The 86,958-nt window shown below is 52.8% G+C and carries 91 protein-coding genes and 4 pseudogenes; 49 read left to right on the plus strand and 46 right to left on the minus strand.

Annotated elements, in window-relative coordinates; genetic code table 11:
- Positions 1 to 597 precede the first annotated feature (597 nt).
- The 5 genes from ACIQWS_RS23950 to ACIQWS_RS23970 all read left to right on the plus strand — a co-directional run bounded on the left by ACIQWS_RS23950 (position 598) and on the right by ACIQWS_RS23970 (position 4,585).
- A complete protein-coding gene (locus ACIQWS_RS23950; RefSeq protein WP_403184921.1) occupies positions 598 to 924 on the plus strand; it encodes a DUF736 family protein in 327 nt (108 codons plus the stop codon).
- 76 nt (positions 925 to 1,000) lie between these two features.
- The gene (locus tag ACIQWS_RS23955; protein WP_223615634.1) at positions 1,001 to 1,180 is read left to right on the plus strand and encodes a hypothetical protein; all 180 of its coding nucleotides are present in this window, start codon (positions 1,001 to 1,003) and stop codon (positions 1,178 to 1,180) included.
- Between the two features lie 650 nt (positions 1,181 to 1,830).
- A complete protein-coding gene (locus ACIQWS_RS23960) occupies positions 1,831 to 3,801 on the plus strand; it encodes a ParB/RepB/Spo0J family partition protein (protein ID WP_403184923.1) in 1,971 nt (656 codons plus the stop codon).
- A 99-nt stretch (positions 3,802 to 3,900) separates the two neighbouring features.
- The gene (locus ACIQWS_RS23965) at positions 3,901 to 4,164 is read left to right on the plus strand and encodes a type II toxin-antitoxin system prevent-host-death family antitoxin (protein WP_223615632.1); all 264 of its coding nucleotides are present in this window, start codon (positions 3,901 to 3,903) and stop codon (positions 4,162 to 4,164) included.
- A complete protein-coding gene (locus ACIQWS_RS23970; protein ID WP_223615631.1) occupies positions 4,157 to 4,585 on the plus strand; it encodes a hypothetical protein in 429 nt (142 codons plus the stop codon). The genes ACIQWS_RS23965 and ACIQWS_RS23970 overlap by 8 nt, the downstream gene beginning before the upstream one ends.
- Positions 4,586 to 4,859: 274 nt before the next feature.
- On the opposite strand, the gene ACIQWS_RS23975 is transcribed toward ACIQWS_RS23970, so the two are convergent.
- From ACIQWS_RS23975 to ACIQWS_RS23995, 5 genes are all read right to left on the minus strand, one after another.
- Complete coding sequence (locus ACIQWS_RS23975) at positions 4,860 to 5,249, minus strand: hypothetical protein (protein ID WP_223615630.1); 390 nt, start codon at positions 5,247 to 5,249, stop codon at positions 4,860 to 4,862.
- A gap of 10 nt (positions 5,250 to 5,259) precedes the next feature.
- Positions 5,260 to 5,472, minus strand: a complete 213-nt coding sequence (locus ACIQWS_RS23980) for a hypothetical protein (protein ID WP_223615629.1) — start codon at positions 5,470 to 5,472, stop codon at positions 5,260 to 5,262.
- Positions 5,472 to 5,696, minus strand: a complete 225-nt coding sequence (locus tag ACIQWS_RS23985; RefSeq protein WP_223615628.1) for a GapR family DNA-binding domain-containing protein — start codon at positions 5,694 to 5,696, stop codon at positions 5,472 to 5,474. Before ACIQWS_RS23985 ends, ACIQWS_RS23980 begins: the two co-directional genes overlap by 1 nt.
- A gap of 70 nt (positions 5,697 to 5,766) precedes the next feature.
- Positions 5,767 to 6,129 (minus strand): hypothetical protein, encoded by a 363-nt coding sequence (locus ACIQWS_RS23990; protein ID WP_223615627.1) that lies wholly within the window; start codon positions 6,127 to 6,129, stop codon positions 5,767 to 5,769.
- A gap of 4 nt (positions 6,130 to 6,133) precedes the next feature.
- Positions 6,134 to 6,820 (minus strand): ParA family protein, encoded by a 687-nt coding sequence (locus tag ACIQWS_RS23995; RefSeq protein ID WP_223615626.1) that lies wholly within the window; start codon positions 6,818 to 6,820, stop codon positions 6,134 to 6,136.
- 481 nt (positions 6,821 to 7,301) lie between these two features.
- Between ACIQWS_RS23995 and mobC the strand changes: the two genes are divergently transcribed.
- Complete coding sequence (gene mobC, locus ACIQWS_RS24000; protein ID WP_223615625.1) at positions 7,302 to 7,691, plus strand: plasmid mobilization relaxosome protein MobC; 390 nt, start codon at positions 7,302 to 7,304, stop codon at positions 7,689 to 7,691.
- Positions 7,684 to 11,184 carry an LPD7 domain-containing protein gene (locus ACIQWS_RS24005; protein ID WP_223615624.1) on the plus strand — a complete coding sequence of 1,167 codons (3,501 nt, stop codon included), beginning with the start codon at positions 7,684 to 7,686 and terminating at the stop codon, positions 11,182 to 11,184. The genes mobC and ACIQWS_RS24005 overlap by 8 nt, the downstream gene beginning before the upstream one ends.
- 105 nt (positions 11,185 to 11,289) lie before the next feature.
- On the opposite strand, the gene ACIQWS_RS24010 is transcribed toward ACIQWS_RS24005, so the two are convergent.
- From ACIQWS_RS24010 to ACIQWS_RS24105, 20 genes are all read right to left on the minus strand, one after another.
- Positions 11,290 to 11,580 (minus strand): helix-turn-helix transcriptional regulator, encoded by a 291-nt coding sequence (locus ACIQWS_RS24010; RefSeq protein WP_223615623.1) that lies wholly within the window; start codon positions 11,578 to 11,580, stop codon positions 11,290 to 11,292.
- An 88-nt stretch (positions 11,581 to 11,668) separates the two neighbouring features.
- Positions 11,669 to 12,142 (minus strand): DUF4189 domain-containing protein, encoded by a 474-nt coding sequence (locus ACIQWS_RS24015; RefSeq protein ID WP_223615622.1) that lies wholly within the window; start codon positions 12,140 to 12,142, stop codon positions 11,669 to 11,671.
- Between the two features lie 141 nt (positions 12,143 to 12,283).
- A complete protein-coding gene (locus ACIQWS_RS24020; RefSeq protein WP_223615621.1) occupies positions 12,284 to 13,111 on the minus strand; it encodes an invasion associated locus B family protein in 828 nt (275 codons plus the stop codon).
- A 20-nt stretch (positions 13,112 to 13,131) separates the two neighbouring features.
- Complete coding sequence (locus ACIQWS_RS24025) at positions 13,132 to 14,871, minus strand: YadA-like family protein (protein WP_223615620.1); 1,740 nt, start codon at positions 14,869 to 14,871, stop codon at positions 13,132 to 13,134.
- A 158-nt stretch (positions 14,872 to 15,029) separates the two neighbouring features.
- Entirely contained in the window at positions 15,030 to 15,287 is a 258-nt protein-coding gene (locus ACIQWS_RS24030; RefSeq protein WP_223615619.1) for a hypothetical protein, read from the minus strand.
- A gap of 136 nt (positions 15,288 to 15,423) precedes the next feature.
- Positions 15,424 to 18,222 (minus strand): type IV secretory system conjugative DNA transfer family protein, encoded by a 2,799-nt coding sequence (locus ACIQWS_RS24035; protein ID WP_223615618.1) that lies wholly within the window; start codon positions 18,220 to 18,222, stop codon positions 15,424 to 15,426.
- Positions 18,156 to 18,635 carry a thermonuclease family protein gene (locus ACIQWS_RS24040; protein ID WP_223615617.1) on the minus strand — a complete coding sequence of 160 codons (480 nt, stop codon included), beginning with the start codon at positions 18,633 to 18,635 and terminating at the stop codon, positions 18,156 to 18,158. Before ACIQWS_RS24040 ends, ACIQWS_RS24035 begins: the two co-directional genes overlap by 67 nt.
- Complete coding sequence (gene virB11 / locus ACIQWS_RS24045) at positions 18,632 to 19,639, minus strand: P-type DNA transfer ATPase VirB11 (protein WP_223615616.1); 1,008 nt, start codon at positions 19,637 to 19,639, stop codon at positions 18,632 to 18,634. The genes ACIQWS_RS24040 and virB11 overlap by 4 nt, the downstream gene beginning before the upstream one ends.
- Before the next feature lie 34 nt (positions 19,640 to 19,673).
- On the minus strand, positions 19,674 to 20,915 hold the full coding sequence (virB10, locus tag ACIQWS_RS24050; RefSeq protein WP_223615615.1) for a type IV secretion system protein VirB10: 1,242 nt from the start codon (positions 20,913 to 20,915) through the stop codon (positions 19,674 to 19,676).
- On the minus strand, positions 20,905 to 21,123 hold the full coding sequence (locus ACIQWS_RS24055; RefSeq protein WP_223615614.1) for a hypothetical protein: 219 nt from the start codon (positions 21,121 to 21,123) through the stop codon (positions 20,905 to 20,907). The genes virB10 and ACIQWS_RS24055 overlap by 11 nt, the downstream gene beginning before the upstream one ends.
- Positions 21,113 to 21,922: a P-type conjugative transfer protein VirB9 gene (virB9, locus tag ACIQWS_RS24060; protein ID WP_223615613.1), complete on the minus strand. Its 810-nt coding sequence runs from the start codon at positions 21,920 to 21,922 to the stop codon at positions 21,113 to 21,115. Before virB9 ends, ACIQWS_RS24055 begins: the two co-directional genes overlap by 11 nt.
- Entirely contained in the window at positions 21,919 to 22,668 is a 750-nt protein-coding gene (locus tag ACIQWS_RS24065) for a virB8 family protein (protein WP_223615612.1), read from the minus strand. Before ACIQWS_RS24065 ends, virB9 begins: the two co-directional genes overlap by 4 nt.
- Positions 22,665 to 23,684: a type IV secretion system protein gene (locus ACIQWS_RS24070; RefSeq protein WP_223615611.1), complete on the minus strand. Its 1,020-nt coding sequence runs from the start codon at positions 23,682 to 23,684 to the stop codon at positions 22,665 to 22,667. Before ACIQWS_RS24070 ends, ACIQWS_RS24065 begins: the two co-directional genes overlap by 4 nt.
- Positions 23,685 to 23,932: 248 nt before the next feature.
- On the minus strand, positions 23,933 to 24,151 hold the full coding sequence (locus ACIQWS_RS24075; protein ID WP_223615610.1) for a hypothetical protein: 219 nt from the start codon (positions 24,149 to 24,151) through the stop codon (positions 23,933 to 23,935).
- Positions 24,148 to 24,900, minus strand: a complete 753-nt coding sequence (locus ACIQWS_RS24080) for a type IV secretion system protein (RefSeq protein WP_223615609.1) — start codon at positions 24,898 to 24,900, stop codon at positions 24,148 to 24,150. Before ACIQWS_RS24080 ends, ACIQWS_RS24075 begins: the two co-directional genes overlap by 4 nt.
- Positions 24,901 to 24,902: 2 nt before the next feature.
- Entirely contained in the window at positions 24,903 to 25,670 is a 768-nt protein-coding gene (locus ACIQWS_RS24085; protein WP_223615608.1) for a hypothetical protein, read from the minus strand.
- A 2-nt stretch (positions 25,671 to 25,672) separates the two neighbouring features.
- Positions 25,673 to 28,090 carry a VirB4 family type IV secretion/conjugal transfer ATPase gene (locus tag ACIQWS_RS24090; RefSeq protein WP_223615607.1) on the minus strand — a complete coding sequence of 806 codons (2,418 nt, stop codon included), beginning with the start codon at positions 28,088 to 28,090 and terminating at the stop codon, positions 25,673 to 25,675.
- A gap of 8 nt (positions 28,091 to 28,098) precedes the next feature.
- The gene (locus ACIQWS_RS24095) at positions 28,099 to 28,404 is read right to left on the minus strand and encodes a type IV secretion system protein VirB3 (RefSeq protein WP_223615606.1); all 306 of its coding nucleotides are present in this window, start codon (positions 28,402 to 28,404) and stop codon (positions 28,099 to 28,101) included.
- 3 nt (positions 28,405 to 28,407) lie between these two features.
- Positions 28,408 to 28,740, minus strand: a complete 333-nt coding sequence (locus tag ACIQWS_RS24100; RefSeq protein WP_223615605.1) for a TrbC/VirB2 family protein — start codon at positions 28,738 to 28,740, stop codon at positions 28,408 to 28,410.
- Between the two features lie 10 nt (positions 28,741 to 28,750).
- Entirely contained in the window at positions 28,751 to 29,647 is an 897-nt protein-coding gene (locus tag ACIQWS_RS24105) for a lytic transglycosylase domain-containing protein (RefSeq protein WP_223615604.1), read from the minus strand.
- A gap of 913 nt (positions 29,648 to 30,560) precedes the next feature.
- Here ACIQWS_RS24105 and ACIQWS_RS24110 point away from each other — a divergent pair.
- The 6 genes from ACIQWS_RS24110 to ACIQWS_RS24135 all read left to right on the plus strand — a co-directional run bounded on the left by ACIQWS_RS24110 (position 30,561) and on the right by ACIQWS_RS24135 (position 33,926).
- Positions 30,561 to 30,911, plus strand: a complete 351-nt coding sequence (locus ACIQWS_RS24110; RefSeq protein ID WP_223615603.1) for a hypothetical protein — start codon at positions 30,561 to 30,563, stop codon at positions 30,909 to 30,911.
- On the plus strand, positions 30,908 to 31,360 hold the full coding sequence (locus ACIQWS_RS24115; protein ID WP_223615602.1) for a hypothetical protein: 453 nt from the start codon (positions 30,908 to 30,910) through the stop codon (positions 31,358 to 31,360). Before ACIQWS_RS24110 ends, ACIQWS_RS24115 begins: the two co-directional genes overlap by 4 nt.
- Positions 31,357 to 31,974, plus strand: a complete 618-nt coding sequence (locus ACIQWS_RS24120; protein ID WP_223615601.1) for an acyltransferase — start codon at positions 31,357 to 31,359, stop codon at positions 31,972 to 31,974. Before ACIQWS_RS24115 ends, ACIQWS_RS24120 begins: the two co-directional genes overlap by 4 nt.
- 72 nt (positions 31,975 to 32,046) lie before the next feature.
- Positions 32,047 to 32,637, plus strand: coding sequence for a thermonuclease family protein (locus ACIQWS_RS24125; RefSeq protein ID WP_223615600.1), 591 nt, complete (start codon positions 32,047 to 32,049; stop codon positions 32,635 to 32,637).
- Positions 32,634 to 33,260 carry a hypothetical protein gene (locus ACIQWS_RS24130; RefSeq protein ID WP_223615599.1) on the plus strand — a complete coding sequence of 209 codons (627 nt, stop codon included), beginning with the start codon at positions 32,634 to 32,636 and terminating at the stop codon, positions 33,258 to 33,260. Before ACIQWS_RS24125 ends, ACIQWS_RS24130 begins: the two co-directional genes overlap by 4 nt.
- Positions 33,261 to 33,308: 48 nt before the next feature.
- A complete protein-coding gene (locus ACIQWS_RS24135; RefSeq protein ID WP_223615598.1) occupies positions 33,309 to 33,926 on the plus strand; it encodes a hypothetical protein in 618 nt (205 codons plus the stop codon).
- A 12-nt stretch (positions 33,927 to 33,938) separates the two neighbouring features.
- Here ACIQWS_RS24135 and topA read toward each other — a convergent pair whose 3' ends face one another.
- Positions 33,939 to 35,903, minus strand: coding sequence for a type I DNA topoisomerase (topA, locus tag ACIQWS_RS24140; protein WP_223615597.1), 1,965 nt, complete (start codon positions 35,901 to 35,903; stop codon positions 33,939 to 33,941).
- Positions 35,900 to 36,190: a hypothetical protein gene (locus ACIQWS_RS24145; protein ID WP_223615596.1), complete on the minus strand. Its 291-nt coding sequence runs from the start codon at positions 36,188 to 36,190 to the stop codon at positions 35,900 to 35,902. Before ACIQWS_RS24145 ends, topA begins: the two co-directional genes overlap by 4 nt.
- 213 nt (positions 36,191 to 36,403) lie before the next feature.
- Here ACIQWS_RS24145 and ACIQWS_RS24150 point away from each other — a divergent pair, with 213 nt between their 5' ends.
- The 5 genes from ACIQWS_RS24150 (at position 36,404) to ACIQWS_RS24170 (ending at position 41,942) form a co-directional block, all read left to right on the plus strand.
- Positions 36,404 to 36,772 carry a MarR family transcriptional regulator gene (locus tag ACIQWS_RS24150; RefSeq protein ID WP_223615595.1) on the plus strand — a complete coding sequence of 123 codons (369 nt, stop codon included), beginning with the start codon at positions 36,404 to 36,406 and terminating at the stop codon, positions 36,770 to 36,772.
- Positions 36,773 to 38,660: 1,888 nt separating this feature from the next.
- Entirely contained in the window at positions 38,661 to 39,332 is a 672-nt protein-coding gene (locus tag ACIQWS_RS24155; RefSeq protein WP_223615594.1) for a response regulator, read from the plus strand.
- Between the two features lie 15 nt (positions 39,333 to 39,347).
- The gene (locus tag ACIQWS_RS24160) at positions 39,348 to 39,890 is read left to right on the plus strand and encodes a hypothetical protein (protein WP_223615593.1); all 543 of its coding nucleotides are present in this window, start codon (positions 39,348 to 39,350) and stop codon (positions 39,888 to 39,890) included.
- A 37-nt stretch (positions 39,891 to 39,927) separates the two neighbouring features.
- Positions 39,928 to 41,253 (plus strand): ATP-binding protein, encoded by a 1,326-nt coding sequence (locus ACIQWS_RS24165; RefSeq protein ID WP_223615592.1) that lies wholly within the window; start codon positions 39,928 to 39,930, stop codon positions 41,251 to 41,253.
- Positions 41,250 to 41,942 (plus strand): hypothetical protein, encoded by a 693-nt coding sequence (locus ACIQWS_RS24170; RefSeq protein WP_223615591.1) that lies wholly within the window; start codon positions 41,250 to 41,252, stop codon positions 41,940 to 41,942. The genes ACIQWS_RS24165 and ACIQWS_RS24170 overlap by 4 nt, the downstream gene beginning before the upstream one ends.
- A gap of 62 nt (positions 41,943 to 42,004) precedes the next feature.
- Here the strand turns inward: ACIQWS_RS24170 and ACIQWS_RS24175 are convergent, their stop codons facing one another.
- Complete coding sequence (locus tag ACIQWS_RS24175) at positions 42,005 to 42,709, minus strand: FkbM family methyltransferase (protein ID WP_223615590.1); 705 nt, start codon at positions 42,707 to 42,709, stop codon at positions 42,005 to 42,007.
- Positions 42,710 to 42,827: 118 nt separating this feature from the next.
- The gene (locus ACIQWS_RS24180; protein WP_223615589.1) at positions 42,828 to 43,118 is read right to left on the minus strand and encodes a hypothetical protein; all 291 of its coding nucleotides are present in this window, start codon (positions 43,116 to 43,118) and stop codon (positions 42,828 to 42,830) included.
- A gap of 336 nt (positions 43,119 to 43,454) precedes the next feature.
- On the opposite strand from ACIQWS_RS24180, the gene repA reads away from it, so the two are divergent.
- From repA to repC, 3 genes are all read left to right on the plus strand, one after another.
- Positions 43,455 to 44,666, plus strand: a complete 1,212-nt coding sequence (gene repA / locus ACIQWS_RS24185; protein WP_223615588.1) for a plasmid partitioning protein RepA — start codon at positions 43,455 to 43,457, stop codon at positions 44,664 to 44,666.
- A 77-nt stretch (positions 44,667 to 44,743) separates the two neighbouring features.
- Positions 44,744 to 45,766 (plus strand): plasmid partitioning protein RepB, encoded by a 1,023-nt coding sequence (gene repB / locus ACIQWS_RS24190; RefSeq protein WP_223615587.1) that lies wholly within the window; start codon positions 44,744 to 44,746, stop codon positions 45,764 to 45,766.
- A 156-nt stretch (positions 45,767 to 45,922) separates the two neighbouring features.
- Entirely contained in the window at positions 45,923 to 47,137 is a 1,215-nt protein-coding gene (repC, locus tag ACIQWS_RS24195) for a plasmid replication protein RepC (RefSeq protein WP_223615656.1), read from the plus strand.
- 234 nt (positions 47,138 to 47,371) lie between these two features.
- On the opposite strand, the gene ACIQWS_RS24200 is transcribed toward repC, so the two are convergent.
- Positions 47,372 to 48,067 carry a hypothetical protein gene (locus ACIQWS_RS24200; RefSeq protein WP_223615586.1) on the minus strand — a complete coding sequence of 232 codons (696 nt, stop codon included), beginning with the start codon at positions 48,065 to 48,067 and terminating at the stop codon, positions 47,372 to 47,374.
- A 576-nt stretch (positions 48,068 to 48,643) separates the two neighbouring features.
- Here ACIQWS_RS24200 and ACIQWS_RS24205 point away from each other — a divergent pair.
- Positions 48,644 to 49,765 carry an SEL1-like repeat protein gene (locus ACIQWS_RS24205; RefSeq protein ID WP_223615585.1) on the plus strand — a complete coding sequence of 374 codons (1,122 nt, stop codon included), beginning with the start codon at positions 48,644 to 48,646 and terminating at the stop codon, positions 49,763 to 49,765.
- A 66-nt stretch (positions 49,766 to 49,831) separates the two neighbouring features.
- Here the strand turns inward: ACIQWS_RS24205 and ACIQWS_RS24210 are convergent, their stop codons facing one another.
- From ACIQWS_RS24210 to ACIQWS_RS24220, 3 genes are all read right to left on the minus strand, one after another.
- Positions 49,832 to 50,026, minus strand: a complete 195-nt coding sequence (locus tag ACIQWS_RS24210; protein WP_223615584.1) for a hypothetical protein — start codon at positions 50,024 to 50,026, stop codon at positions 49,832 to 49,834.
- Positions 50,027 to 50,413: 387 nt separating this feature from the next.
- Positions 50,414 to 50,596 (minus strand): hypothetical protein, encoded by a 183-nt coding sequence (locus tag ACIQWS_RS24215; protein WP_223615583.1) that lies wholly within the window; start codon positions 50,594 to 50,596, stop codon positions 50,414 to 50,416.
- Positions 50,597 to 50,803: 207 nt separating this feature from the next.
- The gene (locus ACIQWS_RS24220) at positions 50,804 to 51,007 is read right to left on the minus strand and encodes a hypothetical protein (protein ID WP_223615582.1); all 204 of its coding nucleotides are present in this window, start codon (positions 51,005 to 51,007) and stop codon (positions 50,804 to 50,806) included.
- Between the two features lie 427 nt (positions 51,008 to 51,434).
- Here ACIQWS_RS24220 and ACIQWS_RS24225 point away from each other — a divergent pair, with 427 nt between their 5' ends.
- From ACIQWS_RS24225 to ACIQWS_RS24240, 4 genes are all read left to right on the plus strand, one after another.
- On the plus strand, positions 51,435 to 53,267 hold the full coding sequence (locus ACIQWS_RS24225) for a potassium transporter Kup (RefSeq protein WP_223615581.1): 1,833 nt from the start codon (positions 51,435 to 51,437) through the stop codon (positions 53,265 to 53,267).
- Between the two features lie 216 nt (positions 53,268 to 53,483).
- Positions 53,484 to 53,753, plus strand: a complete 270-nt coding sequence (locus tag ACIQWS_RS24230) for a hypothetical protein (protein WP_223615580.1) — start codon at positions 53,484 to 53,486, stop codon at positions 53,751 to 53,753.
- A 7-nt stretch (positions 53,754 to 53,760) separates the two neighbouring features.
- Complete coding sequence (locus ACIQWS_RS24235; RefSeq protein ID WP_223615579.1) at positions 53,761 to 54,816, plus strand: HWE histidine kinase domain-containing protein; 1,056 nt, start codon at positions 53,761 to 53,763, stop codon at positions 54,814 to 54,816.
- On the plus strand, positions 54,809 to 55,081 hold the full coding sequence (locus ACIQWS_RS24240; RefSeq protein ID WP_223615578.1) for a hypothetical protein: 273 nt from the start codon (positions 54,809 to 54,811) through the stop codon (positions 55,079 to 55,081). Before ACIQWS_RS24235 ends, ACIQWS_RS24240 begins: the two co-directional genes overlap by 8 nt.
- A gap of 182 nt (positions 55,082 to 55,263) precedes the next feature.
- On the opposite strand, the pseudogene ACIQWS_RS24245 reads toward ACIQWS_RS24240, so the two are convergent.
- From ACIQWS_RS24245 to ACIQWS_RS24255, 3 genes and pseudogenes are all read right to left on the minus strand, one after another.
- Positions 55,264 to 55,876: pseudogene (locus tag ACIQWS_RS24245) on the minus strand (flavodoxin family protein).
- A gap of 113 nt (positions 55,877 to 55,989) precedes the next feature.
- Positions 55,990 to 56,253, minus strand: a complete 264-nt coding sequence (locus tag ACIQWS_RS24250; protein ID WP_223615577.1) for a hypothetical protein — start codon at positions 56,251 to 56,253, stop codon at positions 55,990 to 55,992.
- 859 nt (positions 56,254 to 57,112) lie between these two features.
- The gene (locus tag ACIQWS_RS24255) at positions 57,113 to 58,012 is read right to left on the minus strand and encodes a LysR family transcriptional regulator (protein WP_223615576.1); all 900 of its coding nucleotides are present in this window, start codon (positions 58,010 to 58,012) and stop codon (positions 57,113 to 57,115) included.
- 107 nt (positions 58,013 to 58,119) lie between these two features.
- Here ACIQWS_RS24255 and ACIQWS_RS24260 point away from each other — a divergent pair, with 107 nt between their 5' ends.
- Together ACIQWS_RS24260 and ACIQWS_RS24265 are read left to right on the plus strand one after the other, a co-directional pair.
- A complete protein-coding gene (locus ACIQWS_RS24260) occupies positions 58,120 to 58,989 on the plus strand; it encodes an SDR family oxidoreductase (protein ID WP_223615575.1) in 870 nt (289 codons plus the stop codon).
- A 206-nt stretch (positions 58,990 to 59,195) separates the two neighbouring features.
- A pseudogene (locus ACIQWS_RS24265) lies at positions 59,196 to 59,878 on the plus strand (NAD(P)-dependent oxidoreductase).
- 103 nt (positions 59,879 to 59,981) lie between these two features.
- On the opposite strand, the gene ACIQWS_RS24270 reads toward ACIQWS_RS24265, so the two are convergent.
- From ACIQWS_RS24270 to ACIQWS_RS24280, 3 genes are all read right to left on the minus strand, one after another.
- The gene (locus tag ACIQWS_RS24270) at positions 59,982 to 61,130 is read right to left on the minus strand and encodes an HlyD family secretion protein (protein ID WP_223615574.1); all 1,149 of its coding nucleotides are present in this window, start codon (positions 61,128 to 61,130) and stop codon (positions 59,982 to 59,984) included.
- A 227-nt stretch (positions 61,131 to 61,357) separates the two neighbouring features.
- Positions 61,358 to 61,666: a hypothetical protein gene (locus tag ACIQWS_RS24275; RefSeq protein WP_223615573.1), complete on the minus strand. Its 309-nt coding sequence runs from the start codon at positions 61,664 to 61,666 to the stop codon at positions 61,358 to 61,360.
- A 48-nt stretch (positions 61,667 to 61,714) separates the two neighbouring features.
- Positions 61,715 to 61,942, minus strand: coding sequence for a hypothetical protein (locus ACIQWS_RS24280; protein ID WP_223615572.1), 228 nt, complete (start codon positions 61,940 to 61,942; stop codon positions 61,715 to 61,717).
- A 704-nt stretch (positions 61,943 to 62,646) separates the two neighbouring features.
- Between ACIQWS_RS24280 and ACIQWS_RS24285 the strand changes: the two genes are divergently transcribed.
- From ACIQWS_RS24285 to ACIQWS_RS24300, 4 genes and pseudogenes are all read left to right on the plus strand, one after another.
- Positions 62,647 to 63,084, plus strand: coding sequence for a GNAT family N-acetyltransferase (locus ACIQWS_RS24285; protein ID WP_223615571.1), 438 nt, complete (start codon positions 62,647 to 62,649; stop codon positions 63,082 to 63,084).
- A gap of 124 nt (positions 63,085 to 63,208) precedes the next feature.
- Positions 63,209 to 63,298 (plus strand): annotated as a pseudogene (locus ACIQWS_RS24290) (IS6 family transposase); the annotation flags it as partial.
- Between the two features lie 106 nt (positions 63,299 to 63,404).
- Positions 63,405 to 64,589, plus strand: coding sequence for an FAD-binding oxidoreductase (locus tag ACIQWS_RS24295; protein ID WP_223615570.1), 1,185 nt, complete (start codon positions 63,405 to 63,407; stop codon positions 64,587 to 64,589).
- Positions 64,590 to 64,796: 207 nt separating this feature from the next.
- Positions 64,797 to 65,114, plus strand: a complete 318-nt coding sequence (locus ACIQWS_RS24300; protein ID WP_223615569.1) for a hypothetical protein — start codon at positions 64,797 to 64,799, stop codon at positions 65,112 to 65,114.
- 1,426 nt (positions 65,115 to 66,540) lie between these two features.
- On the opposite strand, the gene ACIQWS_RS24305 is transcribed toward ACIQWS_RS24300, so the two are convergent.
- Both ACIQWS_RS24305 and ACIQWS_RS24310 read right to left on the minus strand, forming a co-directional pair.
- Complete coding sequence (locus ACIQWS_RS24305) at positions 66,541 to 67,626, minus strand: diguanylate cyclase (protein ID WP_223615568.1); 1,086 nt, start codon at positions 67,624 to 67,626, stop codon at positions 66,541 to 66,543.
- A gap of 650 nt (positions 67,627 to 68,276) precedes the next feature.
- On the minus strand, positions 68,277 to 68,828 hold the full coding sequence (locus ACIQWS_RS24310; protein ID WP_223615567.1) for a fasciclin domain-containing protein: 552 nt from the start codon (positions 68,826 to 68,828) through the stop codon (positions 68,277 to 68,279).
- A 418-nt stretch (positions 68,829 to 69,246) separates the two neighbouring features.
- Between ACIQWS_RS24310 and can the strand changes: the two genes are divergently transcribed.
- Positions 69,247 to 69,861: a carbonate dehydratase gene (gene can / locus ACIQWS_RS24315; protein WP_223615566.1), complete on the plus strand. Its 615-nt coding sequence runs from the start codon at positions 69,247 to 69,249 to the stop codon at positions 69,859 to 69,861.
- Between the two features lie 333 nt (positions 69,862 to 70,194).
- On the opposite strand, the gene ACIQWS_RS24320 is transcribed toward can, so the two are convergent.
- Positions 70,195 to 71,034, minus strand: coding sequence for a response regulator transcription factor (locus ACIQWS_RS24320; RefSeq protein WP_223615565.1), 840 nt, complete (start codon positions 71,032 to 71,034; stop codon positions 70,195 to 70,197).
- 901 nt (positions 71,035 to 71,935) lie between these two features.
- Between ACIQWS_RS24320 and ACIQWS_RS24325 the strand changes: the two genes are divergently transcribed.
- Positions 71,936 to 72,307 carry a hypothetical protein gene (locus ACIQWS_RS24325; RefSeq protein ID WP_223615655.1) on the plus strand — a complete coding sequence of 124 codons (372 nt, stop codon included), beginning with the start codon at positions 71,936 to 71,938 and terminating at the stop codon, positions 72,305 to 72,307.
- A gap of 347 nt (positions 72,308 to 72,654) precedes the next feature.
- The gene (locus tag ACIQWS_RS24330) at positions 72,655 to 72,804 is read left to right on the plus strand and encodes a hypothetical protein (protein WP_223615564.1); all 150 of its coding nucleotides are present in this window, start codon (positions 72,655 to 72,657) and stop codon (positions 72,802 to 72,804) included.
- An 89-nt stretch (positions 72,805 to 72,893) separates the two neighbouring features.
- Here ACIQWS_RS24330 and ACIQWS_RS24335 read toward each other — a convergent pair whose 3' ends face one another.
- Complete coding sequence (locus ACIQWS_RS24335) at positions 72,894 to 73,346, minus strand: pyridoxamine 5'-phosphate oxidase family protein (RefSeq protein WP_223615563.1); 453 nt, start codon at positions 73,344 to 73,346, stop codon at positions 72,894 to 72,896.
- 292 nt (positions 73,347 to 73,638) lie between these two features.
- On the opposite strand from ACIQWS_RS24335, the gene ACIQWS_RS24340 reads away from it, so the two are divergent.
- The 10 genes and pseudogenes from ACIQWS_RS24340 to ACIQWS_RS24385 all read left to right on the plus strand — a co-directional run bounded on the left by ACIQWS_RS24340 (position 73,639) and on the right by ACIQWS_RS24385 (position 81,855).
- Positions 73,639 to 74,736: an AI-2E family transporter gene (locus ACIQWS_RS24340; RefSeq protein WP_223615562.1), complete on the plus strand. Its 1,098-nt coding sequence runs from the start codon at positions 73,639 to 73,641 to the stop codon at positions 74,734 to 74,736.
- Positions 74,737 to 75,351: 615 nt separating this feature from the next.
- Positions 75,352 to 76,404 (plus strand): type III polyketide synthase, encoded by a 1,053-nt coding sequence (locus tag ACIQWS_RS24345; RefSeq protein WP_223615561.1) that lies wholly within the window; start codon positions 75,352 to 75,354, stop codon positions 76,402 to 76,404.
- A complete protein-coding gene (locus ACIQWS_RS24350) occupies positions 76,401 to 76,907 on the plus strand; it encodes an isoprenylcysteine carboxyl methyltransferase family protein (protein ID WP_223615560.1) in 507 nt (168 codons plus the stop codon). Before ACIQWS_RS24345 ends, ACIQWS_RS24350 begins: the two co-directional genes overlap by 4 nt.
- Positions 76,891 to 78,447, plus strand: coding sequence for a DHA2 family efflux MFS transporter permease subunit (locus tag ACIQWS_RS24355; RefSeq protein ID WP_223615559.1), 1,557 nt, complete (start codon positions 76,891 to 76,893; stop codon positions 78,445 to 78,447). Before ACIQWS_RS24350 ends, ACIQWS_RS24355 begins: the two co-directional genes overlap by 17 nt.
- Positions 78,448 to 78,670: 223 nt before the next feature.
- The gene (locus ACIQWS_RS24360) at positions 78,671 to 78,961 is read left to right on the plus strand and encodes a DUF1236 domain-containing protein (protein ID WP_223615558.1); all 291 of its coding nucleotides are present in this window, start codon (positions 78,671 to 78,673) and stop codon (positions 78,959 to 78,961) included.
- A gap of 55 nt (positions 78,962 to 79,016) precedes the next feature.
- Entirely contained in the window at positions 79,017 to 79,496 is a 480-nt protein-coding gene (locus ACIQWS_RS24365; RefSeq protein ID WP_223615557.1) for a hypothetical protein, read from the plus strand.
- Positions 79,497 to 79,505: 9 nt separating this feature from the next.
- Complete coding sequence (locus ACIQWS_RS24370) at positions 79,506 to 80,561, plus strand: HWE histidine kinase domain-containing protein (RefSeq protein ID WP_223615556.1); 1,056 nt, start codon at positions 79,506 to 79,508, stop codon at positions 80,559 to 80,561.
- On the plus strand, positions 80,554 to 80,919 hold the full coding sequence (locus ACIQWS_RS24375; protein WP_223615555.1) for a response regulator: 366 nt from the start codon (positions 80,554 to 80,556) through the stop codon (positions 80,917 to 80,919). Before ACIQWS_RS24370 ends, ACIQWS_RS24375 begins: the two co-directional genes overlap by 8 nt.
- Positions 80,920 to 81,069: 150 nt before the next feature.
- Positions 81,070 to 81,390, plus strand: a complete 321-nt coding sequence (locus ACIQWS_RS24380; RefSeq protein ID WP_223615554.1) for a PepSY domain-containing protein — start codon at positions 81,070 to 81,072, stop codon at positions 81,388 to 81,390.
- A gap of 35 nt (positions 81,391 to 81,425) precedes the next feature.
- Positions 81,426 to 81,855: pseudogene (locus ACIQWS_RS24385) on the plus strand (general stress protein).
- Positions 81,856 to 81,917: 62 nt separating this feature from the next.
- Here the strand turns inward: ACIQWS_RS24385 and ACIQWS_RS24390 are convergent.
- Positions 81,918 to 82,148 carry a hypothetical protein gene (locus tag ACIQWS_RS24390; RefSeq protein WP_223615553.1) on the minus strand — a complete coding sequence of 77 codons (231 nt, stop codon included), beginning with the start codon at positions 82,146 to 82,148 and terminating at the stop codon, positions 81,918 to 81,920.
- Positions 82,149 to 82,481: 333 nt separating this feature from the next.
- Between ACIQWS_RS24390 and ACIQWS_RS24395 the strand changes: the two genes are divergently transcribed.
- The gene (locus ACIQWS_RS24395) at positions 82,482 to 82,793 is read left to right on the plus strand and encodes a putative quinol monooxygenase (protein WP_223615552.1); all 312 of its coding nucleotides are present in this window, start codon (positions 82,482 to 82,484) and stop codon (positions 82,791 to 82,793) included.
- A 75-nt stretch (positions 82,794 to 82,868) separates the two neighbouring features.
- On the opposite strand, the gene ACIQWS_RS24400 is transcribed toward ACIQWS_RS24395, so the two are convergent.
- Complete coding sequence (locus tag ACIQWS_RS24400) at positions 82,869 to 83,096, minus strand: DUF4167 domain-containing protein (protein ID WP_223615551.1); 228 nt, start codon at positions 83,094 to 83,096, stop codon at positions 82,869 to 82,871.
- Positions 83,097 to 84,389: 1,293 nt separating this feature from the next.
- Here ACIQWS_RS24400 and ACIQWS_RS24405 point away from each other — a divergent pair.
- Both ACIQWS_RS24405 and ACIQWS_RS24410 read left to right on the plus strand, forming a co-directional pair.
- Complete coding sequence (locus tag ACIQWS_RS24405; RefSeq protein WP_223615550.1) at positions 84,390 to 84,629, plus strand: DUF982 domain-containing protein; 240 nt, start codon at positions 84,390 to 84,392, stop codon at positions 84,627 to 84,629.
- 410 nt (positions 84,630 to 85,039) lie between these two features.
- On the plus strand, positions 85,040 to 85,591 hold the full coding sequence (locus tag ACIQWS_RS24410) for an iron transporter (protein ID WP_223615549.1): 552 nt from the start codon (positions 85,040 to 85,042) through the stop codon (positions 85,589 to 85,591).
- Between the two features lie 137 nt (positions 85,592 to 85,728).
- Here ACIQWS_RS24410 and ACIQWS_RS24415 read toward each other — a convergent pair whose 3' ends face one another.
- On the minus strand, positions 85,729 to 86,178 hold the full coding sequence (locus ACIQWS_RS24415; protein ID WP_223615548.1) for a hypothetical protein: 450 nt from the start codon (positions 86,176 to 86,178) through the stop codon (positions 85,729 to 85,731).
- 94 nt (positions 86,179 to 86,272) lie between these two features.
- On the opposite strand from ACIQWS_RS24415, the gene ACIQWS_RS24420 reads away from it, so the two are divergent.
- Positions 86,273 to 86,958 (plus strand): NRAMP family divalent metal transporter (locus ACIQWS_RS24420; RefSeq protein ID WP_403184966.1); only part of this gene is annotated, 686 nt, incomplete at its 3' end.

Genomic DNA, 86,958 nt, shown 5'->3' on the forward strand with positions numbered 1-86,958 from the left:
TCGTCAAACGGATCATTGCCATTTGGAATGTATCATCCCGCCTTCGCGAGCAGCGGGAGATTACGATGGATATCTTGCATTAGCTGAGTTTGACGGAGAGGGTGATAGCCGCCGCACCGTCGACTTGTCGTCGGGTATTCCGCTGGCGCCGTAGACCCGATTGCAGGTCTCGCGATATCCTGGCACGAGCTGGTAACGAGCCCGTCATTCGGGTTTGCCTCTTCTGGTTTCTTTGCGTGAAAGGTGATGTTGACCGGCCGAGTGCCATGGTCATACCGCTGCAGCTTTGTTGCCGTCGTTGATCTGGATGAAATGAGGTGAGCCGAAATCACGCCAAACTGCCCTTGTTCGGCGCGTTGTCTTGTATTGGATGACTAGAACCGGCTGTCCGGCAAGCAACGGCGGGACCGAATGATTTTCCCCTGTCCTTCCGGACATTCCTCGCGGCCGGCTTCGCCTCCAAAATCATCCGCTCAGCCCGCGGCCTCGCTTCGTCCCCGCCGTCCTCCACTCGCGTTTCGGTCGTTCCGATGCATCCCGGCCTGTTGCCGGTTCTTAAACGTATCCATCGACAACGCGAACAAAGGAGCAAACGCGATGACCGACAACCTCGTAAACTTCATCCAGATCAACGAAGACAATACCCTGGCTGGAAACATTGCCACCGTAGCCTTCGACATCGACATCACCGGCGAGAAGCTGAACAGCGACAACCCGAAGGCTCCTGTCTTCAAGCTCTTCGCCAAGACTCCCCGCGGCCGCAAGATCGAAATTGGCGGCATCTGGGAAAAGACAAGTGTCACGAAGGGCACAACCTACTACACCCTGTCCGTCAACACCGGCTACGACAAGCTCAATGCCAATCTCGGGCGCTACCCGGGCCAGGACGACACCACCCTCATGGCCGTCATCTCCTGGGATTGAGAGCTGACGCGACGAAGGCCCCGCAAGGGGCCTTTTTCCATTGAAAGTGCCAACGAAACCCGAAAGGATGAGAGCCATGACCTACACCATTGAACCTTCCAAGTCCGGCGGATGGCGCGTGATAGATCCTCGTACTCGAGAAGGCTACGGCGGTGATTGCCCGACGATCGAGGAAGCTCAGAAGCGATTGAGCCAGGCCGAGGCAGACGCAGCCATGAAGCGCATGTATTGCCGCGCCGGATCCTGCTCACTCTGATCATCCAGAGATGCCCTGCAGCGTAGCTGCTGCACGAGCCGGCCCGCGCTTTCAATGGCGACGTAGGGTAGGCGAGTGCTTTTCTCCATCATGAAAATTCTGCCTTGGTAAGATCCTTGAGGCGATATGGCGAACCGCTCTGCGGCCGCGCTCTATGCCTACGGCACCGAGCCAACAATGTTGTCTCGTCCGATACCGGTCACGATCGCTTTCGCGGGCGCTGCACCCTTGGCAGCAGCGGGGCAACTACACCGCAAGCCATCAGTCGTACAGAACAGGCCCTCGGCTTACCTACAGCGTCCGACGATCAACGCGGCTTCGCCTCGTGCCTGACCAAGGATGAGCAGCCGGAACGCCGGCCGCACTTTATTTTTGACGAAGAGGAGAGGGGCAGAGGGGCCGACCGGCCCCTACCCCCTGCAAGCGCAAAACCGGGTATCCCCCATCTTCCGCACTGCGCTCACGCTTCGTTTGTGCAGACCTGCGGCCGTTCCGGCCTTGTCCTCTCTGCGATCGGAGGGGGAGACCCCTCCCGGTTTTCCGCTTGCCCCCCTTACCCCCGTGTCTTGCTTGCGACGCGGCAGGGACAGAGGCGAGGGCCTCTGCCCGCCGACCATTTGGCGGACAACCGGAAAAGGAGAGATTTCCAAATGAACGATACCATCATCATCGCGCTCGACAAGCTGGACCTTGACCCGAACAATGCCCGCAAGACGCGCACAAATGAATCCATTGAAGAAATGGCGGCGAGCCTGAAAGTCACGGGCCTCATTCAGAACCTTGTTGTCAGGGAGGGCGAGAAGAAGGGCCACTATCTTGTAACAGCCGGTGGCACACGATGGGCAGCATACAAGCTGCTGGCCGCCAAAGGCGACATCAAGAAGAACCACGGCATTCGCTGCATCGTGCGCACCGCCGAGGAAGCCACGGAAATCAGTCTGGCGGAAAACATCGTCCGCACCGACATGCATCCCGTCGATGCCTTTGATGCCTATTCCAGATTGGCGGATGAGGGCAAAACGATTGCCGATATTGCCGCCCGTTTCGGCAAGACCGAACATCACGTCAAGCAGCGGCTCGCACTGGCGCGCGTCTCGCCCGCAATCTTGCAGCTGTACCGCGACGAGGAAATTACCTTCGACCAGCTGAAAGCCTTCACCGTCAGCGATGACCATGCCGAACAGGAGCGGGTATGGAAGGAACTGCCAAGCTGGAGCAAGGAAAGCTATTCCATCCGCCGCATGCTATCCAATGCAGCGATTTCCGCGACGGACAAGCGCGTCCTCTTCGTCGGTGGCCTCAGCACCTATGAAGCAGCAGGTGGGCCGGTTCGCCGTGATCTCTTTGACAAGCCCAACAGCGGTTTTGTTCTCGATGCTGTTAAGCTGGAAAACATGGTTGCCGACAAGCTGCAGTCCATCGTGGAAGAGGTAAAAGCAGAAGGCTGGGCCAATGTGGACATCATTCCGGAATATGATCACGCTTATACCTCGCATATGCAGCGCTACTTTCCGCAACGCGTGCCCCTCACAGTGGAAGAACTGGCCACCCGCGACCAGTTGCAGGCAGAATATGACGCACTCGAGGAATTGATTGAAAATGGCGAGGCGGATGATAACGCGGAATCCAGAGCCGATGAACTGGTGGCACTGATTGATGCCCTAAATGATAGAACCTCAGTCTATGCGCCGGATTTTATTGCGACAGGCACGGTGTTCATTTCACTGGACTATCAGGGAAAGCCACGCATCGAGCGCGGTTTCATACCCCGCGACGATCAGGCCAGCAAAGGCGGCAGCGATAACGACAATGTAACATCGCATGATGACGACAAGGCTGTCGCCAAGTCCGAAATCGTCTATCCGGCCACGCTGATCGAAAGCCTGTCGGCGCAGAAAACTGCGATCCTGCGCGCCGAACTCATGAACAACGCCCATGTGGCGCTTGCGGCGACTGTGCATGCCCTGATGATGAAACTTGATGGCACCACTCGTTATGACGCGCAAACGTGCCTCAAACTCTCCTTGGACTTCGAGGCCATTGACAAGCGTGTCGAAATGACTGGCGGCAGTATTGCCCTCGATGCCGTCAACAATCGGGCCAGCCAGATTGGTGAAACCATTCCGGGCAGCCCGGACGCGCTTTGGACATGGTGCCTTGAACAATCCACTGAGCAGCTGCTCGATCTTCTGGCCTTTGCCGCCGCACAGGCGGTCAATGTGGTTGTGCTCAAGCACGCATCCAACAGCAATGCAGTGGCTCATGGCCACCGGCTGGCGGACGCTCTCAAGATCGATGTGGCAGATTGGTACGAACCGACAGCAGAAAGCTGCTTCAAACATCTTAACCGCAACAGCATTCAAGTGGCGGTTACGGAAGCGGCTGGACAACAGGCGGCAAGCGCCGTTGCCAGCGCCAAGAAGAAGGCCGAAGCTGTTGTCATTGCCGAACGACTGGTCAAGGATACCAACTGGTTGCCAAAATATGTGCGCATCGAGCAGCCAAACGCCAACAATGTTGCCGATCTGGAAAGCACGGACGACATCGAAGACGATGGGGAAATCGATCCGTCTGAGACAGATAGCTTCGACGTGGACGATTTCGAACAGGCAGCGGAATAACCGGCGAGGGGCGGCGCAAGCCGCCCATTCGTTGCCGATTATTGTTGAACGAATTGCGATATTCTGTATTATACAGAAAATACAGAATAGGAGGACGACATGGCCATGAAAGTATCGACTGCTGAATTTATCCGCCATTTTGGCCGGTTTCATGATCAGGCCCAAAAGGAACCTATCGTGCTCACGAAACATGGCCGGGACACTGTCGTTGTTCTCTCCAAGGAGGCATTTGAACGCATGATGGACAGTGCTGATCCGCGCCGCGTTTTCGCCTTGGGAGAGACGCCTGCTGACTTGGCAGAAGTGCTGCTGAACGGCCTGAACAGCCAAATCGCCGATCTAGAGGCCAAGACCGATGAGTGACCAATCCCGCTACAGCAGCGGATCAATCGTCCGCTATCCATATCTGTGGCGCTGGCAATCAGAGAAAGGCCGTGAGCACGGTGAAAAAAACCGACCCGTTTGTCTCGCCATGGCGTTCCGTGATCCTCGCCAGAATCTGACCCATCTGGTTATCTTGGCAATCTCCGGGACATCGCCACAGGACGAACAAGCCGCCATAGAAATTCCTGCGCTTGAGATAAGACGGGCAGGGCTGCGGGAGCATAAACGGGCGTGGCTGACCATCAGTGAATACAATTACGACGTGGCCGAGCGATCCTATCATTTTGATCCCGGCCAAGAGCCGCAAGGTCGCTTCAGCGATAAGTTCCTGCTCGAAATACAGCGCGCCTTGCGGCCACTGTTGCAATCGGCGAAAGGCAGGATCGACAGAACCAGTTAAGCAGAGGCGATGCCTCCTGGCAACGGCGCCCGCCCTCGTGCAGATCGCGGGTATCGAACCCGCTCCTGCCCGTTTTCACCGAAGCTCGCGTCTCTCCCGCGGTTTCGGTCAACAGGCCCCGGCAGCCAATGCAGCCGGGGCCTTTGCTATTGACTCACTCCCGGTCTGCCAAAAATCACATAACCTTTGTTATGGAATTAACCGATTGATATTAAACAATAATATTAAGTGGCTGCCTTCAATCAGTGATTATTCAATCTATTGTCACTTGACCTCAGTCAAGCGGTTGGGTGCACGCCTCAATGCCGCTGTTCGCATCCAGGAAGTCGGCGCTGTCAGTGACTGCTGATAGATTGACCCCTGTCAGCCAGTCCCATGCCGCCGCATCGCTCGACAGATCCTCGCCCCATGCCTCAGCCTCTGCGGGCGCGGCAACGAACAGTACGGGCCCGAGATCCATCGTTCGGCTTTTCGAGATTATGTGCTGTACGCTCAATGCGTGCACGATGCCGATCCCGGCATCTGGCGAACTTAAAAACGGTCGCAGATCCGATGGCGACCGGATCAATACAGGCTCACCAAGCATCGGATTGTCCTGCTTCATTTGAAGCGCAAGCACGTACTTGCCGCTGCCGGTGCCGCCATAGATGACGATCTTCGTCATCACAGCCATCTCAGGGCTTCTTCCGTTTCGTCGGTGGTGTTTCCGGTGGCAAAAACAGCGGCGGGTTCGACAGGCGATACATTGCCTTGCTGGTCATCGCCAACAGGTTCGCCATGGTGGTAGCCGCAGCCTGAAGAGCATATTCGTTGCCGTGCTGCTTCGCCCGGGCCTGCAGGCCATCCAGATAGAGCTGGCGGGTGCTGGGTGCCGGTTCTTCGTCCATCAGCCCAACTCCGCCAGATACAGGCCGACCGTGTTTTCTTCCTCTTCGTGCTTTTCGATGCCCTTGCGCCGGATGGCGATCACGCGCCGCAAGGCTTTGACGTCGTAGCCCTTGGACTTTGCTTCCTTGTACTTCCCAGACTTTTCGTCATTTAGGTCCTTAATCGTTTCCTCAACGCTCTCAATGTCGTTCACGATCTGCTTCAATATGCTGTTGCTGGACATAGGATTGTCTTTCTAAAATGGGTTGTTTTCGGCCAGTCCCTCGCGCGTGCACGCACGCGCACGCGAGGGACTACAGTTTCAGGTAAGAACGAAGAGCCTCTTCGACGATTGAAGCCGCCGTTGTCTTGCTCTCGGCCGCCCTGACCTTGGTGGCCACGATCAAACTGTCATCAATCATAAGCTTGAGCGGCGAGCGGGAGACAGCCGGAGCAGACTTGCTTGCCTGGCGAACAGGCTTGTCGCGACGTTCAGGGGAAATCTCGGCGTGAACCGGCAGAGGGTTAGTCGATACGTCCGGCATGTCGCTTGCCATTTCAGGCCCAGCTTCTGTCTGCTGCGGCGACGCTATGACACCGATCAGAAGATCATCCAGATTTGATAGGTTCCGTCTGGTTTTTGGCAGCGCGAACTTGGGGGGAGTATCAGCTGTCATCAACTTACTGCGCGGCAACTGCGTTAAGATCGTTGATGGCCTGAAGGATGTCGCCAATCAGGTCGGCGATGTTTTTACGCGCTTTGCCCACCTGATCTGCCTTTGCCGGGTCTTTGGCAATTTGCGAGAGCGTTCCAGCATCCTTGGAGAACTGCTCGTAGACCTTTCTCGACAGAACCAGCGTCGATAGTCCCTGTAGGCGATGTTGCCTGATCAGCGCGATTGCATCGGTAAACGCAACCGTGTTTCGATCGATGCCTTCGACACGGTTGAGGACCAAACGCAGCGGTGCGCGTTTGAGATTGGCCGCCCACTCGAAGAGTTTCACGGTCTCGACCACTTCCATCACCGTGGCCTTGGTCGGAACGAGCGTGAGGTCGCTGGCAACGATTGCTGTCGTCAACAAATCATTCATTGATCCCTGAACGTCGATCAGGATGACATCGGCATCGTCACTGTTGTTCAGCCGCCGCGTCAGTTCCTGCACCTTTCCAATTGGTTCTATGACAAGCCCTGCAGGCAGAGTGCCTGCAAGTCTGCATCGATCTGCCCACTGCAAGCAGGACTGCTGCGCGTCTGCGTCCAGGATCAGCACCCTGCTGCCATGGGCCGCCAATTCGGATCCAATCAACGTGCAGAGTGTGGATTTCCCCACCCCGCCTTTCGAGTTGGCGAATGCGATTATTGTCATGGTGGTGAAACCCTTCTCGGTGTGAGTGCGCCTTCTAAGCTAGGATGACACAACCATATATAATTTCAAAAGTAAATGGAGGGGCAGTCGGTCCTCTCAAGGCCCTATGGCCTGTCGGGCCACTAGGTCCTGCATGGCCACTGATGCACTTACAGCCCCTGAAGGCCGTCGTTACACTAGGGGCAGTAAGGGCAGTAGGGGCACTAGGTCCTGCACGGCCATTGATGTCCGTACAGCCCCTGCAGGCCGTCGGTGCACAATGGGCCGTAGGGGCTGCATGGCCTGGGCAGTCCGCAGGGCCTATGAAAAGAATCTATCATCAAGGCCATTTGCAAGATTATAAAAACATATATATAGATGGCAGGATAGGCAAAAATGAGATACATATTTTGCCATGTGCCCTCGCCGGACGGGCTTAACGACTTCCGGCAGTCCTGCTCACGCAGTCCCGGAAGCCGAATACAGAGAAGGCGGAATAAGATTGACCAAGAAAATGAAGAGCAAGATGCTGCATTTTCGGCTCAGCTATGCGGAATACGTCGGCTTCAAGGTGGCGATTGAGCAACTTGGCCTTACGCAAAGCGAGGCGCTGCGTCGTTTTGCGAGAGCTGTAAGTAGCTCTGGACCAACTTATGACGGAGAGGTGCGCGATGCCATTCGCGAATATGCGCGCCAACTCAAAGTGATTGGGGTGAACATCAACCAGATCGCCCGTATTCTGAACTCCGGCCGAACACCTGATTACCCCACTTTGCAGGCGGGTATCGGCCGCCTGACAAAGGAGCTGGTTGAGCAGGCGGAAGACTATAAGTCTCTGTGCGCCAACGCACGAAAGCGCGCTCAACGACAAATCGGGGTCGATCATGATTGATCCGATGGACGATCTGTTTTCCGGCCTCGAAGGTCTGACATTCCGGCGCCGGTCATTGCGACAGGCGGTCATCGACGCAGGTCTGATCCAGCAGGGCGTCTTCGATGCTCTGGCGAAATCAAAACCAAAGCGTCCGGCCAAACCGGGTTTATCAAGCGGAAAGCCGAAATCTGGTGTCGCGGTCAAAACCGGCGCGCGCCCGATCGACACGTCGCTTGAGGATGAGTGGAAGAAGCGTAAGAGCGCACAGGCAGGCGGTGGCGGCGGTGCTGCGGCCGCTCCCAAGAAGAATCTTGGTGCGGCAAAGGCAACTGCAGCTCCCTCACCCGCTCCTGCAAAATCACCAGCCGAAATCACCGCTGTTCGACTCAAAGTGGCAGCGGGATCACAGGCGGCCGTGGTCAAGATCGCAAGTTATGCGGCGGGTGCAAGCCGTGTGAATGCCCTCGTCCAATATCAGGGCCGTAACGGCGACCTTGCGCTGGAACGAGAAGACGGTAGCAAGATTGAAGGAACAGGAGATCTGGCCGCCCTCGCCCGCGCATGGACCGAGGAAGAGCCGGAGCGTGAGCCAAGCAAGGATGTGCTTCGCCTCACACTCGATATCGAGGGAGAACAGTTCTCCGGCCGTGGCGGACAGAAACAGATCCAGAGTGCCTTGCAGAGCGCCCTCCCCGGTCATCGCTTTGCCTGGGCCTCGGAAGAAAGACCCGATGGCACGATCCGCGTTGAGATCATCTCAAGTGCAGCTGCCCGCCGGCATGGCGAAGAGCTGAAGGCTAACCGCATCTTTGATAACCGCAAATCCCTGGCACAGCTTGAGGACCGGTTTGACCGTGCGTTCGGTATGGAAACCGACATGGACATGCGCGGCTTTGCACATGGCGTTGAGGGTACGGTGCGGTATCTGACTCAGTTGACCCGCGGTGGTAGTCGCGCCGTTCAGTCCGTCAGGCTTTCGAAAGACGGCGATTTCACCGATGCCACGACCCTGATCGGTCACAGTGCCAATCTCAAGGAAGCTCGCGACTGGAAACGGGATCTACGTTCGCGTGAGCAGCGTGACGTTGCCCATATCATCCTCAGTGCCAAACCCGGCACGGACAAAGATGCCTTTGTCGATGCTGCCCGCGCCATGCTGGCAGCAGAGTTTGCCGGACACAAATACGCCTTTGCCCTGCACGAGGACCGCCAACATATCCACGTACATGCGGTGGTCAAGATGCGGTCCGAAACCGGCGAGCGGCTTGATCCGAAAATACAGGATCTGCAGCGCTACCGGGAAACCCTTGCCCATGAAGCACGCGAACGTCACATTCCAATGGAAGCCGTCAGCCGGTTCGAACGTTCCAATCCGCCCGGCTACAAGCTGAAGGATATCCGGCGCGTCGAGCGCGGTGTTGCCTCTGAAAACGTCCGGCGCCGCGTCGATGCCGTTCGCTTGGGCAAGCCACATATTCCGATCCGGGAGGAAGGCCGTAAGCGAGCGAATGAAGCCCTGCAGGGCTGGCGCGCCGTCGAAGCTATCGCCGCGAGCCGGACCTTAGAACCTGTCCTGGCAGATGGGGCAACACGGCTTTATCGCGCCGACCGGCCGGGCGCATCCCTCACCAGTCAGCCGCTCTTTACCCGCGATCGCCAAGCGGCAACGCGCATGGCGGAACGAACAGGCGGAAGCCTGTCCTATATCGATGTGTCGCCGGCCGAACTCGCCGCGCTCAAGCCGTCACGTACCGATGTACTCAATCAGTTTGTCGTGACACCCGAACTTGCAGCAAACCGCAAGCCGCTCGACCGGCCGACAACCGCAACCATACTCGCATTCAAAAACCGCGCCGAACAGGCCGTTACGGCAGCGGCACAACGCGAGACATTCCGTCCAACCGAAATGACAGGAGCAACTGAAACCATGCCCAACCTGGAAACAATGCAATCGGCTTTTGACGACATCAACAATCAGATGAAAGTCGTCGAAGACACCTTGCCCGTCGAGCTTCTGCCGCAGGTGGAAACCGCTCGAAAGAGACTGAATGAAACGCAGCGCAATATGCTGAATGCTCAGCAGAATATCGAACGTAAGCGCGGCGCGGTGGAAGGTGGCCGTTATGTCGAACCGGTGCCACAGGATATCGGCAATTTCATTTCGGAGAAACGCGGCGAAACCATCCGTTATTCGCATCTCAAGGATGATGGCGAGATCGGCAAAGTCGCTTTTGTCGACAGCGGCAGTAAGGTCGAAATTCATGACTGGAGGAACCGCGAGGCAGTTCTTGCCGCCATGCAGGTTTCATCTGACAAGTGGGGCAACCTTACTGTCACGGGCACCTCTAGCTACAAGACGCTCGTGGTCGAGCTGGCAGCCGAACATGGCTTCCAGATCGCAAATCCAGAATTGCAGGATCAACTCAAACGTGAAACGGCGCGTCTTGACAGACTTAAGGCAGAGCGCCCCGGTTTTGTCGCAGGCAATGCGGAAAAACTGGAAACACCGACCCAAACGATAACTGCCCCGACTGTTCCAGTTTTGCCGGTTATTCCGCAGACGCAGACTCCGGACCGTGCAGAGCTGCCCCAGCCGCAATCGTCAGCTTTCACGGATACCGGTACCCTGGTCAAGATCAATGACAGGAACGATCGTGAAGCTGTTCGCGCTGCCATGGAGGAAGCGACGAAAAAATGGGGTGAAATCACCGTCACCGGTACGGCGCGTGACAAGGAGCAAGCGGTCAGCGTCGCGGCCGAACACGGCTATAAGCTCGCCAATCCCGAACTTCAGGAAAAGCTTGCCAAGGAAACCGCACGTTTTGAGCGAGAGCGCGAGAAGGACACAGCCCGCATTGCACGTGAGGCCGCCAAGGCCCCCGGTTTCGTTGACGCTGGAATTGCACGCAAAGAAGGCATGGAAGCGTGGGACAAGGTTATGAAAGCCTCTGCCGCCCAGATTGAAGCCATCAGCACAACACCGGCACAGTGGCAGGCCGCGGAGCAAGTCTATGGCGCAGCGCTCAATCAGGCCGCACAGCTTGCCCGCTCCGGAAACGCCTACCTGGTAGAAAAAGCCGGACAGGAAAAAGTTCTGAAGGAAGCGATCGAGAAGCAAGAAAGCCAGGCGGCGCAAGAAAGAGCAAAGGCGCTGCAGGACAAACCTAGGCGCACCGAAGGCGAAATCAGCATCGCGCTGGAGACAGTGCGTACACGTCTTGAAAATGAGGCTTCGCTTGAAACTCGGCAGGCCAACACATCTTCGGCGACGAATGAAAAGCCGTTCGAGGGCGGCGGAGAGGATCATGCCTATCGCACCCAGGCCGAGGCCGGAGCTGCACGACGAGCGGAACATGCGGCCCAAGCAGATCCGAAGCGCGAAATGCCTACGGATGTAAATCGTTCGTCGCAGGTAGAGCGCATGGCGCAGGATCAGGCCGAGCTGCTGAAGCAGCGACAAGAGATTGAAAAGGGGCAGACCCAAAAAAGTGTCCACCGTCAAAAACAGTAGAAGCGTATGCATTGAGCGAAAAAGACCGGCCCCTGTGGCCGGTCTTCTGCTTTCGAATTGTGCCGGCAGCCGCGAAATGACCGAAGGTCCCCGCACCGCACCAGGCTACGCCGCTATATCGTGGACTTCGCGCATGCCTTTGGCCGACTGGCGCATAAGCACATGATCACCCGTATCCGTTCGAAAGCATCTGCGCGACCGTTCGCTCAATTCTTCGGTGTCAGTACGGATCAAATCCTTTGAGTAAAGCTGTGCAAGGACATGGTACGTCGCGCCAAGCGAAGCCCGCAGTGCCTCCGCCAGTTCTGCAATCTCAATGCCTTCGCTTTCATTTCTCGACGGTATCCGACGAAGAACCATAAGTTCCTGCTTCGTGGCCTTGGGGTTTGGTGACATGCGTCTCTCCTCGTGAAGAAATCAATGGTGCGGCCAGTCGTCCGAGTAATCGTTGACAGTGTTCAGAATGAGCAAGGGGCGCTTCCAATCAGGTACAAACCCATTCCGCTATTGTACAGCGGGCATCGCCGCATTTTTGAAGCGCACCTGTTTGGGCTATCATCTTGGTCGCGCCGCTAACCGCTCCCCATTTCGATTGCTTGGCGTATTCCTTCAACGTTGCCAATGCAGCGCAATGCTCATAAGGAAATCCGCTATCGTCTCGGTCGTTGCGATATTGGTGGTTCCTGAATGTTATCACAACAGAGCAGGCTATGCCGCCGGCGCTCTGGCAGTAATTCAGCGCTGTTAGATCCGCTTCAGAGCGGGTCGCAGCTCCCCAAAAGATGCCACGTTTTCCATTGACATCCGAGAAGGCGATGGCGCCCCAAATCCCTTTTCCGGCAAGATCAATCGCCGCAGGTTCGGGTGGCCCGTCCTTTTGCATAATGTCGGCCGCTATGGCAGGCCATGAACACAAAATGCTCGCGACAAGTAGTAAAGGTCCGATCCGATTGGTCATGTGACCACTCCGTATTTTATAGTGAGGAATGAAGTGAGGAAGCAACATCCGCCGCACGCTATTGCTACGCCGAGGGAATCGAACGCACCCGGCGTTCAACAAAGGTTTGAAATTCTTTTGCAATTTTCGACACGGCCGGCCTCAATATAATCCGTCACGAGGTACGATGTTTCGAGACTGCTTGCGGGTAACTTTTGCGGGCACAGCTGATTGAGGGGGTGATTTTTGCTCAACCTTGTCCGATTGCTTTGCTGGTACGTCGGTCGTGCTTTGCGGTGTGTTCAGAACGACAGGAGCCGCATTCCTGCCAGCTGCCGAAGTCAAATCGGCGGCTTTTTCCTGCTTCTTCAGCGGTACGTACTTTCCAAATGGATCCTTGGCCGCGGCCTCCAGGGCAGTGGTGAAGCCTTCCATGGATGCCAGAGCCCTAACCTCAGTGGGTGCGGCATCTTTCGCAAGAAGACGAAAACTGAACTGCATTTCCTTGGAGTTCAAAATGGCCGCCTGGACAAAGTCGGAAAACGGAAATGCCGACATGCAACTCTGACCATTGCAAGTCCATTCACTGCCAGTGATCGACTTTTCCAAACCAGAAAAACTCAGCCGTAAGCCCACCTGCCGATCTAAGTCGGCAGGTAGTACGAATAGGACAATGGGCTTGTGTTCGCTATCGATCGCAATACGCCAAATCAATCCGCTATTGCCTGCATTGACCGTCTGTTCGGTTGAACAAATGCGTTTATTTCGGGATGGCCGCCAATCACACAGCAGCGTCCACGCGCCAAATGGCCGTTCAACACGAATAAAGTCTCCCCAGTCCAGTGTCTCGCCCGGTTCAACCAATGAGGCCAAGCGCAGGGTGACTGATCTGGTCTGAGTCGAATCGTCTACTTTGACTGTCTGCGGTTCTTGGGCTTGAACTGTGCCCGAGAATAAGAGGCTGATCAAAACTGCACTGATTTTGCGCAAAGGCGTATCCTCCAAAGCCACTAATTGAATGTCCAGCTTGCGCCGGCGTTCCAGGAGGTGTCAGATGTTTCGAATGAATGCGCCACAGCCGCATTCAAGCGGACAGTTCCATCCTCCGAGGTATATCCAACACCTACGGCCATACTTGTTGAGCTTTTGAAACCGCCCATTGCACCGGCAATACTGCCTTTGCCCGGACGATCATCATAGCGAAGCGCTGCAGTAGCCATCGCAGATGCGATACCGGCGCGCGCCTCAGCTTGAACATTCCGAATCTCGCCCGACAAATTCCCAAGGCGATTGTCGGTATAATCCTTCAGTTCGTTGAATTTGGAATCGGTGTAGCGGAAGGATTCGGTCTTGGCCCTTGTCAGTTGACCCAATGTCGCAGCATCGCTGGCGACAAGACCATCGGCTACGTTTCGCATAAGCACTGGACCACTAGATCCGCCATGGAGCGTGACACTGTTGCTGCGCGTCCCATCCTTATTCGTGTCGTAGGCAAGATTATTTTTGATCTGGCCGACATTCGCCGCGTCGGTATCGGCGGTCCCTGCGGCTACATTGCTGATCTTAACCGCCTGGCCTGTGCCATCTCCTGCCAAAATGATGTTATTGGTGGGTTTCCCGTTGGCGTCTGGGACATATTGTACCGACAGATCATTGGTGGCCTTCAACGCATCTCCAACATTACCGTACGTAACTCCGCCGATCTTGTACTTTGGACCGATAATGCTTCCGTCCGCATTGACCTTTACGCCGCCACCGAGACCATCGAGAGCGGAGGTCAGCTGACCCAAATTCACAGCATCATTTGCATCTTTGCCTGCAGCAACATTTCCGAGCTTGACGGTATTGCCGGTTCCATCATTGAGCGTGACACCGCCAGTCTTTTTGCCGGAAGCATCACGGTTGTAAAACACGGCACCATCTTGAATGCTTGCAACATCGCCTTCGGTTTTGGTGATCCTATTCTCGTGGTTGGCCAAAGTTTGATCCTGGCGCGCATTCACCGCCTTGATATCGGTGACGTCAGTCTTGATGTTGGCAATGTCACTTTCGCTCTTGGTGATCCGGTTCTCGTGATCCGCGAGTGTTTTGTCCTGCCGGTCATTGACTGCCTTGATATCAGTGATGTCGTTCTCGTTTTTCGTTATCCGGTTTTCGTGATTGTCCAGTCTCGCATCCTGCTGTGCATTCTTGGCATCGATATTGTTCAGCCGGCCGTCCTGCTCCGCATTCTTGTTGGTATTCGCGGTGATGCGGTTTTCGTGGTCAGTCAGCGTTGCATCCTGCCGGTTGTTGACGGCATTGATGTTGTTGATCTGGTTTGTATGATCATTGATGGTGTTCTTGATGGGATCTGACAATCGTATGGGATTGCCTGCGGTTCCGTCACCGACGATAGTGGCGCCATCACTCGACACTGACTTAGGCGCTCCCGACAGTGTATTGATCTGGTTTTGAAGGTTTGAAATGGCGTTGTTGACCGAGCCTGTGTCAGCAAAGTCTCCGCTCTGGTATGGGTTCTCGTAGCCCCCGGAATTGCCTCCCCCGCAATTGGGTACAATCGCTGGCGTTCCGGGATTTCCGCCACCGCCACCCGATCCACCATCACTTCCCGCGGGCTGATAAGGCTGTCTTCCTGGCTTGAGCACGCAGCCGCTTGTGCCGGTTACCGCAGGTGCTGCCTCGGCAGCACGTGGTGCTATCGAAAAGCTTCCGGCACTCAACACAGTGGCGGACAGTAGAATTTTCATAACTCGCATATTAAAATGCCTCGCGGTTCCCGGGTTGTTAGGACAGGCGATCCTGTCCAGTTCTGATCGTTGTTGGTTCTTCGATCGTATTTCTCAGCGCTGGAGCCGGGACCGGGAAACCTGCAAGTTTTCCGGTCCGACCCATATGTCAGGGCTGACTATTTGCTGACAGATTTGACAGAGGCTTTTGAAGCATCTGCTCCACGCTGATAGTTTTCCAGTTCCGCAGTCGTCAAAGGAGCGTTGCCGATCGGCGCAAGGCTCTTGTCCAAGGGCCTTACCTCAAGACGATAGTCGCCACGGCTTCCGGGTCCCCCATTCCCATTGTCGTTCGCATCAGCAAAAGCGTTCAGCGGCAGGGCGAATGAGCCCGCAGAAATGACAGCGGCGGCAAAGAGAAGGTTCAGTGATTTCATTTCGATTTCCTTTTGGATTTATGTCCCGATGGACAGACTTTGGTGAATTCTTGAAAGACTATTGTTTGGTCTCGTGTGCTTATTCTCTGTTTGCTGCGATCATCCTTCCTCTTTCCTGTGCCTATCTGGCGCTGTCCTAGGCAGACAACGCTGTATTTGTGATCCTTGGTTTGCTGAGCTCCGCTGATACTAAGGCCCATGGCTCGTCCGACGTGACAGCACCAAGGCTTGCGTTCATTCGCATCAGAGCACCGGCTAGCCGTTCAACATCGGAAACACGGCCAGCCTCGATCGCTGTGCGCGCAATGGTTGCGACGGCTGCCACCTGTTCAGTTGCATCCGCAAAGCCATAATCGATCCGGGTATTATCCTCGTCATCGACGGTTTCATCAGGCCCGGCGACTGAACTTGATGTGGAGTTGAATGAAGGATCGGGGTCTTGCCCACGTTCACTTTCGTCCTCGACGAGAGGATGCGCCGCAAACGGATCATCTGGATCGACGGCCGCCGAGATAGTGTCACCGACACTCGCCGGGGTGAGCGCAGCAGCTGTAGCGGCCGGAATTACCACGGTCGTGAAACCTGCAGCGATGTCGGCATCTGTCGATGTAGAAACAGCTTCAGCTTCGGGCGTTGCGAGGACCACGGTCGATTTGGCGTCCTGCAGAACAGCTGGATGAGCTGCCTGGACGCGTGGTTGCTGCGTTCGCGCATAAAGCCGGGACCTCTCTTCGGTCACACCGCGACGTGCCTCGATAATTGCCACGCGCAAAGGCGCTATCGCTGCAATCGCACGCTTGCGCGCCTGCTTGCCTCGGATATTGAATGATCCGTCTTCGCCGATAAGCGGACCGTAATATTCGGGCGTGAGCCGCAGATTCTGCAATAAATAGGCCGCCGTATCACTATCCTGTGCCGACACCGCATGACGATACACTTGGGCAAATCGGTCAGTATTCCGGTATACGGATCGGGCCAGATCGATAATGTCGCCGGCTTCGTCATCCATCGACCGACTGACTGGAATAGATACGGTAGCACCAGCTTGACCGACGGGCGAGAACGGCATTTTTGGCTCGAACTCATCAGCGACTGGGCTGATATTTTCAACAGGTTCTTGCGACGTTTGTGGTGGACGGTCGTTGAAGAGCGGCCATTCAGGTGTCAACACCAGCTCCGGTTTTGGCATCTTTGACGTATAAGACGCCACCTGACTGCGCCGATCGACGAACTTTTTGTCCGCATAGAAGTTAAGCTTGTTCAGGATCGCGCCATAAGTGCCACGGATCTGCAGGATGGTTGCGTTGTCATCGAGGCGCAGAACAGCGTCCGGGTCCATCAGCGGAATAAGCTCGAACCGGCCTTGCGAGGCCTGCCTGCTCAAAAGCAGCCCGCCCGTCTTTCCCCACCCTTCCCGTTCGACGTACTGACGCCCCAGATTGCCTGAGACGATTTTGGCGGTGGTATCGTCGCCAACCGCAATGTTGAGCTTGATATCCATATTGCCGAGGAGTGCATCGCGGGTCTTCACCCCGTAACGCTCATCGATCTGGGGAATGTTCTGCGCGATAAGCGCGATCGTCATGCCATAGCCGGCAACAAGCGGCGCACGCTTGATAATCTCCGGAAGGCGCTCGAACTGATAGAACTCGTCAAGCATCATCAGAATCTTGTACGGTTCATCCTTACCCGGAACATTGCGCAACATGACGTCGTGAATCTGCTGGATCAACAAACGCAAAAGCGGTTCGACCGTGCCGAAGTCCGAAACCGGGCTGGCGACAAACAATGAATATGGATTGCGGCGCAGCTCGCGAATATCGAAATCACTGGCGCTCGTTGCCTCTGCCATCAGCAAATTGTTGAAAGGGGCCAGCGCTGTAACGACATTGCCTTCAAATGACGGTCGCTGTTCCTCATCTCGGCCGAGATGCTGTTTAAAACTGTCAACGATGAACTGATTGAGATCAGGTTCCGTGCGAAGGATAACCTCAAGAACTTTCGAGAATGAAACGCCCGTCGAGAACAGACGCAACACAGAGCGCAGGTTGCGTCTGCCCTCCATGGTCTTCGACTCCAGCACATAACCGAGCACCCCGGCACACAGGCTTCGCGCTGTTTCCTTCCAGATCGACGTTTCCTTGGCATCAAGCGGAATGAGGCTGGCCGCGAGATTGAGCAGGTCCGTCGATCGCTCGGGCCAATCGCGGACGAAATCGAGCGGGTTCCAGCGATGGGTAAACTTTGAACCTGGTGCAAAGACAAAGCATTTCTGCCCTATGGCAAGGCGCGCCGGGCCTGTCTTTTCCCAATTTTCGAGCTTCACATCGAGGACGATCGTGCTGCCCTGGTACTCAAGAAGATTGGTCATGACGAAGCCACGGCCTTTGCCGGAGCGCGACGGGCCATTGACGAAGAAATGACTGTCACCGCTGTAGCGGACTTCTGGAGCGTTTTTGCCTTGGCCAAATGTCCCGAGCAGGATCGATTTACCGGGAATCCCGTCCAGCAGTCCCGCCTTCTTTAGATCCTTCAGCGCAGCGAAGCGTGAGCCGTCTGCAGGTGGCTTGACCGCCCACGGACGCTTCACCAAAATATAACTTCCAATGCCGAGAGCGACAGCTTCGAGCGCCGTTGAAACGGCTGCAATCGATCCAATCCGACTTATGCGGGCATCGCTGAGATAGGCGGTAAGCTGCTTAGCCGGCATCATTATGTCGCCACCAAAGAAGGCTTGCCACATGGCAGTTGATTTCAGGACGAAAAAGCTAGTGGCCGCATAATTGGCGGACCAGCCCATGAAGAGACCAGCCGCCGCCACGCAAGGTCCAAGCGTCACAAGTGCAATCTTTTCATAGCTCTTCAGTGTCATCGCGATGCCGCTCCACACCAGTGCGAGATCCGCGCCGCCTTGGATCGCGCGCCGGCCGTCCATTCCAACGCCAATCCCTCTCCAAAGAGGATCGCGCCGATGTCCGATCCATCCTGCAGCACGAGCCAACCAAGGGACCGGCCATACCGATCGATTTCACCGGTATGTTTGATGGTCACCAATTCGCCGCTGATGAGTTCGCGAAGCCGGGCTTTGGCTTCAAGACCTTTCGCGAGCTCGTTCTCGCATGTCGGGTGCGATACTTCTGGTGTGTCGATATCCTTCAAGCGTACCTTGACCGCACAGCCGTGTTTGAAACCGGTCTCTGGCTTGCAAGGCAGAGCAACGGTATCGCCGTCAATCACGATGATCCGATCACCGCTGATATTCTCGGTACGCGCTACCTGAGCGCTGGCCACTGCAATCCCGGTCACCATGCAGCATGCGAAAACAGCCGTCATCCCCGTCTTCTTCATCGAACTGGCTTCCACTTGTTGAAGTAGATTTCAGTGACGCCGCGGCGCCCCGTTTTCGGGTCGCGCCCGATCTGGATGATGATGGGAACGACAAAGCGCACGAATTCGAGCAACTCTGCTTTCGAGAGGCCGAGACCCGCTTGCATCGCCATCATCGCAAGACGCTCATAAGCGCCGCGGGGATTGTCAGCATGCAAAGTCGACATAGAACCTGGGTGACCGGTGTTGATCGCCTGCAGAAAAGAAAAGGCTTCGGCGCCGCGTACCTCACCCATGAAAATACGGTCCGGACGCAAACGCAAAGATGCTTCAAGACAATCCTGGATCGTCGTGCGCGCCCTTCCCTGTCCGCCCTTGGATGCCACAAGCGACAGAAAATTGGGTTGCGGCGGCTTGAGCTCGCGCGTGTCCTCAATGGAAATAATCCGCTCCCATTCCGGCACGTCCTTCAGGAGCCCATTGAAGAATGTTGTTTTTCCGGAAGACGTGCCGCCTGCAATGAGCATTGTCATGCGGTTTTCCACCGCAAATCGTAGCGCTTCTCGTCTGGCTGCCGGTGCCGGTTCTTTGAGCCTCTCGATAAAACCCGCTTCGATGTCTGTCACATAGTCTTCGCCCGCCACCTCGCTGCCAGGTATGCGGACGTTATCAAGGCCACCGAGTGCCATATACTGGTCCATGCTCATATCGGTGATAACCTGCTTGCGGATCGAGAATGCCCCGCCCATGGAGGCAACCGGCGACAACACTGCCTGAAACCGCTCGCCATTCGGCATTGCCGCCGACAAAAGCGGTGTTTCCTCGTTGACGTTCTGGCTGGTATTGCCGGCAATCATGCGCGCGAGATAGCCGATCGCATTGCCAGTGAGATCAGGCACGTCGTGGCGCACCATATGCGCAACACCACGCTCTTCGATCCAGACTTCTCCGGGCCGGTTGCACATGATTTCGATCACGTCAGGGCTTTGCAGCCACTGCTTTATGGGCGTGGCCGCTTGCCTCATATATGTGGACATCCCGGCCCACATCGCGTCCTGTTCAACGCTTGGCGTTGAAACCTTTGGGGTGACGTAGTTCATAAAGGGCCTCTTTCACCGGATCCGGATAAAGGGATGAGAAGTCGAGATCGCGCCGGACAAACACCATGATCTGGGTGCCCTGATCGACATGAATGGTCGGCGGTATGTTGATTGAATCCTTCAGCGCCTGGTTGGCCATGTCGGACATAGTTTGCGAGATCGTCTGCTGCGCCTGGGTTGCGCCATTGTTGTTCGAGCCATTGGATCCGGGCCCGGCATTGGACGATCCGTTGGAGTTAAGGCCGGCAATGAATGACGAGACGCCGCCAACGAGCGAGAGGACGGCGGATGCACCGAACCGCTCGAGGTAATGTTTGTCGACGAACCCGGCGACCCCGGAACGGCCAAGATCATCCGTCCCATAGGAGCCGAGCGATACGGAGGTGCCGTCAGCGCGCAGCGCCCGTGTCCAGACGATCAGGATCCGTGTCTGACCGCGTGACAAGCCGCTGCGATATTCGCCTGTCAGCATGGTGCCTTTTGGCAGCAATACGCGGCGGCCGTCGAATGAATAAATGTCAGACGAGATCACCGCGCGAACCATGCCGGGCAAATCCGACTGGATAGCTGTTTCGAGAATGCCCCGGATCAAAGTGCCCTGCGGGATCAACGCGTCAATCCGGTGGTTTTGCGTGGCTTTCACCAACTCGACGTCCTGCGCTGAGGTCCGGCCGAGAAACCGCCTGTTGGCATCCTCGTCCGGTTCCATGCCGGCAGAAGATCCGCCGGCGCTGTCACCTCCGAGTGACCCGCCAGATTGACCAACCGATCCGTCAACGACGAGCATATTGGAGCGAAGCCGCTCCAGGCGGCGCGCTTCTTCCTCGCGTCGCAGCCGTTCGGCCTCTTCCGCGGCACGGCGCGCAGCGCCGTCATCAATCTGTACGACAGGAGGCGCCATGACTGGCGCAACAACAGGTTCCGGCGCGGGAGGTGGAGGCGCAATAACCAGCCTGTTGTCCGCAGGTTCCGATGGCACGCTGAACGACAGGTTCGGTGCCGAGCTCGCAGTCCGGAATTCCTCATCCGTGGTCAGATCGGTCCGCGCCGATGGCTTCAGGTACGAGATATAACCGGCATAACCGAGCGCACCAATGGCCACGGTGACCAGGAGACCGGCAACAAGCGGATTCGAGCGCCCGTTGCCTTTCACAGCGACGGTCTCGCCAATACTCGCTTCCCGTTCAAAATCAATCGTCATGGCCAAAGTCCCCGATCGTGGCATTCATCTTTTCTGAATTCATTACCGGCACTGACCCAATCGCTGTGCGGCAGATCGCTTGAGGCCAGTGCCGGTCTCCCCGTCGCCGCTTCATCTCGACGGCAAGGAAATAGCTGTCATGCGCATCCTGTCTGGCATCATAGGTATCTGTATCGAGGGGCATGGTGGGGTTGGGATTATCGGTCATAGGAGCGGCCTCCCACACTGCTTGAAGCGACGGCGCGCTTTCCGGTTAGCTTCATGTTGAAGACGCAGGTGACCACCTTGCCGCTGCGTAAGGTCCACTGCCGGCTGACTTTATCAACGACGATGTAATTGCCTTCGCGCCGGTAATTGACGAGCGTTTCGCTGCCGTCTGACTTGACGGCAAAGATGCCAGGCACTTCGCCCGAAAACTCGAAAAACGTCTTGGTGCCGTCATCGGCAACGGAGACGGGCTTGTTTTCCTTGTCGCCTTTGTAACCGTAGTCGTAATTGACCTTGAGTGGATCCGAGAGCGCTGCCCGCACATTCGGCATGGCGGCATTGAGCTTGGCCTGCGCCATGAGTCGCGCATCCGCTTCATCATCCGGATAGGTGAAGCGCAGCTTGATGACGGCGGTTCTTGAATTGCCGACTGGAGCTCCCTTCATCATGAAATTGTAGACGCGCTTCGACGTGACGACATTCATGTTGGTGACGGCATTGGGCTCCAATGGTTTGATGAACAGGAATTTCTTCGATTGATCGGGAACGGCCTGCCAGCTCTGGCTGTCGCCCATGGCAACCGTTGCAATCGCCTCGTCATCGTTAAAGACGACCATGGTCGAGACGCCCATCATCCCCGACAGGAAAATGATGTTGTCCTTCTGGTAGGTCACAGTACGGATCCGCTCATCGGCCTTGACTGATTTCGGGGTGCTTTCCGCAAACGCTGAATTGCCGGCATATCCTACGACCGCGCAGAACACGCCGCACAGTAATGCCGTACGAGTGCGTGCCTTCATGGCTTCACCTCGCGAACGTCGGGCGTAATTGTTTCTTGGTCGCGGCGGTACTCTGTCACCTGAAATCCAAGAGGATTGTCAAAGCGCCAATCGTTGCGCATGGGTTCCGATGTGTAACGGAAACGCACATTGGCGACCCAATGCTCGATGACCGTCCCTTGCACGCTTGCGCGGGTGGTCGAGAACCGGGCCGCCGCCGTCTTGTCGTTGAGAAAGATGATGCTCTTGATCTGCACCGAAACAATAGCGTTCGGACCGAATGTTTTCATCGGATTGTTCGGATTCGATCCGGAATAGAGCCCAGCAAGATCTTGCGCGGCCTTGCCCGTCGAATAAAGCGAGGCCAGTTCAAAATTGTCGCGCAATCCCTTTGGATCATAGGTTTCACGCGCTCTGATAAAGCGGACGATATTGGCTCGGGTGACTGCCTCATTTTGCGTCAGGTCGCCGCCAGCCCGCAGTGGCTGGCTCGCCTCGACATAGCCAGTTGTCTTGTCCACCTCGAGGACAACGACATCGAAAGATTTCAACGGTAGCATCACCCAGAGCAGGCCAATCGCGGCCGCCGATGTTGCGCCCATGCAAATAGCGACCGTGCGCCACACACCGCGCGAAATCGCAACGGAGCGATAAACTGATTTCTCCCAGCGTTCTCCGTCAGCATAGTATTTATGATCGATCACAGCTGGTTCATGTGTGGACATAGTTTCCCCGCTCAATTCGGTCGTTCCTTCAATCAATGTCATCGACGTGCATTCCTTGCTGCGGCCTGGACTTGGGCGAGCGAAGCATCTGCCGCGTGAAGACTGGCCGACGGTCCACCATCTCCATTAAGGCGCCCTTGCAGGGCAGCAACGCGATCGCTTCCGAAGCGGCCTATTGCTCTTGCGGTATCGCGGATGCCCGTATTGCCACGATCCAGACGAGCACCACCGGAGATGCCGTGAGCCAGATGGAGTGATTGTTTCAGCACCAACGCAGTAATGACGCACATCAACAGGAATGGTGCGATTACAGTCATGGCGGTATCGGCGGTCATGCCCTGAACACCGGACAATGTGTCTTGCAAAAGGAGCAGCATCACGCCGAGCAGCGCGTAAACGATGATGGGCAACAGCGCATATTGCGCAAGCGATCGCATCCAGCCGTCAGTGATGTGCGACGTAAAGTTGAAGATGGCAAAACAAAGAATAATCGGCCCGATCGCCAGCAACGTGAACATCGTCATCTTGCCGATCATCAAAAGGACGACTGCGATGGCGATTAGTGCGCCGACGACCGCCATGACGAAAATGGCGAGGATCATCAGGCCAACACCTGTCCAGCCCCCGGCTGACGAAATGGTCTTCGACGCTTCCAGTCCTGCCGTCCAGATATCCGTCAAGCCTTGGCTCATGGATGAGCTACTGGACCCGCATGTTGTTCCGCCCGCCGCCTGACACACCAGTGTCGCCATCGCATTGGGAGCTTCTATCAACGGCGTGACAATCAGAGGTTGATAAGTTCCCCAGGAAAAGATGAAAGCATAGATGAAGATGAGCTTGCCAAACCGCCAGACAAAAGCACCGGCAGTCATCTGTGCCCGGCCGAAAAGCATTTCATAGCCCCACCAGACGACAAAGCAGGTCATACCAGCAAGATATACGGGCAACAGCGCTGTGCTCAGCGTATTGTAGAGGTTCTGCACCATTGCGGTGCCCATGCTATCGACCTTGCCGAAGAGGCTCGCAAAGATGTCGTTGTTGAGTGTCGGACCAGCCATTTTTTAATTCTCCGGAATGACTGAATCGGGTGGGACCAGTGCAGCTGGCATCGCCGGCAGCGGGTTGACGTCAAGCATTGCTCCGCAGCCCATCGAGGCGAATGCCGATCCGGACCAATATGAATAAGGCTGCAATCCCGCCGAACACGGAGCTTTCAGTTCCTTGTGACCGGCACATGCTGGCAGGACCAACAAAGCAAGACCGGCAACGAGGACCGCGATGAGATGATCTGGACGGCAGATTCTGGTCATGGCTTCACCAACCGCGCCTTTGACGGGTCATAGTCCATGATCTTCTTCGTCTTGTCGGCGACGGCCTTATCTGCATCAATTGATTGCTGACGAAGAGACACATCTTCTTTGAGCACGCTGGAGACGTCCGTCAGCGCATAAGCCAGCAACAGGAGTGCACCCGTCAGAAGCAGGATCACTTTCCACTGACCGAGAAGCTTAAGAAAATTCATCATGGTGCGACGAACCTCGCCTTGGAAGCGTCGTAGCTCATGATCTTGGCCGACTGGGCCTGTGCCGCGAGTTCCTGCATCTGCTGCGCATTCAAAGCCGCATTGCCCGCATTCATGACGCCGATCAGTTCATTGACAGTCTGTGCTGTCTGGGTCTGCAGCTGAGAATTCTGATCGATGGAGCCCTTGATATCGGGGGCTGTGCCGATCAGTTGCCCGGCCTGCTGGAACGCTTGGCTACGCTGGCGTGCGCTCGATTGCGTACCGGATATCATGCCCTGCAGGGCCGACGCCGTATTCACAGCACTCTGATAGGCCCTGTCCGACCCAGAGAAGCTTCCCGAGTCCGACTTGCCTGAAAGCGACTTCACCAGATTGAGCGCGTTCAAAATGGTCGCAGCCGTTTTCCCGAACTCGCCAAGATTGCCCCAGGACATCTGCCCCCCCATCAGTGACCCAAAGTCAGGGGCGCCACCCATCGAAAACCCGGAGCCGAGTGCCGCATTGGCAATGTTCGACGTGGACCGGTTACCCGTTACGGCTTCCAATGTCTTGTTGACCGTATCGAGGATATTGCTGTTCGACTTCATTATCTCGGACGTATGCGCGGCTGTTTTAGTCGCCTGTTCGAGCGTCGCATCGTCCTTGACCGGCACTTGCGCATTGGCCGTGCCCGCCAATGTCAGCGCACCGATGAGGACGCTAGCGCCGATGCCGATGTTGCGACAAAGAGAAGTTGTCTTGCGTTGCATGATCAGTTTCCTTGGCTCGGGGTTGAACTTGGATTTGTCAGCGCGTTTTTCGCGGCCTCCGCCTGAAGCCGCGCCAATTCCTTTTGAATGGCATCGAGGTCGGTAGTGCCGGTTGAAACATTCTCAGAATTGTCGGACTTGACCTTGCCATCATCGACAAGCCGTACCTTTGACTTGTCGTAGTTCATGATATTGGCGGTCGCGCTTGCCGCCGCCGTTTGGTCGAGCAATTGCTGGTTTTGCAGCTGAAGCCGTGTCGTGCCGCCCTGCACCGCTTGTCCCCATAATCCCGCTTCGGACAGACGGCCGGATGAATTCTGTTCAAACGCGCCTTGAATGGAGTTGACAGAACCGATGGCCTGACCTTGGTTAGCCAAGCCGCTTTGGTTCTGCTCGATGGCGGCGCTGACAGCGCTAAGGGCACCTATCACCTGGCCGGCATTGTTGGATTTCAGGGCAGCCACGCCGCCCACGACTGCCATGATGCCGGCAAGATCCACACCGCCAACACTCGTGCCGCTGAGAGCGCCACCCATGATGTTACCGCCGCCCGATTGTGACAGTGATCCGCCGCCGCCCTGGTCCGCAAAGCTTCCCCGAACCCCATTGGTCGGGCTTTCTGTCCGCTTCTTGTAGGTCCGGGCCCGTTCCATGCAGACCTGCGTGTTGGATTCTTTGCCCGTTCGATCCGCGTCATTGGTGGGAACTTGGGCGAAAGCCGGAAGCGACAGGCAAACGAACAGACTTGCAGTACTGAAACGCAGATTCATTGTCATGCTTCAGTCCTCCATCGGCAAAAATAAGGGAGCCAGTTCTCAGGGGCATCGCCATGGCGTTCGCGCAACTCCGCACACTCGGTAACGCTGGCTTCGTTACCTGAGAGTACCTTGACGAAATCGAGCATCTGGGAGAGATCGAGCGTGGCAATCACGCTATCGTGGTCATGCTTGATGAGGAATTGCCGCGCCTCTGGAGGAGTATTGAGAATCCAATCGTACTCAGCGCGCGATAGTTTGAAGCCATCGATATAGCTTTCAACATCGGCCCGCGGATTTGGAAAGAAGATGTTTGTTGGCGTCTGCTCAAGCAGCGTGTGCGCCATCTTCGATGACACAATATCTTTGGCCGACTGCGTACCAAAACCGACAATACCGTTAAGTTTGCGGATGGTTTTCAGTTTATCGGTGACAAACCCGGAGAACTTATCGTCATTGAGGATCTTCCAGCCCTCATCAATGAACAGCATCATCGGCGTCTTGCCGTCCAGCATGCCCTCAATGCGATGGAAGATGTAGCCGAGTGCCGCCGTCCGGATATCGGGATCGTCCAGGACCTTGGTCAGGTCAAAACCAAATATCCCCTTGTCATCGTCCCAGAGGTCGGCAGGATTGTTGAACAGCCAGCCGCGTGTGTCGCACCAGATATCAAATCGTGATGCAAGATCGTCGTGTCCGGCTTGCTCGCCGCCACGCAGAAGATGAGAAACTTCGGAGAATTTCCGCTCATGCACAGGGATCTGGAAAATCTGCTGGACCGCAGACTCCAAAATTTTCTCCTGTTCAGCTGATAGGTCCGTGCGTCCGTCCCTCGGGCGCACAAGATAGCGGAGCAGATTGAGCACGAAATCCCGATCGCTGGGACTTCCCTCAAGCTGCAGCGGATTGAAGCCGGTAGGAATCCCTGGCTCCAAAACCTCGTATTGGCCACCCATCGCCCGAATGAAGACATCGGCCCCGCGGTCCTTGTCGAAGAAGGCGCAGCGAGGTTGCGGATGTATCCGCATCGCCTGTGCCATCAGGAAAGACAGACCGACCGTTTTGCCTGATCCTGTTGGACCGGTCACCGTGAAGTTGCCGACCTGGCGCCGATGGAAATTGAAAAAGTATGGTGTCATCGAAGTCGTCTGCAGCAGGGCTATTGCCGGCCCCCAATGGTTGCCTTCACGCTTGCCCACGGCAAAGTTATGGAACGATGCGAGGCCACAGAAATTGCGAGATGAAATCATGGCCCGGCGAGCAATGTATGCGAAATTACCGGGCAGCTGTGCCCAGAAGGCTGGCTCAGCATTCAAATCTTCCCGAACGGAAACCATGCCGGTATTCTGAATTTCCTTGGTTACCGCCTGGACGCAGGTCTCCAATTCCTTCAAGCTGTCGCCGATCGCCATAACCGTCAGATGGTGATACCCCATGACCGCACGGCCGTTGACGATCTCGTCACGCGCCGTATTAATGGCCTGTTCAAGAGATGTCCCGGCCTCGTCTGAAGCGGCGATCTGGCGTTCGATCTTGGCGATTTCGGCCATGACCGGGGCGCGATCCTGCAAGGCGAACGATTGCGTAGCGATGAATTCACCCGGTATCTTCAACAGGCCGTCGAGTACACCTGAGACTGTCCAGGAGGTGTATTCGCGCACGGATACCATCGATCCGAAGCGTGTTTCCCGATCTACAGCACCGCGCAACTCAAGTTGTTTTTTGCCAAAAGTGATGCGCCGTGTTGGCAGATATTCGTCAAACCCCATGCGAGGCAGAAGCATAGGAATTTCCTGTGCGCCATTGAGGAGCTGCGCCAGGAATTCAAGCGGCTGTGAAAATACGCTGCCTTTGCGTTCGACCACGGTCAGGATGCGCGCCCCGTATTCGGCCATATCTTTTTGAATATTGGCGACCTGTTCGCGTAGTTCCTGTCTGGCTTCGCGATCGAGGACATCGGCAGAAACACCGGCGGCCTTGCGAAAGCGTGATACAAAAGCGTCCGCGAAGCCAACTTTTCCCTGAAATCCTCGGCGTATGATCGTCAGATAGAGATCATTCACATACATGCGTTTTTCGGAGAGGCCGTACATGTATCGGTCATTCAATTCGCGGCAGAACGGATTAGTGAAGGATCCAGTCGTTTGAGGATGAATGCGCCGCCTGATTATGTGGCTGTAGACGGCATATCGGCTGTCGCTGAGTGAACGCATCAAGGTGTTGCGCACATTCGCCTTCATATCGATTTCGATTTGATCTGCTGTCTGGTGGCAGAAACCATCAATCTTGATGACTGACAGGATCATTCCGTCCTTGGTGCGAAGTGTGTTTTCGTCAACGTGCCGTACGTAAGGTACGTGAGAAGAGACCTTCTTCTCACGTGCGGCAATTGCACCAAATTCCAGTGAACTACGAACAGCACGTTGTATCGCCATTTTATTCCTCAATGCGTGTAGGAATTGCCGCCCCAGAAACCGCGATTGCGGGTTCCGGCACATTTTGAAAGCCGAACACGGATGATATCGACAAGCCGGACATCCTTGATCGTCAGCACGTAGGAAGCCGCGTGCATCGGGAGGATGAGCAGGAACATCAGAAGATTTTTGGTGTTGAGAAAGACCATCAACACGAGAACGATTTCTGCCACGAACAGGCCCCAGGGAATTCCCCACAGCATGCGTGGCCGTGTCAGGCCAAGGACGAGCGGGACAGCTTGCGGCTTTTCCTGGTCGGTATTTTCCATACTCATGGGTTAATTACCGATCCCGCCAGAGATTGAAGATACGAGTTGCGCACCGCCGAAAATAAAGGCGACGCCGACAACAATGGAAAACAGCCATGACCAGGGAACCCGGCTCGTCAGGGCAAGATAGCCAACAGCGCCAACAGCGATCGTCGCTGCCGTCGTTGCAAATGTTCCGGTCATGAATGTGAGAACCTGCTGGAACACATTATTGATTGGCTGGAACACAGCACCGCCACTGCCGGCGGCAGCTGAAATCTCTGGATTTCCCGCCACTGCAAAAGCGATCATCAGTGCAGCGCAGCTTACATTCATAACGCGGGTTTTATGGATGAATTTCATGCTTTCTCTCCTATTGAACATAGAGGACCGATCCACCAATCCATTGCTGGCGTCCTGCCTGCCCCCCGGATTTGGTTGTCGCGGTTTGTTGTTGGTTGATTGGAATCGGAGATCCATCGCTGACTGTCTGAACCGGAAGTTCAGTCACTCCAGACGACAGGTGTCCCATATTGTTGGGTGCAACATTTGATTTGGCGCGCTTGCCGCCTTTCAGCGTATTGTCAAAGCCGTAATAGGCATTCGTGACGCGAGCCGTGTAGTTGACCGTCTCGGAGATCGAAGGAATGCCGCCCGTCTTCAGCACGCGGTCCTCGCCAGAATTATAAGCCGCGACCATCAGCATGATGTTGCCGCCAAATGTAACGTTGAGGTCATTCAGGAAGGCGATGCCACCACGGATGTTCTGCGCTGCATCGCATATATCGGTGACGCCATAGTGCGCCGCTGTGGCAGGCATCAGTTGCATGATCCCGCGCGCGCCGGCACTGGAATTAACATTCGCGCCAAAACCGGATTCTTGGTCGGCAATCGCCAGTGCAAGTTTGGGGTCGGCCTTTTGCCGCTCTGCCTCGGTCTCGATCATGGACTTTACGGTCGCAAGGTCAATTTCGCTGTCTTGGCAGCGCCCAGCCGATTTAGGTGAAATGTCCGAAGTGCCTGACATGATAGAGCGAACAGCTGGCTGAGGCACTACGTTGCCCGCCTGGCCCTTTGGCGAGGCAGTTACAGGAGACATCGGCATAATTATATTCGCTTGCGGATGCGAAGCCTCCGATGCGCTCAGAGTAGAAGCCTCGATAACCCTTTTCGTGATCAAATCGGAGTTTTGATCTTCGATGACAGAAACTGGGACCGGGGAACTGTCGGGGATCATAGCCGTCGACGCTGCTAAAGCAGAACCGCTCATTGCCAACGCTGTTGCTCCGATAGCCCACCCCGATCGAACCATATTGCCTTCCTCACCTATTAATTCTACAAAAAGGTTATGTATCAGCCTAATTCTATTGGCGGATATTGCCCTAAGGTGTCTGTGTGATCCGCATGATAACGTCGGATTGCCAAACATTGACGAAGTTCATTATCATATATATATTGAAATATAATCCTAGCAACAGATATTTTTGGCATCAAATGAGGGATCACATGAAAATACTGGGTAGTGGCTTATTGGCATCGATTGGTGCGGCAGGCCTAATGCTGACGGCGAGTGTTCCATCCCAGGCAGCCGACGCCTCATGGGGCTGTCAGGTACTTCTCTGCGCCGCCTCTGAAACTCCGTCATGGCACGGTGTGCCCTACTGCGTTCCACCGATGCAAAAGCTGATCGCAGCGATGTCGCTCCCCGGTTTCTCCTGGCCAATTTGCAAAGAGGGTAACGCGGGTAAACCTGGACTGGAGCCTTACGAGCCTTGCCCTGAGGGGTGGTCCCCAACCAGCTCAGATACCTCAAGCGGGCATGGATCAAATTCAGCGCAAAATGTCTGTACGCGCAATCTGGGAAGCTGCGGATCTAAGGCAGCTCGCGATGCAGCAAAAGCGTCGAGCGAGGGTATCGCGACGAGAGAAGTTTATTCAGATAGCGGCCACAACGGATCGTCTTGTGAGCTCATACAGACCCAAGAGCGGAAAGTTCGTACCAAGCCTTATTACTTCGACATTCCGAACAGTAAGGGCGTTAAACAACGCTTTTGGTTTGATTTGAACAAGTAGGCATCGGTCCGGACGAAAGTTCAAGAAAAACAGTAACATGATCACCACGGTAGGTACCATCCAGATCGTAAAAATGCTACTTGGGCCTTGCGAAAAAGGAGCTGTCCACCATGCGTAATGATGAAATTGAGAAGCAAATTCGAGACGTATACTATTTCGATCCGGTCATGCCTTACGGGCCTCAAGGGGCTGGACCGGTTGGACCGGCAATACTTTTATTGGGCGCGTTGGCGACGGCCGGACTTTGGGTCAATGCTCTCGTCCAATGGGTTATGGCTGTCACTTCCGATCCAATCACACGGCCCTATGAAACAGTCATCATCGCCGTAATGGGCTGCATCGCCGCGTATTTTGCCTGGCGCACCGTGCGTATGGCCTATCTCATGACCTGCGCACTGTGTTTTCTCACCTATGACAGCGGTCGCAAGATCCTGCATTATCTCCAAAGGAAACTACGATGAATCCAAGGTTTCGATTAATAATGTCGGCGATCCTGATCTCGACAAGCATTCCAACCCTGCCTGCACACGCCGACGACGGTTACAAACTCAATCTCCAGCTCACCACTAAGAACGCCAGCGAAGATCCCGACAAAGTATGGGATACGCAGGATCTGGTCGCGTATGGAAATCCACCTCGCCATCCAGACATCTATACGGCTCGTATTATAACGCCGTCGGGTGAGTGGTTGTTGTCGCAGACGTCAGGCGATTGCAATATGCAGACCATGTGCACGACATTGCTTGTCCACAAGTCAAGCGATGGCCAAACAACGGTGGTCGCCAACCCTCAAGTTATGCTTGGCGGAACCGCAATCCTTTCTCTGAACTACAAAAAGATCACGACACAGGAATTGGATGAGGCTGCTAAGCCCTTCACCGGTACCTATGATGTGAAGACCAGCAAATGATCAAAATCAGCTCCATTTTCGCAAATGCTGGTTTTCTCCTGGCCATGACAAGTACGATTGCCTTTGCAGGCGAAAGCGCGATCAGTCTGATGCGCGCCGGTATGCCGAGCAACTGCGCCGAGTACGCGGAGAATGTTTCCAAAAGCGAGGGAAGCTTTTCCAGCGTCTCTCCAGTCGTGAATGGTGTGACCTGTTACGGCGCATTCCAGTTCTGCAATAGCGGCACATTCCAGGAATTCTATAACGGCACACCACAACAGTTTCTCAATGATCCGTCCGCTCAGGTCGCAGCATGGATACCCTACCAACAGAGAGAATGGGCCAAGGCCCAGAGAAACGGCATGACTTCCGCCATAGGAAAGGAAGTCTGTTACAAGGGAACCTGTGCCAACGTTACACAGTCATCAATCCTGAAGGCCTGCCAGTTCGGATGCGGCAAAGGCGGAAAGCTTGACAATCTTGTAAAGAGTGGAATGGATTGCAACGCGCCTGGAACCGCCGACGGTGCCGGAACAAGTGTGTGCAAATATCTGGTGTCTGGAGCTGGGTATGATGTCAGTTGCATCACTAATTCGAGCGATGGCACAAATTGCATTGCGCTGGCGAAGCCATAACTCGTCCGAGGGACGACTTGTCCGCCCTCTCAGCCCGTAACCATCTATAATCTGCAACGTGGAGTATGCAAATTGAAGCGATCATTCACAATTGCTGCCCTATGTGTGGCACTCACCTCTGTCTCATCCCACGCACAGGAGACAGAAGGCCCAAAGACCAATGGTTCCGCTCAAGTGTTCCGGATCCCTGAGAGCAATGTATCGTTCCTCACTGGTGATACCTGGCAGCAAGGCAAACAAAAACTTCGCCTCTATGGCATCCAGTCCTGCATCCGTGGAACGATCTACACAGACAAGTCTGGTTTGAAGCAAGATTGTGGAACGGTTTCGCTCGCAATGCTCGCAGCCATCATACGAGACACCAAACCCACCTGCTCGCCCATAGCGCAATTGCCTGCGGCCAAACCTGGCGAAGAACCAACAATACTCGTGGTATGTTCCTCCCACGTGGGAGATCAGTCTCTCGACCTTGGCACGGTCCTCATCACCCAGGGTTTTGCATTCGCGGCCTTTTCAAACGACGCTAAACCTGTCTACATGCCCTACCTTGTGGCAGAAGCCACGGCAAAGCAGTCTAAAGCGGGTCTATGGGCATATGCCGATATGCCTCATCCCAATCTGGTACTGTTTGGAGCGATGCAGAGCAAGACACAGAAGCCATGACAAAATCGAAGAATACAGAATACCTCGAAAAATGGCGGGCAGAATCTCTGGAACCAGGGCATATGGAGACCAAGTTGTTTATGCCGCGTGAAGACCATGAAAAAGTGGTCGCAATGGCACAAATGTTGGGAGCACGAATACCGGTTGTTCTCGGGCAACTCGTACTCGCCGGAATGGCAGCCATGGCCGGACGAAATACAAAGCCTATGGAGCCGATCGCCACGCCAGTTCCGCCCCAACCGACAGACCTTTCGATCCTGATCGAGATGATCGATAAATCGCGGTTTCATAAGGACACTGGTGCAGCCCGCTATCGACAGATCGCCTTTCTAAATCGCCTGGCGGCAGCAATATATCACGGTCAAAGACCGACGATTCAAAGCTTGGCCAGCAGTGTTGATTCACACTACTCGCAGCTTGAAATACTATCCAAGGCTTTGGAAAAACGTGGAGTAGTTGTTCGTCAGCACGTTCCCGGTTTGACCAAAAGCCGCTCGGGTAAGGTTCTTTACATTCGCGAGGACGCTATTGATGCCTTGAACAAAGCGCACCTTGATGAGGTAGGGTATCCACTGCTGCCGCTGGAAAATCACTTCGCCGATGTGCCCGCAGATAATTCATAAGAGCAGCCTTGTGCTGTTCGAGGCGATGCAGAGCAAGGTTCACAAACCATGACAAAGCCCAAGTATTCGGAATACCGTGAAAAATGGCGGGCAGAATCCATTGAGCCCGGGCATATGGAAACCAAATTGCTTATTGCTCGTGAGCACCACGAAAAAGTGGTTGCCATGGCGCAAACGCTAGGAGCACGAATACCTGTCGTATTCGGCCATTTAGTTGTAGCTGGTATGGCCGCCATGGCCGGCCGACCGCAAAAACCTATGGAACCTCTGTCCTCACCCGTGCCCCCACAGCAAACGGATTTGGCGATACTTAATAAGATGATAGATAAATCCCGTTTCGCGAAAGATACGGGTTCAGCTCGATATCGTCAGATCGCCTTTATTCATCGCTTGGCTGACGAGATATCCAGCGGTCGAAAACCGACAATCCAGAGCATGGCGAGCAGTGTGGATGCGCACTACACGCAGCTCTTGGTTTTGTCAAAAATGTTGGAAATGCGCGGGGTGATCATACGCCAACATGTTCCCGGATTGACCAATTCTCGCTCAGGTAAAGTGCTCCATATCCGCGAAGACGCCATTAACGCGCTGAACCAAGCCCACATTGATCAAGTCGGCTATCCGTTGCTGCTGCAGGAAAACAACGAGCCTGTGCGCTTGTGCTGAGATTGTTGTGATTCAAGGCCGGCGCTTCTTCAGCGCCATTTCAATTGTGCCCGATGCGGTCTTAGCTGTCATGTTGTCGGGATAGCCGGGAGGTGCGACGATCTTTCCCTGCTCGACATAGCGACGTATCAAATCGACCTGTTTCACCGAGGCCGCCGGCGCAACATAAGCCCCGCGCTCGTCTGTCTCTCGCGGACCAAGAAAGGCTCTGCAGGCTTCCGCTGACAAGAGCATGGCTTCGTCAATCGGCGCTGCGTCGCGCTTGGACTTCGAGCGCACGGCAAGGATCAAGTTTTCTGAAGGTTTGATGGGCACCGCGATAGCCAAGCTCGATAACTCTTGGACGAGCTGATCGTGGAATGCAGCAACCGCAGGCCGGTAGTGTTGCCTTCCATTGGCAATCAGATCCAGTTCTGCTTCGACGCGGCGGGTAAAGTCCAGCTCCATGAACGCAAAGCGGCCGGACATCATATCCACAACCGCTTCGCCTTTCTCAGTTGGCACAAGCATTTTCTGCCGGATCTTCGCGTATTCGCGATTCATGATTGTGCTCATGATCGTTGCATAGGTGGATGGCCGTCCGATCCCCTCGGACTCCATCTTCTTGATGAGCGAGGCCTGGGTGTATCTCTTGGGCGGCTTTGTCTCTGATGCCGTTAGTTTGCCCGCATCCACCAATAGCTCCTGTCCCACGACAAGCTCGGGGACCGGATTAATGCCGTCTTCGGTTTCTTTACCCTCATCGTCCATCTCTTCATCATGTGCGTGCAGTTTTGTCCAACCTGGTGCAATCAGTGTGCGGCCGCGGGCTTCGAATGACAGGGCTTGGCCATTTAGCGAAAATCCCCCGAGTATCGCTACCCTCACCGAATATCGCGCGTCCGGCAACTGAGAGACGATGGCTCGTATCCGAATTAATTTGTAGAGCGCCTGCTGCGGAACCGTCTCGCCGGCAACGGCAACATCCCAGTGTGTTGGTGTTATCCCCGGATGGCCGGCTTGAGCTCCGTCCTTTGCTGGGAAGGTCCGGCGCTGATCTATAACCTCCAAGCCAAGTTTTTCTGCCTCGATCTGAATGAGGGGAAAATCGTCATCGGTGATATTGGGATTATCTGTGCGGTGATAAGTGATATGCCCCTGCTCGTAGAGTGCTTGTGCGGCCGCCATAGAGGTTTCCGGATCCAGATCAAGCTCAACACTTGCCGCCTGTTGCATCGTCGACGTCATGAATGGTGGATGTGGCGAGCGTCGCGTCTCGCTTGATTGGCAGGACTGGACACGAACAATGCTGCAGCCGGCAACCGCCTGCGCGTACGCTCTGTCAAGAAAATGCGGCTGCTCTTCTGTAACGAAGCCTGGCTTCAGCTGCCATCTCGCGGTCCATGCCCTACCTGAGTTTTCGAATGTCAGTTCAACGCCGAAGTGATTGATCTTCCGGAAACCGCGAATGGCGCGCTCGCGATCGACAATGATCCGCACTGCAAGGCTCTGTACGCGGCCAGCAGTCAGCTTGGTCCCGTGGCGCCTGCTGATCTCTGGACTAACCATGTAGCCCACAAGCCGGTCCAGGACGCGGCGGGCCTCCTGTGCCGCCACCACCCGGACATCAATCAATCGAGGTGCTGCAACGGCTGCAAGAACTGCATCAGGAGTTATTGCATTGAATGTCACCCGTTTTGGATCTTTCAGGCTGAGAACTTCTTTCAGGTGCCAACTGATGCTTTCCCCTTCCCTGTCCGGATCGGTCGCAAGCAGCACCTCATCGGCCGAGGAGATGAGGTGTTTGATGCGATCAACAACGCTTTGGCCGCGTTCGGATAGGACGTATGTGGGACGAAAGTCGGGTGCTGATACGGCTATCTCATTTGTGGGCAAGTCGCGAACATGGCCAATACTGGCAACGATCTTATAGTCAGACCCGAGAATGGATGAGAGTTTTTGCACTTTGCCTGGCGATTCAATGATCACCAGCTTCATTCACCAGCCTCCGCTTTCCAGACTGCGATTTTTTGGTCTATCATCAGCCTGAACAAGCGTTTGGTTTCGACTGCTTCAGCATCAACAAGTTTTTCCCACCTTAGAAATCTATCTAAAAGTGAATGGCGATGTCGTTCGTTCAAATCGCCAAGTGCGAACATCACATCGGAGAAAGCGATCAAGGCTGCTTCCGAAACAAAGGACAGTTGGTTAGCTGCCAACCATGCAGGCTTGCGATCTTCTGATCGACGCTCGAAAGAAACGAGTGAGGCATGCGAGCGCGTCATTGCGGGCACTCCAATAGCTTGAGATGCATGATCATTTGAACTTAGATCACCTGTGGCGAATTTTGATATATGTTGCTCCAAGAACAATTCTCGAATCTCACATCCAACGCCGGGGTGGTTATGCAATGAAACTGGGATCGAATACGCCTTTAAAGCGGCCAATGCAGCTGACACTTGCATACTATAGAAACGCTATAGCCGAAGATTAAAAGAATGGCAACCCCAAAAGACACCCCATTTGGTCGAGTGGCTTTCACCGCTTTCACGATGAAGCAGATCTTGGACAATCCGCTGGAAGGCGAAACGCCAACGTCCAGGATGAAGCAGATTGGTATGATCAACCTGATCTACCAGATGCAATTGACGAACATTGAAACAACCATAACAAACATTATGAACATATCGCGGCTCAGCAGGGATGCGGTGTATGAAAGCACCACACCGCTCTTGACCAGAAAGCTATTGCTGGAAGAGCAAGTCCTCAATACTGCAGGCCGGGGTCGCGCTTATCGGCTGGTTATTCCGGAAGAGATATTTGGATCGGGGCCGTTCCTGACACTGAATCCAGGGAAATCAGAATAGCGGCATACAGCGTTTTAACCATTTCATTTTAAAAAATGCATACGCGAACTTCTTGCTAAGGGGCTTTCGTTCGCACATAGTCTTATTTGCCGTCAAAAGGGGTGGAACGTGATTCGGCGTTCTCGACCAAACACGCACAAATTCAGATCAATCAACGGAGAATTGAGCCCATAAAAGCAAAAAAACCGGCGCGAAGGCCGGATTTTTCTAGGTTGAAACAGCTACGGAACTCCAATTCCGCATTGCCCAAATGTCATAGGCAAAACTAGCTGTTTCATCCCGACATTGCAAGAGGAAAATGCGCTTCGTGCCACGGATTTGCTTGCTTAAAGCAAAGGTGAAAGTGGTGACTATTCATAACCAATTGACTACATGGCTGCACGGTTTGACGACCGTTAGCCAGATCGATCTTTATCAAACCTTCTTATGGCGAGGTCTCGCTGAGGGTCAGCTGAACGATGCACAGGCCATCGAACTTACTGAGGCGGCTGCAGCCAAGCGTGAAACGTTCATGCGTGCTCGCGAGCAAAGGAGGCCACCCGCCGGCACATATTTTCCCAGACGGGAACTCACCGGTCAGTCCAGGAATAAGGCGGCTTCGGGTGTTCGATGTTCTGTTAGATGGGCCAGAAAGCGCCGATTAGGGGACATGGCTGCCCTACCCCCTCACCTACGCGATCTTTTTACGGAAGGAGAGCGGGCGGTATTATATGTGATAGCGTCGGATTGCCGACAACACGGAAGCTGCCAATGTTCGGTGAAAGAAATCGGAGACCGTGCGGGGGTTGGTGCGACCACAGTGCGAAATGCGCTTCGACGGGCTAAGGATCAAGGAATAATTGGCATAACGGAGCGCCCACAGTGGCGCGCAAAACACCTAACCAATGTGATTTCCATCATCTGCGAGCGCTGGCTGTCTTGGCTTAAAAAATTCCGGCCAAATCTCGGGCTAAAGTTTGAACAGATAGGGTTCAAAATACCGAAGGCCACAGAAACCTACGGTTATAAATCTTATAGCAGACAGCCTAAATGCAACCGTTTGGCCGGCCCTACGGGCGGCATCCTGCCGTTTGCTGGTCGCAAACCAGCCTCCGGTTGACGGCTGACAGAGACAGTTATGAAATGTTGTGCCCAGTCGAACGCAAATAGGCTACGAAAAATAGCCTAGCGGTTCGGTCGGTGATCTAATAATCGGCCAAATAGCGCGTTTCATCGACAATGCCGCAAGCTTGATAGAAAAATCAGTTGCGACAAGGTCGATCAGCGTTGATGGCATTTTCTCTGAGTTGGTGTGTTTTCGAGGAACCTAGCCCTTTTGCGACGCCCGGAGGCATCAATCCGCTTTCCTATCGTACTTGGGTCTTATTTTGATGCCCTGTGCCCATCGATGTAAAAACCCATCAATTCGGCAAATTGATTAGAACATTGAGGTCATCAAGTATGGCTGTATAGTCGCCGATCTGAATACCGTGTTTCAAAAAAATGTCATCCCAGACTTTACTGCTGGTGGCGGTGTTGTGGCATTCAGTAGCGACAACTAGAAGGACGCCCAATAGCTCAATGGAAGATATGTTTTTTCTAGCCTGAAGTGACAAGGCACCATTATCGTCAATGCAATACCTACATATACGACTATAGATATCTAGCTGTTCATTAAGCGGGCCGTGCATGTTTGATTGTGCTCCAGAAAACATGTTTCTTCCGTTAGGTTTCATGACAATACCGAACGCAAACTTATTCTCAGGAGTCCCACCATTAATAGGTATCACGTCGATACCTATTCCTAAATTTTTGGAGCTTTGTCAGATTGCCGGAGACGACCGTTTTCCCCGCATAGGTGCCGCGTTGATACCTATTTTCAACGTAGCGAGGCTGATACAGTCAAGCCATGGATGATATGCACCTGAAAATGAGCAGTGTTTTGATAATCGAGGATGATTATTTCTACGCAGATTCGCTCAAGCGTCACTTCAGAACGTCGGGTTGGCAGGTTATCACAGCCGAAACATTCCACGCCGCACTCGCTGCGATTGAAACAGACGTTTTTGACCTCATTATCATTGATCCTGGCCTGCCTGACTACGGTGTCGAAATGGAATCAAGAAATGTCCGCCTGGCTATCGTTGACAGTATAATCAGCACTACACCCAAGGCGGTACATTTGGTTATCACTGGGCGATTCTCATCTGACGAGGCGGAAATTTGTAGAAGCTTCGGTGCCAAAGGGTATCTCGGCAAGAATCGGCTCAATGCCCCCACCCTCGCTAGTATTCTAGAGCTCATGACACGCTCTGAATTTGTCTTGCACAGGGGAAACGAGACGATAAGTAACGCATCCCCTGGTTACCACCATCCATTTTTGTCGCTGTCAGAAGACGAATGCCTTCAATGGGTGGAAGATCGACCAAAAGGAATGAAACGCAACGAACTATTCGTCTTGATGGCGAAGCACTTCAAGATGAAGAGCCCCGAAATGGCTGAGCAAAAGTACAAGCGCGCACGTAGCAAAGTGATCGCACACGGCCGCCATTTCGCGAACAACAACGAAGTCGTGGAATAAGGATTTTAATTCATCATGCATCGAGGCCCAATCACCATCCTTTCCGGATTGGTGACTTTTTGTGTAGTAGCAGCTGCTTACGCAGTTAATCTGGATCCCAACGTCCTGGCGGTTGAAGGAGATCCCGGGCACCCTCGTGCCATTTACCGCGAAGCCGATCTCGCCAAGTCCTTTACGCCTCAGGAAATTACCACCCGGACACCCTGGTCCAATGGCGTTGAGCGTACATATCGCGGCTATTCCCTTCCTGAGATCCTCGCCAAGAATGGGCTAGCCGATGTGAAAGTTATCACAGGCGTTGCACCCAATGATTTCGCCGCCAGAATCGATGTACGCGAGATCTTCAAATACCAACCCATCGTTGCATCACAAATTATCTGCGATGCAGCAGAGGCTCGAATGGGCAAGTGTACTGAAGGCAGGTACCGACCACTCGAGGCGGATGATTACGGCCCGTTCTTTGTTGTGTGGCCGTTCGACAAACTGCCGAAGGCTTACGAACCCAATGATCACTCCAGATGGATATGGTTTCTGTCCGAACTTCGGGAAGACGAATGAGCGAAACCAGCCAATCGAAGATATTTGGTGTTAGTGAGTGCACAGCAGTAAATGGCGGGCAGATCAATTGATGCGTTTTTTGCGAGCATATGGGGTGTATCTGCTCGGACTTGTCTTTGGCATTTCTGTGCTGATTGGCGTTTCTTCATTTCTTCGAACAGATATGAACCGCAGTCGAGCCTATGACATTGTTGCCGAAGTCAATGAGGTTCAATGGCGATCGAGCCAGGCGCGTGAGAAAATGGTCAGTATTATGGGATGGGCAAGATTGGCCGCTCGTTCCAATGACCAGGAATATCGTTCGAAAATCCTACTCGACGCCAATTTTCTGGCCATCAATACGAAGACACTCGTAAGCCTGACCTACGTCAAGAAAATTATGCCGCAAGTCGATGTCGATCAGATGAGCGCTCTACTTGAGTTGGTAAACAAGCAGATCAAGCCCCAGCTCGAACTTCCTAACCCAAACTATGACGGCATCGTATCTGGACTTGAAGAACTTTGGCCGCGGATTGTTCTAACAACCACCGGCAACCTGGGGAACACACAGAAACGAACTGCGGATCTCGAGCAGAAGGCCTTGTATGATAATTTTTTTCTTGCCTTCGTGTTCGCCTTCGCCATCGTGATAATGGTTACCATAATGGCATTGGTTACTCACCGCAGTAAGTCGCTCTATAATGACCAGGTTCGGCAGTTTGCCCTGTTGTTTTCCCATATGACCTTCACAAGAATTAGCGGTCTGTCGATGTGGATGCATGAGACATTGTCACCAGAAGATAGACCAGATCCTGCTTTGCTCGACATGGCACGAAAACGCATAGATGACTTATCAGTTGTCACTGATTGGCTTGCGCGTATCGCTTATCCAAAGTTCGATCGTGACAACACGCCCATCGTCGCTTTGAGTACAATTCTTGATGAAATGGTTCGGTCTAACGTGGCAATGCTGCGAGCCGATGCGAAAGCAACCCAGTTGCTCGTCCCACAAGGCCAATTCCATCTTATGCTCCAGGAACTCTTGCGTAATTCCAAGGACGCCGTTGACGGTGTTGTGAACCCAGAGATCATCATCAATGTTCAAATAGGGCACCGGTGGTCATTTGGCCGTGACTTGATCATCTCGATTGAAGACAACGGAATCGGCATGACGTCGGATCAAATTAAAAAAGCGACAACGCCATTTTTCTCTACCAAGGGTGAATCTCGTGGCCACAGCGGACTTGGTCTAACCGGATGTGCGCGATTGATCCAGACTATGGGGGGGTCCCTTGCAATTCAATCAATCAAGGGCAAGGGAACCAAAGTCACCCTGCGATGCCCGCTGTCACATCTTCCTGCAATAAGATGGAAACACACATGAACAACGTTATTAGGTTCGAGAGAAAGCGAGGAATCGAAGAGATATTGTCTGAGCTGAAAGGTCGACTTGACCGCATCGAGGTTCGTAATCACGCCCTCCATGAACAGGTTGAGTGCATAGAAACATCAGTCCGATCTCCAGATGCTCTTCTCAGAGTAGAACGAGGAAACGTAGGTCTCCGATTTAAGGATGCGCGCATCCTTGGTACTTACCGCGGTAAACGGTGGGCCTATGCCTGCAATGTGACTGGCAACAAGCATGATGCTTTACAATTTGCGCCTCTCAGGGTTGGAGATCTTATCCTCGAAGACTGGCCATTTTCAGAAGAAGCACGATTGATCGAGAGTTGTTGGAACCAAATTACTAAACACAATGAAACAATGTTGCCTCAGCATCGCAACAGCTCGTGGTGTCACAACGATCAGCAAATAGACAATTACGGTCCCGTGGCGTTCGCCTCAATATCGTGTGACGCTTACGAAGCCATTTGTGTACTGTTCAACTATCTAACCATTCGCCTTACCATTGGCTCCATTGTCCATATCGAAAAATGGTCGACTAATCCTGCTCAACCCAATCCGGCTGTTGAGGTGGGTTTCAAGGAGTGGCTAGGCCGCAATCCTCGTTTCAAGTTGAGATTGAGAGAAGAATGCGACCGACGTCTCAGTTTTATCGTGGTGGCGTGCTAGGATTCGCAATCAATGTAGGATTTGCGATTCCCAGGAGGCATGTATTCAATGCAGTCATAAGGTTAACGTGCATTGGCCTGCCCCAACTGATATTCGCGGGCGACTTCGCTGCGGGTGAAAACTAGGCACGCGCCGTTGGATGCGCGCGGGTCGTAGGCAAAGCCCTTGGCAGCAAGTGCCGCCATGATTTCCCTCACGCCAATCAATCCATACAGGTGGTCGTGAAGTTCTACGAAAATGCGCTCAATGCCTGGGAGGTTTGCATGAACAAGAAGGTCGTGTTCAGCACCTTCAATGTCCATGACAACGACGTTAATCGAGTGCTTGGTAATGAACTGATCAATGTCACCGGAAATCAGATCGATAGTGGTTTCGTATGGCCCCTGATTTTCGTACACCGATGACATCCAGAGATCGCTTCTAATATAGAATTTGAAGCGTTTTGGATTGCCGGCGGTCAGTAACCCAGTTGTTAGCTGAACGTTTTTGTGACCGTTCGCTTCAACTACTCGCGCTGCCAATTGTGATGTTGCTGGGTTGGCATCAAAAGACCAGATGAGCGAACCCTCGACACCTGCAATTGTCGAAGTGACGACACCCAGACCGGTTCCCAATTCCAGTACCCTGTCATTAGGTTGAACAGCCTGCGTAACAAGTTGCACTTCATTGGCCTCGTAATCACCCTTGGTGAGTGCTGCCCAAATTGTAGGTGACACTTCGTCACTATTAAGGGGAATCGTTACGCCATGTACCACGGGATACGCCATCTATAACTCCATTTAGTAGCAAGCCACTCTTTGAGAGTTTGGCGGTGCTTTCATGCCTACATTGCCGTCTAAAGTCGCATCGATGCCCGCCTGACAGGCCGTATGCGTGATTCTAACTTCACGTCCGCCTTCCCATCTTGATAGTCAAGATTCGCATTAGTCTACTGATGGCCCTGCGATTTGGATTTTCTCCCATCCTCATGAAACGGTGATGCAAGAAGGCATCAATTTCTCGTATCGACACGTTAGCCAAATCCGGACCATATTGAGTTGTCAATGCAGCTTCCATCATATCAAGATCTTGAGTAGTGGGGTTGTAGCCGGACGTGGTGACAGCCAACGGAAGTGACTGGTGTATCAGGTATCTAGCCAATTTGGATAACTCCGGATCAATGTCCAAATCTGCCATCAAATCTCCCACGTGCTCTTCGGCAGCATAACGCACTTATGCCTTCGATGACGGAATAGCATTATATCGCAAACCGCAGAAGTGTGACTTGTTGGGCAAGGACGCGGACTCCATACAACCATCACACTGCCCTTCCCGTACAATGACAAGTTTCTTAGGCGTCGGGCACAATTGATGCCAGGTAGACAATCTCTGCAGTTATGTTGTTTTGGAGCCTTACAGAATCAGCGTTAACCTTTCGTTAACTTTAAACTTCTTGCGGGATTTCACGAATCGGAGCTAAATGCGATTTCTTAGCGAATTTCTATCAATAATCGCATAATGGAAAATACGCCGATGAATATCGCATCTCCCATAGTTAACTCGCTATCTGACTTTGATGAGCTGATACTCAAACAAGGCGGTGATTTATCCAAGCGCTTGCAAAAGCATCGTCTCGAAAGCTTTCCGCCAAATGCACAGAAGTCGCTTCGTTCATTCTCACTTGCGGAAGCCGCGGGCTATCTCGGAATTAGTGCTGGCCACCTGAAGAACTTGTCTTTGGAAGGTAAGGGTCCAGAGCCGGCACTGACCTCGACGGGTCGTCGGTCGTATTCGGCCGAACAAATGCTGAGTATGCGGCACTACCTCGACAAGCATGGTCGTGCCGATGTCAAAAAATACGTACCGCATCGCCGTGGCAGCGAACACTTACAAATCATTGCAGTTGTGAATTTCAAGGGCGGTAGCGGAAAGACGACGACAACGGCCCATCTTGCTCAACACCTAGCACTAACGGGACACCGTGTGCTTGCTATTGATCTCGATCCACAAGCATCCTTGTCGGCCCTCCACGGCTTTCAGCCAGAGATTGACAAGGATGACAGCCTCTACGAAGCCTTGCGATATGACGCCGACAAGAAGCCGTTGTCTCAGCTTATTAAGCGCACGAACTTTCCGGGCCTCGACATAGTGCCCGCAGCACTGGAGCTTCAGGAGTTCGAATACGATACTCCCCTGATTCTGGCCGAGAAAGGCACTCGTGCTATGGGTCAGGTATTCTTCACGAGGCTGGATTCTGCACTTAGTGAAGTGGCTGACGACTATGATGTGGTTGTCTTGGATTGTCCTCCTCAACTGGGATACCTTACGCTAACCGCCCTCTCCTCTTCGACATCTGTTCTAATAACTGTGCACCCGCAAATGCTGGACGTCATGTCGATGTGCCAATTTCTTCTGATGCTTGGCGAAATCCTCAATCCGATCAAGCGCGGCGGGGGTAACATGAATTTAGACTGGTTTCGGTATCTGGTGACACGCTATGAACCAGGTGATGCGCCGCAGTCCCAGATGGTTCACTTCATGCGCTCATTGTTTCGCGATTATGTTTTGAAAGCTGAAATGCTGAAAAGCACGGCAATATCAGATGCCGGCATTACGAAACAGACACTGTACGAAGTCGAGCGAAACCAGCTCACGAGGTCCACATACGATCGAGCTATGGAATCCTTGAATTCAGTGAATGGCGAGATCACGTCGTTGATTCATCAGGCATGGGGGCGAGCATGATGTGGCAATCAAACATGCAAATCAACGAGTTTACGGCTGTAAACCTTGCCCAGCTGCTTACAGAAGGATCATAGTCAATGGCACGCAAAGGCTTGATGGCTGGCTTGCTTGAGGAAGATGAGTTTACAGCTGTAAACTCGGAAGAACCGCATGTTCAAAGCCCTCGATCTGGACGAGGCGCTTTCGGTATGATGAGCCGAGCCGCCGATGAAATGGCGAACAAAGTCGAAGCTGCAGAAGAAATTGAAAAGCAGTTATTGATTGGCGACACTGTTATCGAACTTGATCCGAATGAACTTGAAGGATCGTTCATCACGGATCGTATCGCGGATGATCGGTTTGAAGAACTCGTACAAGCAATTCGGGAAAGAGGGCAAGACTCCCCCATCTTAGTACGGCCGCACCCGACGGAGGCCGGCAGGTTTCAGATAGTCTTTGGACATCGACGCACTAGGGCCGCCAAAGAGTTAGGGGTAAAGGTAAGAGCCGTCGTCAAGGCGCTTTCTGATAGAGAACATGTCATTGCGCAGGGTCAGGAAAACACGGCGCGCGAGGATTTGTCGTTCATTGAACGCACCATGTTTGCATCTCGCTTGGTAGGGCTTGGATTTGACAATCCGACCATCCTCTCAGCACTGGCAACCAATAAGACCGTTCTATCAAAGATGATGTCGGTCGCATCCCAGGTGCCAGAGACGATACTTCAAGCCATTGGTGCCGCAAAAAATATCGGCCGTGAAAGATGGTACGAGCTTTCAGTTAGCTGCCGTGATCCCGGATATCGAGAACGAGCTCAGGTTATAGCGGCCTCAGAACGGTTCACGGCAGCTTCGTCCGATGATCGATTCAACATGCTACTCAATCTTGAAATTGCGGATGCCGCTAAGGAGGGCGAACAGCCATCTACTGTTCCCTCGCCAGCTCGACAATGGTTCGCACCCGATAGATCTGTGCAAGCGGTCGTGCATCAAAAGGGCAAAAACTTCAAACTATCAATGAAGTCAGATGTTGATCAAGGGTTTGGAACCTATCTAACCGATAACCTTGATCAATTGTTCGAAGCATATCTGGCATCGAAAACAGAACTGGTCAGGAGATAAAACGCAAAAGAAAAAGGCCCCCAAACGTTGCCGTCGTGGAAGCCCTTCTCATCTCTTAAGCAAAGATAGAATCGCATTTCCTCGAATCACTGTCAATAGTTTTGAGCGTCAGCATGGCGGGTGGACTTCTTTTGCCTAACTGAAAGGCGAATGAACATGCAAGGAAATGCAATCACGACGCCCTTTGGGCGGCGAGCGATGTCGCTTGTCCAACTGAAATCGCAAACACAGGCCAAAGAGCTGCCGGCGGGAAAGTCCGCGGATAAATGGCAGGTCTATCGTTGGCTGTGTGAAGGCAAGGATATCGTCGGAGTAGGGGACCGTTCACTTGCGGTACTCAACGCGCTGCTATCCTTCCTGCCGGACAATGAGCTCGCTGAAGGAAGCGGGCTCATTGTTTTCCCGTCCAATACGCAATTATCTCTCCGGGCACACGGCATGGCCAATGCGACGCTTCGCCGTCACCTGGCTGCACTTATCGAGTGCGGGCTGATTACCCGCAAAGACAGTCCTAACGGCAAACGGTACTCACACAAGGATCGGGGAGGGGAGATTACCGATGCGTTCGGATTTTCCCTCGCACCATTGCTTGTACGCTCAGAAGAGCTTCGGGAGGCCGCAGAGAGTGTTCGGGCAGCGGCGCGGGCGCTGAGGCTTGTTCGCGAGCGCATGACGCTCCACAGGCGCGATATCGCCAAATTGATAGAGGTAGGACTTTCAGAAGAGGTTCCGGCCGACTGGCAGGGCATCTGGACGCGTTTTCGCACAATCGTAGACAACATTCCCCGTAAAGCGTCACTCGGTGCTCTGGAACCAATTCTGTGCGATTTGGCAGTCTTGCACGATGAAGTGGCTATCCTTCTGGAAAAACACGTTAATGCTGAAAATATGACTGCCAATGAGTCTCATATTGATCTGCAGCAACAGAATTCAAAACCCGACTCCTATTCTGACTTTGAACCTGGCTTGAGAAAAGCCCAAGGGGCAAAACCTGCACTCAAATTGCCGGTGAGAGAAGATGCCCGAAAGACCTATCCGCTAGGACTGGTGCTGAAAGCCTGTCCGGAAATAGCCGATTATGCGCCGGCCGGGATCTCGACCTGGTCCGATATGATGCGAACCGCGGCACAGGTCAGGGGAATGCTGGGTATTTCACCTTCGGCCTATGAGGAAGCCCTTGATGCGATCGGCCATGAGAACACCGCCATCGTTCTTGCCTGCATCCTGCAGCGATCGCAGCATATCAGCTCGGCCGGGGGTTACTTGCGTGTTTTAGCCATGAAGGCGAGGGCAGGGGAGTTTTCCGTCGGGCCAATGCTGATGGCGGCTTTAGGGAACGTTCGTGTTGTAGACCTGCAGATAGCCAACTGATGCCCCGCGTCAACTTGTTTCAGCCAAGGGGCGAGGGGGCAAGCCCCATCCCCAACCCCTTGGAAGCATACACTTGGGTTTCCTGGAGCTTCTTCACATCATTCGCCCGTGAACTGGCTTCGCTTCTTTTGTGCAGCATTATTAGCCCCCACTGGCCCGGATCTACGCATCCATACGGGCGGGTGATCCCTCGCCCCCGGTCTCGCTTGCGATGCCACAGAAGCAGGAACGGGATTAGAGGTTTTCAATCACATGTAAAGTCCGTGGAGACAGCGGCATTAATAGCAGATCAGGATTTGATGCATCCCTGATCCGTAGGGCTTCATCATGCGGAACCATCAAAACGGCGTCATGTATGTCGGCAAGTTCAGGAAGTCTATTCAATCCGTCAATGAGCGCGGGATGTAAGGCATCTGTATAGTACACGATCCAAAACGTGCGCGTCCTTACGATTTCTGCTGACGATAGATTATTGAGAATGTAGCATTCTGAGCCAGGGCGCTCAGACCTATTAATGTATTTTGTTATACCAGCATCAGCTGAGATGTTGATTTTTTTGCTGCCGAACAGCAATTCCATCATCCTACGAATGAGACTGGAGGCTTGATCGGACTGGGACCCAGCCTCGTGTGACCAATGTTCGTCGCCATTATCCTCCCTCTCTTTCGCATTCTCTACATCGAGTAGGGCTTCAAGCAATGTGAATCTCATCGCCTTTGCGTGTGAATCTGCTGTACCTACTGCGAGATGGCACCCTTGGCATAAGGCTTCAAAGAATTGGGGATAGCAAACTGTACTGGACAAGGCCTGCCTTGCTGTCACATCAATGGCCCGCTCGAGTGCAGCCCGTTTGGGGCCAAAATGCTGCCCTTTGCATAGCTCGACATCTCTACCTGTATGGAAATGTGATCTAGTAAATACTTCTCGCATTCTGACAACCTGACCGGTGTACGACCATAAGGAGCAATTTCAATTAATGGTGCTGTGAGAAAATGAACGCCACAATAGGCGAGTTTATAGAATTTCGTAAAGTACAGTATTTATTATATAATTTGTTTCATGTGGAATGGAAGCTTCTACTCACTACGCCTTAAGCTGCCAGATTTTCAACAAACAAGCTGACCGTGTGAGCATTCAGTCGAATAGCTTAATCTGAGAGATTTGTTTGCAATCAGATACAGCAGCCCCAAGCGCACAACCGTACTGGAATTGCAGGACGGCATATTCAACTGATCGTTTTCTGATAGCTGCCGACTTTGTACAATGTGTCGGTGAGAGGGGCAAATTGACCCGACCGATAGAGCCGAGTAGGTGCCGTGGTGATACCTAAAAACCATTGTTGACTTGTGCCAAGAGTGTATGACGATTGATATCGAAACCTAAATATCATCGGCAATGCATTGGTAAAAGGGTCGACATTAGGGCGTGCACCGGAAAATATTCTACGGCATGAAAAATAATGTCAGCTATAGTTGCTGTATGTATACGCTATGAAGTGGGGAAGTGATGAGTTTGAAGAATAAGATTGTTAAGAGTAAATACTCGCACCCGGTTACATCTGTTCTTCATTTTTCTTACTTGGCTCTCATATTCGTTGTTGCGTCGGTAAGTCCAGGGAAGGCCGAAAACGCGCCGCCTATTCCGTTAGAGAAGAGCCAGCAGGCACAGCAATCCATTGCCGATCTCAAATTACTTGCTGAGCGAGGTGAGAGTGAAGCGCAGGCCAAGCTCGGCATAGCATTTGAGCATGGGCAGGGCATCCAGCAGGATTTTTCCCAAGCGGCATCCTGGTACCAGAAGGCTGCAGCGCAAGGTGATGCCATTGCCCAGAATAATCTAGGCAAATTGTACAGCACTGGGGAAGGTGTTCATCGAAACGCACAAGTGGCAGCCGACCTGTACCAAAAGTCTGCAGAACAGGGCAACGCTTTAGCTCAGGCCAATCTGGCAAAGGCTTACTTCAGGGGCGAAGGGGTCACCAAAAATTATCCTCTCGCACTGGAGTGGTATAAAAAGTCTGCAGAACAAGGCAATGCCTTGGCGCAAGCGAGCTTGGGTTATGCGTATGAGGTCGGCGAGGGTGTTCCAGCTGACATGCCAATCGCTGTAAATTGGTATCAAAAGGCCAGTCAAGGTGGGGACACCATGGCGCAAACCAATCTTGCTCGGCTCTATTACACCGGACAAGGTGTTCCTCAAGATTTGAATGAAGCAGTCAAATGGTATTTGTCTGCTGCAAATACTGGAAATGCCCTGGCGCAATCAGCAATCGGAGCGATCTACGAAACGGGCACGGGTCTACCTCGTGATCTCGGTAAAGCAGCCGATTGGTATGAAAAAGCTGCTGAACAAGGGGTAACAGTAGCAGCGGGCAATCTTGCCAAAATGTACTTCAACGGTGCCGGCCGCGGTCAGGACGATCACGGCGCCGTGCATTGGTGGAAAGTTGCTGCCGAACAAAAAGACGCTGAATCCCAGTACAATCTCGGCCTTATGTATTTTTCAGGACGCGGGGTAGAGCAAGATTATGAACAAGCTGCGCATTGGTGGAAAGAAGCTGCAGCGTTGGGGTATGCGAAGGCCAGCACTAAGCTGGAGCAAATTAAATCCATGGGATTGATCAAGTAACGTAAACACTCATGTATCCAGGCAGCCAGGGCCCCGGATATATTCATCCGGGAAGAGCAATAGAATCTAGAGCGCGTTCGTGCTGGGTATGGTTTCTGAGATCGCCACTTCGGCGGCATGAAATACGGTGAGCAAACGATCCAGCTCTTCGACAAAATTCATAATGTCGCCATCGTCGTCATAGTTTTTCTCAATGAGATCGCCGATTTTGTTGACGGCAAAATTGCGAACCATCTGAATCTTTTCTTCGCGAGTAGCCATGCCTCTTACCCATGCTTTTTTGATAAAAAGACAATTTCCATAGGTGAGTTTGATTTTCAAGCGACTTTTGAGGCTAGGGCTTACATCCGACTGCCCGCTTGTTTGGCTTGCCGCTCTTGATTGTGAGCGCTAATCTCCGAAATGACTCGTGTGCGTTAGCTCGCCGGCTCCGTGGCCCATGAACATTAAACGGGCACAGATATACGATATAAGAGAAGCGGTTGTAATTATTGTTGAATTTTCATTTCTGCAAATCCAAGCCCATGAAATGCTTCACAGCTTAGACGTTAAGCTCATTCTAAAAATATGCGGGTTATATACGTTTTCTCAGGTTTGGAGAGGCTGGCGTATGTCTGTGCCCGTTTGATGTTCCGAGGTCTTTTACGCCTAAGTCGCGCTTTCCTGTTCACGCGCCCGAAACAACACGTCAATGGCACCTTGGATCTCCATCAAATTCTTGATAGGACCGGGGTTCGCGCCGTTTTGGGCGATTTGCAGGATTTCTTGGCGGCGCGATGAAATAAGTTCGCTGATCGCTGCGTCGATTTCTTTCACATGCTGAGCCGTCATCTCGATCTTTCCGACTATTGGCCTGAACGGCCTGAGCTGTTTATTCCGCAATACAGCGTCTGATCAGGCCGTCCTGCTGATTTTGGTCATCAGCATGATCAGCCTGAGATTCCATAGTAAACAAAGGTATATCGATGTTATAATACAACGAGTGCCTCTACATCAGTTGATGTGGAGGCACTCCTTCAATTCAGGATGCTATCAGGGTCATTTCGCGGAATGCTTGTGGGCTTCCGTTGTTGATTTATGCGCCTTTTCAGCGTGCTCATGGGCAGTTGTCGAATGATGTTTGGCTTCTTCATGTTTGCCATGAGTATGGGCATGCACAGCTTCGTGGTGATGATGCGCGGCAGCGGCATGGTGGCCTGCTGCGGTATGATGATGCTCATTTGCGGGATGATTGCTAGGCATTTTATCCTCCTTGGATTTCCCTTGACCATATCAAGGGCACCACCCAACCGCCTGAAACGGGCATTGTTCCATCAATTTTTGTTTCAACTACGAGGTCGTTGACGGTCAAAAGATGACAAATGACCATCCTTACAGATATTTGGTGATTGGTATCATCGCATTCGTGATCGGCGGGGCTGCCATGATGGCCCTCGCTGTTGCGGCGTTCGGCCGTTCAATTTCGTATCTCGTCAGAACCGCGCCTCTACCACCATCTTCCATTGGCGTTTGTGGTAGACATTTAATTGACGAGTGCCACGATTAAACCCATCGTGTCATTCTATCGTCTGTGGAACTGTGTATTTTCCATTCGGCGATCGGACACTTTCCATAGACAGGGCTATCGGTGAACCAGCTAGCAGCGCCAACACCCCGCACAAATCTTCACTTGTTAAGTCTGTCAGCGCTCGGCGTTGTATTCGGCGATATCGGTACGAGCCCGCTCTACACCTTCAAGACGATCTTGTCATTGACCGGAAGCGCGCCCGATGCCCATACGGTGCTGGGTCTGCTTTCACTCGTGCTATGGACTTTGTTTCTCATAACATCCATCAAGTACCTGTCTTTCGCCATGCGGGCGGACAATGATGGCGAAGGAGGCATCCTGGCTCTGATGTCCCTCCTGGGGACCAAGAACAAGCATCGCCCCTACATCATGGCGGTTGGCCTGTTCGGTGCTGCGCTGATTTATGGCGACGGCGCTATAACCCCTGCGATCTCTGTCCTCTCGGCTCTCGAAGGGTTGAACATTGCCACGCCCATCCTGCAACCCTACATTCTTCCGGCAGCGCTCGTGATCCTGCTCTGTCTCTTTGCTGTTCAGCCTCTGGGGACCGCACGCATCGGTAGTGCCTTTGGGCCGGTCATGCTGTTGTGGTTCATTGTCATGGCGGTTTTGGGCATTTCCGGGATTTTACGCCATCCGGCGGTGTTTGCTGCGCTCAATCCGCTCTACGGGCTCTCCTTTCTGTTCCATGGCGGCGTCACCGGCTTTCTGGTGCTCGGAGGTGTCTTTCTCTGTGTAACGGGAGCGGAGGCGCTTTATGCGGATATGGGCCATTTTGGTCCCAGGCCCATCCGCGTGTCCTGGAGTGCAGTGGTTTTTCCCAGCCTCATCCTCAATTACGCCGGTCAGGCGGCCCTGGTGCTTGAAGGCGCGCCTATCGACGGCAACATCTTCTATCGCCTTTGTCCGCAGGCACTGCTCATTCCCCTCATTATTCTGGCGACACTGGCGACGATCATTGCCAGCCAGTCGATCATTACGGGAGCGTTTTCGATGACACGGCAGGCGATCCAGCTGGGGTGGATGCCGCGGTTTCGCGTGACGCAAACATCGGCGGAACAGTACGGGCAGATTTATGTGGGGGCCGTCAATTGGCTGCTGATGATTGTCACGCTGGCACTGACATTCGGCTTCGGCAAATCCGATAACCTGGCAGCGGCTTATGGTATTGCCGTGTCCCTGACGATGCTGATGACCTCGGCTCTTCTCTTCATCGTGATGCGGGAGCTTTGGGGCTGGAGCATTGCAACCGCAGCAACGGTCGCAGCAGGCTTTTTAATCGTCGATGGCGCTTTCTTTCTTGCCAATCTGGTCAAGGTCGGCAATGGCGGCTACGTCCCCCTGCTGCTGGCGGCCGCTATTTACGGTGTCATGTGGATCTGGCATCGCGGCGCTGTCGCGATAACGGCACGCGCGCATGAATCGCTGCTACCGATCGCGGAGTTCCTGGCGGATATCAAACAGCGCAACATAGCGCGCGTGCCTGGAACTGCGGTATTTCTGACGCGCACATTGCGGGATACGCCGCCGGTCATCGTATGGCATGTGCGGCGCAACAAGGCGCTCCATCAGCAAGTCCTTGCCTTGACAGTCCAGGTCCTTCCCGTGCCGCGTGCTGCAGACGCTCAGCGGCTAACCCTCACGGAGGCCGCACCGTCCTTCTGGCGGGCGGAAGCAAGATATGGGTTCATGGAACAGCCGGATATTCCGGCACTTCTCATCGCCTGCAACCGGCTCGTCGCGTCATTTGAACTGAAAGACGTGACATATTATGTCGGGCATGACACGGTGATCCATCGCAAAGACGGCAAGAGCCTGCCCGCATGGCAGGTGCTGCTGTTCTCGGCCATGGAACGGAATATCCCGCATGTCGGTGACTACCTCAGACTGCCGAGTGAGAAGGTTGTGGAAATAGGGCGGCAAGTGGCGATCTGATGTCAATGTTGGCTGCGCCTATAGAAGCAAAGAGTCAGATTTCTTCACTTGAGGCAAACCATCGCGTCCAAGTCGTTATGCAATAACAGTGGCTTACGAGATTGGTTGCTAGCGGCGGGAAGAAGCCTATAATTTGGCTGGCGCCAGGCTTGAATTTACAGGCTCCTGGCGCTTGGAAGACGCCTTGGTGCTTTCGCCCAGACAAGGGATAAAAGCATGCGCACTCGGTACCAAAATTTCGTCCAGTATTCGGCTGATGATTGGCGCGTGATGCAATCTGCACACGACCTTGCCTCAAACGTTCTCGGCCGTTCACCCAAAACAGACATCCATGCGCAGCGCCTGGGCAGGACAGTTATCGCGCTATTTGGTTTGAAATTACGCAATGTGGAAGAGATCGCTGATCGTGCAGCGCGCAGCGAAAGACGTTTTGATGCCGTAGCGTCTCTTTCCAGCATTACGCCGCGCACCCGCCAAACCGGATAAGCATACCATGTCAAATATCGCCGATAAGAGCGACGAACAAAAACATGCTGAAGCGGACGTGAAGGGTTTCAGCGACGATCTCGGTCCATTCGTGGTTGCTGCTGAAACAACGCGAATGGCGATGGTATTTACGGATGCCAGGGCGCCCGACCACCCGATTATCTTTGCCAATGACAGTTTTTTGGAGTTGACTGGTTATGAGTTGGAGGAGGTACTGGGCCAAAACTTCAATTTTTTGCTGGCGCACGTTTCAGATGCTGCGGCTTTGGCCGATGTAAGAGCCAACTTTGCAAAACATGCCGATCATGACTCCGAAATTCTCTATCGCCGCAAAGACGGAAGTGAATTCTGGGCTGCGATATTTATAAGCCCGGTCAAAGATGAGGCAGGCACTACGGTGCAGTATTTTGCTTCGTTTGTGGACCTTACCAAACACAGGGACGAGCTAGCCCATTCCAAAATGCTTATCGGTGAACTCAATCATCGCGTAAAGAATACGCTTTCGACGGTTCAATCGATTGTCTGGCAAGCCTTGCGAATGGACGCTGATCCAAAAACCATTCAGCAGGCCATTGAATCACGCTTGCAGGCGTTGTCCCGGTCACATGACCTTTTGACGCGGCAGAATTGGAAGGACACAGGGTTACTCGATGTGATTGCCGATGCCTTGGAACCGTTCGGTATGACTGGAGACCGGGCAGAGCGCATTGTCATCAAGGGGAGCAACATTCTCTTCTCACCCAAAATCGCGCTGGCACTTGGTATTGCGTTTCACGAACTGGCCACCAATGCCATCAAGTATGGGGCGTTTTCCGATGAAACGGGGTCTGTAACCATCACTTGGGACATCAAGGATGCGTCTGAAGGTCGCCGACTGGTGTTGAGATGGCAGGAGAAGGGCGGCCCTGTTGTCGCCCAGCCTCTTCGTCGGGGATTTGGCTCGCGCATGATCGAAACAGGTCTGGCTCAAGAATTGGACGGCATTGTTCGCCTTGAATATCCGGCCGAAGGCGTGCTCTGCACCATGAATTTTCCTGTATCAGAGGCACCGCCACATGGATAGTTTACTTTCCGATCGTCGGCTATTGGTCGTTGAAGATCAAATGCTCATCCTCATGATGATTGAAGACATGCTTTCCGATCTGGGATGCAAATCTGTCACCACAGCCGCAACGAATGAACAAGCAATTGCGCTGATTGGTCAGCAAAACTTTGACGCTGCCCATGCTGGACATGAATTTGAATGGCCAGAAAAGTCAGCCGGTGGCCGACGCTCTGGTCATGCGCGGCGTGCCTTTCATCTTTTCCACGGGGAACAGTTCACATGACATTTGGGACGGCTATGCTCACCGTGCTGTCATACGGAAGCCATTTGTTTTTAACGAGCTTGTTGGGTTATTGACCAGGCTTCTTCATAGTTAACTTCGTGCGAGCATCGTGACAAGCAGCGAGAATCCGAAGTTATTGTGGCTTTCGATTGTGGATTATTCCTATAGGCGTTGACCAAAACTTACTTGCTGGTCTTGCCGGGATACAGGGCCTTTGCCAAAAGATTGGCCAAATGAACCGTATTGCGTGCGAGCAGATCAACTGCGTTTGTCACAGCCTCGGGGTAGATTTCAAGTCCTTGAAATCTACATCTCCCATGGCTTCACCAACCCAGTATGCAACGGCATTAGGTGCGAGCGAAAAGCCCACGTCATTCAAAGCCTGGTAGAGTTCGGCCGATACATGATGTGCACCATCTTCGTTGCCAACGACGGCGACCGCAGCAACCTTGCCGTAAGAAACCATACGGCCTTGATCATCGGTTTCATCCAGAAAAGCGTCCAAATACGTTCCAACGCTCGTTTGCACACGCTTGAAGGTTGGTCCATCCAGATCGGCGGGGCCATCACGAGTATATCAGCCGCCAGAATATGCTCGCGAATAGTCGGCCAATCATCACCACTGCCTTCATTCGATGATACACCCGGCCTTACATCAAATTGGGTGAGCCTGACCGTAACTCCGTCAACCCCCTGTTCCTTCATGGCGTCCAGCACCAAATCAATCATCTTTTGCGTAGAAGATGAATCGGTTGGTTTGAGAGTAGCATTCAACGCAACTGCGGTAAGTATCATGGCTTTGCCCGGCTGATCCAATTGAGAACTTTAACGACCGTATCACCTTCTTAATTCGAGAAGGCGAAGCCGCTAAGCTTCGCCCTCTCGCTGCAATCGTGGGAACGTTCAGATCACATTTTCTTCATAGCTTTTTCAGCGTTGCCCATGTGCATTGCGCATTCATCCATTTTCTTTGCTTCCATGGATTTTTTTGCCATGTCCATTTCCTTCATGGCCATGGTCTTTTTTTCCTTCATGGCCGGCTCTGTCATCTTGTCCATGTCGGCCTTCATCTTCATCATGCTGGTGTCGTTGCACTTCATCGCGTCTTCAGCAAATGCTGACGGTACAAAGGTCAGGCCAAGGAGGGATGCAACCAATAAAGCTTTAAACATTGTTTTCTCCCGAATATCTTATTCTGGGCAAAATTACCCGATCATCAACGATCGGCTTAGAAAAGTGTTCCATTTTTAGGCCGTCCACTGGCTTATGGCCGAACGAAAATTAGGTGTAGTCCCTATCTCTTCCAGATCTGTTCATCGATACAACAATACTAGCAAAATTGCCTTCAACACTCTGCCAAGCTTTGCCATGAGTTATTGAAATAGCGATGCGCAGACCGCCTCTTGGCCTTTTGCGCAACACCGGTTCGATCACGTGCAGATGAATTGATTTTCCTCGAGATCAACATCTGGCGTGGCCTGACGAAGGCATCGCTTTTTCCAAAAAGCTGTCAGGCTACTTCAGAGCTCTTGATCCTGCGTAAGTTGAATCGCTCTCATAAAAACATTGCAGCCCAATTGAGGCCTCGGAATGTTGATTTGCCTCACCAATTGAACCACTTTTCCGTCTGTTCGTGATCCAGTCTTGTGACGTTGAGCATAAGTGAACACATGGGGTTTCTGCCTTTCCGTGGGGTCGAAGCGAAATGGAAAAGTCGATCAAATTAGGTTGAAACTCAACAGGCGGGAGGCTGATTCCAACTGACTTCGCCGGACGCACACAGGTTGTGCAATGGTGTTTCGCCGTGCTCACCTCCGTCGAGTATTCCGCGACACAGCAGGTGATCCCTATCGCTGCAGAAGAGTTCGCCGCGCGACCCGTCCCCGGGGTCGCGCAAGGAATAAGCGAATAATAGATCGACGTTCGAGGGGGCAAGAAAAAGAGCTGTCTCTTAGCGCGCTAAGACAATTTAACAATAAATTCAACCTTTTGTTTGTTATTTGCAAAGATGGGTGGTGCCAGTCAAGTCTTCTAAACGTCTTGGGGAATTGAGTAGGCAGCCAGCTCTTCTGGTGTGCCATTTGGGAATGCCTGTTTGAGAAATTCCAGGAAAGCCGACACGCGGGCACTAAGCAGCCTTCGCGATGGATAGAGCGCCCATAGCGAGATCTCCGATCCTTCGATATCGCCCCAGTGCAGCAAAGTGCCGTCGGCCAGATCGTGGCTCACCAACGAGATCGGCAAACGTGCGGCGCCGACACCGGCTCGCACTGCATCTCGAACCATCAGGAGTGACGACAGGGCAAGGACGGGCTCGATCTTGATCTTCGCAGCCCCTTTCGAGGACATGATATTCCAAGTCTGTCGATCGGCGGTTCCCCGCACGACGCCCGGCACTGGTAAGTCGCCAGCAGCCCGGGGAAGAGCGGAGCTTGCAACCACTACCAGGCGGTCATGGAGAAAGGCGCGGCCGACGAGGCTTTCGTTCGGATCCGGATTGACCCGGATCACGAGATCATAGCCTTCCTCAATCATATCTACAGCCCGGTCTTCCGTGGTGATCTCCAGCCTCACCTCCGGATATTTAAGCGCAAAACCCGCCGCGATCTTGCCCATGGCGGTCTGCGATAGGTGGAGTGGGGCGCTGATGCGCAATCGGCCACGCGGCTTCTCAGCACGAGATGCAATGGCGGCCGCCGTCTCGTCGAGCTCCGTCAACAGCGTGGCTGTTCGCTCAAAAAGGGCGCGTCCTTCCTCGGTGAGCTTTAGGTTGCGCGCGCCCCGTTCGAACAGCCGAAGCTGAAGGGCGGCCTCCAGTTCCGTGACGCGTCGAGACAGCGTTGCCTTCGGCCGGCCGGTGGCGCGCGCGGCTTTGCCGAAGCCACCATGGCGGGCCACAAGGTTGAAGTCAGTAAGAGCAACGAGGTCCATGATCTGTTCCAGTGGTGAGACGTAGTGTCTAGATTGATGGTCTATTGGATCGACAATGAGCCAGCCATATTCGGGGTGTCAAGCACAACCAACCCGGAGAAAATCCAATGACCATTCTCGTTACCGGCGCCACAGGCAATATCGGCAGCCAAGTTATCCAGCACCTCGTCGACCGCGGCGCAGACGTCCGCGCTCTCGTTCGCGATCCTTCCAAGGCCAGCTTCCCGGCGGGGGTCGCCATCGTGAAAGGTGACTTCCTCGACGTCGACTCGCTGCGTAGCGCTTTCGACGGCGTATCCACGTTGTTCCTGCTGAATGCCGTCGTACCGGATGAATTCACCCAGGCATTAATTGCGCTCAATGTCGCCCGCTCGGCCGGCATCGAACGGATCGTCTATCTCTCCGTAATTCACCCGGATGTCTACGTGAACGTGCCGCATTTCGCAGGCAAGTTCGGCGTCGAGCGAATGATCGAACAGATGGATTTTCACGCTACGATCCTGCGTCCGGCCTACTTCATCCAGAACGATCTGACAATCAAAGACGTCATCACCGGCTATGGTGTCTACCCGATGCCCGTCGGCGACAAGGGCCTCGCTATGATCGATGTGCGCGATATCGCGGAGATCGCCGCCCTTGAGCTGCTGCGCCGCGAACAGGCCGAACAGCCGCTACCGCTCAGCCGCTTTAACCTGGTCGGTCCCAATACACTCACCGGACCAGATATCGCCGCCATCTGGAGCAACGTCCTTGATCGGCAAATCAGCTACGGCGGCGGCGATACGCAAGCGTTCGAGCAGAGCCTCGGACAGTTCATGCCCGCGTGGATGGCCTACGACATGCGTTTGATGGGCGAACGTTTCCTGACAGACGGCATGCTTCCTGAGGGCGGCGACGTCGAGGGCCTGACGGCCCTACTGGGCAGGCCGCTCCGCTCCTATCGCAACTTCGCCTCGGAAACGGCTGCCTCTGGCTGAGGTTGCCAGTACCCGACCAGAACAATCAAGGACTGTCGTCATGGTCTATTCGACCGCGACCGTCTGGGTGAACCCGGAAGGCGAAACGAAGCTGACCCGCGAGCAGGCCTGAAAAGGCCGGCTCTGATCACCACCAACCACAACACCAGAAGGGCGGCCTCCTTGAAAGGCGCCCCGTCTCTTCAAAGGACAGAAATCATGACCAGATCAGCCCTGAAACATATTTCGCTGCCGGACCGAAGATCCTTGTCCTCGGTGCCACAGGGCCGACAGGCCGCCATCGTCAGCCAAGCCCTCAGCCGCGGCTCCGATGTTACCATCCTGGTGCGCTCGCCGGAAAAGGCCACGGATCTAGGAGGAGCAAAGCTTGTCGTAGGAGACGCCAGGGATGAGAAAGTGCTGTGCCAGGCCATCAAAGGCCGGGATGCCGTTATCAGCGCACTCGGCACACCTGCGAGCCCCTTTCGTGAGGGTCACCCTTCTTTCGACAGCGACCCGAGCGCTTATCAGTGCCATCAAGGCAGAAGGGAATTTACGTCTTGTTGCCATCACCGGCATGGGCGCCGGCGACAGCGCCGGACACGGCGGCTTTGTTTTTGACAAGCTGATTTTCCCTCTGCTCCTGCGCAAGGTCTATGCCGACAAGAACCGTCAGGAAGCCATCATCAAAGACGGCGGCCTCGATTGGACCATCGTCCGGCCCTCAATCTTGAATAATGAAGCCGGACGCGGTGCGATACGGACGCTTACGGACTTGAGTGACTTCCATGGTGGCGCTATCGCGCGTCAAGACGTTGCGTCGTTCGTGGGGAGCGTAACGTTTTGTGGGGCAAGCAAATTACGCGGCCTCCAGTTTGCACTTTTCGTAGCCATACCAGACAAGACTTAAGCTTATTTTCCGTATTGCCCCACAAAACGTTATGCTCCCCAGCATGGCGTAAGCCTTTGCAGAATAATGGGATTCTGCGGAATTGATGTTCCGATACTGCCCTTCAAGCTGTAAAGCGGCTCCAGTATCCCTTCATAAAGGTGCCTGGTTTCCAGAAATACATCAGCCTCCACGTCCATGCCGACCTGAAAGGTTCCCGGGCCCCATATGCAAGGACGGTTTCCTGTTCCGGCCGAACGGTTACCCGGTAAAAGCCCGTTGGCGATTGCTGACCCACAACTTGCGCCGGAATGGCACTCTCGCCATCGGCAGAGCGTAGGGCCACCCGTGAGATCTCCGTCACCACTCCGGGATACTGGCCGAATTTCTGATAGGGAAAGGGTGCATAGCGCAACAGAACCTGCGATCCCTTGCGCACAAAGCCAATTGCCGAACTTGATGCGAAGAAATGCACTTCGAGTTGCCCTGTTGCCGGCAGGATCGACAAAAGTGGTGTGCCTGCAATGGCGATCTGCCTGTGAAGGCCACTGATTGTCGACGCGGATTCTCCGTCAAAGCTGGCAAGCTTTGAGCGCACATCTGAGAGTCTGGCTTCAAGCTGGATCAAATCCCGGCGCAAGCCTTCCAGAAGTGTCTGCTTCTCCATGAAATTGGTGCGTCTTGATTCATATTCACGCTGGGCAACGATGCCTTTGGCCACGGCGTTATCAAGTTGCTCGGAGAGCTGGCGGAGCGTATCCACATAGTTCTGTGTCACCGCAATCTGGGTTGTAACCTGCGCGATTTCCTTCTCCCAGGATAATGCTTGTTTGTTGAGCCCATCCTTTTGCTGGAGATCGATTGCCTTGCGCCGCTCGATCTCGTCGACAAGCTCTTTCCTCTGCAGCTGCAATTCTGAGATGATATTGGCGCGTGTATTGCCTCCAGACGTCGTGCTGTCCAGGCTCAAGCGGTAGAGTTCTTCTCCCTGCCTGACCAGTTGTCCCTCGCTCGCTGTTCCTGCAACCACCCGTCCGGTCTGGGGGGCAACCAGCCGGACGACACCCACACTCGACTGGACCGTCCCGCTCAAACGGACACGGCGTGTGTAGTCACCAAATGCAATGAACAATCCGATCGCGACGACCGAGATCACCGCCAGCCATGTTGCAACGATAGTAGAAATCGGCCGAAGCAACTGCGGACGGCCAAACCATCTATCCTTGCGATGGTCAATCGCCTCCTGACGGAAGAGGGAAGAACCGCCGTCCATGCTCAGCGCTCGTCAATTCTTCTCTTGGGACATTGGTCACTACACCATGTCCTGCATTCTTCGCACGATCTCGCTAATGCTGCGGATATGGAATTGACGGCTCTTGATGCTCTATCCAACAAGTGTCCTGACCCTTATCTGTTTCCTAGCGCGATCGAAATACGTCGATATGGCAGTCCTGCAGAGGCTGAGTGAAGCACGGAGGAGAGGTTCAGGCGGACCAATTGCTATGCAGGACGATCGATCCTGAAGACAATGCTGACCAGCAGTGCCGATACACCATATATTAAGCCGTTTACCCAGAGTGGGCGTGGTATCGCAAAAAAATCTACCGCCGTCTGGATAGCAAAAATAAGAATGACAATCAGAATAGCAAAAATAAGATATCTCATGCGCGAATCCTCTTTGTAGTGTAGAGAGTCGGGGAAAGTGAAACTGCCCCCGACCGGAGTTTTATCAGCACAAGCTTCTGTATTACCAGGTTCCGTTGGGATCAGTTCCGCCGAAACCGTCAATACCTGTACCGTTGGTATCATATCCTGTCTGTGCCGATCCGCTTTAGATCTCTTGACCAGCCAATTGGCCTAGCGTGCCTCCCACAACACTGCCAATGGCTCCACCCACGGGACCACCAATACTGGCACCAAGAAGTCCGCCGCCGGCCCCGCCAACTCGGCCACCAATGCTTCCGCCCCAGCCGCTGCCTGTGTTCCCGCCGCCACCGCCGCTGCCGCCATCACCGCCGCCACCGCTGCCGCCGCCATCACCACGACCGCCACCGCCTTCGCCGCCAGAAACAAATGAAATTTCATGATCAGTCAATTCACGCATCATCGGCATTTCCTTTCAAGGAACGGCTAAAGTTGTATGCGAAATTGTGCAGGACTCGATTTATGACCAAAGGAGCCCGGGGCGATACTAGTGAGATTGATATCTGGGTCAATCTAGAATTTTAAGAATTTATCAAATATATCAATAGCTTAAACTATTGAATCTCGAAGCGCTTAAAAGTTGCAATTCAGGATATTACTATTCATCGCCGACTAATCTCGGCACCGATGAATATCTGTAGCCATTTCAAACCGTTGTATTGGCAACAAGGAGACCATAACGTTTTGTGGGGCAGACCGCATTATGCTTCATATCGTCGACCTCTTGCATAGCCTAAATCGACCTGACTCAAGCCCGTTTTCCAGGCTGCCCCACAAAACGTTATGGTCTCAGCTTAAGGTTCGAAATTGTTACCCAAACGCCGATAGAATCTGATTGCAGCTAAGTCCAGCATGCCGCCCTGAGGGTGCCGGCGAAGGCCGCTTTCCATCCCATCGTTGATATAGCCAACTGGATATCAGACGGGCAAGTGTCAGGATGTCAAGCAACAGGCGCGAACGACCAAAATGGCGGCGCGTTACCGTCCGGCAGCTCTAGCGACCTCATCCCGGCCGTCGCAATTGGCGCTTGATGCTGTTAAAAGCGGATATGGAACTCGCGATGAGCTAGATTCAGGGGTTGCACATTGCTCAAGATCAGACCTGCCGAACGCGGTGACGCAAAGGCGCTTACCCAGTTGATGCATCAATCGAGTGCCTACGGTGGCAACTACGCCAGCATTCTAGACGGCTATGCTGTCACGCCCGCCCAGATAGACGCTGAAGTCTTCTACGTCGCTGACCTTCAGGGCGATATCGCTGGCTTCTACAGCCTAACGCTGGCTGACGAACCGGAATTGGACCTTATGTTTGTTGCGGATCACGCTCAAGGAACGGGAATAGGTGCGAAGCTATTTCAACACATGGCGGCTGAAGCAAAGCGGCGTGGCATTCCTTCAATTAAGATCGTCTCTCACCCACCTTCGGTCGGGTTCTACCAAAGGATGGGTGCCACGATCGTTGGAATTAAACCGCCAACGATAAAGGTGACATGGGCACGCCCAATCCTGAACCTAGCAATCTAACCTCTCAGAGTGGGGCGCGAAGCGGCCGTCGTCTGCTGGGCCGCATTTCATCCGCGTGGTTCTGTCGCAAAAAAATGCAATGTTGAAGTGCAATAGTGTTTTCCCGTGAGTTTGGGTGTGCGTGATGTTCAAGGGCCGTCATTTCGATCAGTCTGTCATTCTGTTGTGCGTCCGTTGGTACCTTGCCTATAATCTAAGCTTGCGAAATCTCGAGCTAGAACGGTAACGGAACCAAACAGCCTTGCGTCCCGTTCGGGTTTGTCACTTCCTCGCAGATCAGGGTTCCCATGGCGACGCAGCACCGAGATTTGAGAACCGGCGTGCCGATCTGGTTGGGCCGCCCGGCGCAAACCGTTCGCTATGATGTGCTGACCCATGATATCACGGTCGATGTGGCCATCGTCGGTGCTGGTATCAGCGGGGCACTCGTCGCCGAAAGCCTGACGGATGCCGGAATGTCAGTCGCCGTGTTCGACCGGCGCAAACCGGTGACCGGTTCAACACCAGCCAGCACGGCGCTGTTGCAGTTTGAAATTGACGTTCCCCTGCATGTCCTTGCCAGGACGATCGGCCTTGCCGATGCCGAGCGGGCCTGGCGCCGCTCGAAACTCTCCGTTGATATCCTGCGGGAGCGGACCCGCCGCCTCGGCATATCCTGCGAAATGAAAAACCGGGATTCGCTTTATCTTGCCGGGGACATGCTCGATGGGGATGGGCTGCGGCGGGAGATGGATGCCCGCCGCCACGCGGGATTTGAAACGCAGTTGCTGAGCCGCGACGAACTGAAGTCGCGGTTTCAGATCGATCGCGCTGCTGCCCTGATGTGCTTTGACAATATCGAAGCCAATCCGCGCAAGCTGGCGCATGGTTATCTGCGGGTGGCTGTTTCGCGTGGCGCTGCCGTTTACGCGCCTGTTGATATCATCTCGGTTGAATCACACGCCCGGCATGTCATTGCGACCAGCAAAGCCGGGCAGACCATCCGCTGCAAGCACCTCGTCTATGCCACGGGCTACGAAATCCCCGATGTGGTGCCGCAAAAGGGCACTCAGATCATCTCGACCTGGGCTCTGGCAACGCCCCCGCAAAAACACAAGCTCTGGCCGGAACGATGTCTGATCTGGGAAGCGTCCGAACCCTATCTCTACATGCGCACGACGCGCGACGGCCGCATCATCGTCGGAGGCGAGGATGAGAAATTCGAGAACGAGGCAAAGCGGGACGCCAGACTCCCGGCGAAGACAAAAGCCATCCTGCGCAAGCTGAAGAAGATGTTCCCGGATGTGGTCGCGGAAGCCGATTTTGCCTGGACCGGCTGTTTTGGAGCCAGCGATACGGGCTTGCCGTCAATCGGCGAGATACCGGGAATGAACCGCTGCTATGCCGTGCTCGGATATGGCGGAAACGGCATCACCTTTTCCGTGGTCGCAGCGCAGGTGATCCGCGGGCTGATCACCGGGATCGGCGATGCGGACGCCGATCTGTTTGCGTTTAAAACGCGCTGATAAAACAATTGGTAAACTGTTTAATTCGTTCAAGGAAAAATAGATCGATGCTTGAGCATGTTTCAGTCAGCGCAGCGAGGGATGCCGCTTAATCCGGCTGGGATTGCGGTATACTTTGAAGTGCAGGCGAAGAGCTAACGATTCTTTTCCCACGGCAACAAGGAACAAATTTGCAGTTATCTCATTGTGGTATCGATAGGAGATATCATGAAAAAAATTGCTTCACTTATTGCCGGCGGTTTCATCGCCACAATGGTTGGTCTGACTTCGGTGGTCTCATCGTTTGCTGGTCCGGTTTCACACCAAGCGACGCCAACGGTAAGTAATGTCGATCAGGTCCAATACCAGGAAAAGCGTCGACCACATTATAACGATCGTCGCTCGCATAATCGTCATGGATGGGATCGCAGTGATCGTCGCCGACCGCATTATGACAACCGTCGCGACCGTCATGGCAATTGGAACGGTCATCGCGGCAATCGTGATTATCGACATGGTCATCGTCGTAATAACCAAGGATATTGATTTCCATCGGCAATCGTCCGTCTCAAAGACGGTCCTAGCCCAATAAGTGCGTAAAGGCGGTTCGTCATCAGAGCCGCCTTTTCATATGGAGAGCGGTGTGCTCACACGCCCTTTAGCCCACGAGGTTGCTCGATGTTGATTTCTGGGTAAAATTCACCCCCGCTTTTACCGTTTCGTGCTGACCCGTCAATCGGCTCCAATAGCCCACTTGTTTGATGCGACTACAGCGAGCAGGCCGGGTCCTTATGAAGTGGGAATAGGAGCAATCTCAAGCAGAAATCACCGCATATTCTTTCACTGTGCGAGACTGCCTATGGATCGATCGCACAAAATGCACAGAGACAGGTTCTGGTTCCAGCGAAATTGCACCAATTTTCTTATGTCGAGTGCGCAAAGCGAACTGGTATTGATGAATCAACTCGACACTCAAGACGCTCGCGACGCTTACGCCAGACCAATTCATCTGCAAACAATGGACTTAAGACCCCGCCGTTTCATCATTGATCCCATCCATCAATTTTCGAAACTAAACAGCTAGTTCCTCCAAAGGCGATCCCAATGAATCGCTTAAGAAGCGATATTTGTCATCTCCACACGGGTCGAAATTTAGCGCCGCCGCAAAAACAAGAAGAAAATTAATATTACAACGATAAGCGGAACGCCCAACCACCACAAAACTGCTGCTGTAAGCATCGCAATACCTCCAATTGTCGGAGATCAACGCTGCGATGAACTAGAGGTTCCTCAAAATTATCAAAATTCGGAAGAGGTACCTAGAACGATACAAACTATTCCCTCCGAATTATTTGCCATCTGGTGCTCTCAGACATCACGTTCGCTGCCCTTGAACAGAATAAGGACGTAAGTTTAATACAGCGAGACAAGTCGTCTAGTGCGATGGAGGTGGGCGGCCCTCAACATTGCACTAGCGGCTTTCATCAATGTAGCACAAAATGCAGGTTCATATTTCCGTGAAGGGCGATAGGTTCTTCATCGCAGCCAGCATATCAATGACATAACGCCAAGTGGTCCGATCCTCTTTGAGCCACTTTCGAGGAAAGCCCGCCCATTTCTACCGGGTTGCCCTTTGCGTCTTTGCCTTTGAAAGACCAGTTGGCATGAAGCAGGGCAAGACCGTCTTGTTGAACGCATGATAGCTGGGTCGCAGACAACTCACCCTGTAAGCTCAGCAATCTATTCATCTGGTTCCTGATCTCGGAAAGACCTTTGAGTTGATGTCCTGGAGATGGGCACAGGACCGCACTTGGCTCTTACAATTCAACCAAAGCTTCGATGTCACCAAGCCTAAATAGGTCATTGTAGTGTGCATTTAGGTCTTCTGGAGTGGTGATAATCAATATCGCCTCCACTTTGGTTTGGACCTTATGGGACCCGGCAACGCGTCTACAATGCATGGTCGGGATACTCACGCCGTTTCAACGCGGTTTCGTCCGCCGCTTTTCGCGCGATAAAGTGCCTTGTCGGCAGCCTTCATGACGGCGTCTATGTCATACATTCTTACACCCAGAACTGCCACGCCGGCACTTACCGTGACGCTGATACAGTCATTTCCCATACGATGCTCCGCTGAGGCGATCTGGGAGCGGATGCGTTCGGCATAATCGACGGCGATTGTGAGGGGCGTATTGGGCAGGAGAAGTGCGATTTCCTCACCACCATAACGCACAACCACGTCCGTCTTACGTACGCCGCGGCGGACGATGGCAGCAACTTCTGCAAGCACCACATCACCCATCTCATGCCCCCATAGATCATTGACATCTTTGAAATGATCAATATCGATCAGGATGATTGCCGATTTGATCGATTTGAGCTTGTTGTCGTTCATTGCGCGCAAAGCGGCTTTGTCAAAAGCCCGGCGGTTTTGAAGCTTCGTTAACGGATCCACGCTTGCCTCATGCTCGAGAACCCGCATCAGACGTTGCCTGACTTTCTCGCGCTCCAGAAAATTGCTCAAAACCATCACGCTGGAAATATTTGCGATGATTAATGTGAATAGAGGGATGCCAATGATCAGCGCCGTAACGTCTGAAGGCAGCATCGTAAGCGTCACAAAGGAAGCGGAAGCGGCCAAGCCAATAGCAGCTGATCGCAGCGGCCACGATTTCCAGCCTCTACCCGGTATCATCGCACAAGCAAAACCAATGAGACTTGTGAGTAATATTGATGTTGATCCCGATATCGCTCCCATACCCCCAAGCCACAGGCGGTAAATCAACATAAGACCAGTTGCGATCAATGTTCCGATCGGTCCACCGTAGGAATAGGAAAGGACCAACAGCGCCGTTCGAGCGTCATAGAATACGCCAGGTGCAAATGAGATTGGATCGCTCATTGAAGCAATCCCGCCCAGTCCAAAAAGTAGACCAACGGCAGCGCCTTTCGCGGTGCCTTTGGGAAAGGTGCGCAGAACCCACGAGTAACTGAGGACGACAAGCGCTGTGATGCCAAGGATTCGAATTACACCAATTGCCAATTCGGCAGGTTCCATTGGGTCCCTCTATATCTTTCAAATATACATCGATTTTCGCTTAAACCGTTGACTACTCAGTTTATTGAGAGAACGTCAATGTTTTGTATCGGCTTCGTATTTAATGAATTTCTGATGCAGCTGATCTTGCTCGTCCACATAGTGGGCTTCTCCACTCGATCGATGCCCGCCCGCTGCATGCGGTATGGGGCCTGTATCGATGCAAGTGATAACATGGGGTAAGCGACCTTCAAGATGTCATAAACAAGACGTCGAAGGACCGGCTGCACACGTGTGAGACATGTTGAAGTGCACTCATATTTCTCACTTTATCACGTCCTCAACGGGTTTGAAGGATTATGCGGGTTTTTCATTTTCAGATCACGACATCACATGATTGTGTGGCGGCATAGGACCACAACCCACTTTCCAAATCTACTTTGAGCATTGGATATTTGGCGAGACCCGGCGGCGCGTCTCTGCAAAGGCCGGGTCTCTACGAGCAGTGTCAACGGGGGTATCCATTAGCTCGTGTGGCAAAAACGCTACTGGATCGATTGTGTTCCAAAAAGATTGGTCAGGCATTGCCCTCTTTGGGATTCCGATGGGCCGGCATGCATGCCGCAGATATGTTTCCAGCCATTGACATTGGCTGGAAACAATCAATGAAGTTACATCTTGGGCAGGAGAACCTTGTCGATGACATGGATGACGCCATTGGATTGCTTCACATTGGCAATCGTCACATTGGCAACCGTGCCGTTTTCGTCGGTCAGAGTGAGCTTGTCGCCCTTGTATTTTGCGCTGAGAACACAGCCGCCTACCGTCTTGACCGGATGTGCACCCTTGTCATCGTCAACCATCTTCATTATGGTCTGTGAATCGGCATTTGCCGCCACAACGTGACAGGTGAGAATCTTGGTCAGCTTTTCCTTGTTTTCAGGCTTGAGCAATGTGTCGACGGTGCCCTTTGGCAGTGCGTCGAAAGCTTCATTGGTTGGCGCAAAAACGGTGAATGGACCCTTGCCCTGAAGTGTTTCAACAAGGCCAGCTGCCTTGACCGCTGCAACCAGTGTCGTGTGGTCCTTAGAGTTCACTGCGTTTTCGACGATGTTTTTGTTTTCGTACATGGGTGCACCGCCGACCATCGGATTCTCCGCAAACGCGGCTCCCGAAATCAACACAGATGCCAGTGCAACCAGGCGAATGGATTTGGTGAACATTTCTCTCTCCACTGTTCTTTCCCTTGGATTGGGAAGCAGCGGAGTTACGAACGGCTTGTCAAATTAGTTTCGCCGAGATGGAATAATCGCGTCCGAAATGCTCCTTGGAAATGAGCCTCGGACTTATGAAGGCTCCAATTAAGTGCCGATTGATCCTGCAAGTGGAGTTCCTGCGGCGATCCACATTTGGACGGTAGTGAGGCGCGAGTACTCGTACTGCTGCAAATACGAGGCAAACCGATCCATTAAGATCTGATCGCGTAAGCGTCATAACCGCAAATTGAATTATTTGGCGAAAGAAATTCGCTCATTTCGCCCTCGATACAAGTGGGCAGTCCGCGTCAATGTCGGCCTTTTGTCCGGCTCCGATTTGTCCTATGAAGCGGGACCACATTAACAGCAACAGAGTTTGAGTCCGATGGCGACGAAATTGATTGAAACGCTATTCGAAAACAATCGTGATTGGTCACTTGAAAAACGTCGGATCGATCCGGACTATTTTAAGAAACTCTCACAGCTTCAAAAACCGGAATACCTATGGATAGGCTGTTCGGATAGCCGAGTGCCAGCGAATGTCATCGCCGGTCTGGAACCAGGTGAAGTTTTTGTTCATCGAAATGTTGCCAATCTCATTCATCCAGCTGATTTGAATCTGTTGTCGGTGGTTGAATATGCTGTCAGTCAATTGGCAGTAAAACATATTATCGTATGTGGACACTACGGCTGTGGCGGGGTTCTAGCGGCGGTGGAGGGAACCTCGCTGGAGTTGACCAATCATTGGCTGCAACCCATTCGCGACTTGGCAACAATGCGATTTTCATCGTTTGCGTGCAAATCAGCGACTGAGGACGATTTGGATCGTCTTTGCGAATTTTGTGTCATTGACCAGGTGCAACGGTTGGCGCGCACGCCGACATTACAAGCAGCGTGGAAGAGGAAACAGGACATCTCCATTCATGGATGGATCTATGGTTTGAACGATGGTCTGCTCCATGATCTTGGCTGTACTGTTGCAGATGGATGCTCAAACTAAGAGCATCCTCCAATCGCTCACATCTAACAATATTGGATGCAGTGCGTAGAATGCAGTCTCCAAAGCGATTGCGATCTTGAGCGCGCCAGGAATACTTGCGTCCAAGTTTGTATTACTTTGCGCACGGCCCCCGATGCCCGTTCGGTGAAGGCACCGACTTTGTGTGAAACGGCCGCACCGCTGATATACCGAGCCGTTGTATCTCGTTAAATGCGTTTACGAGACGCATGTCGAAGGATAGCACAAAAGCTTTGCCATCGACTGGGGAGCATGAAGCAATGCGACGCGTGCTTTGACACGTCATTCCGAGACGGTCAGTGCAGGCACTCTCCTTTAGATGTTGATCGTCAATTCCGTTATCTCGGTATTGCGGCTGAAGGCTCGCTCGGTGTTCCAGCTGAAGGCTGATTGCAGAGATTCATGATCCAGGTGATTACGGTATACTGCCGCTGCCTGCGTGCGGTTGTGCACCTTGAGCTTTCGAATGAGATTGTGAACATGGACTTTGACCGTATGATCTGAAAGGCTGAGCCGGTCAGCGATGGTCTTGTTTTGCAGCCCTTCGGACAGAAGCTCGAGAATTTGATGTTCGCGCAATGTCAATGTATCGATCGGCTTGGTGCCGGACATATGGCCCCTTTTTCCCTCCACATGAGACGGTTGCTGATGGCGAGCGTGGCCATCTTTCGCCAGCTTTTCCAGCGATTGCATAACGCCGTATGGGTAATATTCGCCGCCATTGAGCAGCAGCCATATGGCAGCCAGCCAGATGTCGAGCTTCAAGGTGAACGGAAGCAGGCCCTGGATTCTTCGGTCGCAGAACAACCTATTCAACCCCTGCGATGCAAATCCGTCGCCATTGATCATGAGCGTGATGGATGCATTCGGAAAACATGTCCTGCAGCGTTCAATGCAATCCGGGAGGTCGGTGATCAGCTCGGTCTGCAAAAGGACCAATCCAACGCCCATGTCGGGGTCCTGGGAATCCGGTAGAAAACTCGACAGTGTTATCCGAATATCAGCGAATGTTCTTTCCAATGACTTCACAAGTCCTTGAAAGACGACCCCCGTTTCAGCATAAATGAAGATGGCATTTTCAGATTTGCTTTCAAAGTTCTTTCCGGGTTCGTAGTTCACGCATTCACTTAAATTAAAAGGTACATTACCGTTCATACTTGCCCCCATTTTTGACAGGAATAGCCCTGCAAGTTTTTTGTTTTTTCTGTTGTTTTTATCCAGGTAATCAAAAAGATTGATCTACGTGGAAATGCCCATTCGGCTTCAATAAAGATTAAGTTAATTATTTGAGAGTGACGCGGGCGTGACTTGCCTACAAAGATTGATAGTTTGGGTTTGTTGCAGATAGCCCAGATAGTTTGCTTGGCCCGGCCGCGTCTATAATTTTGATAGTTCAAAGTTTTTAGCTGGAGGGAAAATATAGTCTGATGGGCTTGTTATACCTAAAGATCTTGTAGACCTTGCTCGAGGAGCAGTTCCTGTTCTGCCCCAAATATGAGGGAAGATGGTAAGAGACGAACCGCTGATTTGATGCTGCACTTTACCGCATTGGCCTCGGAAAGAGGCAGCAAAGAGGCCCGGCAGCGCTAGTGCGGAGGCGTACTCTGCCGGGTCGAAAGTTATGACCAGCAAGATCACCCTCCAATTGTCCTCCTGGCTAAGCCCACTGTCAACATACCGATTGGTATGATTTGAAAGAAGAGGCCCGGCTGGGGCTATACGGGGGAAGAATATCGCCGGGCCTCTCGTTGCACTGGAGAGTAGCAACTCAGAAAATGTGATCCCCGGATATGGCTTTTTCAAGAAGAGACCCGGCGGTTGCCTTCATCATCACCCGCCGGGTCTCATGCTGCACCTCGGCACAGCCGTTTGGCTTATGATCGGCGCAATGTCGGTAGTCAAATCACGAATGCTATCTCAGTTCATTGATGCGCAGTACCAGACCTTGAAGGACAACGCGCTGCCAAAAATGGAACAGCTAGGGGCTTGGGACGTTATTATATTCATATCGGGCACTACTGACATTCAGTCGGCATTCCCGAAAGGGAGTATCATCATGAAAACGATTTTAATTGCTATGGGCATACTGGCTGCCACAGCCGCATCGGCTTTTGCGGCTGAGCCTGCCAAGATGATGGATACCAAGATGGGCAAGGTTCTGGTCAACGAGAAGAGCATGACGCTCTATACTTTCGACAAGGACGCGAAGGGTAAATCCAACTGCGACCAGGATTGCCTGAAAATGTGGCCGGCGTTTCATACCGATGGCAAGGCCAAAGCCGCTGGCGAATGGTCCATTGTCAAAGCTTCCGACGGCAAAGACATGTGGGCTTATAGTGGCAAGCCGCTCTACACCTATTCGAAAGATATGAAATCAGGGGATACCAATGGCGATGGCGTTGGGGGTGTATGGCATATGGCCAAATGATACAGGAAGTCCACGAACAGAACGAACAAGGGCGGTCTTCGGATCGCCCTTTTATAACAAGCACTCAGTTTGGGGCAAAATCTCGTAAGTCATCGTCCAGTATAATCGAGTGAACATGGCGCGAAACCTATCGCCCTGCTGAAAAGTAGAAAAGACTTAAGACAGGAATTACGCGGATCTCCTGGGCAATCAGCGTCAGAAAAGACAGTTAAGTAACGCAACGGGTAAATAATTTAGGTAATAGATAAATACGCCATTCATTGCTGAAAAAAGGACAAAAGATAGCGCGAGAAATAGATATATTGCAATTACATCAAGGTGTTGCTTTCGTCTATGGAGCCAAATGCATGAATATTGTTGCCAATATTTTGTGGGAAGAGCAAAATGAACCGCCGGCCTTGCTGGTCGGTTGGGGCTCGGCAGTTCCCTTCTGTGAAACCCCATCACATGCCGGGCCTCATAAACAAAAAAATGCGCATAGTCGTCCTGCATCGTGAATATGTCGCGATATGGAGTTCGTTTGTTTAGCGGCCACCGACTTTCTGCGTGTATTGCGCAGGATTGGGCCCTTTAAAGCACTGAAAGATCAACTCTTTTTTATCGCTTTATGACCTGTCGTTTCGAGAATGGAAATACGAAAGAAGACTGGATTCAGTTCCCTTTCCTGGTCTCGGATTACAGTTTTGACATATGCCGGCTGCCACCATTCCGCTTTCTTACTGAGAAGCTTTTGCGCGTCATCCCTCGCAGATATATGCTCCGGCGCATCGGTCAATTCTTCGTAAAGGCCGTTGACGATGACGCTGTGCCAATTGTTGGTGGCAACGATTTCATCGAATTCTACGCATACCTTGGGATTGGACCGCATCCAATCGACTTTGGTGCCTGCAGTGGTTAGAGCATACAAAAATGCCACGTCATAACTGAAGCTCAGTGGAACGATATACGGCTGATTATCCTTGGAACACGCCAGACGACCCAATGTGACGCGCTGAAGCAGAGATTTTATTTCCTGCCCGGTCATCTCTTCGATAATCATGTTCTAACTCCATTCCTTGGTTGTTATTGTCAAACCCTCTGAACATCCAGAATAGCGCAGCCAGCATTTACCGTAAGGGTCAAACTTGCAAAGTGAACTTATGCTGCAAAGTGCATGATAGGGGAACTTTTGACTGATCTACATGTTAGGATATGCCTTGACTCGTCGCTCGTTAAGATCAATCGCGTAATGAATGGAATGAATTCCCGGGTGATAAGGCCAAAATCAGCTTTTTTGATAACGAAAATATGCAGCTCACCGGAGCAATAGCTTATTTGATCAGGAGACACCAATGACCAAATCTCCTTTATCTGCCAAGGCTCCAGGTGCTGAAACGCCCCCAACGGAGATTTCCGCTTTACCGGAAGAAAGCAATTCACTGCCGTCGGATCCACAGTTGATTGTGCTGTCCTGTTTACTTGTCCTTGCAATTTTGACGGCGGCTTATATCGCTGCAGATATTGTGCTGCCGATTGTTTTGGCTTTCGTTCTAAATCTTCTGTTTCAGCCGGCCATGCGTCAATTGGAACGAGTACACCTTCCACGATCCCTCTCGGCTCTTATGCTGATTCTTGCCTTTTTTGCTTTGATTGTCGGCATAGGAGCTGCCGTATCAGGTCCTGCTTCATCATGGGCGGGACGATTACCGGATGGCCTACAGAAACTCGAACAACGACTTCATTTCCTAAGCCAACCGATCCAAACTTTCTTTGCCTTTATGCACAGGATTGACGGAGGGCAGGGAGATGCTGGTTTCAGTTTATCAGCAGTTCTTCTCAAAGGTACCCAGCATTTCGCAGGTGGATTTTTCGAGACCATTCTGATTTTATTTTTCCTTCTCGTGGCTGGCGACACGTTTTTGCGCCGCACCGTTGAAATCCTTCCCCGCTATAGTGAAAAGCGTCAGGTGGTCGCCCTGTCACAGCAGGTAGAGAAGGATATTTCTGCCTATCTCCTCACCATAACGCTCATGAACGGGTTGGTTGGCCTCGCTACTGGAATAGCAATGTGGGCAACTGGTCTGGGGGACCCTGTGCTCTGGGGAGTGGTTGCCTTCCTTTTGAACTATATCCCCATTATGGGCCCCTTCGCCGGAATCACCATTTTTGTGTTCGCTGGATTGCTCGCAATCGAGGGTAGTTGGGCAGCATTTTTGCCCGCAGGCCTTTATCTCCTAATCCACTTGGTGGAAGGCGAGATCATTACGCCCATGCTTCTGGCACGGCGTTTCACCCTTAATCCCGTGCTGGTGATACTATCATTGATCTTCTGGTTTTGGATGTGGGGGGCTCCCGGCGCGATACTGGCGGTTCCGATGCTCGCGATCACAAAGATTATCTGCGACGGTGTTGCACCGCTCAACGCGGCCGGGCATTTCCTTGAAGGGTAGGCCCAAAATTGCCGCCATTGGTGTTAGAGCCGCGTAGGATACCCGCAATGTTTGATCTTTTGACGACGTTGCGCTGTTAAACAGTTGTGGAATGCGTTGGATCAGACAATCCACCCCCCGAATGTAGGTCGCTCCATAGGTGAGACGTGACGATTGACTGCATCTGCATGGTTTTGCGGGTCGAAATGGAACGATAAGGTACTTGAAACGTTGTCCAAGTGAAATGCCCTGTGACACTTGTGCAAACAAGTTCAGTCTGGATGGCACGATCATCTTAGGAAACGGAAATGGATCTCACCACACTTCTTATCATCCTTCTCATTGTTATTTTACTGGGTGGAGGCGGCTTTTACGGTCGTGGACGTTGGTATTAAGCCTTTGCGCGTTATTCGGTAGACGCGTGAGTTTGGCAGCCTCTACTAACTGTATTGTGAGTATTCCAGGTCGTGCGCGAATGCGATCATTCGCGCACGTTCTTAAATAGTCTTTTGAATTTTCAGCACGTTTTCTGGATACCTCGGCAGGAACTTTCTTCCCTGAGGCTACGTTCCTGCTAGGGAATTTTAGTGTTTGCGCACGCTGCTCAGGGGCATGCGATTGATATCAAGGAATGTCATGGCTCAAGCTACGAAGCTGATCTCGATCGGAACAGCTGTTCCATCGCATATGATCGAACAGCGAGATGCAGCCGCCGTAGCGCATCGCGCATTTTCGGATCGGTTCAAGGATTTTGATCGTTTGGCAAAGGTGTTCGAGAGCTCGGGCATTCGTAGGCGCTATGCGATCAGGCCTCTTGAGTGGTATCTTGAACCGCTGGGCTGGCCGGAACGAAATGCCGCCTATATCGAAGGGGCATGCAGTTTGTTCGTTAGTGCGGCTCAGCAGGCGCTGGAGAAAGCGGACCTTCGAGGTGAAGATGTCGATATCGTCGTCACGGTTTCCTCAACAGGTATAGCCACGCCTAGTCTCGAAGCGCGCGTCGCTCATCAAATGGGGTTTCGTGAAGACATCGAAAGGGTGCCTGTCTTCGGCCTTGGCTGTGCCGGCGGTGTCTCAGGATTCTCCATTGCATCTCGATTTGCAGCAGCGCGGCCCGGAAAAATTGTCCTGCTGGTTGCAGTTGAACTGTGCACGCTCGCGTTCCGACTGGATCAATTGACAAAGGCCAACATCGTCGCAACTGCGCTGTTCGGGGATGGGGCGGCCGCCTGCATTCTCAAGGCGGGTGACGCAGGTATCGCAAACATCGAAATGTCCGGCCAGCATACTTGGCCTGATACGCTCGACATCATGGGTTGGAGCGTTGATAAGCAGGGGTTCGGCGTTATTTTTGATCGAGCAATACCGCCATTTGCTGAGGAACGCATTGCACCGGCTATATCGGGTATTTTAAACCGTGCTGATCTTGGCATGACAGATATCGATAGATTTGCCTGTCATCCGGGGGGTACCAAAGTGATTGCTGCTCTGGAGACAGCACTGTCGCTTGGTCAAGGCAGTTTGGACCATGAGCGTGACGTGTTGTCCGATTATGGAAACATGTCGGCTCCAACCGCACTTTTTGTATTGGACCGTGTCGTCCAAGCCGGCTTACCGTCACGTACCCTCCTTACTGCACTGGGACCGGGTTTTAGCGTGAGCTGTGTATCTCTCCAGAGAGCAGCATGATTGCGGCAACAGCACTTCTGTCTGCGGTTACGATCGAGCGCATTTGCGAGCTATGGCTCGCCAGACGAAATACCAAATCTCTATTGGAGCACGGTGCATATGAAGCCGCGTCAAAACATTATTGCCTGATAGTTGCACTTCACACCCTCTGGCTAGGTGGCCTTTGGATACTTGCTTGGAATAGGCAAATCGATCCTGCATGGCTGCTGATTTTTGCAGCGCTCCAAGCTCTGCGCATATGGGTGCTTGCAACCTTGGGGAGGCGCTGGACAACGCGTATTATAGTTGTGCCGGGGAGTTCACTTGTCAGGAGAGGGCCGTATAGATATGTTTCGCATCCAAACTATTTTGTCGTCGTGGGCGAAATTGCAGTCCTGCCGTTGTGCTTTGGCCTGGGCCGGTATGCTCTCATATTCTCGCTGCTAAACGCTGCGGTCCTGGCTTTCAGAATCCGAGAAGAAAATTCTGCGCTGCGGGATTTGCGCAATGATTCAAAACGCTGATGCAACCAGCCTACGGGCACCCAACTTTGCAACATGGCTGGGGTTTGTTGCAATGTGCATTGGCATGTTTATGGCTATTCTCGATGTACAGATCGTTGCCACATCTCTCCCGACGATCCAAGGTGCACTCAGCATCCATCCTGACCAGATGAGCTGGATTCAAACGGCGTATCTTATCGCCGAGGTCGTCGCGATTCCGCTGACCGGCTTTTTGACCAAGCTGTTCAGCATGCGGTGGCTATTCGTCTTTGGCACGGCAATATTCACTTTGACATCCATCGGATGCGCGCAGAGCGGCACTTTCTTTGCCTTGCTCGTCTGGCGCATTCTGCAAGGGTTTTCCGGAGGCACACTCATTCCGTTGGTTTTCTCGGCGGTATTCCTTTTGTTTCCCTTGCGACGCCAGAGCGTTGCAACGACTATAGCGGGCGTGCTCGCGGTTCTGGCACCCACTGTTGGACCCATCGTCGGTGGCTGGATCACTAACACCTATTCCTGGCATTGGCTCTTTTTGATAAATGTGCTGCCTGGTCTATTCGCGACGTCGCTTGCAATCTTTCTGTTGCCGCGGGTACCTATGCAATTGCGGCAAATCCGGTCGCTTGATTTTCCATCACTGGCATTGATGGCGGCAGGTCTCGCCACACTCGAGCTTGCCTTGAAGGAGGCTCCGCACAGCGGATGGACAGGGCCTTGGGTGCTCGTTTTAATGTCGTTCAGTGCAACCAACCTTTTGGCTTTTTCGCTCCGCACCTGGAATTCTCGCAATCCTCTGGTCGATTTGCGGAATTTTAGAGATCGGAATTTTTCCATTGGTTGCGTTTTGAGTTTTGTTCTCGGATTTGGCCTCTTTGGCGCGGTCTATTTGATGCCGGTCTTCTTGGCATTTGTTCGAGGGCATAATGCCCTGGAAATCGGTTCAATGATGCTTGTGACAGGTATGGTGCAACTGATGATCGCACCGATCGCTGTTTTGCTGGAAAAGCGGGCAGAGGCACGGTTACTCTCGACATTTGGCTTCGTGCTTTTTGCGATCGGACTGGGATACAGTGCCTTTCAAACGCCTCAAACCGACTCTGATGGAATGTTCTGGCCCCAGTGTATTCGGGGATTAGCAATAATGTTTTGTCTTTTGCCTCCAACACGGCTTGCACTGGGAAATCTCCCTGAGGAGCAAGTTCCCGATGCCAGCGGCTTGTTCAATCTGATGCGCAATCTGGGTGGAGCAATCGGTTTGGCAATCATTGACACCGTTATCTACACGCGTTCGACCACGCACGGCGTTGCAATCGCCAATAAACTGCTCGCTGGAGATATGCGGACGGCAGAATTCGTCGGGATCGATCGCAATGTATTTCTGCAGCATCTGCCAGGACAATTGGATGCCGCCGCGCAGAGCATTTTTAGCCCGCTCATCGCTAAGGCCGCTACGGTACAATCGATCAATGATGCCTGGGCAATGCTCGCCATCATAACTTTAGTACCCCTCTTGATAATACCATTTGCCAATGATGACTTTCGGCAAAGTCTCAAAGAATGAGCGTGCGGCAAACATTCAATCTGCCAGCACTGCCATTAGCTTCTCATCATTCCTTGCTTGAGTAAGCCTATCGAATTCTCCTCAACATCACATATTTATCGACCCAAAGTGAGAAGAGATCTCCTCCCTAACCTGTACAGAGTTGCACCGTTAAGGAACCATTTTGCGCAGCCTTTGTTGTTGATGCACCGGGTTCTTACCGGAACCACAGAGAGGCAAGATAATGAAAAAGATAATTGCAATAACCGCAACGCTGATGATGGCAAGTTCGAGCGTCGCATTCGCGCAAGATACAGTGATTGTGGAAGTACCGCAGCAGACCCGCGATTATGTCATCGCCAATCCATCTGATCCTGTCGTGATTGACGGTGATGTAAGCCAAGGATTTGTTGTTCCCGAAGATGTCGAGCTCAGGCCCATTCCTGACAGCCCTCAGTATGGCTACGTCTATGTCAATGGCCGGCCTGTTATCGTCTCATTGGAGAACAGAAAAGTCATTTATCTGTCGAAATAATATGTAGGCCCCCTGATCAGGCGCGGTGTAAAGCAGCGCCTGATCAAGGGGGCCCATGGCCATAGATAAACAAAGAGTCAGATATTTCTTTCTTACTGCTTTGAGCCACCCCAACTCGCCGCGCAATAACAGTATGTTAGAGGATAGTTTTGCGTCTTCCTATAGGAAGCCTATAATTCGCGAGCCGCCGGGCTTTAACGTCATAGGCTGCCGGCGCTTGGAAGACGCCATAGTGCTTTCGCCCGAAAAAAGGGATAAAAGCATGAGATCTAATGACCACCTTTACGAACAATATACCGACGATGACTGGCGTGCGATGCAAACCGCACATGATCGGGCATCCCAAATACTGGGACGTTCGCCCAAAACAGATATTCACTCGGACCGTCTTGGACGCACAGTGATTGCGCTCTTCAATTTAAAGATACGCAGCATCGAACAGATCGTGGAACGGGCCGTTCAAAGCGAGAGGAGTTTTGAAAAGTTGGAATCAATGACGGAATCCTCAAATTCTTCGTCCCGAACCCTTCTGTGAAGGACAAGCATGCCGACGATTGCAGACAAAAGTGATGAACAAAAAGACGCTGAAGCCGCAGTCAAGGGTTTCAGCGAGAATCTTGGACCGTTCGTGGTTGCCGCCGAGACAACGCGAATGGCAATGGTGTTTACGGATGCAAAAGACCCTGATCATCCGATTATCTTTGCCAATGATAGTTTTTTGGACCTGACCGGTTATGACCGGGATGAAGTCCTTGGCCAGCACTTCAATTTTCTGTTGGCGCACGTCACGGATGCCGCCGTGTTGGCCGCCATCAAGTCTGAATTTGCAAGCCACTCTGATCATAGCTCCGAAGTGCTCTATCGACGCAAAGATGGAAGTGAATTTTGGGCGGCGATGTTTGTCAGTCCCGTGAAGGATGAAGCGGGTAAAACTGTTCAACACTTTGCGTCATTGGTGGATCTAACCAAACACAAGGAAGAACAAGCACATTCCAAGATGCTCATCGAGGAGCTCAATCACCGCGTCAAGAATACGCTTGCGACTGTTCAATCGATTGTCTGGCAAGCATTGCGCATGGATTCTGATGCTAAAACCATTCAGCAAGCCATTGAGTCACGGCTGCAGGCCCTTTCACGTTCTCACGATCTTTTGACGCGGCAGAATTGGAAGGACACAGGTTTAATCGAAGTGATCACGGATGCCTTGGAACCATTTGGCATGACAGGCAGCCGCGCAGAACATATTTCAATCAGGGGTGCCAATGTTCTTTTCTCACCCAAGATTGCCCTCGCTCTGGGGATTGCATTTCACGAACTGGCAACCAATGCCGTGAAGTATGGCGCGTTTTCCAATGAAACGGGCTCTGTATCGATCGACTGGGAAACCAGGGAAACAACGGAAGGCCGGCGACTGGTGTTGGGATGGCACGAAAAAAATGGTCCTCTTGTCGTCCAACCGCTTCGACGAGGATTTGGTTCGCGCATGATTGAAACAGGATTATCTCAGGCGGTAGGAGGCACAGTTCACCTTGAGTATCCGGCAGAAGGCCTGTTGTGTGTCATGAATTTTCCAGCGCCAAGCGTAGCTCCAAATGGATAAATTGCTTTCCGATCGCCGGCTTCTGGTCGTGGAGGATGAGATGCTCATTCTCATGATGATTGAAGACATGCTTTCCGACCTCGGATGTACGTCTGTGACGACCGCAGCGTCGAACGAACAGGCAATTATACTGATTGGTGCGCAGTCCTTCGACGCGGCCATGTTGGATATGAATTTGAACGGCCAAAAAAGTCAGCGGGTAGCTGATGCCCTTATTAGCCACAAAGTACCCTTTGTCTTTTCCACGGGAAACAGCTCTCATGACGTTTGGGACGGTTATGCAAACCATGCAGTCATCAGAAAGCCCTTTTTGTTCAATCAGTTGGTCGATGAGTTGACGAAACTGCTGCGCCCTTAAAGCGGGGCGGCTTGCTCATTTCAGCAAATTTTCTGTCAAACGTATTCTGAAGTTTATCAAATTAGGACCGCCTCGAAGCGGAACTTTGACTGCTGCGAGCGGTTAACTCCCTGGGTGATCGAAACTTCGATCGCGAAACAGGAGATATTTATGAAACGTTTTATAATCGCGCTCGGCGCTCTTTCGCTTCTTTCAACGGCCTACGCTCAGGAAACCCCGAAAGCGTCTCCGGACGCGATGAAGCCGGCCATCGCAACCCCCGACAGTTCGAATGCTGCAGCTCCTGTTCCTGGCAAAAACAGCTTTACTGCTGGACAGGCAAAAGAGCGTTTGGAAGCGAAGGGATACACGGATGTGACGGCCTTCAACAAGGGTGATGATGGCATTTGGAGCGCCTCGGCGATGAAGGATGGCAAGGTGGTCCAAGTCAAGCTCGACTATCAGGGCAACATCACCGAAGCCAGTAAATGAACCTAGCCAGAACAATAATTCTCAGGGAGACTTCAATGGAAAATGTAACAGGACTATATGACGACTATGACGACGCACGTACCGTCGTTACCGCGCTTGAAAATGCGGGCATTTCTTCCGTTAACATCAGTATTGTTGGCAGGGAGGATAAAGCCAATGGATCAAATGCCGGCGAGGGTGCAGCGACCGGAGCTGGCCTTGGTGCTGTCGTGGGCGGTGCCGGCGGATTGCTAGCGGGTCTCGGCATGCTGGCTATTCCAGGTGTCGGTTCGTGTAGAAGGCGAACAGATTGACGTTGCCCGCTCTATCATCAACGACAATGATCCCGTTGATTTGAAGGTTCGCCGTGCAATGTACCGGGAAGAAGGATGGAATGAGTTTGACGAATCCAGCCCCGAATATACCAAGGAAGAAGCGGCGAGAGAGCGCAATAGGCTGCGTGATATGCCCAATATGATGCCGTAATACGGTGTTGTAAAATGAGATCAATGAGTGCGTCGCATATGCGGCGCGCTTTTTTAACAATACTATACGCTGTCAATAATTTCCCCTGCACGATAAAGGACCGTGCGTGTACTAACCTCAAGATTGGATTCGCGCCGCCAGGCCACAACGCCGTTATGTTGTGAAGCTAATTTCTTTGCCGCCTGCAGCGCCTCTTCCTCTGATTTAAAGCCTATCGGCTCACCCACCGTAAAAAGTTCACCAGCATCACCTTGGTCGAATATTACGACCTCAAAATGTATGAGACTTGACATTCTACCTCCATTTGGCCCGCAGCTTTGATTTGAACCTCCCTGGGAAAAGCTGACAAAGGTTACGCAGGAGCTGCCCGGTTTTGGAGGAACGAACGCGGACCAGATTGGTTCCATAGCCCGCAAAACCAGCTTATATGAGACTGCTGCTGTTCACTTGACGGTGCGGCGCATTTCTATGGAAGGCGCATTGGTTTGGGCGTTTACGTCCGAATATCAGGGCCAACCGATGAGACGGGAACTTTGTGCTATCACCGGGGTTGCTACTATTATCGGTGCATGCATTCAAAAATCACCCGTTAAATGCATGGCACCCGGCATTGCAAGGAACGCCCCATGATTTCGTCAGTTACGATTACGGTCGTAGTCGAGATAAAACCTGACGCTTGGTCAGGCTATCTGGAAAATCTGCCCTGCCTGCTGAAACGCGCACGCGGGTTTCCGGGTCTTCAGGACATTCGGATCCTGGAACACAAGGGCCATCCAAACAAATTGTTGTTCATCGAAAAATGGGACACCGAAGCGGATTATAACGCCTATCTTTCCCAGTGCGCAGAACAAGACAACACAGCGGCGGGAATATTCATCAGCCCTTATATAGTGTGCCCCATTACAGATGTTTGGGCAATGGATATGTCCGGGACCTAAAACAATCGCGGATCATTTGGGGAAACAATACTGCAAGTGAGGCCCCAAAGGTGATTTGGGGTGCACAGACATCGATTACGCGTCGCCCGTCCGCTGGGAACGGAAATAATGTTCGGCATGTTGATAATAATTTTCTGCCTCGATGTTATTTCCAACGAGTGCTTCTGCGCGCGCCTGCGCAAGATAACGCTGGTAATTCAGCTGCGCTTTTTGATGGCGTGGCGATTGCAGGGTTGCGGCGTTGTTGGCCATTGGCGCAGAATGGACCTGCGCCATGGTTGATTTTGTCTGGTTCATATTCATGATTGTCTTGAGCCCGTGGGCTCTCTCCTGTGAGGGGATGATAAGTCTGCGATATCCAAATGTCGGATTGCCGAACATTGAATTCGGTCAATTAATCTGATCGGCTACGATCCGGCGCAGTTCTTGTCTCGTAAATCCTGAATAAGCCGGTTTCACGGGTTTGGTTGTTGGCTTCTCGGGTCGATCGTAGTGACTAGAGCGCATTTGGATGGGCTGCACCGTGGCAGCTTTCGATTGAATGATTTCTTGCATAGTGGTCCGTTACTGCTGCGATAAAATGGGCGCAGCGTTCTTTGTTAAATTATGTCATTTGGTAACTGATGATGAACTGCATACCGACCTGCAGCAGGTAGTGTAATTTTCGATAGGGAAAATGCGCGCTCATCAGAGAACTGCAAAGACAGCCGGGATAAGTTCATCGGCTTGTCAACCATATGATCATCCCGCATGTTCATTTCAAGACCAACAGGATCACGACGCCGGAATCATTGAGAACCCACCTTCCTTATCGATAGGCGGAGTGGATGGCTTCGTAGAAACTGATCCAGAAGAGCCGCCCATCGCAATGGTCGCCCCGCAGAACAGCAGGCAATCGGTCATCGTGAAGCGGAGAAGGCTTGTCTTTTTCGTAAAGCACTTTCTGGAATGAACGAGGCTTGATGCAGATCATGCTTTGGGGACGTGGGACCACATCAAGCCTCTGCCGAACGAGTAGCCCGACACTTAACAACACTCAGGATCGATATAGGTTCCGGGGCAGTGGAAGATGCCAGCGTGCAGACTATGCCGTCGCATGTTCTGTTGGCTCCGTACCGGCAAGTACACCCAAATTACTTCGGGCCTGTCTGGGGTTGCCATGGATGAGACATGGCGAATGATTGTATCCTCGTCGCACAATCCAAGCGCGAGCGGTCCATGACCAATAAAGGCTGGACCACCGGTCTTTGTTTTATTGCAAACCGAGCCTTTTCACCAATTGATCAAAAGACGCCCGGGCGAGCGCCAAATCTTCGGGTGAATGAATTCCATGAAATTTAGGAATGTCCATGGGATGCTCCTCTAAAGACGGGCGGGGGCGTCAATGATCTCTCAAGCGCCAGCAGCCGAAAGATGGCTGGCAACATGCCAATTCTATCCCTATTTATGGCTTTTACAAATGAGATGGGCCAGACCGAGGCGTAAGCGACATAGCTTTCTTGTCTTCGTCATCCTTTTGACCATTAGAATATCTGGCGGCGGAACTTTAACGACCAAGGCACGTTGGGAGGTATGAGTAACTTATCCTTTCGACATGTGACGATCAAATCGCTGCGGTCCAACCGACTGCTGAATATTGCTTCGGTGAAGGATGCCTCTGACGTCCTTACATTGAGCTGGCCAAGCCATGGAAAGAAAAAGCTCGTTGCAGCGAAGAAGGCCTGTTCAGATGCCTTTGACGGCAAAATATCGGCGGACGAAGTGCGCACCGCTTTTATCGCTGCCGCGAAGGAAGTGGATATTTTCATTTGGGAAAAAACCGGACATGTCCATTGATCCTGAGTGCTGTTTCAACATTGCTTTGAGGTTGACGGTTCTGTTACCTCCCAAATCATTTCCGCAAAATGCATCTTAATTTCATGGCCGACGTTCAGTTGTCGGCTGATCCATGCTGGGAAGTGGCTGATTGGCCCCTTGCTTTGCCATTGGGAAGAACCAGAATAGCCATGCCAGCGTAAGGGTAAATATTGCGAGGCCGATAATAATGTGTTGTAGGCGCATCTAAGCTTCCTTCCCTTAAGGAAACAATGACCGCCAAGGATGGTTCCTTTTTCGGCCGCTTGATATCCGGCACTGGCATAAAAAATCGCTTGGCCATGGACGCTCAGAAGTTCAGCCGAACAAACGTGCCGGGAACTCCACGTCAATCTCGGCGTTTCATGTGAGAACATTAAGGAGCGTACAAAATGAAGAATTCGGCCCCTCCAGAACGAACGAGCGATGAAGCAGACGCCAACCAGATCCGTATGGCGAAGAAAGAGGGAGAAGCTTATCACCACTCTCTTCGCTATATGGCGGAAGAAGTTGCCGACAACGGAGATAAGAAACGGGCTGGCGGTTACATTGTGGCTTATGCCCAGGAGCGGGCGGAAGGCATGTATATGCCTGACAAGAATGGCAATCTCAAATGGTCGGAGCCAACGGAAGAAAATTGCCATCTCGAAATATCGGTCAGCGATGCCGGCGACAAGCGTTTCATTCCCTATTTGACGGTTACAGCAACTCTTGTGCCAAGCAGCGGCAACGTTATCGGACCGATTGAAATACCTTTCGTATGGCATCCTGGTCTTTATCATTATGGCCGCAACGTCCGTGTACCCGGAGATGGTCACTATGCATTACGCATCAGTATCGAACCGCCCACTTTTATGCGCCACGACAAGATAAATGGACGGCGCTATGCAGAGAGAGTGGACGTTGAATTTGAGAAAATCAAAATCAAAACCGGGCGGGAATGACGCATTCTGGAAATTCACCGTTCGATATTTGTGAATTTTAAATGAGAAGCTTTCTAAAACAGGTCTTAAAAACTTCAAATAACACAACATTGCGAAACGCTGTTGCTTGTTGGGAAGACGATTTCCAAAGCCGGTATCTATTGAATATGCATTGCCCAATGAACGATCAAAGCAAGAAAAAAGAACCACATCGCTTCATCCCAATACGATAGATTTCCGAATTTTGCAGGTTCGCGGAAGCGCAATGCTATTCCACATGATATGCCACCACTCAGCACAAGCATGATATAGAGGGACCTCCAGAAACCCCACGGTAATGGGCTCTGCGCGCCGGCAAAACCGAGGATGATCAGAATTTTCCAGGCAAAACGCGTGATTACCAGCCGAGTCTGAACATCAAGATGCTTCCACCATTTAGATAAATTTGAAAACATCGCGTTCCCCGAATGGCTCAATACATCAATTGACCGAACCGCATCTTTAGTAATGATTTCATACTGTGTTAGTTGCGAAGGTGAGGACAATTCGAGAATCCAGAGTCGAACAAGTTTACCCAGACTATGACGACGCATCGCTTGCTTCGGCAAGCCTCATTCCTCACAACCACCTCTCAAGGAACAAATTCCTTTCCTGTTCGTTGCTGTGGAATGTTTAGGCCGGCGCTTCTGGGAGGATAATGTCGTGGCGAAAAAAATCAGGGATTCAGAAAAGGATCCCGTCGTTGGAACCTCGAAGCCAAAGCTTTTAAGTGTATTGGGACCGGGCATTATTACGGGTGCGGCGGATGACGATCCCAGCGGCATCGCCACTTATTCTCAGGCCGGAGCGCAATTCGGATTTGCAATAACATGGACCATGCTGTTCAGCTATCCGCTGATGGCCGCCATTCAGGAAATCAGCGCCCGGATAGGACGCACGACGGGCCATGGCATCGCGACAAATCTGCGAACATATTATCCTCCCTGGATTTTGCCGGTTATCGTCGCTCTTCTTTTCATCGCCAATACGATCAATATCGGTGCTGATCTCGGGGCTATGGGCGATGCGGTCGGACTGCTCATCGGCGGGAACGTCGCACTTTATGTGGTTCTGTTCGCCCTTCTCAGCGCATGCCTGCAGATATTCCTTCAGTACGCACGCTACGTCTCCATATTGAAATGGCTGACATTTTCGCTGTTTGCCTATTTCGGGACGGTGATGGTTGTGAAAATACCCTATGGCGAGCTGGCGTACGGTTTTTTTGTTCCGACGTTTTCGGCAGACACGGCATTCTGGACGACGGTCGTGGCCATTCTGGGCACAACCATCAGCCCCTATCTTTTCTTCTGGCAGGCCTCGCAGGAGGTGGAAGACGAAAGGGAGAGCGC

Source organism: Phyllobacterium sp. NPDC097923 (genome assembly GCF_044760925.1).
In the GTDB taxonomy this organism is placed as follows: Bacteria; Pseudomonadota; Alphaproteobacteria; order Rhizobiales; family Rhizobiaceae; genus Phyllobacterium; species Phyllobacterium calauticae.

Coding starts and splice junctions, on each gene's coding strand:
- ACIQWS_RS23950 (WP_403184921.1), top strand. CDS start 598: ATGACCGACAACCTCGTAAACTTCATCCAGATCAACGAAGACAATACC.
- ACIQWS_RS23955 (WP_223615634.1), top strand. CDS start 1,001: ATGACCTACACCATTGAACCTTCCAAGTCCGGCGGATGGCGCGTGATA.
- ACIQWS_RS23960 (WP_403184923.1), top strand. CDS start 1,831: ATGAACGATACCATCATCATCGCGCTCGACAAGCTGGACCTTGACCCG.
- ACIQWS_RS23965 (WP_223615632.1), top strand. CDS start 3,901: ATGGCCATGAAAGTATCGACTGCTGAATTTATCCGCCATTTTGGCCGG.
- ACIQWS_RS23970 (WP_223615631.1), top strand. CDS start 4,157: ATGAGTGACCAATCCCGCTACAGCAGCGGATCAATCGTCCGCTATCCA.
- ACIQWS_RS23975 (WP_223615630.1), bottom strand. CDS start 5,249: ATGACGAAGATCGTCATCTATGGCGGCACCGGCAGCGGCAAGTACGTG.
- ACIQWS_RS23980 (WP_223615629.1), bottom strand. CDS start 5,472: ATGGACGAAGAACCGGCACCCAGCACCCGCCAGCTCTATCTGGATGGC.
- ACIQWS_RS23985 (WP_223615628.1), bottom strand. CDS start 5,696: ATGTCCAGCAACAGCATATTGAAGCAGATCGTGAACGACATTGAGAGC.
- ACIQWS_RS23990 (WP_223615627.1), bottom strand. CDS start 6,129: ATGACAGCTGATACTCCCCCCAAGTTCGCGCTGCCAAAAACCAGACGG.
- ACIQWS_RS23995 (WP_223615626.1), bottom strand. CDS start 6,820: ATGACAATAATCGCATTCGCCAACTCGAAAGGCGGGGTGGGGAAATCC.
- ACIQWS_RS24005 (WP_223615624.1), top strand. CDS start 7,684: ATGATTGATCCGATGGACGATCTGTTTTCCGGCCTCGAAGGTCTGACA.
- ACIQWS_RS24010 (WP_223615623.1), bottom strand. CDS start 11,580: ATGTCACCAAACCCCAAGGCCACGAAGCAGGAACTTATGGTTCTTCGT.
- ACIQWS_RS24015 (WP_223615622.1), bottom strand. CDS start 12,142: ATGACCAATCGGATCGGACCTTTACTACTTGTCGCGAGCATTTTGTGT.
- ACIQWS_RS24025 (WP_223615620.1), bottom strand. CDS start 14,871: ATGAAAATTCTACTGTCCGCCACTGTGTTGAGTGCCGGAAGCTTTTCG.
- ACIQWS_RS24030 (WP_223615619.1), bottom strand. CDS start 15,287: ATGAAATCACTGAACCTTCTCTTTGCCGCCGCTGTCATTTCTGCGGGC.
- ACIQWS_RS24035 (WP_223615618.1), bottom strand. CDS start 18,222: ATGGACGGCCGGCGCGCGATCCAAGGCGGCGCGGATCTCGCACTGGTG.
- ACIQWS_RS24040 (WP_223615617.1), bottom strand. CDS start 18,635: ATGAAGAAGACGGGGATGACGGCTGTTTTCGCATGCTGCATGGTGACC.
- virB11 (WP_223615616.1), bottom strand. CDS start 19,639: ATGAGGCAAGCGGCCACGCCCATAAAGCAGTGGCTGCAAAGCCCTGAC.
- virB10 (WP_223615615.1), bottom strand. CDS start 20,915: ATGACGATTGATTTTGAACGGGAAGCGAGTATTGGCGAGACCGTCGCT.
- ACIQWS_RS24055 (WP_223615614.1), bottom strand. CDS start 21,123: ATGACCGATAATCCCAACCCCACCATGCCCCTCGATACAGATACCTAT.
- virB9 (WP_223615613.1), bottom strand. CDS start 21,922: ATGAAGGCACGCACTCGTACGGCATTACTGTGCGGCGTGTTCTGCGCG.
- ACIQWS_RS24065 (WP_223615612.1), bottom strand. CDS start 22,668: ATGACATTGATTGAAGGAACGACCGAATTGAGCGGGGAAACTATGTCC.
- ACIQWS_RS24070 (WP_223615611.1), bottom strand. CDS start 23,684: ATGGCTGGTCCGACACTCAACAACGACATCTTTGCGAGCCTCTTCGGC.
- ACIQWS_RS24075 (WP_223615610.1), bottom strand. CDS start 24,151: ATGATGAATTTTCTTAAGCTTCTCGGTCAGTGGAAAGTGATCCTGCTT.
- ACIQWS_RS24080 (WP_223615609.1), bottom strand. CDS start 24,900: ATGCAACGCAAGACAACTTCTCTTTGTCGCAACATCGGCATCGGCGCT.
- ACIQWS_RS24085 (WP_223615608.1), bottom strand. CDS start 25,670: ATGAATCTGCGTTTCAGTACTGCAAGTCTGTTCGTTTGCCTGTCGCTT.
- ACIQWS_RS24090 (WP_223615607.1), bottom strand. CDS start 28,090: ATGGCGATACAACGTGCTGTTCGTAGTTCACTGGAATTTGGTGCAATT.
- ACIQWS_RS24095 (WP_223615606.1), bottom strand. CDS start 28,404: ATGAGTATGGAAAATACCGACCAGGAAAAGCCGCAAGCTGTCCCGCTC.
- ACIQWS_RS24100 (WP_223615605.1), bottom strand. CDS start 28,740: ATGAAATTCATCCATAAAACCCGCGTTATGAATGTAAGCTGCGCTGCA.
- ACIQWS_RS24105 (WP_223615604.1), bottom strand. CDS start 29,647: ATGAGCGGTTCTGCTTTAGCAGCGTCGACGGCTATGATCCCCGACAGT.
- ACIQWS_RS24110 (WP_223615603.1), top strand. CDS start 30,561: ATGCGTAATGATGAAATTGAGAAGCAAATTCGAGACGTATACTATTTC.
- ACIQWS_RS24115 (WP_223615602.1), top strand. CDS start 30,908: ATGAATCCAAGGTTTCGATTAATAATGTCGGCGATCCTGATCTCGACA.
- ACIQWS_RS24120 (WP_223615601.1), top strand. CDS start 31,357: ATGATCAAAATCAGCTCCATTTTCGCAAATGCTGGTTTTCTCCTGGCC.
- ACIQWS_RS24130 (WP_223615599.1), top strand. CDS start 32,634: ATGACAAAATCGAAGAATACAGAATACCTCGAAAAATGGCGGGCAGAA.
- ACIQWS_RS24135 (WP_223615598.1), top strand. CDS start 33,309: ATGACAAAGCCCAAGTATTCGGAATACCGTGAAAAATGGCGGGCAGAA.
- topA (WP_223615597.1), bottom strand. CDS start 35,903: ATGAAGCTGGTGATCATTGAATCGCCAGGCAAAGTGCAAAAACTCTCA.
- ACIQWS_RS24145 (WP_223615596.1), bottom strand. CDS start 36,190: ATGACGCGCTCGCATGCCTCACTCGTTTCTTTCGAGCGTCGATCAGAA.
- ACIQWS_RS24150 (WP_223615595.1), top strand. CDS start 36,404: ATGGCAACCCCAAAAGACACCCCATTTGGTCGAGTGGCTTTCACCGCT.
- ACIQWS_RS24155 (WP_223615594.1), top strand. CDS start 38,661: ATGGATGATATGCACCTGAAAATGAGCAGTGTTTTGATAATCGAGGAT.
- ACIQWS_RS24160 (WP_223615593.1), top strand. CDS start 39,348: ATGCATCGAGGCCCAATCACCATCCTTTCCGGATTGGTGACTTTTTGT.
- ACIQWS_RS24170 (WP_223615591.1), top strand. CDS start 41,250: ATGAACAACGTTATTAGGTTCGAGAGAAAGCGAGGAATCGAAGAGATA.
- ACIQWS_RS24175 (WP_223615590.1), bottom strand. CDS start 42,709: ATGGCGTATCCCGTGGTACATGGCGTAACGATTCCCCTTAATAGTGAC.
- ACIQWS_RS24180 (WP_223615589.1), bottom strand. CDS start 43,118: ATGGCAGATTTGGACATTGATCCGGAGTTATCCAAATTGGCTAGATAC.
- repA (WP_223615588.1), top strand. CDS start 43,455: ATGAATATCGCATCTCCCATAGTTAACTCGCTATCTGACTTTGATGAG.
- repB (WP_223615587.1), top strand. CDS start 44,744: ATGGCACGCAAAGGCTTGATGGCTGGCTTGCTTGAGGAAGATGAGTTT.
- repC (WP_223615656.1), top strand. CDS start 45,923: ATGCAAGGAAATGCAATCACGACGCCCTTTGGGCGGCGAGCGATGTCG.
- ACIQWS_RS24200 (WP_223615586.1), bottom strand. CDS start 48,067: ATGCGAGAAGTATTTACTAGATCACATTTCCATACAGGTAGAGATGTC.
- ACIQWS_RS24205 (WP_223615585.1), top strand. CDS start 48,644: ATGAGTTTGAAGAATAAGATTGTTAAGAGTAAATACTCGCACCCGGTT.
- ACIQWS_RS24210 (WP_223615584.1), bottom strand. CDS start 50,026: ATGGCTACTCGCGAAGAAAAGATTCAGATGGTTCGCAATTTTGCCGTC.
- ACIQWS_RS24215 (WP_223615583.1), bottom strand. CDS start 50,596: ATGACGGCTCAGCATGTGAAAGAAATCGACGCAGCGATCAGCGAACTT.
- ACIQWS_RS24220 (WP_223615582.1), bottom strand. CDS start 51,007: ATGCCTAGCAATCATCCCGCAAATGAGCATCATCATACCGCAGCAGGC.
- ACIQWS_RS24230 (WP_223615580.1), top strand. CDS start 53,484: ATGCGCACTCGGTACCAAAATTTCGTCCAGTATTCGGCTGATGATTGG.
- ACIQWS_RS24235 (WP_223615579.1), top strand. CDS start 53,761: ATGTCAAATATCGCCGATAAGAGCGACGAACAAAAACATGCTGAAGCG.
- ACIQWS_RS24240 (WP_223615578.1), top strand. CDS start 54,809: ATGGATAGTTTACTTTCCGATCGTCGGCTATTGGTCGTTGAAGATCAA.
- ACIQWS_RS24250 (WP_223615577.1), bottom strand. CDS start 56,253: ATGTTTAAAGCTTTATTGGTTGCATCCCTCCTTGGCCTGACCTTTGTA.
- ACIQWS_RS24255 (WP_223615576.1), bottom strand. CDS start 58,012: ATGGACCTCGTTGCTCTTACTGACTTCAACCTTGTGGCCCGCCATGGT.
- ACIQWS_RS24260 (WP_223615575.1), top strand. CDS start 58,120: ATGACCATTCTCGTTACCGGCGCCACAGGCAATATCGGCAGCCAAGTT.
- ACIQWS_RS24270 (WP_223615574.1), bottom strand. CDS start 61,130: ATGGACGGCGGTTCTTCCCTCTTCCGTCAGGAGGCGATTGACCATCGC.
- ACIQWS_RS24275 (WP_223615573.1), bottom strand. CDS start 61,666: ATGATACCAACGGTACAGGTATTGACGGTTTCGGCGGAACTGATCCCA.
- ACIQWS_RS24280 (WP_223615572.1), bottom strand. CDS start 61,942: ATGAAATTTCATTTGTTTCTGGCGGCGAAGGCGGTGGCGGTCGTGGTG.
- ACIQWS_RS24300 (WP_223615569.1), top strand. CDS start 64,797: ATGAAAAAAATTGCTTCACTTATTGCCGGCGGTTTCATCGCCACAATG.
- ACIQWS_RS24305 (WP_223615568.1), bottom strand. CDS start 67,626: ATGGAACCTGCCGAATTGGCAATTGGTGTAATTCGAATCCTTGGCATC.
- ACIQWS_RS24310 (WP_223615567.1), bottom strand. CDS start 68,828: ATGTTCACCAAATCCATTCGCCTGGTTGCACTGGCATCTGTGTTGATT.
- can (WP_223615566.1), top strand. CDS start 69,247: ATGGCGACGAAATTGATTGAAACGCTATTCGAAAACAATCGTGATTGG.
- ACIQWS_RS24320 (WP_223615565.1), bottom strand. CDS start 71,034: ATGAACGGTAATGTACCTTTTAATTTAAGTGAATGCGTGAACTACGAA.
- ACIQWS_RS24325 (WP_223615655.1), top strand. CDS start 71,936: ATGAAAACGATTTTAATTGCTATGGGCATACTGGCTGCCACAGCCGCA.
- ACIQWS_RS24330 (WP_223615564.1), top strand. CDS start 72,655: ATGAATATTGTTGCCAATATTTTGTGGGAAGAGCAAAATGAACCGCCG.
- ACIQWS_RS24335 (WP_223615563.1), bottom strand. CDS start 73,346: ATGATTATCGAAGAGATGACCGGGCAGGAAATAAAATCTCTGCTTCAG.
- ACIQWS_RS24340 (WP_223615562.1), top strand. CDS start 73,639: ATGACCAAATCTCCTTTATCTGCCAAGGCTCCAGGTGCTGAAACGCCC.
- ACIQWS_RS24345 (WP_223615561.1), top strand. CDS start 75,352: ATGGCTCAAGCTACGAAGCTGATCTCGATCGGAACAGCTGTTCCATCG.
- ACIQWS_RS24350 (WP_223615560.1), top strand. CDS start 76,401: ATGATTGCGGCAACAGCACTTCTGTCTGCGGTTACGATCGAGCGCATT.
- ACIQWS_RS24355 (WP_223615559.1), top strand. CDS start 76,891: ATGATTCAAAACGCTGATGCAACCAGCCTACGGGCACCCAACTTTGCA.
- ACIQWS_RS24360 (WP_223615558.1), top strand. CDS start 78,671: ATGAAAAAGATAATTGCAATAACCGCAACGCTGATGATGGCAAGTTCG.
- ACIQWS_RS24365 (WP_223615557.1), top strand. CDS start 79,017: ATGGCCATAGATAAACAAAGAGTCAGATATTTCTTTCTTACTGCTTTG.
- ACIQWS_RS24370 (WP_223615556.1), top strand. CDS start 79,506: ATGCCGACGATTGCAGACAAAAGTGATGAACAAAAAGACGCTGAAGCC.
- ACIQWS_RS24375 (WP_223615555.1), top strand. CDS start 80,554: ATGGATAAATTGCTTTCCGATCGCCGGCTTCTGGTCGTGGAGGATGAG.
- ACIQWS_RS24380 (WP_223615554.1), top strand. CDS start 81,070: ATGAAACGTTTTATAATCGCGCTCGGCGCTCTTTCGCTTCTTTCAACG.
- ACIQWS_RS24390 (WP_223615553.1), bottom strand. CDS start 82,148: ATGTCAAGTCTCATACATTTTGAGGTCGTAATATTCGACCAAGGTGAT.
- ACIQWS_RS24395 (WP_223615552.1), top strand. CDS start 82,482: ATGATTTCGTCAGTTACGATTACGGTCGTAGTCGAGATAAAACCTGAC.
- ACIQWS_RS24400 (WP_223615551.1), bottom strand. CDS start 83,096: ATGAATATGAACCAGACAAAATCAACCATGGCGCAGGTCCATTCTGCG.
- ACIQWS_RS24410 (WP_223615549.1), top strand. CDS start 85,040: ATGAAGAATTCGGCCCCTCCAGAACGAACGAGCGATGAAGCAGACGCC.